The sequence below is a fragment of the Erysipelothrix urinaevulpis genome, assembly GCF_009828835.1.
GTDB lineage: Bacteria > Bacillota_I > Bacilli_A > Erysipelotrichales > Erysipelotrichaceae > Erysipelothrix > Erysipelothrix urinaevulpis.
In genome coordinates this window covers 113,696-229,038 of sequence record NZ_WTTB01000003.1, presented here as the reverse complement: position 1 = coordinate 229,038, position 115,343 = coordinate 113,696, and the positions used below count along the sequence as shown (strand labels likewise).

Sequence of the window (115,343 nt, the reverse complement as noted above, 5' to 3'; positions counted from 1 at the left end):
AACTAGAAAATCAAAGGAAAAACATTCTAAGGAAGTAGTATAAAAAGGAGGATATAGTAAAGGTGGATAAAGAGAAGAGCAGTAAAAAAATACTCCTATGCTGTGCGGCAGGAATGTCTTCAAGCATCATGGTAAAATCACTCAGAGAAGAGGTTAATCATTTAGGTCTTGATTTTTTAATTTCATCGGTTGATGTTGGGCGGGTACAAGAATATATTCATTTAGTCGACTATGTACTGATTGCTCCACAAATTGATTTTGAATATCAAAGAATTAAGGCAATGGCGAAACCATATGATGTAACTGTCATGCTAATTAATGACAATGATTATGGGCATATGCATGGAAAGCAACTTCTTTTTCAAATCCAAAATATTAATCGAAAATATAAGGAGGAAGAAGAAATGGGAAAATTATCTCAATGGTTAGAGAAGTATTTATTACCGTTTGCAAGCAAATTAGGTAGTAATAAAGTTTTAAAAATAATTCGTGATGGAATGTCGGCAACAGTAGCGCTTTTAATCTTAGGAAGTATATCAATACTGCTAACAAACTTTCCACATGAAGGAATTGCGAATTTCTTAGCACCAAGTAATGATTTTTTTAATACGATTTATGCATTCACATCAGGGATGATGGGGTTAATTACAACAGCTACAATTGCATATTATGCAAGTATAGAATATAAGACAATCTCAATTACAAGTGTTGTGACAGCGGTTGTAGGATTTCTAATTACACAAAGTTCGATTGTTGAAGGATGGCCAGTTTTAAATGTTGATGGCTTAGGTGTATCGGGTTTAATGACAGGTATTTTGGTCGCGATTATTAGTGTAAAAATCCTACAACTATTCCAAGAACACAAGATTGCTATTCGAATGCCTGAAGGCGTGCCAGAGGCGATTACAGAGTCATTCTTATCCTTGTTGCCAGCCATTGTAATTTTAGGTGGATTTACTTTGATTAGTGTTGTTTTTGGATTTAATTTGAATGATAACATTATGCTATTATTATCACCACTTTCAAAATTCTTAAATACATTACCAGGTTATGTTATCTATCATATGTTATGTGCTATGGTTTTCTTCTTAGGTATTAACTCAGCAGTGGTTATTGGAGTATTCCAAGCATTCTTAACATCAAACTCATTAGCGAACGAAGCGGCATATGCAGCAGGAAAAACAGTTGAATTTGTCGCAACCAATTCGGTCGATACGATGATTTGGGCAGGTGGTACAGGAGCAACAATCGGCCTAGTATTACTGATGGCATTCACAGCAAAAAGTAAAATGTTTAAGACATTGGGAAGAATGTCACTGGGGCCTGGAATCTTCAACATTAACGAACCAATTATCTTTGGTACGCCAATAGCTTTTAATCCAATTTTCTTATTACCTTTTGTCTTAACACCAGGATTAATTGCAGGAGTAACGTATATTCTTATGACTAACAATATAATATCAATGCCAATTATTGGTAACGTTCCTTGGACTATTCCACCTGTATTTGTCGGCTATGCGATGAGTGGTGGCGATATTCCTACAACGGTATGGTCAGGACTTATTGTTGTTATTTCAGTTGTAATTTATTACCCATTCTTTAGAATTATGGATAAACAAATGTTAGAACAAGAACAAGAAGCATAAAATAAAAGGAGAAAAAAATTGAAGAAAAAATTGTCAGTTTTATTACTATTCGTTTTACTCATTACAGGATGTACAGCAACAAAAGAAGAGACAAAGAGTGATGAATTTACGGTATATTTAGTGCGCCATGGCAAGACGTTTTTTAACACGACAGGACAAGTTCAAGGGTTTGCAGATTCTCCATTAACAGAAGCGGGAATCGAAGGTGCAAAAAAAGCCGGTGTTGCCTTGAAGGATATTGAATTTGAATCTGTTTATACAGGAGATTTAGGTCGCCAGCGAAATACAGCACGAATCATAATCGAAGAGAACAATAAAAAAGAAGTACCTTTCAATGAACATATAGGATTCCAAGAATGGAACTATGGTGGCTTTGAAGGTAAAACCAATGCCGAAATGTGGACACCTATTATGGAAAAGCATGGTTTCACATTTGATGAAGATTGGACTGACTACGAAGCATTGATGGCTAAAATTGGTGATCGTGGAGCCGCAGATGAAATTGCTGCTTTAGATCCTTTAAAAGCTGCGGAAAGTTACGATGAAATTGTTGAAAGAGGAACAGACGCACTTGATACACTAGTTAAAGAATCGAAAGGCGGAAATATTTTAGTTGTTTCTTCAGGTGGGATGATCCCGACAATGATGGAGATTGCATTGCCAGGTGTTTACAATGGTGAAATTATTGAAAACTCTAGTATCACGATTCTAAAATATTCAAATGGAAAATATTCAATCGAATCAATCAATGACATTCGTCATTTAGACTAGAATGGTGAGAAAGTATGATGAAAAAAGAAAAGTTTCCAATAAATTTCTATTGGGGCGGAAGTATCGCCGCTCATCAATGTGAAGGTGCTTGGAATCATGATGGTAAAGGTCCTGGTATCATGGATTTCGCGACTCAAGGATCTGTCGATACTCCTCGATCATTCACCTCAAACATTGACTTGAATAAAGTTTATCCTTCCCATACGGGCATTGATTTTTATCATCGCTATGAAGAAGACATTAGATTATTTGCTGAAATGGGATTTACGGCGCTTAGAATTTCTGTGGATTGGTCAAGAATTTATCCGAATGGTGATGATGAATACCCCAACCAAGCTGGGATCAACTATTACCAAAATTTGGTTGACTGCTTAATAAAAAATAATATTGAGCCAATTGTAACGTTATATCATTTTGAATTACCGAAAGCATTAGTTGATAAGTATAACTCATGGACAGATAGAATCTTAATTGATCTTTATTTGAAATTTGCTGAAACAATGTTTGAAGCCTTAAAGGGTAAGGTCAAGTACTGGGTAACATTTAATGAAATGAATCACATTGATCCCCAAACAGATGCATCGGATATTTTCACGTATATGATTGCGGGATTAAAATATAGTGATATGGAAAATCCAAAACAAACCTTAGCGCAAATAGGGTATAATATGACACTTGCAGGCGTAAAGGCTTGCGCTTTGGGTCGAACAATTGACCAAACGAATCAGATAGGCTGTGTGTTTGGTTTAACACCTGTTTATCCCATTAATTCTGATCCACAAACAGCCTTGGATGCTCTTCATGCAACGGATCGTGATTACTATCAAATTGATGCAATGTGTAAAGGCGAATTCCCTCAATATAAACTCAAAGAATATGAACGCTTTGGAATAAAAATTGAGCAGGAAACTGAAGATTTAAATGCATTTAAGGAAGGAACACTCGACTTTATTGGTTTGAACTATTACAGTTCTAGTGTCATGAAGCCCAAAGGTGATGATCATGATAAAACCTTGTTTACAGGTTATCAAAATCCCTTATTGGAAAAGAGTCAATGGGGTTGGGCAATTGATCCCATCGGCTTAAGATACTCCGTTAACCATACCTATCGTAAATATAATTTACCAATCATGATTACTGAGAATGGATTAGGAGAAGTCGACATGTTAGAAGAAGACAAAACAGTCCATGATCAGTATCGAATTGACTACTTAGAAAAACATTTAAAGGAACTAAAAAAATGTATAATAGACGATGGTATTCCGGTTATTGGATATTTAACATGGGGACCCATTGATCTTGTCAGCGCGACCACAGGTGAAATGAAGAAAAGATATGGATTTATTTATGTGGACAAAAATGATGATGGATCGGGTAACTATAAGCGATATCGAAAAGATTCTTTTTATTGGTATAAAGATATCATCCACACCCGTGGAGAAGAATTATAAAGTATATGAAAATAGACAGACTTTATTCAAAAAAGTTTGTCTATTTTCATGTGTTTTAAAGTTCAACTATTGATAGTAACATTGTGATTTGAATCTATTTTTCGTTTAACGTCAGGTGGGCAAAGATTGGTTGTCTAAAAGCATAATTAGATATAGAAACTTGATGGGTATCAATTACTTTGGTGTTTATTCCAATTATACTAGTGGTAGAAAAGAAGGTGAAAATATGACAAAAATGATGATGAAGCATGGTGATTATTTCATGTATATCAATGGAACGATGGTTATACTATCGTTCGTACTTAGTATTGTATTAAAAGAATCTAGATTGACAGAAATTGCTTTGCTAATAGCAGGTTTGATTGGTGTTTTACCAGTGTTTTATAAAGCAATCAGTGCCATAAAGCTAAAGATTGTCAGTATAGAGTTACTCGTTAGTATTGCAGTATTTGGTGCTTTTTATATAAAAAATTATGAAGAAGCAGCAATCGTAACGTTTTTATTTCTCTTTGGCTCATACTTAGAACAAAAAACAATCAAAAAGACTAGAAATTCAATTAAAGATTTAGTTAGTATGATGCCAGATGTAGCTTTGAGGAAAATAAACCATGATGAATTCGAAGAAATAGATCTTGATGAGATTAATATTAATGATATTCTTCTTATTAAAACGGGAATGAAAATACCAGTTGATGGTCATGTTATAAGTGGAGAAGGGTATGTTAGTGAAGCGAATATTACAGGAGAACCTTATCCACGATGGGTTGAACAAAATGAGCAAATTTATGCTGGAACTATGTTAGATAATGGAACATTACAAATGCTTGCAACAAAAGTTGGAGAAGATACTGTGTTTGGAAAAATTATTGAATTAGTAGAAGATGCACAGGATAGAAAAAGTAAACTTGAACGATTTATTGATCAATTTTCAAGATACTACACCCCTCTAATACTACTATTATCACTTATTTATTATCTGTTGAGTCGTGATATTGAGACCACAATAACAATCTTAGTTCTTGGATGTCCTGGAGCATTAGTTATTGGAGTTCCTATTTCAAATGTATCTGGTATTGGAAATGGAGCATCCCATGGTGTCTTATTAAAAGGAAGTGAAATAATACAAACCTTCAGTAAGACATCGGTGATAGCTTTTGATAAAACAGGTACATTAACAACAGGTCGTCCTCAGGTCCACAATGTTTTTAATTATTCGAATGAATATGTTGAGATTTTAGATTACGTCGGAAGTATTGAACAAGAATCAAATCATCCTATAGCAAAAGCTATTTTAGACTATATTGGTGAATTTAATTCATTGAAGGTATCGAATACTAGTGTTCACAAAGGTTTAGGAATTGAGGCAAATGTAAAGAAACTTAGGATTTTGGTAGGAAACACAGCTCTTATGGAACAAGAAAATGTTGAGTGGAGTGCAGAAGTAGAAAAAGATATAAAAGAAAGTGAAGCAAAAGGATTTTCTATAGCCTGTGTTGCGGTACACAGTAAGATTCAAATGGTATTTATAGTTCAAGATGCACTTAAAAAAAATATTGCTGATGAAATAAAACAATTAAAAAAATTAGGAATCGACAGATTTGTAATATTATCAGGGGACAATTCAGATTCTGTACAGATCATTGCTAACGAATTGGAAATCAAAGAGGCTTATGGTGGTTTAATGCCCGAAGATAAAGCCAAGTTCATTAACAATCTGCAGGAAAAAGGTGAAGTAGTAACTTTTATTGGTGATGGAATCAACGACAGTCCTTCGATTGTGAGTGCAGATATCGGTATAGCAGTGGGTAATGGTACTGATGTTGCCATTGAAACTTCTGATATTGTGTTATTAGATGAAAATATTTCTTTTGCTTATGGATTAAGTAAAGCGACACGAAATAATATGATTCAAAATATTGTTATTTCAATTATTGTTGTATTATTTTTAGTGATAAATTTATTTGTTAGTGATTGGATGAATATGTCTATTGGAATGTTGCTTCATGAAGGAAGTATTTTGTTGGTGATATTGAATGCTATACGTCTAAAAAAATATAGATTATAATAAAAAGGAGAAAGTATGAAAAAATATTTTGAAACAAATAAAGAAATATTAGATCTTTATACCAATGCATTGACTAAAGCTCATGCAAAAAATCATCCAGAAGTGATCGAGTTACGTCATTTATTTAAGGAATTAGAAAGAAATATAGATGATGAAGAACAATTTTTAAAAACTCTTGATACAATAAATTTTTCGACAAATAATTTTAAAGTACCGGAAGATGTATGTGATACGTATAAAAAAACATATCAGATGTTAGAACAACTATATAAAAAAGGAGAAAATAAATGAAAAAACTCACCTTACAATTAGAAGAACTAGTCTGTCCTACTTGTGTTCAAAAAATAGAAGCAGCCGTCAATAAGCAAACAGGCGTGATTAAAGATAAAACTACTGTAAAATTTAATGCAAGTAAATTAATAACTGAATTTGATGCATCAATGACAACACCAGAAAAGATTGTTGATGCGATTGAAAACGTAGGTTTTGAAGTGAAAAAGGTCAATGTAAGATGAAAGAATGTTGTCATGATTCAATCATGTGTGTTTCTTCTGTAGATTTATTCAATCACCTTTCACAAGAAGATTTAAAAATAATTAATAGTTTGATTAAGCATCGAAATTATAAAAAAGGCGAAACAATTTTTTCACCTGATGATAATTCTAACCTTCTTGTCGTAGAAAGTGGAAAAATGAAAGTATATCAACTTTCAAAAAATGGCAATGAACAACTTTTAAGAATAGTAGAAAATGGAAACTACGAGGGTGAAAATCAACTATTTGGAGTAGAGAATGAAAATAGATATGGTAAAGCATTAGACGATACAAATTTATGTATCATAAACCAAGACGATTTCAAAAAAATATTAATCCAACATCCTAAAATTGCCTTGAAAATGTTAGAAGATAACGCAAAAAAATTGCAGGAACTTGAACAGCAAACATATTTCTTAACAACTGAAAAAGTTGAAGAAAGATTAAATACGTATCTAATAAATTTAAGTAAGTTAAATAACAGCCAAAAATTCAAGTTACCTTTAATGATGAAAGAATTGGCGGAGTTTTTGGGAACAACACCAGAAACATTGTCGAGAAAGTTTAAAAAAATTGAAGATGAAGGATTGATTTATAGAAAAAATAATATGATTACATTGTTAAAATACGATGAATAATGTTAGTGATATGTTAATAGAATGTATATATTGTGAAAAAATGTGTTAGAAGTTATCTAAAATTCACATTGTTCGTTGACAACGCTTTCATGGGTTGTTATTATAGTGTTAAGCATGTAACTGGAGACAGGCATTAGCTCAAAAAATCTTTTTTTTGGGCTTTTCTTTTACTCAGATTAGCCCACTCATATCGTTAAAAGGAGGCTAATATGAGAGAAAAGTTACAAACATACGGAAAGGCAATGTTAGTTCCAATTGCACTGGTTGCACTTGGTGGGTTGCTTTTAGGTTTAGGGGGAGCATTTACAAATGAAATGACTGTATCTGCCCTTGGTATTAATTGGAGTACCTATGAAAATGGTGCTATCTTTACATTCTTCTTAATTTTGAAAGGGCTAGGAGATGTTATTTTTGGAAACCTTTCAGTACTTTATGCAGTTGGGGTTGCATTCTCACTTGCTAAAAATGAAAAAGGATGGGCAGCATTTTCAGCCTTAGTTGCATGGTTAGCAATGCAAGCAACAATCCAAACATTCTTAAAACAAGCTGGTTTAAGTGCAGCGACACAAACTGTTCAAGGGTTAATTGATGCAGGGGTTGATCCTATTGAAGCGTCAAAACAAGCTGCGTTATTTACAACTGAACTTGGGTTCTTCACATACCGTACCGGTGTCTTTGGTGGTATTGCAGTAGGAACAATCATTTCAATTATTCATCAAAAATTCTATCGTACGAAATTACCGATGGTCTTATCATTCTTCTCAGGAACACGTACCGTTCCAATCTTATCATTACTAGCAGGGGGAGCTTTAGGGATTTTCTTTAACTTCTCATGGCCATTGATTGGTTCATTATTTGGAAGTTTTGCACAATTTGTTCATGATAGTGGTTTAGCGGGTACATTTATTTATCGTTTAGTTGTGGAATCACTCATTCCATTTGGTCTACACCCACTCTTGTCATTGCCAATGCGTTGGACAGAACTTGGTGGAAGCATGGTTGTTGATGGCGTATTGGTTACAGGTAATGCAGCAATTCAATTAGCACAACTTGCATCACCAACACCAGACAAATTATTAGTCAGAGCATTTATGGGAGGCTCAGGAATTGTTAACTTTGCAATATTCCCAGGAGCCGCATTTGCTATTTATAAAACAGCGAAACCAGAAAACAAGAAAAAAGTTGCTGGACTTCTTATTCCAACAATTCTATCAACAACATTATTTGGGATTACAGAGCCAATCTTGTTTACGTTCTTGTTTGTTGCACCTTGGTTATATTTCCTAGTTCATGTTCCATTAGCAGCACTTGCTGAAATGTTATCAGAATTCTTTAAAGTATCAATTTATCAGGGAAATCTTAAAGACTGGATACCATTCTTCTTAAGACCTGAAAAACTAAATATGAAACCATACCTATTCTTATTCCCACTCTTTTTCATAGCAACTTACTTCATCTTTAAATTCTTAATTGAAAAATTCCAAGTCCAAACACCTGGACGTGAAGAAGGTTTAGAAAGTGAAGAAGACATTAAATTATATTCTAAGAAAGATTATGAAGAACAACAAAAAGAAATTAAAGAATTAAGTAAAAAAGACGCGGATCAAGCTCTAGCTCAAGGCATTATTGAAGCATTGGGTGGAGCAGAAAACATTGTTGATGTGGATAATTGCATTTCACGTTTACGTGTTGTTGTTAAAGATGCAGAAAAAGTTGGCCCTGATTATTTATGGAAAAACTCACTCGAAGCAATGGGTGTCATTCGTCTAGACAATGCAGTTCAAATTATTTACGGTGCTCATGTTGCATCAGTCAGTGCAGATGTTCGCTTTGAATTAGGGCTGTAATATGAAATTTTCAGGTGATTTTAATGTTAATGAACACTATGAATATTTTGAATTTATTTGGAATCAAACGACAAGCCCTAAACTCTTACGTTTAGAACTTGTCGAGGTTCCGTTCGAACATGTTTTAATTCATCTAAGAAATCCTCATAAGGAATTAGTGGCCCAATTCACCATGAAAACACGTCAAAAATATCTTTACTTTGGCGAGTTAACGGCGATGTTAAGCAATGGTGCAACAAGAACAGAAATTGTTGAAGGAGCATGGGTTTTAGAAATTATTAAACCATACCAAGTGGGTGGTCGATTTGAAATCAATATTGAAGAAGCTAACACAGCTCCTAGCCACGCAAACACATCAATTTACACTCAAGACTTTTCTAAAGTATGGAATACATTAAGTCGATATTATCAAGGTGATATCCATTTACACTCTGATTCATCAGATGGTCGAATAACTTATGAGAAAATTGCGAAAGAATTTGAACGAAGTGGTTTGGATTACTTATCACACACGGAACATTCAATTGCAACAACGCATTATCCTAATATTCAGGCTCCAATTATTCCAGGTGTTGAGATTACGTTTGATAACTTTGGGCATTACAATGTCTACGGTTATAACGGAATCATTGATTATCAACCCTATTTTATTAAGAATGACACAAAATCGGATGTTTTAAATGATTTATTTAAGCATTTGAGTAAGGAAGGTCATCCAATTAGTATTAATCATCCATTTGCTAAAGGGATTGATCTTCAACATCATATTGATATGCAATACATAACCCATCTTGAGGTTATCAATTCACCTCATTTGTGGGAAGTGGAAACAGATAATCACAAAGCTCTTTTATTTTTCGACTTTTTATGGAAAAATAGAATTTGTCTTATAGGGGTTGGTGGTAGCGATGCTCATAAAGAAAATTACTATAACAAATACCCAATTGGTTACCCTACAACATCGATTCATTGTGATGGTTTATCCGTCAACAATCTCTATGATGGTTTAAAACAAGGGAAAATCATTGTGACATGTTATGACGATGTAGAATTTGAATATAAATCATCAAGTGGTAAGATTGTTCATCCATTAACACGTGTTGATGAAGGACTTTATACGATGATGGGTCGATCAAAAACACCAATTCAGTGGAAGGTCATTGTCGATGGAAAAATAGTTCATACCCATGAATCTTGTTCCTTAACACATGACATTGATTTAAAATCAAATAGTTATGTTCGAGTGGAAGGCCATCGTGAGAGTGATATTATCCTCTTTACCAATCCAATCATGACATTCACAAAAGAAGCCAATCAATCAATTGATTTCCTAAAATTGGTTGAAGAATTTGAAAAAGAACTAGATTAGCGAGGAAAAAGCATGAACAATAAATACACAATTATAAGAGTACTAAACCACAATTCCGTGATGTGTAGTCATAACACAAGTCAACAGAAAAGAATTTTGTTTCACAAAGGAATTGGTTTCCGTAGAAATATTGGCGAGGAAATAACATTGCCTGAAACCATTGAAAAAAACTTACTTGTGCTTGAAGGTGACGAAGCAGAAACGTATCATTCGATTTTAAAAAGAGCAAAAGATGAGAAGCTAATTCAAGCGGTTCAAGAAATTGTTGAAAAAGCAAATGAAGTCTTTGATCAAGCCATTAATCCCAATTTAAACATAACTCTACTTGATCACTTGATCTTCGCAATTGAGCGTTTGGAACAAGGTATAAACATCACGTATCCATTTATGAACGAATTAAAAATTTATTACAAAGAAGAGTTTGAATTTGCTGGTTGGGTTTTAAAGTACCTTAATGAAAACACTGATTTATCATTTCCAAAAGATGAATTAAGTTTTATTGTGCTTCATGTTCATGCATCCTTAACAAAAAAAGGTGTATCTGAAGTCTTGGAGTTTAATCAAATTAATTATGAAGTCCGAATGATTATAGAACGAGAAATCGGTCAAAAAATAGAGATTAGTTCGCGTTATTATATGCGATTTGTCAATCATCTAGAATTTGCAATTCGTCGTTCGGTTCAACAAATTCCTGTACAAAATAATTTGAATGCTTCAATTGCTTCACTTGCACCCCAAGAATACCTAATTGCAACGATGGTTGCAGACCATATATCAAAGATTTATCACATCAAACTCGAAGAAAGTGAAGTGGGATATTTAGCACTTCACATTCATTCGATGATTCAAAATAATTACAAGGTGGAAGTTATTGACTATTAAATTATGAAATGTTTACATTTTTATCCATGGAATATTTTGTCTACTACAATTACAAAAGTTGGGAATTGTTTGCTGATTTGTAAGAGGTTACAATCTAAGTGTGATTAGTTAATCATTAGTGGAGGCCTTTATGAATATAGAAGAAACAAGTTTTGGAATTATTTCATATGCAGGTGATGCATTCGCAACATTACGTACAGCAATACAAGCTGCAAGACGTAAAGATTACGAATCTTCAGTTGTCTTGATGAAGGAGGCTCAAGCCTCAATTCTTGAAGCACAACGCATCAACAAGGTGCTGATGGAAATTCCAGATATTAATAACCAACTGTCTTTACTTGTTATCCATGCGCAGGATACATTGATGAATACAGTTATGTTTGAATCAATTGCGGAAGAGTTAATTGAAGGGTATAAAGAAAGAGAGTAGATCATTCATGGACTTTAAAAGACTTAATATTTTGCTTTGTTGTAATTTAGGGGCGTCAACAGGCGTCATGGTAACAAAGATGCGAGAAATCGCAGCAGGCAGTACAGCACTCAAGGATGTTGATGTTTTAATAGAAGCACATCCTGCAAGTGATATTAAAGAATACATCGATCACTTTGATGTTGTCCTGATCGGACCACAAATCAAACATCGATTCTTAGATTTAAAAGAAATTTGTGATGAGCGTGGAAAGCCCATTGAGGTCATTGATACCAAAGATTATGGAACAGTTAATGGCGCCAATATCCTTAAACAAGCGATTTATTTACGAATAAATCAAACGGAGGCAAACTAAGATGACATCGAAAAACTTAATGACAAAAACTGTTGATATGTTGGAAGTTCATCTGGGTCCTATTGCTTCAAAGATTGAAAAACAACGTCATATTCAATCCATTAAGAATGGAATGATGGCACTTATATCAGTCTTGATGGTAGGATCATTTACGCTCGTTATTTCAGCAATTGGACAATTATTTCCTGCTGGTGGAGCGATTCATAATTTCTTTGTTAACAATGCGGAAATTCTTAATTTACCCTTTAATTTTACTTTTGGGTTACTGGCATTATACAGTGCAATTTCAATCTCATATAATCATTCAAGAACGTTGAATGTTCCCATTACTCATGGGATTATTGGGGCAGTTATTGCAACGATGATCTTAAACGTTAAGATTGTGGATGGTGTGATGGATACGCAATACTTAGATTCACGTGGATTATTTGTTTCAATTATTGCTTCGATTACATCCGTTGAAATTATGAGTTTCTTTATTAAACATAAATTTACGATGCGATTTGAAGGTTTACCAGAAATGATTTCTCAAACCTTTGAATCAATTGTTCCAATGATTACAGTCTTATTATTAGCATTAGGACTTAATTTAGCGGTTGGAGCGTTGACTGGTGGTCAAATTGTTCCTGAAGCATTTACATCTGTATTAGCACCCTCTTTAGGAAGTATTGATACTGTGTGGGCAGTGATCATCATCTCATTTTTAGAAATGTTATTTTGGTTTATTGGATTAAATGGCTATGCAATCCTCATCGGATTTGTTATGCCGTTTATGACTCAATACTTAGCTGCAAATGCCGCAGCATATCAAGCTGGACAAGCGATTCCACATGTCTTTGCGCCAACATATTGGGACTACTTTATGGGAGCGACAGGAAGTGGAATCACAGGGGCTCTTGTTATTTTAGCGATTATGAGTAAACGTAAAGATTTAAAGGCGATTGGAAAAGCATCATTTGTTCCAATGATCTTCACAATTTCTGAACCCGTTGTGTTCGGGTTGCCGATTGCATTTAATCCTTACCTATTTATTCCATTTGTATTTGGAGTTCCTTTATTATCAGCATTATCATTTATGGTATTTAAATGGGGAATAGTTCGACCACCTGTCGTGCATGTTGGTGGTGTTCCTGTAGTTTTAGCGCAATATTTAACGACAATGGATTGGCGAGCAATTGTACTGTTCTTTGTAATTATCGGTTTAGCAATCTTAATGTATTACCCATTCTTTAAGATGTATGAACGTAGTTTGGATGTTAAAGATTCAGTTGAAAAAACAGATAGAGATAAAGAAATAGAAGCATTAAACTTAGACTTTTAATAATCAAACAAAGTTGAGGTTACTGCCTTAACTTTGTTACTTTTAAGGAGATATATTATGAAAATTATCATTTCAAAGAATCATGCAGCTTCCTCACAAGCAGCATGCAATAAAATTGTGGAAATAATTAACGAAAAACCCGATGCAGTTTTATGTTTTGCAGGCGGAGAAACTCCACTCGAAATATTCCAAAACCTCATAAAAATGAAGAATAATGATGACATTGATTTATCATCAGTTCATTTTGTTTCACTCGATGAGTGGGGTGGTTTAGGATATGACACAAAAGGAAGTACAAATCAAACATTATATGATGCACTTTACACTCCTTTAGGCATAGACTTAGAGAATAATGTGCACTTTTTTGATGGTAAGGCTACTGATTTACAAGCCGAATCACAGCGTATTTTAACGATTGTGAAAGAGCTTGGTGGTATTGATATATCACTATTAGGAATTGGCATGAATGGTCATCTTGGTTTTAATGAACCAGGAGCAGATTTAGAACTTGAAGCCGGTATTATTCCTTTAGATCCAGTGACCAAAGAAGTCGGCAAGAAATATTTTGACACAGAATTGGATTTAAAAGTAGGAATTACCTTAGGATTAAAGACATTGTTAGCATCGAAGCACGTGATATTAATTGCGAATGCTGAAAAGAAAGCAGAAATTATCAAAGCAACTGTTGAAGGTGAAGTATCAAATGCAGTGCCTTCAAGTTTAGTTAGAAATCATGCATCAGGTTATCTCTATATTGATAAAGGTGCAGCAAAGCTATTAGGAGGGCATCATGAGAACAATTAAAGTAGAAGGTTTAAAAGATAATAAAATTATAGATATTGAATTATCACAAATTATGATGGGATCAGGAGATTTTTTAAGAAAAGATAACATGGATGTAGCAGCTCCCATCTTAGATGAATTTATTGCAAATGGCGGCACAACATTTGATACAGCGCGTCATTATCGTCACAGTGAGTTAGCACTTGGCACATGGATGAAAGAAAAAAACAACCGTGATAACGTCGTTATCTTTACAAAAGGATGTCATCCAGTTCGTGAGTTTCCAGATACACCACGTGTCAATCCAACTGCAATCCGTGAAGATATTGAAAAGAGTTTGGAAATGCTTGGAACTGATCATGTAGAATTATTTGCTTTACATCGTGATGATATCACTCAAGAGGTAGGCCCAATAATGGAAGCATTGAACGAAATGATTCAAGAAGGTAAAGTTTATGCAATTGGGACATCTAACTGGGAGACAGATCGCATTATTGAAGCAAATAATTATGCGAAAGAAAAAGGCTTAAGACCGTTCACATTTAATAGTCCAAACCTTAGTTTAGCTGAAGTCAATAAACCACGTTGGCCAGGATGTGTTACAGCCGATCAGACAATGATTGACTTCCATAAAGAAACACAGATGCCACTATTATCATGGTCATCACAAGCAGGTGGATTCTTCTCAGGCGCCTTCGCACCAGACAAGTTAGAAAATGAAGAAATGGTTGATGTCTTCTATAATGACAACAACTGGAAACGTTTCGATCGTGCTGTGGAAATGGCTGAAAAGAAAAATGTATCACCCATTCAAATTTCATTGTCATTCGTTTTGAATCAAAAATTCCCAACAGCTGCAGCCATTGGGTCAGAACGTATTGAAGAATTACGATCATCAATCGAGGGTGCGAAAATAGAACTAAATGAAGCAGACGTAAACTATTTAAATTTGGAGGATTAATATGACAGCTAAAATTGCATTACAACTCTACTCACTTAGAAAAGAAATTGAAAAAGATTTAGAAGGAACGTTGAAACAGGTTGCTGAAATGGGTTTTAAATATGTACAAGTCGATGGTATGCGTGGTAATGACATGTATGAATTTGCGAATCTACTAAAAAAATATGAACTTGAAGTTGTTGGATTACACATCAAACATGATCGATTCTTCAACGATCTTGATGGAATATTAGAAGAAGCTTACGTCTTTAACTGTAAAGTTCTTTATGACAAGTACATTGAAGATGAAGATCAAACTACAGACGGTTACATTAAGACAAAAGAAGCATTAATAGAAGCTGCTTCAAAGTTATCAACACTTGGTTTTTCAATTGGATTACATTGTCCAGAATATGACTACAACAATACAATTAATGGTCGTAAAGTTATGCAGTATATTACGGATCCCGTCAATGGAATCGGTATTTATGCAGAACCAGATACTTATTGGATGAGCATTGCTGGTCATGATCCATTAAAAGAAATGCACTATTTCTCAGGTAGAATGCCAATTGTTCATATGAAAGATTGCATCACGAGTTTAGATCCCAATGATTTTGAAAATAATCTTGTCGCTTGTGGTGATGGAGATGTTGATTTTAAAGCTATTATTGATTTTGGAAAAGAACATGGTGTTGAGTATTTCTGTATTGAACAAGATTACAGTAAAATTGGGATGTTTAATAGCATTGAACGTAGTTTAAATCATTTGAAAACATTACTTTAAGGAGCGTAAAACATGTACGTAAGTTCAAGAGTCATCGTGTTGGCTGAGTTTCTAAAAAATAAGCAACAGATAAAAGTACAAGATGTTTTAAATCGTTTAGATATTAGTGATCGTATCTTACGGTATGATCTAGACAATTTAAACTATGTTTTAAAAGCGTACAATATTCCAGAAATTACACGAGAAAAAGCTGGAGAACTTACGATACCATCTCAATACAATGAAACGGATGTCCTTGGAATTTTACAAGCTTTGAATAAGTATACTAAACTTGAAAGAATGGATTATGTTAAAACACGCTTATTGATAGAACGTCATGTTAATTTGACGTTGTTGTCAAAAGAGATGGAGGTTAGTCGTACCTCGATTCGTTCTGATTTAACAGACGTAATAAAAAATTTAGATGAACGATTATCAGTTGTGGAAAATAGCATTGTTGCTGATGAATTGGTGATACGAAATGTTCAACTTCATGAAATCTCGGCAGCCTTGTTAATGAGTCAGAATCAATTAAAAACAACAAGTATATTAAATCCAACCAATGATTATTTATCCTCACAATTATTGGATATTGATCAAGTAGAATTGTATGAGTTATTTCAAGAAATCTCGGCTCAATTTCAAAATGACAATACGAATTATTATGAATCAATTCGGGTCATTGTTTTGATTGCTTATTTGGCTAAAATAAATAATCATACGATAGAAAGTAAACAAACGATTAGAGATCAAGCGTTGTATAACGTGATTGCGAGTTATGTTGATCGATTGAATAAGATATTAGGTGTTAGTTTGGATAAACAAGACATTATTTGGATATCAAATCAGTCGGTAGGAATTCTTGGTAATGAGTCGAGTAGTATTATTGTGGAACGCTGGGTTGATATTGTTCTAATAATTAATCATATTATCAAAGAAGTCTCAGAGGCTAGCGGCTATGATCTAACCCAAGATGATCGTCTTTTAGAAGGTTTATTGAATCATATTAGACCGACAATTTATCGGATGTTGAGAGGTATTAATAACGATGTCGATATTGTGTTAAGTGAAAGTGATTCAGTAAAAAAATATTTGGATATTGTCAGGGATTCGCTCTTAAAGCTAGACTTTATTGATGCTGAACTCATCACAGATACTGAAGTTTATTTGATAACCTTACACGTCCTTGCAGGTATTGAGAGGATGCGAAGCAAAACGATTCAGGCGAAGCGAATTATTCTTGTTTGTGGTGGAGGATTTGGAACGTCTCAAATTATGAATCAAACTCTCAAACAAGATTACAATGTTGAGATTGTCGCTTTAGTGGCCTCACAACGACTTCATGATATGCAAGTCAAAGATTTAGATGCAATTGTGACAACGGTTAATTTAAATCGTCAGGACTATCAAGGCATTCCGATTATTCAGGTTTCACCGTTGATGACTGATGACGATCATGTCTTATTATCGGCACATTTTGAAGGCTATCGACAAATAAATGATCAGTTAGAAGAAAAAGTACAAATAATACATGACCAATTAGACCATCAAACGATGAATCGAAGTTCACGTTCTTTAAAAGAATATTTAGATTTTAAGGCAATTGCTGTGGTTAAGAGCGTACCAACTTGGCAAAAAGCCGTTAAAATGAGTGGAGAATTGTTAGTTGATCAAGGGATTGTAACGTATGACTATGTGGACGAGATTGTTGAAATTGGTGAACAATATGATGGTCATTATGTTATCGGAAATGGGATTGTTTTACCGCATGGAGATATCGATGCCTCCATCCTTAAACCCAGTGTGAGTGTTGTTTTTGTTAAAGAAGCCACTAAATTTCCTTACAATCGTGAAGGACGTTTATTTTTCTTTATTGCAGCCAAAACATCGAAAGATCACTTGCATAGTATTGCAGATGTTCATCGCTTAAGTCATGATCTAAACTTTATTAAAGGTCTTGATGAGATTGATACACAAGAATCATTATGGAATCATTTACATAAGTTTTTAAAGGAGTAATTAATGAAAGCAAGAATTGAAAAAAATAGACCCATTGTTGTTACGATGGGTGAAGAAATGGAATACACTGGTTTACAAATCGTGAAATTAGAAGAAAAACAAAGTTATACTGTGAATGCTCTGGATAATACAGAACAATGTGTAGTCTTATTATATGGTTATGGCGATGTTGCTGTTGGCAATAATCCATTAGAACATATTGGAAATCGAGACACTGTTTTTGCAGAGGTGGCTCCCTATGCGATCTATTTAGGACTTGGTGATCAATTAACATTTACTGCTACTACATCTGTCGAATTAGCAATCTGTACCTCCCCATCATCAAAAGAAATGCCAAGTCGAATTATTAAGCCAGAAACAATGAGTGTTGAACACCGTGGCTATGGTCAAATACAAAGAACAGCAAAAAACATTCTTCCTGAAACTGAACCAGCAGAAAGTTTATTAGTGGTTGAAGTCATCACAAAGGGTGGAAATTGGTCAAGTTTCCCATCCCATCGTCATGATGAAGATGATCTACCAAACCAATCTTATTTAGAAGAAATATACTACCATAAGTTAAACCCTCAAGAAGGAGGATTTGCTTTACAACGTGTATACAATGATGACAAATCTGTGGATGAAGTCTTTGTTGTAGAGCATGATAGTGCTGTCTTAGTTAAAGAAGGGTATCACCCAGTTGCGGTTCCTCCAGGCTATGATCTATATTATTTAAACGTTATGGCTGGACCAACAAGAACATGGAAATTCTATAACGACCCATATTTTGAACATTTAATTAAATAAAAAAGGAGAAATTATGAAGTACGGAATATCAAAGAATTACGGAAATGGACAATGGTTAGAAAGTAAGGGTGAATTAATCGATGTTTACTCACCAGTGAATGGCGAATTAATTGCTCAAACATATAATTCAAAAAAAGAAGAACTTGATGAAATTGTTGAAGCAGCCACAATCGCTCAACAAGCATGGGGTGCACTAACCCTTAAGAAACGTTCGGAAGTTTTATATAGCTATCGAAACCTACTCTTGAAACACAGAGAAGAATTAGCAGTCATCAACCATGAAGAAAATGGTAAGAGCATGGGTGAAGCATACGCTGGAATTGACAAGGCAATCGAATTAACAGAATTTGCATGTTCTATTCCTCAATTAGCCGCAGGAGAAATTGAAGAAGTCAGTCGTGGAGTTGTGTGTCGTACTGAACGACGTCCATTAGGTGTCGTCGCAAGCATTACACCTTTTAACTTCCCTGTAATGGTTCCTCACTGGACAGTTCCTAATGCCATCGCAATGGGAAATGCAATCATTGTGAAACCATCAGAATTAACACCTTTAAGTGCAGCAATGATGGCTAAATTATGGAAAGAAGCTGGCTTACCTGATGGAATTTTCAATATTTTCAATGGTGGTAAGGATGCTGTTGAAGCAATCAGTGATCACCCACAAATTCAAGCTGTATCATTTGTAGGATCAACACCTGTTGCGCAAATTGTTTACAAACGTGCTACATCAAACTTAAAGCGTTCACTTGCATTAGGTGGCGCTAAAAACTATCTTGTCGTGGCTCCAGATGCACATCCAGTCAGTGCACCATCTGACATTGTTGCATCAGCTACTGGAATGTCAGGGCAACGTTGTATGGCGGCATCTGTCATGGTTATGCTAGGAGATTCAGAGCATATCTTAGACAGTGTTGTTGAAAAGATTACAGCACAAAAAGCAGGCGTCGATATCCCACCAATCGTTTCAATGGAATCCATTGCAAAAATCGAAAACTATATCGAAAATGCCGAAAAACTCGGAGCAAAAATTCTTGTTGATGGACGCACACAAAAACACGGACCAGGTTATAACTTTGGTGGAACCGTAATTGACTGGCGTGGATTACAAGACAAGATGCCACTTGAGGAAGTCTTTGGACCAGTCTTAGAAGTAGTAGAAGCAGACAACTTAAAAGAAGCACTTGAAATTCAACAAGCATCACCTTATGGAAACGCAGGCTCAGTCTTTACTCAAAATGGTCGTGTATCTGATGAAGCTTTAAGAGGATTACAAGCAGGTATGTTAGGTGTCAATATTGGGGTTCCTGTACCACGTGAGCCATTCTCATTTGGTGGAATCAAGGGTTCAAAATACGGATTTGGTGATATTACAGGTAAATTATCATTAGACTTCTGGTCACATTTAACAAAAATTACAACAAAATGGAATACAGAAGAAAAAGCAGATTGGATGAGCTAGGAGGATGACAATGTATAAAAGCCCATTACACGAAACAGCCGTAAAATACGGAACAGATTTTTGGAACGACTCATGCTCAATATCAGAATTAGAGTATGCGATTGAATATGGAGCCGTTGGAGCAACAACAAACCCAGTAATTGTAAAGAATGTTATTGAAGCAGAATTTGATACTTACCAACCAATTATTCAAGAGATGGTTGCGAAATATCCAAACGAAACAGAAGATGAAATTGCATGGAGAATTATTGAAATGACAGCGATTGAAGGAGCCAAACTTCTCGAGCCAATTTTCAAAGAAACAAATGGACAAAAAGGCCGTATTTCAATTCAAACGAATACAAAATATTACCGTAGTGCAGAAAAAATGGCGGATCAAGCTGAGTATTTTTCAACACTTGCTCCAAACATGCAAGTCAAAATGCCATCAACAAAAGAAGGAATCGAAGCCTTTGAAGAAGCAACATATCGCGGTGTAAGTATCAATGCCACAGTATCATTCTCAGTTGCCCAAGCCGTAGCGGTGGCAGAAGCTGTCGAGCGTGGATTAAAACGTCGTGAAGAAGAAGGTCTTGACTCATCCACCATGCACCCTGTCTGTACTATTATGGTCGGACGTGTTGGTGATTGGACCAAAGAAGCTGCAGAAACTCAAGGCATAAACTTGAGCCCAGAAGCTCTTGAATTAGCAGGTGTTAGCGTCATGAAAAATGCTTACACAATTTTCCAAGAAAAAGGCTACAGAACTACCTTGCTTGCAGCAGCTTACCGTTTCGACAATCAATGGTTAGACTTTGTCGGTGGTAATTTAGAAATGACAATCCCACACAAATGGATTAAAAAATTCAATGAAGGGGATTATAAGGTAGAATCACGTATTGATGTGCCCGTTGATCAAGCAATCATTGATGAACTCTTGCACGTTGATGATTTCAAAAAGATGTATCTTGCCGAAGGGATGAAACCAGAAGACTTTGTTCATTTAGGTGCTACACAAAAAACATTAACACAATTCTTTGGGGGCTATGATGAACTCCTTGTCATTATCCGTAAAGAACAATTAAAACAATAAGGAGGGTCTATGACAATTAAATTAACAATGGCCCAAGCATTGCTAAAGTTTCTCGATCAACAATATGTATCAATTGATGGAGAAGACCATAAATATGTAGACAGTATGTTTGGAATCTTTGGTCATGGTTGTGTATTGGGAGTTGGGCAAGGTTTGCAAGAACCTGGACAATCCATCAAATTTTACCAAGGTCATAACGAACAAAATATGGCACATGCAGCAATTGGCTATGCTAAACAAAAAAATCGTTTAGGAATTATTCCTTGTGTGTCATCAATCGGACCGGGTGCTTTAAATATGGTCACTGCAGCAGGAACAGCAACAGCCAATCGTATTCCATTACTTCTATTACCTGGTGACACCTTTGCAGACCGTCAACCAGACCCTGTTCTTCAACAAATTGAACAAGAATATAACGTCGGGATTACAGCCAACGATTCATTTAAAGCCGTATCAAAATACTTTGATCGCATCAATCGTCCTGAACAATTGATCAGTGCCATGATGAATGCAATGCGCACACTCACAAGTTTTAGTGATACAGGTGCTGTCACCATCGCTTTACCTCAGGATGTCCAGACCGAAAGTTATGATTATCCACGCTGGTTTTTTGACAAACGTGTTTGGTATATGGATCGTCCCATTCCAAGCGATCGTTCAATTAAAGAAGCAGCCGAAAAAATCAAAGAAGCAAAGAAACCCTTGATTGTTGTCGGGGGTGGTGTACGGTATAGTTTAGCTGGTGAAGCACTGAAAGACTTCGCAGAACAATTTAATATTCCAATGGGAGAAACACAAGCTGGTAAAGGCTTGCTTCCTTGGAATCATGAACTGATGCTTGGTGGAATCGGTGTCACGGGTAGCAAAGCAGCAAACGAAATAGCAAAAGAAGCAGATCTTATTTTAGCTGTAGGAACCCGTCTTGGTGATTTCACTACAGGATCAAAAGGCTTGTTTAAAGAGTCAGCAAACATCATCACTCTCAATGTGAATACGTTTGACAGTATAAAGATGAATGCTACCGCAATCGTCGGTGACGCTAAACTTGGTTTAGAAACTTTAGGAAAAGAACTTCAAGATTATAAATCAAGCTACACAGATGAAATTGTGAAAGCTAAAGAAGAATGGGACAGCATTGTGGATGCACTTTACAACCACAAACCAGGCTATGGCTTCTCGCAAACTCGAGCCTTAGGAATTATCAATGAGACTATTGCCAAAGATGCGATTGTTGTTGGATCATCGGGAAGTTTACCAGGAGATTTACAACGTGTATGGAGACCCTCGACACCGGAAACATATCATGTTGAATATGGTTTCTCATGCATGGGTTATGAAGTCAACGGAGCACTAGGTGTGAAGATGGCAGCCCCAACACAAGAAGTTTATACAATGTGTGGCGACGGTAGTTATCTGATGGGGCACAGTGAATTATTCACAGCAATCCAAGAAGGAATTAAAATTAATATAATCCTCATGGACAACCATGGTTGGGGATGTATTGAAAACCTACAAAACAACCAAGGGAGTGAATCATTCGGAACAGTCTTTAGATACCGAGATGAGAAAACAGATCAATTAAGTGGCGATTATGTCCCAATTGATTTCGCAATGAACGCCCAAAGTTTAGGTGCAAAAACCTATAAAATATACAATGAACAAGAATTACTTGCCGCTCTAGAAGATTCAAAAACACAAACTAGAGCATGCTTATTCGACATTAAAGTTCTGCCTAAGACAATGACAGAAGGTTATAGCTCTTGGTGGAGAGTTGGTGTGAGTGAAGTTACAGCGAATGATAATGTTCAAAAGAAATATGATGAAATGAAAGAAGCAGTCAAACAAACAAGAAAATATTAATTTGAAAAGATTGAGTCCTTAGAAAACTCAATCTTTTTTTGATATATTCCCCTTATTTGTCCTATATTAGGTATAAAAGCGCTTACATGAGTGATATTCTTTAGTCAGGAGGAATAAAATGAAGAAAATAATTTCAGTTTTATTAGTTACATTATTATTAACTGCATGTGGTGCAAAGAAAGAGGATGAGCAAAAGCTTGTTGTTTACTCACCAAACAGTGAAGGAATGATTAATGCTGTAATTCCTTTATTTGAGAATAAAGAGGGAGTTAAGGTTGAATTAATTTCTGCTGGTACAGGGGAATTGATTAAACGAATTGAATCTGAGAAAGCAAACCCGTATGGTGATGTTTTATTTGGAGGAACGTATACCCAGTTCTTATCAAACAAAGATCTATTCATGGATTATGTATCGACTGAAGATACGAATGTCGTGGATGAGTATAAGAACGATACAGGGTTCATTACTTACAACGTACTTGATGGTTCTGTTTTAGTTGTGAATAAAGAATTGACAGAAGATTTAACCATTGAAAGTTATGAAGACTTATTACAACCTGAATTAAAAGGAAAGATTGCGACAGCTGATCCTGCCAACTCATCAAGTGCTTTTGCTCAGTTAACTAATATTCTATTAGCCATGAGTCCTGACAAAGATTACATGAATGATGAAGCTTGGGACTATGTCGAAAAACTTGTTAAACAATGGGATGGCAAAATTCAATCAGGATCATCTTCAGTTTATAAATCAGTCGTTGATGGAGAAATGTGGGTTGGACTAACCTATGAAGATCCTGTTTCAAAATTAATTCAAGATGGAGCAAAAAACATTGAAATTGTTTATCCAAAAGAAGGAAGTGTTTTCTTACCAGCAGGTGCCGGAATAATTAAAGGAACTAAAAATGAAGAAAACGCTAAGAAATTCATGGACTTTATTTTAAGTGAAGAAGTTCAAACTATTTTTGGGTCAGATTTAACCAATCGACCTGTTAGAAAAGATGTGAAAACAGGTGATCACTTGAAAGATTACAGTACATTGCCATTAATCTTTGAAGACATGGAATATGTCACAGAACATAAAGAGGACATTGTAAAACGTTATACAGAATTATTTGCTAAATTACAAAACTAGGAGTGGATTAGGATGAGTGTTAATATATCAGTAAAAAACGCAATTAAACGTTATGGTGAAAACACTGTTATCCCTAATTTGTCTGTTGAAATCAAGGAGGGTGAATTTTTCACCCTCCTTGGTCCATCAGGCTGTGGGAAAACAACGTTACTACGAATGATTGCAGGATTTAATAGCATTGAAGGTGGAGATTTTTATTTTAATGAGGATCGAATAAACGACATGGAACCTTCACGTCGAAATATAGGAATGGTCTTTCAAAACTACGCTATTTTTCCTCATTTAACCGTGAGACAAAATATTGCCTTTGGGTTAACAAATAGAAAAGTTTCAAAAGATGAAATACAATTGCGAGTTAATGAAATTTTAAAAACCATGCAAATTGAAGACTTTGCAGATCGTTTGCCAGAAAATTTATCGGGTGGACAACAACAGCGTGTTGCCTTAGCTAGAGCAATCGTCATCAAACCGAATGTCTTGTTGATGGATGAACCTCTCTCAAATCTTGATGCTAAGTTACGCGTTGATATGAGAACAGCAATCAAAGAAATTCAACAAGATGTTAATATAACAACTGTCTATGTTACACATGATCAAGAAGAGGCAATGTCAGTCTCAGATCGTATTGCTGTGATGAATCTTGGTGAAATTCAACATGTAGGTACACCACAAAATATATACCATCGCCCTTCAAATGTTTTTGTAGCAACATTCATTGGTCGTTCGAATATTCTTGATGCTCAATTGCAACAGAATGATTTGATTTTGAACAATAATATTAAGCTATCGACAGATAAAATTGAGTTTACAAGTCATAAAGAAGATATGGATGTGAAAGTTTCAATTCGTCCTGAAGAATTCTATATCACTACTGAAAAGACATCATTGGTAGGAACAATAAAGACTAGCACATTCTTAGGACTTAATACCCACTATAGAATGGAATTAAACACAGGGGATATGGTCGATGTTGTGACTGAATCGTCCTTAAAGAACCACTACCAACCTGGTGATGTTGTTTATTTAGGGATCTCTAAAGAAAAGATAAATATTTATACTTCTGATGGCAAACTTAATCTTGTCGAAGGAGTGGTGAACGATGTTTACGAGTAGAAGTAAAAAAATAAACCTCGATTTTTGGAAAGTTAGTACTTTAATCATAATACTTTTATACGCAACTTTCTTTGTTTATCCAATTGCAAATTTATTAAAACAGTCATTTATTGATTCAAATACAAATGCAGTAACCTGGGCTAATTTTGGTAAGTTTTTCGGTCAGTCGTACTATTTCGGTACAATTCTAAATTCATTTAAAGTGACAGCACTTGCAACTATTTTGGCACTTTGTATAGGGGTACCTTTAGCTTATTTCACATCTGTTTATGAGATTAAGGGTAAAAAGGTTTTGAACGTTGTGATTATACTATCCTCAATGTCAGCTCCTTTTATTGGGGCTTATTCATGGATCTTGTTACTAGGACGAAATGGTTTGATAACTAAATTTTTATTGAATACATTTGGTTTGGCCATACCCGATATTTATGGGTTCAAGGGAATTCTATTAGTCTTGACCCTTCAATTATATCCTTTGGTATACCTTTATGTCCAAGGGGCTTTGGAAAATGTAGATAACACCTTATTTGAAGCATCAGAAAGCATGGGGATAACAGGATTTGAACGATTTAGACGTGTTGTGATTCCTTTAATCAAACCCACTATTTATGCCAGTGCTTTGCTAGTGTTTATGCGTGCATTCGCTGATTTTGGTACACCTATGTTGATTGGGGAAGGCTACAGAACATTTCCTCGCTTAATTTTTGATGAGTTTATATCAGAAGTGGGGGGAGATACAGGCTTTGCCTCTGCCATTTCAGTCATTGCAATTATCTTAACAACCGCATTTTTTCTAACACAACGCTGGTTGTCCAATCGAAATGAATTTGAAATGAGTGCATTACATAGTATTGAGCCAAAGAAAATGTCGAAAAAGATGGCTCCGTTTGTATACATTTTTACATATGGTGTTGTTGCATTATCTTATATGCCACAAATCTATGTATTTTATACGTCATTTCTAAAAACATCAGGTTTAATTTTCGTTGATGGTTACTCATTAGACAGTTATCGCCAAGCATTTACACGTCTTGGAAATAGTATCCAAAATACTTTCTTTATCCCTGGTATTTCACTGATAATAATTGTATTGTTAGCTGTATTAATTGCATATATCGCAGTTAGACGGAAGAATGCATTGACGGCTGCTTTAGATGCGGTAACGATGGTTCCTTACATTATTCCAGGAACTGTACTGGGTATAGCTTTATTAACAACTTTATCAAAAGGACCATTCTTTTTAACAGGAACCTATGCGATTATGATTATTGCCTTAGTGATTAGGCGACTTCCGTATACAACACGATCATCCGTCGCAATCCTACAACAAATCTCACCATCGGTCGAAGAAGCTGCTATTTCACTTGGTTCATCGCAATCAAAAACATTCTTTAAAATAACAGTTCCAATGATGGCACCTGGGGTTATTTCAGGGGCAATTCTAAGTTGGATTACTATGATTTCAGAGTTATCCACAGCCATTATTCTCTACACCGCCAAAACTCAAACATTAACAGTTTCAATCTATACGCAAGTTATACGTGGAAATTATGGAATAGCCGCCGCACTTTCAGCAATTCTTACAACACTAACAATTATCTCACTTCTAATCTTTATGAAGATATCTAAAGGTAAAAATGTAAGTATTTAGGTATAATAGATATATGGAAAACAAAACGACAACATTTGAGAAAAAAATAAAGGATACATTCATTCAATATGGACGTATCCCTTTTTTGGTTGTAGCAGGTATGGTTTTAGTTTTATTTATTATATTCTACGGTTATACAAGAATATATCGAGTTTATAGTGTTAAGCAAACAATTAATCGAGAAATTTCAACATCACTGACTAAAATAAGAAAAAATGGTTTAAGCACGACTAATTCGGTTTATCAAAACTTATATAAGTTAAGATCCGATATATCGGATGGACTACAAGTAATTATTTACGATAAAAACTTTGATGTACAAGCTATTAGTCAACCATCTCTAGAAGGAAGTGACTATTTAAAGATATTTAATCGTGTAATTTTATCAAATCAAGAAATCAATGAATGGAATACAACAGTTTATCGTCCGATCGACAGTGATCAAAGTTACCTAGTCTACAGTTATAAAAATCATCAATCTTATTACATGTATTTTATTCCCAATATTAAGTCACTTCAACCTCTCGATATGATTCAAAATGATCTAGTTATAAGTGATACTTTCGATAATGTATTTGCATCAACTAGCCAAGAATTTATGTCCAATACACATAAAGTCAATCTCGAAAAAGATAATGGATACAAACTAGTCCGAAAACCTATTGATCATAATTTAGTTGTTTATTTTTACTTAAAGAACAATTTTTACTCGGTCATCATGATGATCGTTTCTTTGTCTTTGCTTATAACATATGGTCTGATGAAAAAACTTAATGAAAAGTATGCAAAGAGAATAGGTGAAGATTTTAGCTATTCTATAAAACAATTACACGAAGCTGTTAAAGAGATGGAGTCAGGTAATATCGAAACCTGTGTTAATATAACGTCAAACGATGAATTTAAAGACTTAGGAATCGCATTCAATCGTATGAATCAAAGACTGAATGAATTAATTACCAGAAATCAAAGACTCTTAGTTTTAAATAAAGATGCGGAAATCAAGCAACTAGAAGCCCAGTTCAATCCACATTTCTTATTTAATACACTAGAAACCATTAAGTACCTTGTCGATGATGATCCTGAGTTAGCGAGTGAATTAATCGTGAAAACAACCATTTTACTAAGGTATAGTATCAACGATAATGATAAAGACATAAAATTTTCTGATGACCTTGAGTATATTAAGAAATACTTAGAGATACATAAAACAAGATTACAAGAACGATTTACTTATACGATTGATATTGATAAAGAAGTACTTGATCTTAAACTTCCCAAACTATTACTACAACCCCTCATTGAAAACAGTCTAAAGCATGGCTTCCACAATAAAATGAATTTAGAATTAAATATTACAGCTTATCTTCTAGATGGAGATTTATACATTTATGTTATTGATGATGGTGGCGGAATGCATCCTCAAAAAGTGGAAGAACTCAATAATTACGATCATATAAATGATCACAATCAAGGGTATGGAATAAAATCAGTCATCCAACGAATAAAATTAACCTATGAAGAAAATGCTCAGTTCAAAATATACAGTGATCAACAAAATACAATCGTTGAAATTGTAATAAAAGGAGGATTAAATGTTATATAAAGTTTGTATTGTAGAAGACGAAGCTATTATACGAAAAGGACTCATTCGTTCCATCGATTGGGAAAAAGAGTCCCTTGAGTTAGTAGGCGAAGCAAGTAATGGTAAAGAAGCATTAACGACTATCGCCAATACTTATCCTGATATTATTTTGCTCGACATAAATATGCCCATCATGGATGGTATCGAATTATTAAAAGCACTTCCAGAGAATACATACTCTATTGTCATTTTAAGTGGCCATTCAGAATTTAAATATGCGCAACAAGCAATTAAATTTGGCGTCGTCGATTACCTTTTAAAACCAATAGAAAAGGAACAACTATCAAGAACTCTTGATAAGGCAAAACAACGATCAGACAAGTTAAAAAACCTAACACAACCCAAAGAAGATCGATACCAAATTTTATCTAAGGTCGATAAAACAGTATCCATCACTTTATCAAAATCATTACAACATATCGAAGAGAACTACCAAGCTAAAATAACATTAGAAGACTTAGTCGAGGTAACAGACAAAAGTACAACATCCATCAACTCACGCTTCCAACAACACCTAAATATGACATTCAACGAGTACTTAACTCTGTTTAGAATTCAAAAGTCAATCGACCTCATTAAACTCCATGAATACAGGATGTACGAAATAGCAGAGATGGTAGGCTATAATGATTACAAATATTTCAATCAAGTTTTCAGTAAGGTTGTAGGGGTTCCACCCAAGATTGTGAAGATGTATTATTCAACCGGGAAATGATGGTATAATTATTTTGAGGGGTGAAATTATGGAGAATATTAATTTTAAAAATAAACGAAGTTTTCTTAATAACATAGAAAAAATTATTTTGATTGGAGGCCCAATATCCTATTTTATAACAAAAGTGTACTTGCATTTTTTTTACTTCAAGATTGGCGCATCTTTACAAATTATAGAATCAGACAAGCATGTAATGATTAATTTTTTGTTGACGTTTAGTGTATTTGTATTATTCGGGATACTAATGAAGAAAATAGATGAATCGACATGGAGGAAAGCAAGAAGAGTACTCTCAATTGATGAAAAATCCCAGAATAAGAAATCAATTGCGGAACGAATTATTCAATCAATCTACACATCAAATTATGGAGTGTTTTTTCTTTTTACTTTAACTTTTTTGTCAAAAATATCATCGTTCAAATTAAAAGTGATTTCTGCTTTGATAATGATTCTTAGCGTATTTTTAAACTATCGATCAATTATCAAGATTATGATTAAAATTGACGATAAAGAGGAGAACAAACTATTTAAAATACTACTAATAACTTTTTACTGTATCGTTGTATTGCTAATAATAACATTTAGAAATAATGGTTATGTAATTATTGTTTTTTATTGCTTATTGATTCAAATTTCGTTGGCGTCAGTGTTTTACTGTGTTTTCCTTTCACTGGAAGAAGTAAAGTCACTTGAAGTGGATACGACTTATACTCTAAATTTAAAATCACTGTCTGTATTCTTTTTAATAGCAGTTGTCATACTGCCTGGATCAATAGGATATATGCACGCATCTTTGGCATTGCCAGGAATGAGAGTATTTTCTAAATATAATATCTTGCTTGCTGAAAATGATGAAAAATATTTAATTTTAAAAAATACTGATAATTATTTTTTAGTCACTGAATTGAAATGTTCAGAAGATAATAATGAGATAAAATGTAGTCAAAAAATAGATACAAGTATGTTAAGATATGTAGAGAAAACTGAGTATCCGATTATGAAAACAACCGTAAATTGGTTAGATGAATAAAGAAGTAGGAGGGTGAGTTATTTGAAGAGAATTGAAGTATCAGCAGCAGTAATATTACAGGATGACAAGATCTTAGTAACAAAACGAATCGGTGAAGAATTTGATGGTCAATGGGAATTTCCAGGTGGAAAAGTTGAAGCAGGAGAGACACATGAAGAAACGGTAATTAGAGAAATCAAAGAGGAATTATCAGTAGATATAAAGGTAAATCAATATTTTGACACAATTACTTATCAATATGATTCATTTCATTTAACTATGCATTTGTTTTTTTGTGAAATAAAATATGGAGAATTAGTACTAAACGAGCACTCTGATGCAAAATGGTTAATGATTGATGAATTATCAGGGTTAGACTGGGTACCTGCTGATATACAAATAGTAGACTTACTTAAGAATTCAAAATATCTCAAAGAAAGAAAAGAAAACCGAATCCTTGTTTTTTAAGGAACGGTTTTCTTTTCTTAGTTATTGACGATAAAATCGTAAATGTCCTCTCTCACAGGAGTTCTTAGTTCAAATTCAATATTAACAATAGGCAATTCGTTGTTCCCGTCTATAATCGTTGTTTGTTCAAATGCAACTGGATCCATTTCACCTAGATAGTAGAAAACACCTTTTTCAGTATCCTCTTTTTGTACAAATAACTGGGCTGGAATATTCATATCCATTGCTTCTTGAAGTTGAAGTACTTCATTAGATTCAAGTGTTCTTCGGTTCTTTGTTTGCCAAGCAAAAGAACTTGGGGAGATAAAACCATCATTATACTTAATTGAATCAGAAATATCTTCTTTTTTGTGATAAGTAACATAAATTGGAAATGTATTGTATTTAAAACGGTAACCATAGATTACGCCTTTTTCATCGGTATGCCAATTAAATAATCGACACATTTCTTTTTTTGTATACTTTTCATACAAAACCATATTTGAAGAAACCAAAGTATCTGAATATTTGAGCTTATTTCTTTTCTTAGAAAATTCAATAATATCAAGGAATTGATTTTTGAATTCATTGTTATATTCAAGACTATTTTGTAAGTCGCTATTAAATGAAATACTATTTTCAGTAAAAACTATTGGAGAAATAATACCGTATTTTTTTATGTCATTGGCAACAAAGAAAGACAAATTAAATAAATGATAGAGAGATTCTCGTACTGCTTCATTAGGAAACATTAATTTAAACTGTTTATGTGTAATGGATTGATTATTGATTAGGCTTTCTAATAAAACTATTTCATCTAACCTCATTCCATTTAAAAACTCAAGTGTAATCATAGACAAGAATTGATTTTCATAGGTAGAAATATTACTTTTATAATTCTTGTCAATTTTTTGTAAAAAGTCATTGTAGGTGTTAAATGAAGGGTTTTTAAAGATTACTAGAGGATCAATTGAATCATGGTTTATAAAATCAACTAAAGTCGGTATTTTTCCTAATCTATTTTTAAGAAGTGAGTATTGCTCTTTAAGATGTCTCATTGTTGAAAAGTTTTCCTGATTGACAGCTTTGTAGATTCTTTCTTTTGAAATTTGATCAAAGTCCATCGTTGAGGCTCCAGGCAATTTAGAGTTACCCTCGATCAGAAATTCTTTAATTGTGTCCTTGTTATAACTTTTATCTCCAGAAAGAGCGATAGGGATGAAAAAATTATTCTTATAGTTGCCTATAAAATCAATAATAACAACATAATCTTTGTTAGGGAATTTTCTTAATCCTCGACCAAGTTGCTGAACAAATATTATTGCAGACTGTGTTGGTCTAAGCATCACAATCTGGTTGACTTCAGGGATATCAATACCCTCATTGAATATATCGACAGTAATTATATAATCAAGTTTGCCTGTTTCTGAAGTTAGTTCTTCAATTGCTGCTTCGCGTTCCCACTGGGAATTTTTACCGGATAATGCGATCGTATTTAATCCTTGTAGATTAAGTTTTTTTGAAAGAATTTCAGCTTCTTCGTTTCTACTTACAAAAATTAATCCCATTAAGCGACTGCCAGAATAACCATAATATTCGGTGTTTTCAATTATATGTTGAACTCTTTGGTCATCGGTAAGCAGGTTAAAATCTGAAAATTCATCGATCGACTCATTATTTAGGGTTAAATCATTGACACCAAAGTAATGGAAAGGACATAGCATATTTTCTTCAAGAGCATCATTCAGCCGTATCTCATAAGCCAAGTTATAATCAAATATTTCAAAAATATCATAATTATCACTACGTTCAGGTGTAGCGGTCATGCCAAGTAAAAAGTTTGGTGTAAAGTAATTAATTATTTTTAAATAAGATTTAGCCGCTGAATGATGAGCTTCATCAATTACAATATAATCAAAGTGTTCTTTAGAGAATTTATTTAAAGTGTTATCTCTAGATAAAGATTGGATTGTGGTGAAGATATAATCCTTATTGTAATCGCTACAAGATCCTGAAATCAGACCATATGATTTTTCAGGCATAATACGTTTAAAGCTTTCTAGAGCGTCTTTCGCAATTTGTTCTCTGTGTACCACAAATAACATTCTTTTAGGTTTCGCGTTTTTTACATCGAAAGCAGACAAGTATGTCTTACCGGTACCAGTTGATGAAATAAGTAGAGCTTTATTTTTTTGTTTATCGCGTAAGTTCTCCAAATTTCTAAGGGCTTCGGTTTGCATTGTATTTGGAATAATATGCCCTGGCTTGTTTAATTTAACATCTAGAGTCGGTTTTATATAACTTTTTTCATATTCAGTAATCCATTCATCAGTTAATACGGTTGCATTATTCCAAGAACGATAAAATTCTTCGAGTGAATCTTTGACAATACGACCCGAATTCAGAGAACTTAGTTTAATATTCCATTCATTGTTTTGAGTGAGAGCTGTTTGGGTAAGATTGGAACTACCAAGAATTAAATTGTAATGATCTTTCTTTGCAAAGATATATCCCTTGGAATGAAGAGGTTTTTCATCGTACACACGAACTTCAATGTTAGGATAACTCAAGAGTTTTCTAAAAGTTTTTGGATCATTGAACTCAAGATAACTAGAGGTCAAAATTTTTCCATTAACATTCCGGTTTACGGTTTCTTTCATTTGGTTTGCAAGAGTAGTCAAACCACCTTCTGTAATAAATGCAACAGAAAACAAAAATTCTTCACACGTTGACAGTTCATTTCGAAGGTTAGTCAAGACCTTTCGATTCCAGTTTGAATCGTTTGTTAATAACTCAGTTTGAAAAGTATAATCGGATGAGTGATTGTGATCAATGTGAGAAGTATGCAAACTTGTTAAAATTTCTCTAGAATTTTTCATAATAATCCCCCTTTTAATAACAATTATACCAGAAAGGATTTAAACATGAATAGCGTGAACGACAAAGTCTTGATAAAAACGTGAGAGCTATAATTTAAAACAAGATTTCAAAATAAATACAACAAACTGTATCTAATATGAGACAATATGTAAGGGCTATCTAAAAACATCAAAGCTATAAGCTCTAATCAGAATAAACACTCATTAATAAATACTTATTAAACGGTGAACAATGCGAAATGGCTTGACAATATTGAAATAATATTATAAATTATAAATAGTTAGTTAGGCATTCTAACAAATAGAAAGAGGAGTGATTCTAATATCAAAATAATTAAAGTTAATGTGTTGAAAGTAGTCAAATTTAAGTAGTTGATATAATAAGTTTGAAAAAACTGATAAAGGAGAAAATTATGGGTAAATTCAGAATTAAAACAGTATTTATACTAATGGTTTCAAGTTTATTAATTTTATCTGGATGTCAAAAAAAAGATGAGGGTGTAACTGTTGATTTATTTAATATTAAAGTAGAGACAGCACCACAACTTGAAGAGTTAGCAAAATTATATGAAAAACAACACGAAGGAACCAAAATAAACATTACTACAGTTGGAGGCGGTGAAGATGCCGCGGCTGCATTACAAGCAAAGTTTTCATCAGGAGATGAACCATCTATCTTTATGTTGGAAGGGACGTCAAGTGCTGATAAATGGCAAGACAAATTGTTGGAACTTAATGAATTTAAGCTTAATGAATTAGTTTTTCCAGGTTTTGCAGATGCAGTGACTCTGGATGATAAAGTATTAGGAATGCCAGTTAATTTAGAGGGATACGGTTTATTGATCAATAAAGAATTATTTAAAAAAGCAGGAATTGATTATGAAACCATTGATTCATACGAGGCGTTTGTTTCTGCTGTAGAAACATTAGATAGTAAAAAAGAAGATTTGGGAATAGAAGCAGTCTTTGGATTCAGTGGGAAAGAACATTGGGTTGTCTCACAGTATAGTGCTGCATTTATGGCTCCGGAATTTGATAATGATATCATAAATGCATTTAATGCTAAAGAGTTAGATATGAAATACAGTGATGATTTTAAAAACTATACAGACTTGATTAATAAATATAATCTTCAACCAATTTTAAATATTGATTATAGTACATCGGTCGAAGAGAAATTCATTGGTGAAAAAGTTGCGATAATTCATCAAGGTAATTGGATTGAACCAACTTTGAATAGCATGAGTGAAGAATTTGCTGCTGATAAGTTAGCAATTGTTCCAACATTTGTTGGAGATTACAAACCTAGAATAGTTGTTGGACCACCGTTTTATTGGGGTATTAACAAAACAAAAGATGAAAAAATTATTGAAGCAAGTAAAGATTTCTTAGAGTGGATGTATACGAACGAAGAAGCCAAAAAGATGGTCGTGAATGAGTTTAAATATATTCCAGCATACTCAAGTTTTGAGGAAGATAATGACATGAGTCCTCTTGCAAAAGAAATTTTAAAATATGTTAGTGATGGAAATACAGTGCCTTGGATTCATAATGGTTATCCTGATGGATATGGTCAGACGATTATGTTCCCAGAAATTCAAAAATATTTTGATGGTCAAGTTTCGTGGGATGAATTCGAAACTACGATGAAGACAAAGTGGCAGGAGGAAAGGGGGAAATAATTTGAAAGGATTAATTTCTAAAAAAGAATTTAATTTATTCATTTTCCCAACTTTATTACTGATTGGAATTACAATAATCCTTCCTTTCATGACTGGAGTTTATTATTCTTTAACTGAATGGAACGGAAATAAAGTAACAGCATTCTTAGGTTTAAAGAATTATCTAAATGTATTTAGGGATACTAAATTTTGGAATAGCATGATATTTACATTCAAGTTTACTATTGCGAGTACGATATTAATGAATGTTATAGGACTTGGTTTAGCTTTAATTGTGACAAGAAAACAATCTAAAATGAATAATTTAATCAAATCAATTTATTTTATGCCAAATTTAATTGGTGGTATTATTTTAGGGTTTATTTGGCAATTTATTTTCATTAAAGCGTTTAATTCTTTGGGAGATGTAACAGGATTAGCATTCTTAAAAGATTGGTTGTCTACACCAACAACAGGTTTCTGGGGACTCGTTATTCTTTATGTCTGGCAAATGGCTGGTTACATAATGCTAATATACGTATCTTTTATTAATAACATTTCCCAAAGTGTTATTGAAGCAGCAAGGGTAGATGGTGCTTCTGCATGGACAACTTTTTGGAAAATTAAGTTACCTCTACTAGCTCCAGCTTTAACCGTTACGCTGTTTCTTTCGTTATCTGGAGCGTTTAAAGTTTACGATCAAAATATGGCATTAACAGGGGGTGGACCCTATGAATCGACTCAGATGGTAACCATGAATATTTATAATGAGGCTTTTGTAAAACAAAACATGGGATATGCTCAGAGTAAAGCCGCCGTCTTTTTACTAGTTGTAGCCATGGTGTCCTTTATACAGATTTATATAACTAGAAAAAAAGAAAAGGAGTTATGATGAAAAAAATAAAAAAATACATACTGGGATTATTTGTATTTCTAATAACAACTCTATGGTTGTATCCGTTTTACTTAATAATTATTAACTCTTTTAAAACAAAATCTGAGATATTTCAAAATACATTGTCAATTCCTAAAGTCTTTACTCTAAGTAACTATGTTGTAGCATTTGAGAAATTGGATTTTATTAAATCTACACTCAATTCTTTTGGAATAACGATATTATCATTACTTGGAGTAGTCTTGTTCTCGTCAATGTGCGCCTATGCTTTATCACGACGTCCATCCAAAAGAAGTGACAGAATATACTTTCTTATCGCAATGGGATTACTCGTTCCTTTTCAAGGGATAATGATTCCATTAATTAGTATATTTGGGAAAGCTAATATGCTCAATAGAGTAGGATTAATCATTATGTATTATGGATTGGCCAGCAGCATGAGCGTTTTCCTGTATTATGGTGCACTTCAAGGGATACCTAAATCAATTGATGAGGCGGCTAAGATTGACGGTGCATCAACATGGCAGGTCTTTTATAGAGTGATTTTCCCGATGCTGAAGTCAACAACTATCACAATTATAGTCTTGAATTCAATTTGGTTTTGGAATGATTATTTACTTCCATCACTTGTAATTAATAAACCTGGAATGTATACATTACCATTAAAGATGTTCTATTTCTTTGGGGAATTCTCAAAGCAGTGGCATTTAGCACTTGCTGCTTTAGTTATTGCAATTATTCCGATTATTATATTGTTTGTTAAAGCACAAAAACATGTTCTTGAGGGAATCACTGAAGGTGCTGTTAAATAGATTATAGACTTAAACGTTAAAAAGGAGATAAAATGAAATTTACTGATGGATATTGGCTGATTAGAGATGAATTTGAAATGCATTACTCTGAGCAACTACGGGACTATACAATTCTTGATGATTCGTTAGTTTTATATGCGCCGTTTAAAAAAATAACTCATAAAGGAACAACATTAAATATTGGGATGTCTATGATTACAATAGACAGTCCAGCTGATGATGCAATAAGAGTAAGGATGAAGCATTTTGAAGAATTATTTGATCCTCGTTATGAAATTAAAGAAAACAAAACTAATGTTAACATTCAAGACAATAAGAATGAGATAGTGTTTAAAACAGGATTGAGTGAGGTTAGAATTGCTAAAGGTGAAAACTTTAACTTGAAATTCTTCTATGATGGTGAACTAAAGACTGAATCATTATATCGATCTCAGTCATACATTAAAGAAAAAAATGGAAAAAACTATTATAGAGATCAATTATCAATTGCACCTGATGAATTGATATATGGACTTGGAGAACGATTTACTCCATTTGTAAAAAATGGTCAGGTAGTTGATATTTGGAATGAAGATTCAGGTGCAAGTAGTGAACAAACTTATATTAATATTCCATTTTACATTTCAAATAAATCTTATGGTGTATTAGTTAATGATAAGAGAAAAGTATCTTTTGAAGTTGCATCTGAGGATGTAGCTAAAGTACAGTTTAGTGTTGAAGGTGAATCTTTAGAGTATTGTGTCATTTTGGGTGATACGATGAAAGAAACCCTTCAAACATATACAGACCTGACAGGTAAGCCTAGTTTACCACCTGCTTGGTCATTTGGACTTTGGATGTCTACATCATTTTGTACAGATTATCAGGAATCAACAGTATTGAAATATATAGATCAAATGATTGAAAAAGAAATTCCGTTTGAAGTATTTCATTTTGATTGCTTCTGGATGAAGGAATTTGAATGGATGAGTTTTGAATGGGATAGTCAAGTTTTCCCAGATCCTGAAGGTCTGATCAAAAAAATTCATGACAGAGGAAAAAAAGTTTGTGTGTGGATTAACCCTTATATTGGACGTAAAGCTAAAGTGTTCAATGAATTAAATGAAAAAGGATATTTATTAAAAAAACAAGATGGAAATGTCTGGCAATGGGATATGTGGCAATCAGGGATGGGCATTCTTGATTTCACAAATCCTGATGCAGTCAAGTGGTATCAAGATAAACTCTCTGAGTTGATTGATATTGGAGTAGATTCTTTTAAAACTGATTTTGGCGAGCGAATACCGACAGAAGATGTTATTTATAATAATGAAGTAGATCCAATTCATATGCATAATTATTATAGTTACTTATACAATAAAGCTGTATTTGAATTATTAGAAGAAAGACTTGGTGAAAACGAGGCATTGGTTTTTGCTAGATCAGGTGCGGTAGGTTCTCAAGAGTTCCCTGTACACTGGGGTGGTGATAATCTCTCGGAATTTACATCTATGATTGATTCACTACGAGGTGGTTTATCGTTAATGATGTCTGGTTTTTCATATTGGAGTCATGATATTGGGGGCTTTGAAGACAACACTACAGAAGAAATATACCAGCGATGGACCCAATTTGGATTGTTATCAACACACAGCCGTTACCATGCAAATATTGAGTATAGGATGCCTTGGTTGTATGGTGAAAAGTCGGAAGAAGTTACAAGAAAATTTGCGAGTTTGAAAAATACGTTGATGCCTTATCTATATTCTTCTGCAGTTGAATCTAGTGTTTATGGAATTCCTATGATGAGGCCTATGGTACTTGAATTCCAAGATGATCTAGGAACTCACTATTTAGACAAACAGTATATGATTGGTGATAGTCTTTTAGTTGTACCTATTTTTAAGGAAGGCGGAAATGTAGATTATTATCTTCCGAAAGGAAAATGGTATAATATTCTAACAAATAAGCAATATGACAATTCCGTTGGGGTGTGGATCAATGAGACTTATAACTATAATCAAATGCCATTATTAGTTAGGGAAAACTCAGTTATTATTCATGGTAAGCAGGATGAAACATGCTACAGCTATAATGAAGATGTTGTCGTGCATGTTTATAATCCTCACGAAGGATATCAAGAACACATCTTTAAATATCCAGAATTTGATATAAAAATTGAGGTAACGAATTTAGATGGAGAAATACTTGTCAATTGTACTGGTTTATCAAACTATGAAGTTATAATATATAATGATAAATAAATCATTGAAGTAATAAATCATTCAAAAAACCCTACAATTGTAGGGTTTTTTGATCGTGGAAAGGTTACTCAGGTGTTATGAGTTATACAAAATTCAAATTATGAATTTGATTTTGTATTAACTGTTAATATTTGTCGCAATTATCTAAAAAATAGTTAATTGAGAATAAACATGCTCCGTATGCTGAAGCATCTTTAGAAAAAGGAGAATCGATAATTTCAATGTTTTGAATAAAAACATTAGTTATTTTACTTGTAATAATATTAGAAATATCAGGAATAATAGAACTAATGTTGCTTACAAGATACATTTTAGGAATATCATACAGAAGGAAAAAATTATTAATACCAATTGCTAAGACATCAGTAAAGTTAGTAATTAAATCGATTGTTTCACTATCGCCATTATGGAAATCATCTGCAATATTTTTCACAGATGCATTACTCAAGTTCTTGATTTTTTTATAATCATTAATAAGTGCTTTTTCAGATATATATTGTTCAAGACATCCCTTGTTTCCGCAAATACAGTCTCTTCCATTGGGATAAACAATCGTATGTCCTAATTCACCTGCCGCACCAGAAAAACCATAATAAATTTGATGGTCAAATATGATTCCGGAACCAACACCTGTTCTTAATGTAATTGAAGCAGAATTAGACTCCGAATATTCAAATGAATGAGCAAATGCTGCAAGATTAGCTTCATTTTCTAACAATATTGGGAAACTAAAATGATTGTTTAAATTTTCAAGATCTAAAACGTTATAATTTGGTGTGAAAATAATTTTATTGTCAAAAGTTGTTCCTTGAACAGAAATGGTGCAGGCGAGTACTTTCTTTTTGTTTTTGTTTATCTCTGTAAGGATTTCAAAAATTTGATTGTAAAGATTTACCTTATCTGAACTCTTTTTGTCTTTCGTTATTAAATCACCATTTAAATAGCATTGTCTATATCGAATTGAGTTTACACCGATATCGATACCGATAACTGTTCCAAATTTGTGATTAAACTCTAGTAAAATTGGTCTTCGACCACCGACATCCGTACTATTTCCGCTTCCAGTCTCCAGTATAAATTTTTTGTTGATTAATTCTCTAGTAATTTCTGAAACACTTGCTTTATTTAATCCGGTTTGCACAGAAATCTCAGCTCTTGAGATGGGTTGGTTCGTATAGATATAATTGAGAATACTCTTAACATTAGCTAAACGAACATTACTCTTGCTTAGGTACATAAATTCATCTCCTTTTTATTTGTTATTTAATGTCCTTACTTGACATTTTATCACAATTGGTTTAAATTATAAATAGTTAGTTAAGTTTTCTAACAAACTTAAAAAGGAGGAAGTAATGTATTTCGATAAAATTGATAAAGTGAAATTTGAAGGTGTTGATTCAACGAATCCATATGCATATCGATACTACGATAAAGAAAAGTTGGTATTAGGTAAAAGAATGGGCGATCATTTACCGTTTGCGATAGCGTATTGGCATACTATGACTAATGGTGGAGACGATCCTTTTGGAGATTCTGTAAACAAACGAAATTGGTATGGTGACAATGAGTTAGATACTGCTAAAAAAAGAGTGGATGCTTTTTTCGAGTTGTTAGTCAAATTGGATGTAGAATACTTTTGTTTCCATGATGTTGATATAGCTCCTCAAGGTAATAACTTACAAGAATTCATGTCCAATTTAGACGTGATGACAGACATTATAAAAGAAAAGATGGATGAGACAGGAATTAAGCTATTATGGAATACAGCAAATGTATTTACCCATCCTCGATTTGTCAATGGTGCAGCGACATCACCAAATGCAGACGTCTATGCCTATTCAGCAGCCCAAGTTAAAAAAGGCTTAGATATTAGTAAAAAGTTAAATGGAAAAAATTATGTATTTTGGGGTGGACGTGAAGGTTACGAAACACTCTTAAATACAGATATGGATTTAGAAGAAAAAAATTTAGCTAGTTTTTATAAGATGGCAATTGATTATGCAAAGAGTATTGATCATCTTCCGCAATTTCTATTAGAACCAAAACCAAAAGAGCCGACGAAACATCAATATGACTTTGATGCAGCGACAACATTATCATTTCTTCAAAAGTATGACTTGATGGAATATTTTAAACTAAATCTAGAAGCTAATCATGCAACGTTAGCTGGTCACACATTTGAACATGAAATTCGAGTTGCAGCGATTAATAATTCGTTGGGTTCAATTGATGCAAATCAAGGTGATTTGTTATTAGGGTGGGATGTTGATGAATTCCCTACTAATGTTGCCGATACAACTCTTGCAGTTTATGAAATTATACGTGCTGGTGGTTTAGGAGTAGGTGGAATAAACTTTGATGCCAAGGTCAGAAGAAGTTCTTTTGAGATGGAGGATCTAGTGCTTGCACATATTGCTGGAATGGATACGTATGCAAGAGCCTTATTATCAGTTGAAAAAATTATTGAAGATAAGTTTTTTGAAAAAATATTAGAGAAACGATATCACTCATACAATAATGGAATAGGTAAAAAAATAATCGATGGAGAAACAAATATTCTTGAGTTATATGAGTATGCTTTAGAACTAAACGAAATAGAAAACGATTCTTCACATATTGAATATGTAAAATCCAAATTGAATGATTATTTGGTTTAGGTTATAGTATGAAATATGTACTTGGAGTAGACCTAGGAACTGGGTCATTAAAGGGGACTGTTTTAAATGAAAAAGGTCAAATAGTTATTACAGAAAGCAGTTCTTATGACACTTTTAGCAAAAAAATAGGATATAGTGAGCAAAATCCTAACGATTGGGTAATTGCATTTGAATCAGTAGTAAAAAAAATTATTAATAGAATTGATAATTTTAGTGATAATTTATCTTCAATTGCTGTAGCTGGACAAATGCATAGTTTAGTTTTACTCGATCAAGACGATAAAGTTATTCGACCAGCAATTTTATGGAATGATGTTAGAACGAGTGATGAATGTGAAGAAATAAATTCAAATCTTGATATTGTAGACATTACAGGAAATGTAGCACTTGAAGGCTTTACCTTACCAAAAATATTATGGCTTCAAAAACATGAGAAAGAAAATTGGGAAAAAGTAAGTAAAATAATGCTTCCCAAAGATTATCTCGTCTATTATTTGACAGGTGAATTTACGATGGATTATTCAGATGCTAGCGGAACATTGTTGATGGATATGACGAAGAAAGATTGGAGTTTAGAAATACTAAATACTTATAATATTGATATAAATAAAGTACCGAAATTATTAAACTCAAGTGAAGTAGCTGGAAAACTCAAAAAATCAGTTAAAGATAACCTTTCCTTATCTGGGAGTATTAATGTTTGTGCGGGAGCTGCTGATAATGCATCAGTCGCTTTAGCGACAGGAATTAATGATTCTGAAACAGGTATGTTAAGTATTGGGACATCAGGAGTATTGTTAGTAAATAATCATTTTTACATGAACAAAAGAAATAAGAATATCCATAGATTTGTTCATTCAAGCTCAGATAAAGAATATTCAATGGGCGTTACACTTGCGGCAGGCTCTAGTTTAACTTGGTTAAAAAACACTTTTTTTGAGAATGAAACAATTGAAGAAATGATTGAATATGCCCAAGCAAGTAATACAGGATCAAACGGACTTATATTTACACCGTATTTAAGTGGCGAAAGAACACCTCACTTAGATTCAAAAATTCGAGGTACGTTTGTTGGAATCGATCAAACACATAAAAAAGGAGATTTTGTTAATGCTGTATTAGAAGGAGTTGTATTTTCTTTAAGAGATACTTACGAGATTCTTAAAACAGAGAACATATTTCTAAACCAGCTTGTATCAGTGGGTGGAGGAGCTAAAAGTGATTATTGGTTACAAATACAAGCTAATATATTTAATCTTCCCATAAAGACGTTGAAACAAGAAGAAGGACCAGCATTTGGAGCTGCCATCATTGCTGCAGTAAGTGAAGGTTGGTATTGTGATTATGATTCAGCAATTAAAGATTTGGTAAAACTGTCAGAAAAAACTGTTTATCCAGAGAAAGAAAAAGTGATTATATATGATGAGATTTATCGAGTGTATAAATCTATTTATGGAAACACAAAAGAACTTAATAATTCATTATCGAAGTTAAGATAAGCGAAAATGGAAATGAAGGAAAAACTTATTATAATGGAATTGATATAATTCTATTGATTTAGAGAAAAAAAAGAAACTAGGATGAAGTTAACCGTTACTTGACGAAAAGGTTGTTATCCTAGTTTTTTTTATTCGATGGTAAATTTATCATTTATATTTTTTCTTTAGGTATGGGATTAAGTTCGTCACAAAATATCAGACGTTTTTTTTATTTTTTTTGACAGATATTCATATGCTTCTGTCTTGATATGCAGTCCATCAACGTAGAATTCTTTTTTTATACTTCCATCAGAATTTTTCATGGCTGAATTTAAATCGATGAATTGAGCTTTGGTGTGGACTAAATGTTCTTGAACTTCTTTGTTAATGATATCCACAAGGTCATTATTTCTGATGCCCTTACCTGTTGCTTGGTAGCTTTCAAGTTCGTCTAAGCAAGGGAGTGTTGAGATTACATAAAGTTTAGCGTCGGGTAAGCATTGTTGTAATATCAACATGATTCTAACAATCTTCCAAGCAATTTCTCTTGGGCTAACCATACTAGTTCCTCCCAGATCATTGGTTCCGATATGGAGGAAGACTTGATTGGGTTCGAATTTAACGACGAGTTCATCAAGTAGGTGCTCTAAAGGAGCGCTGCTCATCCCACTAATTCCATTGTTGATGATTGGGAAATGATTAGGTATGTGTTCTACGAGTGAGTCTCCAAAAAAAAGTGTTTGGTTTTTAGGTGTTTCTTTTTGCTTTTTGATAATGTTTAAAATTTTGATAAGTGCGCCTTCTCTGAATTGGTACTTATCAATGTTGTAGGGCATATTGAGTTTCATAAGATCATCCTTTCGTTGACATTATAGATATTATTTTCAAAAAAGACAAGTATGAAAATATTTTTTAAAATTGGAGTTATGAAAGATGTGGCGTAAACAGTGGGGTTTTAAGACTTCCCTTTACATTGAAAATAATTACCACTAAAATAACTGTTGAAAATTGTTTTCTCTCGTGATAGACTTTTTTTGGAAAGGGGTTTCAGATGGAAGAGAAGTCATTCATGTTAATGGGGTTTGCCGGATCGATAAAAGCGTTAAGCTTTGATTCCTTTGACGCAGCTCTAGATAAAGATTATACAAAAGCTCATGAATTATTAGCTGAAGCAGATCAGTTGATTGCGGAAAGTTCAAAAGTTCAAAAAGAGATATTACGAGGGGAAGAGTCTCTTACACTTTTAATGGTTCATGCCCAAGATCATATTATGACAGCGATTGAAAGTCGTAGTATGATTGAGAAATTAGTTCAGATGATGGAGGTTAAGGAGAGAGTATGATGGACAAAATTTTTAAGTTTGTTGAAGAAAAGTTATTGCCACCGATGGCAAAGTTTGCTGAGATTCGTTATTTACGTGCGATTCGTGATGGTATTATTTCGGTAATGCCTGTAATTATGATTGGAAGTTTCTTTATTTTAATTGCATTATTTCCAGTTCCTGCATGGAAAGCATTGGTTGCTGACCATGTCGCGACTTTGATGATTCCGTTTAGATTAACTACAGGGTTGATGTCGGTGTATGCTGCATATGGAATGGGTTATGCATTGGCTAAGACTTATGATATGGATGGTATTTCAGGTGGAGTATTGTCGATGTCGGCGTTTTTACTCACTGCATACCCTCAACCTGGTATGACAGCAGCTGGTGATGCATTAGGTAATGTTATTCCAATGACGGGTCTTGATGGTAGTGGAATGTTTACAGCTATCTTAACGATGATCTTTGCTGTTGAGGTCTTGCGTTTTTGTAAAGAAAAAAATATTACAATTAAAATGCCGCCACAAGTTCCTAAATCAGTAAGCCGTTCATTTGAGGCATTGATTCCAGGATTTATTATTATTGTTTCTGTGTGGTTTATTACTCATTTCCTTGGGTTTAATATTAATGAAGCGTTGTTACAGTTGTTCTCACCACTTGTTAAAATTGCAGGAAATACTTATATTGGTGTAATTATTCCAGTTTTATTTATTAGTTTATTATGGGCATCGGGTGTTCATGGTTATTCAATCATTGGTTCAATCTTCCGTCCTGTTTGGGCTGTTCTAATGGCTGAGAACATGATGGCTGTTGCTAATGGTGGTGTAGCTCAAAACATTGGTACAGAAGGTTTAATTGGTCTGTTTGTTGCGATTGGTGGTGCAGGTGGTACCTTGGCAATGGCGATTCTCTTTACACGAGCCAAATCGACGTATTTAAAACAAATTGGTCGCTTGTCCATTATTCCAGGAATCTTTAACATTAATGAACCGATTATCTTCGGTGCACCTGTTGTGTTAAATCCGATTTTAGCGATTCCATTTATTTTAGGGCCAGTCATTACAGCATCAACTGCATATTTTGCAATGAAGATGGATTGGGTATCACGCATTTCAGTGGATATGCCATTTACAGTTCCAGCACCAATTAGTGGCTTTTTAGCAACAGGTGGAGACTGGAGAGGGACAGTCTTAGTCTTATTTAATCTTGTCCTGCTTTTATTAATCTATGCACCATTTGTGAAAGCATATGATAAGAAAATGTTAGAGCAAGAACAAGCAGGTGTTGAATTATAATGAATGTATTATTTGTTTGTTCACAAGGGATGTCTAGTGAAATTGCTGTCCAAGCCCTATTACAAGAAGCCACTAAACAAGGCATCGAGATGAAAGTCAAAGCAGTTAGTACACAAGAATTTTCTGAAGAAATTATGAATGGATATACATGTGCACTCATTGCCCCACAAATAAAGCATCGTTTTAAGTTATTAAAAGAACAAGCAAACGATGTGAATGTACCTTGTGAAATGATTGAACCGATGGCATATTCACCTTTAGGTGGTCCAAAGTTATTAAAACAGGTTCAAGCATTCGTTTAGAAAAAAGAGATTTATTCTCTTTTTTCATGTAAAATAGACTTACGGAGGAATGAACAATGAAACAAGACGCAATGCAAAAGATGAATGAAAATTATGAACTCTATACTGATGCAGATCATAAAATTTATTCATTCATACGAAATAATTCAAGAGAAATTCCCGATCTAACAATTTCAGAACTTGCAATAAAAACAGAAACGAGTACCTCAGCAATCACTCGTTTTGTAAGGAAAAATGGCTATGACCGCTTTGTCGATTTTAGAATCGATATCGGAAAGTACTTAGCAAAGAATCCGGCTAGAAAAAGTTCAGAGGTATTTACAGGGAGTAATCTAAGTGTTGTTTCAAATTCTTTATTGGACTATGCTTGCGCTTCTATAGAGTCTGCTTTACATGATGATAATCAACAAATTATGAACGATTTTGTGGACATACTTGTTGATGCAGATATGGTGTTTGTCCATGGAACGGGTTTATCGGCCTTAGCTGCAGAAAGCTTTTATCAAAAGGCTATCCGCTACGGTTTAAATGTTCATCTTGTGACCGATATCGCAACTGCTAAATTCATGATGCAGAAATATCAAGATCAATCATGTCTACTATCTATATCAAATTCAGGTTTATCTGAGGAAGTTCTTTCTTTGATTAATCATGCAAAAAAAGATGGCATTAAAACAGTTTCATTAACGCAAAAAGGAAAAAATCCTATTTCCTTAGCAACCCATCTTCAACTCGGTAATGGTGAAACGATGTCCAGTACCAAAATTATCAACTCATCAGTGTATGCTCAATTAATTATTATTGATCTGATCTTCATTGTTTATTCAAACCGAAAAGGAATTGAATTAGAAGATAGAGATTGGGTTATCAATAAACAGGACCTCTAAATTTGGAGGTCCTGTTTATTATTGGGTAAAATATTGAGCTAAATAATGATAACCTTCATCGTTAAGATGCATACCATCACGATAATACACTTGTTTAAGGCTCTTATCATCGTTATATAATTTTGAATTAAGATCGATGAATTTTGCTTGAGTATGAACGATATGTTCTTGAATTTCTTCATTCAAAACATTGACCATGTCATTGCAACGAATGCCTTTGCCAGTTTGCTTAAAACTAGAAAGTTCATCAATACAAGGCAACGTTGAAATAACATAAAGTTTTGTATTGGGAAGACATTGATTTAAAATCAACATAATTCGTACAATGTTCCATGCGATATCACGAGGACTTGCAAGTGTTGTGGTTGCAAGATCATTAATCCCTATATGTAAAAATACGTGACTGGGTTCAAATTTGATGACAAGTTCGTCGAGCAGATGCTCAAGCATTTCACTGCTCATTCCACTGATCCCATGATTTAGAATTGGATACTGAGATGGGATGCCTTCGATGAGTGAATCACCAAAGAAAAGAGGCTGGTGCTTGGCGGTTGTCGCTTGTTTGTGGATAATGTCCAGGATTTTAGTTAATGCAAACTCTCTTAATTGATATTTATTAATATTATATTTCATCGTTTCTTTCATAAGTTTAACCTCTTCTAAGTGTTAATAGTACTCCAAATAAATAAAAAAAGGAACGACGAACGTCATTCCTATTGGCGTTAAACGCTTTCTTTAATTTCTTTTAAAAATTGTGTTCTTGACTCTTCAAGATGGACTGTTGGACAATGAACCCATTTTGTTTCAGGAATACCACACAATTTCATAATACCGTTTAGATAGGTATTTTCAATAGGGTTTCCAAGGTAATTCATTAAGGTGTATTGGTCAATGTTAGCAGTCGTTAGAGCTATTGCTTTTTTACCTGTTAGGATTCCGGTCATCTCACCTTTGTCGTTTTGCTTATAAGTGTGATTTTTCAAGAATACTTTATCAAAGAATCCTTTAAGGATTGCTGGGGGACCATACCACCAGATAGGAAAGACAAAGATGACATTGTCGGCTTGTTTTAATCGGTTTGCATAGTCCTCAGCAATCGGATCAGCGTAATTCCCTTGACCAAACACCTTCAAGTCAGCTTGATCTAAAACGGGATTAAATCCATCTTTGTATAGATCGATAATATCAATATTGTCCCCACGGCTCTCTAAAATTTTTTTTGTTTCAAGCAGGACATGTTGATTAAAACTCCCATCCCATGGATGAGCATAAACAATCAATGATTTCATTATAAAAAACCTCCTTGTATATAACAAATATAGCAAAGCTATACTTGAAGTGCAAAGGAAGTTATTATTAAATATTATTTAGGTTCATTGATTGCATAGACAGCTAACACACAAGCATCAATTAATTCAAGACCTAATTCATCAGCTTTCGCAATTAAGGCTTCATCCATTGTGCCAGGTTGCATCCATAAATGTTTGATACCACGTTCTTTAATTGACGCTAACATATGGATACCGATTTTAGGGTTAACGACAAAGACAACAACATCAAGATCTTTATTGAGATCATCAAGATCTTTGTAAATTCTTTCGTGTTCAATTTCATCGTATTTTGGGTTCAGTCCATAGACTGTTTTCCCTTTTTCTTTTAACAGTTGATAGATTTTATAAGCGTACTTATCTGGATCGGGATTCATTCCGACAACTGCAAAAGACTTACTTTGAGTTAAAATATCATAGGGTTTCATTTGTTATCAAGCTCCTTATCAAACCACTCTTTTATATCCTTAATTTCACTCATATTCATCCGATGATCAAGGGGGTAAATTTTATGGTTAACGCGTGCCCCTAACCGTAATAACTTCTGTTCTAAATGAACAGCAGAAATAGATGGTGTGACTGGGTCGTGTTTACCACTATGGATTAAGATATCCAAGCCACTCAAGTTTTTAGCTTCAAATTCTTGCTTAAAATCAAGGGGTCTTAGTAAGATTACTTTATCAAATGGTGTCTCTTCTGTCAAAATCATGCCCGTTAAAGTCATAGATCCATTTGAAAAACCTAAAGCCCACAGTTTACCTAATTGATACTTTTCTTTTAAGTCTTCAACTGTTTTTAAAATGCCAGGAACTCTTGATAGTAAGTCATCTTCATCAACCAATTGGTCAGGATGCGAAACTTTTGAAAAACGACGTTTTCCAAACGATACGATTTCTCCTTGCAATGACAAATGATTCATGCTTGGCGCGACTTGATTCGCAATCGGTAATAATACTTTTTCATCGCCTCCTGTTCCGTGAAATAATACGAGTGTTTTATCACTTTTATTGTCTTTAAATATGTAATTCATTTCTTTGCACCTCTCATGCTTATAGATTAACAAATCCTGCTTAAAAATGAAATGAATGCGCAACCCAAAAATATCTATTGCTATAAAGGAATGCTATACCACGGTTATTTGTAGAGAAAACTCATTGAAGATATGGCATACTTGAAGTAAAAGGAGTATAGGAAAAATGAAAATAAAAATGTTAACGCAAGATAACTGTCCTAAATGTATTGTTTTGGATGAGTTCTTGGACAAGGGTTTAGGCAATGAATATAAGGATTCTATTGAGGTTATCCACCGTAAAAAGAATGAAAAAGAGTTTGTAACACTTGTACGAAAACATCGTATTATGTCAACACCTGTTTTAATTGCTGGTGATAATGTTTTAAGGGATACATCTGCTGAGAACGTTGTGGAATTCTTAAAAAAACATCAAAATGAGTAAACTTCAAAATTAAAAAGAAATGAGATATAATAATGATACGATTTTAGTAATTAAATATAGATGTATATATGACAAGCATTAAAAGTGAGGGAATGATGAAGCAATATAAAAGTACAAAAAGTATGGACGAACTTATAAGATATTTATATACAAACAAAAAAATTAGATTTAATGTTATTTCGGAAGAAGAAGCTAAGGTTATTTTGTGGAAAAATAATTATGTTAATGTTGTGACACCGTTTTAAGCATAAAATTGCGCAAAAGTTTAGAAAAGGTAAAAAGATAACCTACAAAGATTCTAATAATAAGCATCAATACCCAAATGAAACGGAATTTTCACAATTTCTAGAGTTTTATAAAGAGGAAAGAAGATCTTATCCTGTCGTACGTGACAATATTGATGTGTTTGAGAGTCAATTTAAATCAATTTCTTCACATGTTATTCTTATTGAACAAAAAAATAAAAGGTAAAGAAATAGTTAATTCAAAAATTTTAGAAGATTTCTTAACAAAATGTCGTGATGAAGCAAAAAACAGTCCACTTTTGGGTAAAAATTTCACACTCTCTAACGTTGATTATTGGTATAAATCTGTTTTAGGTGCTTTAAAAAATACTGATGATATTTTTGTATTCTTTGATCACTTAAATTTGGGGAATTGGGAAATATTAATATCTGGACTTGATCTATACTTACAAAATGAGGTTTTTACAACATTAAAAAAACATGAATTAAATTTAAATACAGGTAATATTTGTGAGTTTCTGATAAGATTTAAAGTTTTAAGAGAAATTAGGAATTGTGTTTCTCATAGGAATAGTATTGAAATATTAATTCGGTACCGAAATGTAAGAAAAAACTCCCTGAGGTATGCTCCAGAATCTAGAAAATATAGAAGGTTGTTTGATGAATTAAAAATTAGTGACAAATTCATTGACATATACACGTAAAATTAGTTATACTATATATGTAAAAAGTTCAAGTAACGAACAGCGCAAACCAAGTTTATCTTGGTTTTTTGCTTTTAGCGACCGTGGTAATTAATTTATAATCTATTAAATTAACTTTAAAAGGGTTTTGGCAATGAATATAAGGATTCTATTGAGGTTATCCACCGACAAAAGAATGAAAAAGAGTTTATAACACTTGTACGAAAACATCGTATTATGTCAACACCTGTTTTAATTGCAGGTGATGATGTTTTGAGGGATACATCTGCAGAAAACGTTGTGGAATTCTTAAAAAAACACCAAAATGAGTAATCTTCCAAATTAAAAAGAAATGAGATATAATAAGGATACGATCTTTAAGACCAAGCTAAACTTGGTCTTTTAATTTGTGGGAATAAGCGATAGTGGAAAGAACCAATGGTTTTTGGTACATTAGATAGGAAGAGGTACCGATATGAAAGACAAATTAATTAAAATTTTGGAAATGATGACGTCAAATGAGGGGACGCTTTTTACCTATGCGTTTGCTTACTCAATTATTGCTGGGATTGCTCCCTTTATTATTATTGCCGTCGTTTTTGTGGGACGTTATGTTTATAATGTTGACCAATTGATGGATTTTCTTCAACGATTTGTGCCAGCTGATCTTGTGATTCCGTTTGTGGAGTATTTAACGGCAAGTGATATGAGCAATCTGTGGCTGATTGTGTCACTGTTGGGAGCAAGTGTTTGGTTAGCGTCAAAAAGTGTATATTCGTTTTTGCTCTTAAGTTCAGAACACGATGGGGTTGAAACACGTCACTTCTTTTTACGCATTTTAGCAATCATTTACTTCGTCTTTATTATTATTGGGGTTGGTCTTGTAGCGTTTGTGATTGGATTTTTTCCATTTATTAATCGCTTTTCTATTCCTTGGATTTTATTTATATTCTTTTTACTTTTTTATCGTTTGTTATCGTTCAAATATACAGGGTTTAAGGATGTCTGGTATGGCGCGGTGTTTTCATCGGTAGCGATTGCTGTCTTTGGAAGAATTTTCTTTTTCTACATTAATGAATACTCTAATTATCAAACAATTTATGGACCTTTAGCGTCGTTTATGATTCTTTTAATTTCTGGTTGGTTTATTTCTTGGGTTATATATGCAGGATATTGTATTAATTTCGTTTTTAGAGATGAGGATAAACCGATAACTCAAAAATCGAAATTAATTCAATTTTTGGATAAAGGTGACAGATAATTCATTGCTTATTAAGGTGAATATTGTTATCCTTTATACATGTTCAAGCAAAGTAGATAACACGCGTTAAGTGCATGCAGATGGGAAGTTGCTGTGTGACGAAGCAAATGCGCGATGTGTTATTGCCTCCGTTGCAGTGCTTTTTTCTATTGCTTGAATAATAGAAAAGAGGGATTGACATGAAGTCAACTAAATATTTATCGCATTTATCCATGTACATTGTCTTAAACATAGTGGTAACGAAATTCATAGGAGTAACAACCCCGATTGCTCGGATTAGTTTCTCTTTTGTTGTTTTAGGGGTATCAGGCTTGCTGCATGGTTCACTATTCACTGCGATTGTTGCTGTGAGTGCCGATTTAATTCGGTCAATCTTGTGGCCAAGTGGACCTTATTTTTGGGGGTTTACCTTTACAGCGGGTTGTGTAGGGTTATTGTATGGACTCTTTCATAAAAAAGAGGGGAACGATTTAAGAAAGTGGATTATCATTGTAGTCCTGATTAAATCGCTTGTCTTACATTTAGGAATGAATACCTACTGGCTTAGCATTTTACAACAACAACCATTTTGGGCACTGATTAAAGTTCGTGTGTTTAAAGAAGTGGTTATGATACCGTTACAGATCGCAGTTAACTTATATTTATTACCCAAAATTGGGAATCAAATGAAAGGGATGACGCAATGAAAAGTGATGTAGAGTTAGATCAATTAATGAATTTACAAGCAATTAATGAGGTTGCTCATAAATTAGGACTTGATGAAGATAAACTTGAATTGTACGGACCTTATAAAGCAAAGTTAGATTTAGATTTGCTTGAAGGAAAACAAGATGGAAAACTTATTTTAATGACCTCAATTAACCCAACTCCGGCAGGTGAGGGGAAAACAACCATGAATATTGGTTTATCGATGGCGCTTAATAAAATTGGGGTTAACGCAATTTCAGCCTTAAGAGAACCATCTCTTGGACCTTGTTTTGGTATGAAGGGTGGCGCGACAGGTGGCGGATATGCCCAAGTTCATCCTATGGTTGACATCAATATGCACTTTACAGGAGATTTTCACGCCATTACCTCAGCGCATAACTTACTAGCGGCGATGGTGGATAATCATATTTTTCATGGCAATGAATTATCGATTGATCCAAGCAGAGTTCAGTGGAACAGGGTGATGGATATGAATGATCGTGCCTTACGTCGTATTGACTTGAAGAATAGAACATCAAAATTTGATATTACCGTCGCGTCTGAAATTATGGCAATCCTGTGTCTAGCAGAAAACATGTCTGATCTTAAAGCAAGACTGGGGAACATACTTGTTGCTTATACGACCGATGGGAAAGAAGTTCTGGCTTCAGATCTTCAAGCGGTAGGGGCGATGTCTGTGCTTCTAAAAGATGCGCTTCGTCCAAATTTAGTCCAGACCAGTGAGGGTGGACCGGCATTGATCCATGGTGGACCTTTCGCGAATATCGCTCATGGATGCAATTCGGTCATTGCGACAAAAATGGGTCTCAATTTAGCAGACTATGTTGTTACTGAGGCAGGGTTTGGGGCTGATTTGGGTGCGGAAAAGTTTTTTGATATCAAATGTAGAAGTGCAAACCTTCAGCCTGATGCGGTAGTTTTAGTTGCCACAATCAAAGCTTTGAAGTATCATGGAGGAGCCAAGCTCAAAGATTTAGACAAAGAAGATTTTGATTCGCTATATCGTGGCTTAGAACATTTACAAAAGCATCTTTACAATTTAGGGATGTATGGTGTTCCAGTGGTCATTGCGCTAAACCGTTTTCAAAGTGATACAGATAAAGAAGAAGCTGTCTTAGAAACTTTTGCGAAAGAAAATCATGTTCGCATTTCATTTGCCGATGTCTTTACAAAGGGTGGTGATGGTTCACTTGATTTAGCAAAACAAGTTGTTGAAGTTGCGAATGAAAAATCAACATTTAGACTGCTCTATCAAGATACCAATGACTTGAAAAAGACAATCGAAACAATTGCGCATAATATATATGGTGCTAAAGGTGTCGAGTTTTCCAAAGAAGCTCTTGAAGAGTTAAGCAATATAAAAAATCAAAACTTACCAGTTTGTATTGCGAAAACACAATACTCACTCAGTGATGATGCGAGCTTAAGAAATGTTCCTCAAGATTTTGATATCCATGTTAAATCATGTTATCTATCTCAAGGTGCAGGATTTGTAGTAGTATTATTAGGTAAAGTGATGACCATGCCAGGTTTACCCAAGAAACCCAATGCAGTTGGAATGGATGTTCTGGATGATGGAACGGTAATCGGGCTAAAATAGGAGATGAAATGAAAAAGATTTATATTGTCCTAAGCGACACAGGAAGTTTATTTACGCGTTCAATAAAACTGTTTACGCGTAAACCATATAATCATGCTTCAATAGCGTTTGATCCAAGTCTTGAAACCTTATATAGTTTCGGACGTCGTCAAGCCAATAATCCTTTTATTGCGGGTTTTGTTGAAGAAAAAAAGGATGATGGTACCTTTAAAAAATTTAAGAACACGAATTGTGTTGTTTTAAGTTTCGAGGTTGAGCAGGAAAGTTATCAACAACTTCAACAAACTGTTCGTGAGTTCATTGAGCATAAAGATCAATATCATTACAATTTGATTGGTTTATTGGGGGTCATGCTAAACCGACCGATGCCACGGAAAAATAAATACTTTTGTTCCTCGTTTGTGGCTGAGATTATGGAAGATTCAGAAATTAATCTTCTTAAAAGTTCACCATACCTCACTCGTCCCAATCACTTTATGGAAATAGAGGATGCTGTGATAGAATATGAAGGTCTATTAAGAGACTACACACTATAAAAGCGTATAATGCGCTTTTTATTATGGAAGGAAGATCAAATGAAAGCATTAGATTTATTGAAACAGGAATTAAATACAATTAAAGGTCATCAAATTGATGCGGTGATTGAATTGTTGGCGGACGGAAATACAATTCCATTTATTGCCCGTTATCGTAAAGAAAGAACGAATGGTTTGGATGAAGTCGAAATTCAAAACATCGCTGAACGTCATGACTATTTACTAAACTTAGAAAAACGAAAAGAAGATGTCATTGCTAATATAGAAGAACAAGGAAAATTAACAGAAGATTTAAGACAAGAAATTCAAGCAGCAACGGTCTTACAACGCGTTGAAGACTTGTATCGTCCATACAAACAAAAACGTCAAACATTGGCAGGAAAAGCCAAAAAACAAGGTTTAGAACCTCTTGCGTTGTTGGTGTATGGTCAACCGGATCACTTAGATCTTGAAGCAGAAGCTGAAAAGTTTTTAAATGAAGAACTTGAAACAACAGACCAAGTTCTTGCAGGGGTTCATGAAATCATTGCCGAGATTGTAGGCGATAACCCAGAGTATCGGGAATGGATTCGTAATTTCACCTTTAAAAACGCTTTAATTTTAGGTGAAGTGAAAGATGAAACGCTTGATGAACGTAAAGTTTATGAGATGTACTATGACTTTAAATCTCCAATTAATAAGATTCAAGACCATCAAGTCTTGGCTCTTAATCGTGCTGAAAAAGAAGATGTTCTAAAAGTAAAAGTCTATTGTGATGAAGCAACAATTGAACGTTACCTTTCCCGAGAAATAATTCATAATCCAGAAAGTCCTGTGAATGAATTGATTGTTGCAGCATACCAAGATGCATATCATCGATTTATTGAACCTGCCATTGAACGTGAATTAAGAAATATGTTAAGTGAGAAAGCACAAGCCCAAGCGATTGAAGTCTTTAGTGAGAATTTAAGAAACTTACTGCTCCAATCCCCACTAAAAGAAAAAGTTGTATTAGGCTTTGATCCTGCTTTTAGAACTGGGTGTAAGTTGGCGGTTGTTGATGTGCAAGGAAATGTACTAAATACAAGTGTAATTTTTCCACATGCGAGTTCAGATGCGAAAGCCAAACAAGCAAAAGAAGATTTATATAAGTTAATTAAAAAATATGATGTTGATTTAATTGCGATTGGTAATGGGACGGCAAGCCGAGAGTCAGAACACTTTGTCGCAAGTTTAATTCGTGAACAAGGTTTAAGTGCTGCCTATATTATTGTTAGTGAAGCAGGAGCTTCGGTCTATTCAGCAAGCGAGATTGCACGTCAAGAATTTCCAGACTTGCAGGTTGAAATGCGTTCAGCAATTTCAATCGCCCGTCGAGTTCAAGATCCTTTAGCAGAACTTGTTAAAATAGATCCCAAATCAGTGGGTGTGGGTCAATATCAACATGATCTCCCACAAAAGGATTTAGATGCTCAATTGCGTTTTGTTGTTGAAACAGTCGTTAACCAAGTGGGTGTCGATGTCAACACAGCTTCAGCTGAATTATTAACCTATGTTTCGGGATTGACAAAACAAACAGCACAAAATTTAGTCGACTACCGATTAGAAATTGGCAGTTTCAATGATCGTAAGCAAATTAAAAAAGTTAAACGATTTGGACCGAAGACATTTGAACAAGCAATCGGATTCTTGCGAGTCTCTGAAGGTAAAAACATTTTAGATAAAACAGCAATTCACCCCGAGAGTTATGCAGTTGCGAAACAATTCATGAAAGATAACGATCTTAAAGATTCGGATTTAGGAACAGCGCTGATTGCAGAAAAGTTAGAGAATGTTTCAGTAAAAGATTATGCAGAAGCTCATGAAATCGGATACGAAACATTAAAAGATATTGTCGAAGCATTAATTGCTCCTGGACGAGACATTCGTGAGTCGATGGATGGGCCTGTCTTACGACAAGATGTTCTGAGTATAGAAGATTTAAAACAAGGAATGGAATTAACGGGAACTGTCCGAAATGTGGTTGATTTTGGTGCCTTTGTTGATATTGGAGTCGGTGAAGATGGCCTCGTTCACATTTCTCAATTAGCAAGTCGCTTTATTAAACATCCTTCGGATGTTGTTGCTGTGGGTGATGTTGTTAAGGTTTGGATTAAAGATGTTGATGTTCAACGTGGAAGAATTCAATTAACAATGTTACAACAAAAACAATAAGGAAACTCAAACATTCTTACGAAGGTAAGGATGTTTTTTTTTGTGATGTGGTTTGTTTTAATTCCCATAGAATAGCGTTGTTCACACTCCTAGACAAGAAACGGTCTAGTTATCGGCTTTGAAACAAGGTTAAAGTGCACAAACCATCGTTTGAACTGTAGTTTTACGCAAGTGAATGTTATTGAAAAAAGACAGTGGATATGTTAGGATTTGAAGGTATTCACAATATGAAATAAAGATTTGATCAAGGTGAATGAGTTAAAAATAGGAGTGAGTGTATGGAGAACAAAATAAGAATTTCAATCGCAGGAATTGGTGCAGTGATTCTATTTATTTTGAATCATACATATGGGCTTGCTTGGATAGTAGGATGGTCAAGTTTAATTGTACTATCCTATTTTAGAGAGAAATACTATTCGATAATTTTAACAGAAGCATCGTTTAGTGTTGGGAAGTATATAGCTTACATTGTGTTTGTCTTTGTAATCTTATGGATCCCGCCTGTTCTTGCTTTTATGTTTCCAACAGTGTTGAACCCATACGTGTTGGTTTCAGCTTATTTTATTGATCGGTTTATTTTATTTGTAGGAAGAGCGTTTAAGAAGGAGTCGGTGTATGTTTCAAAGTGAACAAATTTCAATACTAATCCTAACAGTATTCCTAGGTGCTTTGTTTTATATTGTTGGTACGAAACTTAAAGGACTTGATCCAAAAAGCAAACCCAAAGGTTTAGCGTTGTTGGCGGTATTATATGTGCAAACATTGTCTAAACTGACGATTGAAAATATGGGCGAAAAACATGGTAAAAGAATGTCAGCTTATATAGGGACTGTCTTTATTATGATTCTTGTCTTCAATATGTCAGGTTTATTAGGACTAAGTGCGCCAACAAGTAACTTTAGTGTTACCCTAACTTTGGCGTTTATAACTTGGATCTTGATTCAAATGGCTAAAGTTCAGGAAAATGGTTGGGGTGGATATTTCAAAGGATTCTTTGAGCCTTTCTTCCCATTTGTTATTCCTAACGTTTTTGGGACAATTGCTCCCTTAATTAGTTTGTCACTTAGGTTGTTTGGAAATATTTTGTCAGGAACAGTTATTATGACCTTACTTTATAGTTTCACAGCTTGGTTAAGTAGTTTCGTTCCAGTGATAGGTGGTCTTAACCCAATAGGGGTTATTGTCGCCCCAGTTTTACATTTGTACTTTGATATGTTCTCTGCATTTTTGCAGGCATTTATATTTATCTCACTGACATCAATTATGATTGCAGTCGAGTATTCAGAATAAGGAGGAAATTAAATTATGGATTCAGTAAGTGTAGGAAAAGGTTTAGTTGCAATTGGTGCAGCGTTAGCAACAATGACAGGTATTTTTTCAACAATAGGACAAGGGTATGCAGCAGCTAAAGCAGTTGAGGCAGTCGGAAAAAACCCAGAAGCAGAAAGTAAAATTCGTGCAATGTTAATTCTTGGTGCGGGTATTGCTGAAACAGCTGCTATTTATGGTATGTTAATTGGTTTATTATTAATCTTTGTATTCTAATAGGAGGACAATATGGATATTGATATAGCAAATTTGCTGTTTCCTAATATCGTAACAATGATTGTCCAACTTCTAGCGACTGGTGTTATATTTTTGATGTATCGAAAATATTTGAATGAGCCAGTCCAAGATTATTTAGAAAAACGAGCTGATTTAATAGAGTCTGAGGTAACAGAAGCACAAGCGCTTCGCATTAATGCTGAACAAACAAGTGTGAAGGCATTGGATGAATACCAGGAAGCTATGGAAAGAATCAAGACGATTGAAGCAGATATGATTCACGATGCTCAGGCACGTAAAAAAGAAATCATCGCGTCTGCTCAAGTTGAAATTGATCGTCGAGAAGCTCAATTAGAACAAGATTATCAAGAAGAACGAGAAGCATTGTTCAATGAGGCACAGCAGTATGTTCTAGAGGCAGCCGTCGAAGTTAACCGTAAGGTGTTGGAAGACATTCAAATTGACCAAGCACAAATGGTTAAGGCGCTAGAAAAGGAAATGGATTCTCATGATTATAAGCATTGAGACCTATACCCTAGCGCTCTTTGAGCTTGCACTAGAAAAAAAACTTGAAATGAAATATTATGAAGAACTTAAAGATTTTTCAGCAGTGTTGGACGATCTAGAAGTCCATAATATTTTAAGTAAATCAGTTTCTGATTATCGAGTGTTCGATAATTTTTGGGAGAGTCTAAATAAAGTATTTAGCCCTGAAGTTATCAATTTTTTAAGAATTATTCAGGAAGCATCTTTAATCTATGCTTTCGATCGAATTGTCGCAGAATATCGGGATTTACTGATTGATCATGAGTTGATTTATGGTGTAAATGTTGAGAGTGCTTCCGCATTATCAAAAACAGAAATTGACGAGATTGTTACGAATGTTTCTAAACACTATAAAGGAATACTAGATGTTCAATACAAAGAAGATCCATCGTTAATTGGTGGATTAAAAATACGAGTAAATAATGATGTTTATGATACAAGTATTAAAAATAAATTTAAGCAAATTTTAGCACAGGGAGGATTAAAACATGAGTAAACAATCTGAAAACATTTTACAGATGTTGAAAGAACAAATTTCTACCATCGAATTTGACAATTCTAGTGTAGATGTTGGAACAGTCTTTAAAGTTGGTGATGGAATTGCTTTTGTTCGTGGTTTAGATCAAGTCCTTGCAGGTGAAATGTTACAATTTGATAATGAAGTTTATGGCTTGGCTTTGAACTTAGAAGAAAATCAAGTTGGTGTAGTTTTATTAGGAAATGATCAAAACATTAAAGAAGGCGATACTGTGTATCGTACGAATAAAATTATTGAAGTGGGTGTTGGGGATCAATTACTTGGGCGTGTTGTTGATGCATTAGGCCAACCGATTGATGGTAAGGGCAACATTGAATCTGTGGAAACACGTCCAATTGAACGAATTGCTCCAGGAGTTATGACACGTGAAAGTGTTCATGAGCCACTTCATACGGGATTAAAAGTTGTTGATTCAATGATTCCAATTGGGAAAGGTCAACGTGAACTTATCATTGGTGATCGCCAAACAGGAAAAACTAGTATTGCACTGAATGCAATCATTAACCAAAAAGGTCAAGGTGTAAAATGTATCTATGTAGCGATTGGTCAAAAAGCATCAACCGTTGCAATGGTCGTTGAAAAACTAAAAGAACACGACGCATTAGACTATACAGTGATCGTCTCAAGTACTGCAAGTGAACTTGCACCGTTGCAATATATGGCGCCTTATACAGGGTGTGCGATTGGTGAATATTGGATGGATAATGGTGATGATGTTTTAATTGTCTATGATGACTTGTCAAAACATGCTGTTGCATACCGTACCATTTCACTTCTACTTCGTCGTCCAGCAGGACGTGAGGCATATCCAGGAGATGTTTTCTATCTTCATTCACGTCTTTTAGAACGTTCAGCTAAGCTAAATGATAATTATGGTGGTGGTTCAATGACTGCTTTACCGATAATCGAAACACAAGCAGGTGATATTTCTGCTTATATTCCAACGAATGTTATTTCAATTACGGATGGTCAACTATTCTTGAACTTGGATTCATTTAATAGTGGTGTTCGTCCAGCGGTTGATAGTGGTATGTCTGTTTCGCGTGTTGGTTCTGCAGCTCAAACATCAGCAATGAAACACGTTGCAGCATCCTTAAAACTTGAATTAGCAACTTATCATGAACTGCAATCTTTTGCTCAATTTAGTTCAGATATTGATGAGCAAACACAAGCAACGATTGATCATGGTGATCGTTTAACAGAATTACTTAAACAAGGTGCATTGAATAAAGTTGAACATGAGTTAATGGTTTTAAGTTTATTCCTTAACCGTTATGGTTATTTGGATAAACTTGCTGTTAAAGATGTTCTTGCATTTGAAAAGTTTATTCATCAACGTTTTGAAAAAGAACACCAAGATATTCTTGATGAAATACGTGAAGAATTTAAACTTGATGACGCATTGATTGAAAAAATTAAAACTGTAATGGATGGCTGCTTGAACGAATTCCAGGCGGGATATCATGGCGTCTAATACTGCAGGAATTAAACAACGAATTAATTCTATTACCTCAACTCAGAAAATAACAAAAGCGATGAAACTCGTTTCGTTATCAAAATTACAGAAATATCGCCGTTATTTGAATGAGTTTGAACCGTATTTTGAAGCAGTTAGTGGTGTCTCCGATCAATTCTTGCCATTCGAGAAGGAACACAGTGATTTAGATAAACTATATGTTATTTTTATGCCTGATTTAGGCTTATGCTCAGCTTATACACAGGGTTTAATGAAACAAGTTCTTGCAACAATCGAAGATGGAGATGAAGTCCTTACATATGGCACTCAGTTCCATGATTTAATGATAAAAAAAGGAATTCCAATTATTAACGATGCTGTATCGAGTGAACGCTTAGACCTTGATGAGATTGTTAAAGAAGTCAGTACATACATTGGGAAAAAGAATATTATTACAATTATTCCCGAATATAAAGGTTCAGTTGAAATGATGTTTAATCACTATCCGTTGTGGACACAAATTAAAGATCAAAGAGACGATGTAATCTATGAACCAAATTTTGAAGAAACATCAAAAATGTTAGTCAAACAAACATTAAATAGTTTAATTCGTTATAGCTTTTTAATGTCGAAAGTTAGTGAGCATACGACTCGACGAATAGCGATGGAAAAAGCAACAGACAGTGCGCAAGATATGATTGAAGAACTACAAAGATCATATAACCAAGCACGTCAAGAAGCAATTACCCAGGAAATATCTGAAATTGTTTCAGGAATGGAGGTAAGTTAGATGAATGGAAAAATAGTACAAATTGTTGGACCGGTTGTGGATGTTCGCTTTTCTAAAGAAAACATGCCAGAACTATATAACGCATTAACTGTTGTTCATGAGACAATCGATGTAACATTGGAAGTTTCACAACATATTGGTAATGATATCGCGCGTTGTATTTCAATGGGACCAACAGATGGATTGTCTCGTGATTTAGAAGTCATCAACACAGGTGCGGCGATCAAGGTACCAGTTGGTAAAGAAATATTAGGTAGAATGTTTAATGTTCTTGGTGAACCCATTGATGAGTTACCATTCGAGACAGATGGTGTAGAATTTCATGAAATTCATCGTGAAGCGCCAATGTTTAAAGACCAAAAAACAACAACAACCGTTCTAGAGACAGGAATCAAAGTTATTGATTTATTATGTCCTTATCCACAAGGTGGAAAGATTGGTCTCTTTGGTGGAGCGGGTGTTGGGAAAACAGTCTTGATGCAAGAATTAATTCATAACATTGCAATCGAACATGAAGGTTTATCAGTTGTTGCGGGTGTTGGAGAGAGAACACGTGAAGGAAATGACCTTTATCATGAAATGAAGGATGCGAATGTTCTTGATAACACGGTCTTAATCTATGGTCAGATGAATGAGTCACCAGGAGCTAGAATGCGCGTTGCCTTGTCAGGGTTAACAATGGCGGAGTATTTCCGTGATACAAACAAACAAGATGTTTTATTGTTTATCGATAATATTTTCCGTTTTACTCAGGCAGGTTCAGAAGTTTCAGCACTTTTAGGCCGTATGCCATCAGCGGTTGGGTATCAACCAACCTTAGCGACTGAAATGGGGCAGTTACAAGAGCGTATTACATCTACAAAAGATGGATCAATTACATCTATTCAAGCTATTTATGTGCCAGCGGACGACTTAACTGACCCTGCTGCAGCCATAACATTTACCCATCTTGATGCAAAGACTGTTTTAGATCGTAATATTGCGGCTTTAGGAATTTATCCAGCGGTTGATCCACTCGAATCAAGCAGTAATTTATTGAGTGAAGACGTGGTTGGAAAAGAACATGTGTTTGTCGCAAGTGAAGTACAACGAATTCTACAACGTTATAAAGAACTTCAAGATATTATTGCAATCTTAGGTATGGATGAATTAAGTGAATCAGACAAATTAACGGTTAACCGTGCTCGTAAGATTCGTAACTTCCTATCACAACCATTCTTTGTTGCGGAAACATTCTCAGGTATTCCTGGGTCCTATGTACCGATTGAAGATACTATTCGTAGCTTCAAAACAATTTTAGATGGTGATGTTGATCATTTACCTGAGCAAGCATTCTTATTTGCATCAACAATTGATGATGTCTATAAAAAAGCTGACGAAAGGAAGTAATAGTTATGTTTAACTTAAGAATTGTAAGTCCAGAAGGTGTTTACAGTGAACTTGAGATAGACTCAATTACCTTACCAACAATTGATGGTCAGCGGACCATGCTTTCAAATCATATGGCAACTGTCTTGCCATTGACCATTGGAATCATGTATTATAAAGTCAAAGGTGAAACAACAAAGTTTTTCCTTTCTGAGGGGTTATTTACATTTGAAAATAACGAAGGACTGCTCTTAGTGAATGCAGTGGAAAGCCAAACAGATATTGACTTTAACCGTGCAGAAAAAGCAAAACAGAGAGCAGAAGAACGTTTAAAAGAAAAACAAGATTCAGTTGATATGCGACGAGCAGAGCTTGCGCTTCAACGTTCTCTAGCGAGGTTGAAATTAAGACAATGACCACGAAATACCTAAAAAATCTATCAATTCCCCAACAAATAGCATTTGGTTTCTTTGCCTGCATATTTGTTGGGGCAATTCTTTTGTCTCTCCCTATTTCTTCAAGTAGTGGTGAGTTTACAAATTTTATTGATGCTTTATTTACGGCGACATCAGCCATATGTGTGACTGGACAAGTAACGCTAAATACTGCAGAACATTGGTCTTATTTTGGTAAGACTGTAATCATTACACTAATAGAAATAGGTGGACTTGGTTTCATGTCCATCATTGTATTAGTTTTTGTTTTTATGGGGAAACGATTAACACTTAAACAACGTTTGTTGGTTAAAGAAGCAGTTAATACAGACAATTTAAAAGATGCTCAAAATATCATTCGATACATTATAAAGTTTTCACTATCAGTTCAATTTATTGGAGCGCTTATCTTATCCATTGATTTTATTCCACGATTTGGATTTTTCAAAGGTGTCTATTTTTCAGCATTTCACAGTATCTCAGCATTTTGTAATGCTGGATTTGATTTATTTGGAAATAGTTTAGAAGGCTTTACTCAAAATCCGTTAGTAATGTTTACGATTGCATTTCTTATTATTTTTGGTGGATTAGGATTTATTGTATGGCGAGATGTCCTAAACTATAAAAAGCATAGAAGTTTGTTATTGCATACACGATTGACATTGAAAACAACGGGATTCATCTTACTTATCAGTTTTATTTTATTATCATTTAGTGAAATACGACACGGTACTTTTGCTGAGTTAAGTATTCCTAATCAGCTAATGAATACCTTTTTTATGGCGGTGACACCTCGAACAGCTGGTTATGCTAACATTAATTATGCGAACGTTTCACACTTTGGTGTGTTTATTACCATTTTATTAATGTTTGTTGGAGCCTCTTCAGGTTCGACAGGTGGAGGGGTTAAAGTCACAACATTTGCCACCATAGCCTTGTATATTAAAGCAAAATTTAATGATGAGGATGTACGATACGGTAATCGAGCCATTGCGAAAGAAAAAGTATCAAAAGCAATTTTGATAATTTTTATTGGTATTAGTATGATTATGATCGCAACAATGTTATTATTATTAACGGAAACAATTCCAAAAGGCTTTGGTATTGAATATATCTTAGTTGAAGTCGTCTCATGTTTTGGGACTGTTGGATTGACAATGGGATTAACACCCCATTTAAGTAGCATTGGAAAAATTATTCTTATTGTTATGATGTTTGCCGGACGTATTGGTCTTTTGACCTTCTTCATTAGCTTTAGTGCTCATCCAGATGAGAGAAGACCATTAATTTCATATCCAGAAGAAAATATTCTGGTAGGATAGGAGACAAAAATGGAAAAGAAAACCGTTGCAGTATTAGGATTAGGACTCTTTGGAACCTCAGTTGCTCGTACATTAGGAAGACATCACCATGATGTTATTGCGATGGATCGCAATATGACATGTGTTGAAGGTGTGATGGATATTGTTGGGCATGCAGTGCAAGGTGATTTTACGAAATTAGAACAACTCGAAGCAGCGGATATTGGCAGTGCTGATGTTGCTGTTGTTGCTACTGGAGAACGCTTAGAAGACACAATTATGGGGATTTTAAACTTAAAAAAACTAGGTGTACAAACCGTAATTGTTAAAACAAAAAATAGAGATTATTATGAGGTCTTAAAAAAAGTAGGTGCCGATCGGATTGTTCTTCCCGAGGTTGAAATGGGACGCCGATTGGGAAATGAAATTGCTAAAAACAGTATCATCGATTCATTAAAGATTGATGACAAATATAATATTGTTGAAATACACGCAATTGGAAAATGGCATGGCAAAAGCATTAGCCAATTGAATATGCGTCAAGTTTATGGATTTAATATTCTAGGAATGAAACGTCAAAATAGTCAGGAATTCCAAATACTAATCCAACCAGACTATGTTATTCAAGAAGGCGATTTATTTGTTGTCTTAGTTGAAGAACAGGATTTAGAGAAATATAAGGAACTTGAGGAGATTGATTAACTACCATGATTTTGGTAGTTTTTTTTTGAGCAATGCACTTTACTTATATACCATAGGGGGTATAATGTACTTGTAAATCATAAGAGAAGGAGAGATTATTTATGACAGTACAATTAACAGATAGTAACTTTAAAGAAGAGATTTCAAAGGGATTAGTGTTTGTAGACTTTTGGGCAGAATGGTGTGGTCCATGTCGAATGCTAAGTCCGGTTTTAGACGAGCTTTCAGAAGAATTAGAAGGTAAAGTGACGATTGCTAAATTAAATATAGAAGAAAATCGTAACACAGCATCTGAATTTGGAATTATGAGTATTCCGACAATGATCTTATTTCAAGATGGAAAGCCACTTGAAAAGGTTATGGGATTTCAGCCAAAAGAAAACTTGAAACAATACCTTGAAAGTAAGCTTGTTTAGTTAACGATGCGAATTGTAATTGTTGGCGGTGTTGCGGGTGGTATGTCTGCCGCGACACGCTTAAGACGATTGAATGAGATGGCTGAAATTGTCGTTCTTGAAAAAGGACCTTATGTTTCCTTTGCAAATTGTGGATTACCTTATTATATATCAAGAGAAATTCCCAATCGAGAAGACTTAATTGTTCAACGTCCAGAAGTATTGAATACACGGTATCAACTTGATATTCGTGTTAAGAGTGAAGTAATTAAAATCAATAAAGAAGATAAAACGGTTGTTATTCAAGATGAAAATAATACCTATGATTTAGCATATGATGCCTTAATTTTATCGCCAGGCGCCAAGGCAATTATCCCAAATATAAAAGGGATTCATGAATTTAACCACATATTTTCGGTAAGAAATATTCCTGATATAGATGCGATTGATAATTATATCAAGAATAATGAAGTGAAAAATGCACTTGTTGTTGGTGGTGGATTTATTGGTGTTGAAATGGCAGAATCCCTCCATAATAAAGGATTAAAAGTTAGCCTTGTTGAAATGGCAGATCAGATTTTACCACCCTTAGATAAAGAAATGGCAGTCCATGCTCAAGATGAATTAATTCATCAAGGCATTAATGTAATCACCTCCAAGGCCGCTTCTGAATTTAAAGAAAAAACAGTGGTGTTGGATGATGGTCGAGAAATTAATGCGGACTTAGTGATTCTTTCGATTGGAGTTCAACCCGAAAATAAATTAGCGAAAGATGCAGGTTTAGAACTAGGGATTAAGGGAAGTATAAAAGTTGATGCTAATTATCAAACTTCGGATCCAAATATTTATGCTGTTGGCGATGCAATCGCGGTTAAACATTCGATAACAAATGAAGATGTCCTAATTGCACTTGCATCTCCTGCAAATCGACAAGGACGCCAAGTCGCAGATATTATTTCAGGCATTGAACGCTCAAACAAAGGAAGTCTTGGAACCTCGATTGTCAGAGTTTTCAATCAAGCCTTTGCGAGTACAGGACTAAATCAAAAGCAATTGGATGCACTAAATTATGATTATGAAACAGTTCATGTAACATCAACTCATCATGTTTCTTATTTTCCTAATGCGATGCCAATGACATTTAAATTACTCTTTAATAAAGATACTGGTGTTATTTATGGTGCACAAGGTTTTGGTTACGAAGGTGTTGATAAACGGATAGACGTTCTAGCAACTTCAATTAAAGCAAAGTTAACGATTGATGATCTACCTGAATTAGAGTTGTCCTATGCTCCACCTTATGGTGCGGCAAAAGATATGATTAACTTATTGGGTTATGCTGCATTAAATATTAAAGAAAATCTTAGTGATTCAATTCAATGGTCTGAATTGGATGATGAGCTTGAGAAAGGTGCATTCCTACTTGATGTTCGTGATGGTGTAAGTCATAATCAAGGTCATATTAAAGGATCGCATAACATCCCTTTACACTTTTTGAGGTGTCGATTGCACGAATTACCTTATGATCAAACAATTATTACGTCTTGTGCTAGTGGACAATTAAGTTATGCTGCCGAACGTATTTTGAAACAATCAGGATTAAAAGTTAAAAATCTTGATGGTGGGTTGAGAATTTATGGTAAAATGAAACCAGAGAATCTAGGTAAAAAATAGAAATGGAGTGATTGCATGATTTGCAACAAAGATTTAAGAAACCGTCTTAGCAGAACAGAAGGCCAGGTACGCGGAATTATTAAAATGCTCGATAATGATGCGGCTTGCCAGGATGTCCTCACACAACTGATGGCCGTACGTTCTAGTGTAGAAAAGGTGATTAGCTTGGTTGCTGTCAATAATCTAATGGAAACCATGGAATCACCAGAGACATCTGATAAACTGGTTGAAGATGCCGTGAATTTATTGGTAAGATCACGATAAACTCTGTTTAAAAGACAGGGTTTATTTTTTCATCAGAGTGTTCTTTTAATCTAGGTATAGACCAAAGAACCAAAAACTATTGACAGCGGTTACAACATGTGTTAATCTTATGCATGTAGATAGGATTGTTACTGAAGAAGGCAAGACCTACAAATATGACACTTACGCCATATTTGTAGGTCTTTTTATATGCTTCAGTACACATCATAATGGGGAGGAGTAAAGATATATGATGAAACATTTACAAAAATTAGGACGTGCTTTGATGCTTCCAGTTGCTGTGTTACCTGCTGCTGGGCTGCTCATGGGGGTTGGTTATTGGATCGATCCATCCGGATGGGGTGCAAATAGTGTCATTGCAGCATTTTTAATTAGTTCAGGAAAGGCAATCATCGATAATCTACCAATTATATTTGCGGTAGGGTTAGCTTATGGATTATCAGAAGATAAAGATGGTGCCGCATCGTTAAGTGGACTTATTGGATTTTTATTGCTGACAACTTTATTAAAGAGTGAAAATGTTGCGATGTTGCAAAGTATTCCACTTGATCAAGTTGATCCAGGGTTTGCCAAGATAAACAATGCTTTTATTGGTATTATTTCAGGGGTTGTTGGTGCGATGATGTACAACCGTTTCCATAAGAAACAATTGCCAACTGCTCTTGCATTCTTTAGTGGTAAACGCTTAGCACCTATCATGACTTCGGTTATTATGATGCCAATTGCTTTAATATTACTTTATGTGTGGCCAGTGGTTTATGGTTCACTTGTTGCATTTGGTACATCGATTTCAAATCTTGGTCCAGTTGGTGCTGGTCTCTTTGGGTTTTTTAACCGTTTGCTCATTCCAACTGGATTACATCATGCATTAAATTCAGTCTTTTGGTTTGATACAATCGGGATTAATGATATTGGTAATTTCTGGGGGAGTACTGGTGTTAAGGGTGTTACGGGGATGTATCAAGCAGGTTTCTTTCCAGTCATGATGTTTGGGTTAGTTGGTGCTGCATTAGCAATGTATCAAACAGCCAAACCAGAAAATAAGAAAACAGTAGGATCGCTAATGCTTGCCGCGGGATTCTCAGCATTCTTTACAGGAGTTACTGAACCACTAGAATTTGCGTTTATGTTTGTTGCACCATTTTTATATTTTGTTCATGCCGTATTAACGGGTATTTCTTTATTTATTATCTCTACATTAAAATGGACAGCAGGGTTTGGATTTAGTGCTGGATTTGTTGATTTTATTCTTAGTTCACGATTACCACTTGCGAATAATCCGTATATGATCTTAGTGTTTGGAGTCTTTTATTTCTTTGTTTATTATGCAATATTCAGAGTGTTGATTGTTAAGTTTAATTTTATGACACCCGGACGAGAAGAACACATTGAAATGGATGTTGAATTTGCTTCAGAAGAAAGATTTTTGAAACAAGCACGTGATGTGTTGACTGCTTTAGGTGGTAAAGAAAACGTAGTATCAAGTGATTATTGTACAACACGATTAAGACTCGAACTTGAGAATCTTGATTTGATTGATGAAGTTGCCATTAAAAAGACTGGATCAGCTGGAATTATGAAGCCAGGGGGTCAGTCAGTTCATGTGATTATTGGAACTGAAGTTCAATTTGTTGCTGATGAATTTAAAAAGTTATTAAAATAAAAAAATAAACCAACTCTAAATTCAGAGTTGGTTTATTTTTGGATGATTTGGTATAAATGAATTGATAAGTACATTCTTTCTTCGAGTGATAAAGTATATTCGAAGCGTTTAGAAACAAACGATGCAATTTTATTGACGCATGCATTGTAATGATGAAGTTTTGATGATATTAATAATGTTAACTCATCAAGTGTTTCAACCTTAGTATTTTCATCATTTCCAAAGACTCGTCGGGATAAGTATTTTAAATGAGTTGTTAGGCGTGAATAAGCAAGAGAATCTTTATTTATTTCAACGTCTAACTCGTTTTGAATAATGTTGAGTATTTCTTTTAGAAAAAACATAGTATTCTGAGCTTGTAAAGAATGATTGTGTTGTCGCGCATTAACAATATGAATGGTAATGTAGCCGATTTCATCGTTTGGTAATATCACAGAGTAGCTTTCATTAATAAGACTTAACGCCCATCGCCCTACCTCATATTCTTCAGGATAAAAAAGTTTAAGCTCATCATTAAATAGACCAGGTAGAACAATATCTTCCTGAGCTCGTAAAACAGCATAAGAGATATGATCGGTTAGTGAAATAGTGATTGAATCATTGAGCGAGTCGTCTAGGTATTGATTTGCATATTCAACAATTCTTCGTGTAGTTATGAAATATTCGATAGGTATTTTAGAGATAAGTTGCTCAAATTCTGCCATTTTTTCATTCATGATTTGGAATGTTTTTTCAATTAAAGCTTCATCAATATGATGACCAACTTTCTTTTGAAAACCTATTCCTGATCCTGTCACAATTACTTCATTCTTATCGACAACTGTCGCAACACAATTATTATTAAAAACCTTGGTAATTTTCATGCGATCCCCTCCTACGCATTTGTAATTATTATACCATAGCACTATAAAAAAAACTTGCTTTTACAAGAAGCAAGCTTAAGGTAATTAAGTAAATTTAACTTTACAAACTCCTTTATCAATTTCTCTTTTGGTCCACCAAAGCCCTATACCTATGAGTAGTAAACTGAATAATTTATATGGGAGTCCTGCTAATGGAAGGACAAAGACAGAAAATGTAATTCCTATATTAGCAAAAAATGCAATGACACAAGGCGTGCATCCATAAGTTAAGATACCAAAAAGAATTGAAACAAAGCTAAGGTTTGCGCCCTTGGCTTCATTCCCTTTTAAAATAACCATGGCAGAGCTAAGGTTCATTAAAAGAGCACTTAGCATTGCCATTACAAGGTTAATGACAATATTTATAATAACAAGATAGAAACCAAAGGTATGGCTCATCACTGTATAAGACATATTGAAAGAATCAATCAGTGTATAAATAAACATAAAGACTAGACTGAAAGCTATTCCTTGGATCATATATTTTTTCGTTTTTAATAAATCAATCGCTTCTTGAAACATAACAGCTCCTTTCTATATAAAATATACCTCATGGGGTATTAATGTCCAAGCAACTTGCCCATAAATGTGTAAAATCTATCCTTAGGCTTAACTCAAAGGCTAAATCATGCTACAATAATAAAGTACAATAAAAGGAAAGAGGTGTTTATTATTAATAATGATCACAAAAACGATCACTTGGAGATGGATGAACAGGAGACAATTATGGAACCTGCGACAAATCTAAGCTGGGAAAGTTTAGCCTCTGTGGAGCAATCACGTCAAAAAGAACTCATTGCTGAAGTTCGTCGATATCGAAATGTCGTTGACGTTGACGGTCATATTGAATCGATTAAACAAGAGTGGGAAGAAGCGGCTGCAGATAATGATGATAGTTATCTTGAAGCTGAATTCCAAAATGCACTTAAAGTTTATGAAGAGAGTCAAAATAAATTACTTGCAGCTAAAACAACTAAAGAAAATTTAGTTAAAGAAGCGCAAGATTTACAAGAATCAACACGCTGGGCAAAAACATCGAAGCGTCTTCAAGAGATGCAAGTTACATGGCGAGAAGCTGGTTTTTCAGGTCAAGGTGCAGATCAAGAACTTTGGGATGCATTTTCAGCAGCGAATGATGTTTTCTTCAATCGTCAAAATGAATTTTTTGAAAAACGAGAAGTTCATCAAGAAGAAGCAGCTGAACAAAAAGAACAATTGATCCAAGAAGCTGAAAGTCATAAAGACTCAGAAGATTGGAAAGAAACGTCATCAGTTATGCGTGATTTAATGAATCGTTGGAAAGAGGTTGGATTTGCTTCTAGAGAAAAAGAAGATGAATTATGGGAACGTTTCAATGGTGCCCGTCAACATTTTTATCAACGTCAACATGAGCATTTTGATGAAATGAGACAACGTCATGACGAAGCTCGTAAAATTAAAGAAGGTTTAATTGAAGATGCTCGTGAATTAGCACAATCATTTAGCTTTGATGGCGCAAAAGAAAAAATGGACAATTTATTCGAACGCTGGAAAGAAGCTGGATCAAGTGGACGTGCCAATGAACAAAAACTTTGGGACGCATTTAGAAGTCATCAAGATGAGTTCTATACACGTTTCAATGAGTATCAACGATCAAATGCTGAAGAGCGTCGTTGGGATTTGGAAGAAGAGGCAAAACGTCTTGATATCCGCATCAGTGCTTTAGAAGAAATCACAGAAATGATTCGTATTAAGTTAGATACATTTGCTAACATGGATACTCTTGATGAAAATCAAGAAAAAGAAAAACTTGAACTTGAAGAGAATTTAAAAAATAATGAAGCTCGTTTAGATGAGTATCATCAACAAATAAATTCAATTGATAGTCAACTTGATCGTTTCTAAAAATAGTTTTAACGAAAACAACATTCAGATAACTGAGTGTTGTTTTTTTATTTCCTTGATCATGTAGTGCATGGATTCACAAAGTTTTTGAATTCGCTAAATGTGATGGATGAAGCAACACAAAACAAGTCACTATGACTTATAAGTTATAATGCTTTGATGATTTAACCTTAAGTTTAAAAATTACCAATGATACAATAAGTTAGCAATAGGACTCAACTTCTGTGAATTTTAGGAGAGAAGACAGAAGGTCGGTCATAGAAAGAGAAGGAGAAAGAATGAATAAAAAAATTAATTATACAGAGTTTATCATTGGACTCATTGTATTATTTGGCGTTATATTATTAGGAAAAGCTAAGCTTGCAAGTGATATGTTAGTCTTTAGATTACTTATCGGAATCTCGCTTGGTTATGTCTTTGCTAGAGCATACACCGGATTTGCTGGGTCAGTGAATCGAGCCTATACAACCGGTTCTACTAAATTAATGCGAGCAATGATGATTATGTTCTTTGTAGCTGCACTTGGTGTTGCTGGTTTATTAGTTTTCAATCTTAACCCAGAAACACAAACTGTTTTAGTGGAGTATGGTTTAAATGTTAAGCCAATTAACCTTGGTTTAATCCTTGGTGCTATGATGTTTGGTTTTGGAATGTCAATGAGCTCATGCTGTGCATCAGGCATGATGAGTGATTTAGCAAATGAAGCACCGAAAGCAATTATTACCATGTTTTTCTTTGGAATGGGCGTTGTCTTAGGGATGCCATTTGACAAAGCTTCATGGGTCAATAATTCATGGTTTACTGCTGGAGAAAACAATGGTGTATTTTTCCCTGATTTATTCAATGGAAGTAGTTTATATAATATGCTTGGGGGCGTTATACTAACTGGAATTCTTGCTTTGATTGTTATCGTACTCGCTTATGCTTATGAATCATATCGTAAACGTAAAGGCACATTAGGTGTTGTTCCGTCAGAACTTAAGGCTGAAAATGAACGCCATATAGAGGTTCCGGCTGAAAAGGACCAATTATTTACGTATGTTTTCAATAAAGTGTTTGTAAATTCATGGTCAGTTTATACTGGAGCTTTATTAATTGCGGTTATCTTTATTATTATTGTGGCAGCAACAAAAGGTGGATGGGGTGCATCAGGACCTTTTGGTAATTGGTTTGCTAAAGTAATTATGGTGTTTGGTGTAAAAGCAGAGACACTAGCAAACTATGCAGGACAAGAACCTGAGTTCTTCAGTGCATCTATTTTCTCAAATGGTACAGGAATTCAAAACATGGGAATTTTTATCGGAGCACTTACTTATTTATTAACAAGTGGTCAAATGAAAGAAACAAGTCAGAATTTCTTTAATTATCCAAAAATTCAATGGTTCCTCTTTATGCTTGGTGGATTAACAATGGGAGTGGGAACTCGTTTAGCAAAAGGCTGTAATGCTGGAGGCTTGTTCACGCCAATCGCACATATGTCTTTATCGGGCTGGTTTTTCTTACTTGCACTCATTGTGGGGGGTATCTTGGGGAATACATTCCAAAAACTAATTTTTGATAAAGTATCACAATAACATAAATAAAAAAAGCGAAATTTATTTTTCGCTTTTTTATTGCTTTAACTTATTTTTGAGTTCTTCAAGTGTTTTTGAGAATTTACGTGATTTCACAGTCGGGAACCGTTTTAATAGGTTATGTTCACGTTTACGAAAACGTGCATGGCTTTGTTTGAGACGAACTTGAATTTGCTTGATGTGATCATCGAACTCATTCAACAACTCTTGGCCTGCATCAAGGAATTCCTCGATGCTAATGCTTATATTATCCGTGCTCAATTTAGTAAGAATTTCCTCTTTTACAACTTCGAGATCTTCGATGTATCGTTTTATATTAACGGCAACTAAGACACTACTTATAAAATCAATCATCAAGATAACAAATGAAATAGAAGCAATCAATTGAAGTGTATTTACTGGAACAATCTTGACGATATCTTTAACAATAGGATGGATCCATTCTACTAAAATGACTGAAAGCAACCCAAATAGAAGGCTATTACGCAAACAAATTCTCCCCTTGATGTTAAATTTTCTCTTCGAATAATCCCACCATCTCATATCAAATATTTTTTCCATAGCAAAACTTGTGATGTACTCAAGACCACTTGTAACAAAAATTCCTAAGATAAAAACAAGGGATGGATACTCAAAAAATGGTTCTAAGAAGTATAGAATCGCCATAGCACCAAAAGCATAGATAGGAATAACTGGACCATGTAAAAAGCCTCTTTGAACAAATTTTTTATTCGGAATTGACACATATAAAGTTTCAATAATGTAACCAAAAAAAGCATAAATTAACCAATATATATAGTTAAATAACATGATATAAAATCACTCTCTTTCCCAAAAACTAATGTATTCATATGATATAATAAAACTATTCATAAAGGAAGTGAGAGTGTGGAGATGTTTGAAAAAATTATGTTAACAGAACCAGCGTTTGGGTTCATTAAAAAAATTGGTGTTTCAATTTTAATCTTTGTTGTCGCAAGTGTGGTGATGAATTTCATCATCAAAACTTTGGGTAAAGTATTGTACAGTGGTGAACATAATCAGAAAAAAATGACCCTGTTCACAGTCTTATCTAGCACCGTTAAATACATTATATATTTTATTACGGTCATGATTATTTTAGAATTGTTTGGTATCTCGACTAAGTCAATCCTAGCTGTTGCTAGCGTTGGAAGTGTTGCATTAGGGTTTGGTGCACAAGCGCTTGTTAAAGACATTATTTCTGGTTTGTTTATTTTGGCGGAGAATCAATTTAATGTGGATGATCTTATTGAAGTTGCAGAATATACAGGTGTTGTTGAAAAAATGAGCCTAAGAACGACTATTTTAAGGACTGCTAAGGGAGAACAATGCATAATTCCTAATGGTGAAATTCGTGGTGTAAAGAATTATTCAAGAGATTATATCAATGCAATTGTGCAGGTTCCGGTTCCTTATGATGTTAATTTAAATTATTTAATGAAAGTTATGCAAGATAAATTAGATCGTTATTTTGTTGATGGAAATACGATTAGTCATCCTGAAGTATTAGGGATCAGTGAATATGGCGATAGTGCACTGTTACTGGGGGTTGTGTGTAAATGTCATACGGGAAAAAATTGGGCCGTAGAGCGTGATTTGAGACGATTTATTTTAGAGATTTTAGAAGAAGAAAACATTGAAGTTCCATTCAATACGAATACAATTCATATTGAATCTATGCCTAAATAGGTTGACATACCTCAAAGACTTAAGGTATGATACCCAAGGAACGACAATAGAATAACGGTAGGTGAGGCTACCAAAAGGATACGGATTACTGCCGCAGAGTAGTGGAGACACTATGGAGTTGGTTTGAACAGACTAGGTCGCGAAGGCTTAGGATAATGTAGTTTCATTGCCTTTTGGAGTTAAAGCTTGAACGTGACGATAATATTTTTTATAGAGATATTTTAACCATGCCTACCACTTGTATAGGTGTGGTTTTTTATTGTCTTAGGAATGAAAGGGAGTGGTGGAATGGATCAGTGTGAACGACGGTTTAGTACAAAAATGATGTTGAGATTTGTTTCATTACGTCCAAATCTCAACTAGCAATAGGAGGGATTATCATGCTAAAAAACTTTTTAATTGATGCTAAAGAAAGATTAGACTGGGCATCAAAAGAATCAAAAGAAACAGTCATCACAGCGTTAAAAACAACACGGAAAGGATTGCATCCAGATCGTGTCGAGATGAACCGAAAAGAGTTCGGAGATAACCAAATTGATACAGGTAAAGAAGTAAGTATGTTCCGACGTCTGGTCGATGCATTCATTAATCCATTTACCTCGATATTAATTGCTCTAGCAATTGTTTCATATTTTACGGATATTTATGGTTTACCAAAAAATGAACGCGAATATATGACGGTTGTTATTATCACAACGATGGTCGTTGTGAGTGGATTGTTACAATTTATTCAAGAAACTCGTTCTGGTAATGCAGCCAAACGATTAAGTGAAATGGTTCAAACCACTACACTTGTGATAAGAAGGAACCAAGAACCTACAGAAATTCCAATTGAGGATGTTGTTGTTGGTGATATTATTCAACTGTCAGCAGGAGATATGATACCAGCAGATATGCTTGTCTTAGAGGCTAAAGATTTATTCGTTACACAATCAGCATTGACCGGCGAGAGCTATCATGTTGAAAAGACAAGTAAAATTATCGATGAAAGCTCAACACTAACGGACCGAAGTAATTTAATTTTCATGGGAAGTGATGTTATTAGTGGATACTCACAAGCACTTGTTCTCTCAACAGGAAATGATACATTATTTGGAGAAATTTCAGAGCAAGTTCAAGAAGAACCTGATGCAACCACCTTTGAAAAAGGAGTAAACTCAGTAAGTTGGCTTCTAATTCGTTTCATGGCTGTTATGGTTCCAATTGTCTTTGTTATTAATGGAGTTGGAAAAAATGATTGGTTGAGTGCTCTTCTGTTTTCTGTATCAATTGCAGTTGGGCTAACACCAGAAATGTTGCCAATGATTGTAACAACCTCCCTTGCTAAGGGTGCGGTTGCTATGTCAAAAGAAAAAACGATTGTTAAGAGTTTAAATTCGATTCAAGATTTAGGCTCAATGGACATTCTTTGTACTGATAAAACAGGGACCTTAACACAAGACAAAGTTGTATTAGAATATCATCTTGATGTTATGGGGAACGAAGATGATCGAATTCTGCGTCATGCTTTTTTGAATAGTTACTATCAAACAGGCTTAAAAAACTTGATGGATAAATCGATTATTGAAAAAACGATGGAAATCGCAGAATCAAATGAAAACTTTGATAACTTGTTTAATGCTTATATTAAAGTTGATGAAGTACCCTTTGATTTCAATCGTCGGAGAATGTCTGTAGTTGTTGCTGATTCAAGAAATAAAACACAAATGATTACCAAAGGTGCCGTTGAAGAAATGTTATCTGTTTGTTCATTTGTTGAGTATAACCATGAAGTAATGGAACTAACCGAAGAACTATCAGCCAAAATTTTGGAAACGGTTCATGGGTTGAACGAGCGTGGAATGAGAGTCATTGCTGTAGCTCAAAAAACAAATCCAAGACCGGTTGGTGAATTTTCAGTCGCGGATGAGAAGGATATGGTACTCATGGGTTATCTGTCATTCTTAGATCCACCAAAAGAATCAGCGATGCAAGCTATTGATGAATTAGCACGTTATGGCGTACAAACAAAGGTCATGACAGGTGACAACGATGTTGTTACAAAGAGTATTTGCGATATGATCGGTATTGATACAAGCAATATTGTTTTGGGTAGTGATTTAGATGGTAAAACTGACGAAGAACTCAAAGATCTTGTTCAAAGTTCAAATGTATTTGCTAAATTAGCCCCACTCCAAAAACAAAAACTGGTTTCAGTATTAAGAGAAATGGGACATACGGTCGGATTTTTAGGTGATGGCATCAACGATGCACCCGCTATGACTGAAGCAGATATTGGTATTTCTGTGGATACAGCAGTTGATATTGCGAAAGAATCATCTGAGGTTATTCTCCTTGAAAAAGATTTAAACGTACTGGTTAAGGGGATTATTGAGGGACGTAAGACCTATGCAAACATGATTAAATACATTAAAATGACAGCAAGTTCCAACTTTGGAAATGTCTTTTCTGTCTTAGTTGCAAGTGCGTTTCTACCGTTCTTACCAATGGAGGCGATGCACCTTGTGCTTCTAAACTTGATTTATGATTTATCATCCATGGTTATTCCATGGGATAATGTGGACGAAGATTATTTGGAAGTGCCACGAAAATGGGATGCTGAATCAATTCGTAACTTTATGATTGTTTTAGGTCCAACAAGTTCTGTCTTTGATATCACGACCTATTTCTTAATGTTCTTCCTGATAGCGCCTCAAGTGACTGGTATGCAATACGCACAAATCACTGATCCACAAACAAAAGCCTTGTTCATCGCAGTATTCCAAGCAGGCTGGTTTGTTGAATCGATGTGGTCACAAACACTGGTGATACATATGCTAAGAACGCCTAAGATTCCATTTATTGAAAGCAGTGCTTCAGCACTTGTTACCATTACAACCTTTGCAGGAATCTTACTCTTGACAGCGATTCCGTTTACAGGCTTTGGTCAAAGTATTGGATTGGCACGATTACCTCTCAATTATTTTGGTTGGTTAGCTGTCACAATCTTGGGTTATATGTTATTGGTTACAGTTGCCAAACGATTCTTTATGAAACGATATGGTGAATTATTATAAAAATATAGCCTCTTTGGAAGAAGAGGCTTTTTTTGATATAATAACCAGAGGAATGAGGAATGAAGATTGAAAAAGTATTGGAAATTATTTAGCTCAACGTTTTACTTGAGTAGTTTTACTTTTGGGGGAGGCTATGTCATTATACCCCTAATGAAAAAACAATTTGTTGACGATTTAGGATGGATTGATGAAGATGAGATGACTGATTTGGTGGCCATTGCTCAATCATCACCAGGTTCAATTGCTGTAAACGCATCAATTTTGGTAGGATTTAAAGTCGCAGGGTTTCCTGGTGCTTTAGTTACGACCCTTGGAACAATGTTACCACCATTATTTATTCTATCGATTATTTCATTGTTTTATGTAGAATTTAGAGATAATCGTTATGTTGGTGCAGCATTAAATGCAATGCAAGCAGGTGTTGCTGCAGTGATTATTGATGTAGTGTATACCATGGCTTCTCAGATTATTAAAACAAAAAAAACACTGAGTTTAGTCATCATGGTAGTGTCCTTTATAGCGGCATCAGTTTTTAAAGTGAATGTACTGATTATCATCCTATTTGCAGGAAGTATTGGTGCTTGGTCGAGTTTGAGAGGTGCTAAACAATGACAACACTCATCGAATTATTTATCAGTTTTTGTCAAATTGGCATGTTCAGTATCGGTGGTGGCTATGCTGCAATGCCTTTAATACAAGAACAGGTTGTTCAGAATCATGGTTGGCTGAGTCTTGCACAATTTACGGACTTAGTCACAATCTCCGAGATGACACCGGGTCCCATTGCTCTTAATGCTGCTAGTTTTGTAGGATTGCAGGTTGCTGGTTTTCCAGGCGCCATTGTTGCGACTATAGGGAATGTCCTGCCATCATTTATTATCGTAAGCATTCTTGCATATGTGTATTATCGTTTTAGTACGATAAAAGTCATCTCAGGTGTTATTACTGGATTAAGACCGACGGTTGTGGCACTAATTGCAACTGCAGGCCTTACAATTGTAAGAAATGCATTAGGTGGCTCACAGTTATTATTTAATGGAATATTATTGCTTCTTGCATTATTTTTAGTAAGAAATTATAAAAAAGATCCAATCTTTGTTATTGTATTGACTGGAATGTGCGGAATTATCGTCGAATTTATTGGAAATTTCGTTTAATTTTTGACAAGTAAAATATATAAGCTATACTTGAAAAAGAAAGGGTGATATGAATGGCGTTACCAAATTGTCCAAAATGTGATTCTTCATATGTGTATGAGGATGGAAATTTATTAGTTTGTCCTGAATGTGCGCACGAATGGACTGAATTATCAGCAGCACTTGATGCAGAAGCAGAACTTATTAAAGATGCGAATGGAACTGTGTTGAATGATGGTGATGATGTCATTGTTGTAAAAGATTTAAAAGTTAAAGGGAGTTCAAATCCAATTAAACAAGGCACAAAGGTTAAGGCGATTACCTTAATATCCAACCCAGCTGATGGTCATGATATTGATTGTAAAGTTGATGGCTTTGGACCAATGAAACTAAAATCTGAATTTGTAAAAAAAGCATAAAAAAAGATTGTTTACATTAACATGTAGACAATCTTTTTTAATTATAAGCTTAATTTTCCAGCTGCTGCTTTGTCCACAACAACAGTAACGTTAGGGTGATTACGTAGTGCGCTTGCTGGTAGATCTTCGGTGATTTCGCCTTCGAAGAGACCTTTAATTGCATCTTGTTTTCCTTCGCCATAAGCGAATAAAACGATTTTTTTAGCTGACATAATTGATTTAATACCCATTGAGTATGCGAATTTTGGAACATCATCTTTTGTTTCAAAGAAACGCGCATTTGCTTCAATGGTAGATGGAGCTAATGCTACTTTTTCTGTTAATGAGTCAAAAGATGCACCTGGTTCATTAAAGCCGATATGACCATTTCCACCAATCCCTAAGATTTGTAAATCGATAGGGTTATCCTCGATTAATTGGTTATAACGATCGCATTCCTTCGCTTCATCTGTTTCTAATCCATCAGGTAAATAGTTAGCTTTGAAAGGTTTAGCTTCAAATAAATTCTTGCGCATGAAATAGTCATAGCTTTGGTCGTGGTCTTTTCCAATACCAATATACTCATCTAAGTTTATTGAGACAACATCACTGAAGTCTAAATCACTTTCTGAGATTAATTTATACATTTCAACAGGTGTACTTCCTGTAGCAAGTCCTAAGACGTTGATTTCGTTTGCTTTCATTACATCGTTGATTATGTTAAAACCAACTTTTGCCCCCTCTTGTGGGTTTTCAACAACAATAAGTTCCATTTTGTTTCCTCACTTTTCTAATCAATACTATTATAAAGAATTTGCTAATAAATGCAAATGCAAGATGCTTTGAATAGTGGTATAATAACAATGTTAGATGGAGGTAATTATGTTAATAATTAACGGAAAACTCTATTTAGAAGATAGAGTCATTGATAATGGATATATCAAAATTGAAAATGATAAAATAATTTCATTAGGAAAAATGGAATTTGCACCAAAAGATGACACAATAATTGATGCTGAAGGTATGAATGTTTTACCAGGTTTTATTGATCAGCATATTCATGGTGCCAATGGTGCTGACCATATGGATGCAACCCAAAAGGCATTGAAAGATATAGCTTCTTTCTTACCTAAAGAAGGGACGACGTCATATCTGGCAACGACAATGACGCAGTCTGTTGAAAATGTTGACAAAGCATTGGAAGAAATTGTTAAGTATGTGGAAACTGATAATAAACCAGGCGAAGCAGAAATTTTAGGTATTCATTTGGAAGGACCTTTTATTTCAAAAAAACATGTTGGAGCCCAAAACCCTGATTATGTTCAAAAACCAACGATTGATTCGTTTAACCATTTCTGGAAAACGGCAAAAGGAAAAATAAAATTAATTACTTATGCACCAGAAGAAGCAGAAAAAGGATTTACAAACCGCTTGCGCGAGCTGGGTGTTATCCCATCTGCTGGGCATACCGATTCAACTTTTGATCAGATTGTTGCTGAAATTCCAGAAGGTTTGTCTAATTTGACGCATTTCCACAATGCGATGACGCCTCATCATCATCGTGAACCTGGTGTTGTTACAGCGGGATTCATGTACCCAGAACTTAAAGCAGAACTCATTGTGGATGGTATTCATTTACATCCTCATATTGTTGATGCAAGTTATAAGATTAAAGGTGTCGACAATGTTATTGCAATTACTGATGCAATGCGTGCTAAAGGATTACCGGATGGTGAATATGATTTAGGTGGACAAACTGTTTATAAAAAAGGTAAAGAATGCCGTATTGAATCAGGATCTCTAGCAGGTAGTGTTGCTGAAATGGACTTTGTTGTCAGAAACTTAAGAGATTTTACAGGATGTTCGATGGAGGATCTTGTTAAAATGTCGAGTGCTAACAGTGCCAAGCATTTAGAGGTCTTTGATCGTAAAGGTAGTTTAACTGCCGGTAAAGATGCGGACATCGTTATAGTTGATAATGATATTAATGTTCAAGCGACAATTTGCCGTGGTGTCCTATCGTTTCAAAAATAGATAATAACCAATTTATGAATAAAAAAAGAACTGCTGACAAATAAATGTCGGCAGTTCTTTTTAAAAATATTTTATGATGTCATTATTTCTAAACATATCATTGACCGATTCTCGTGTTTTGGTGCTTTCATCTAAATCAGCACCATTATGAATGAGAACTTTGAATAATGACCGAATATCTTCGTCCATTTCTTCATCAGTGATTGTAATATCAAGAGCAAGTGCGTCTAAGACTGCTCGCATGATGGCAACGTTTCCATATGAATCAGTTTGATGGATGTTGGCACCATGTTTGATCATATAATCTACAAGGTCAAGAAGTTCATTAAATAATACACCGTCATTTTTGGGTCCATCAGCAGCACGTCTTGGAAATCTGCTTTGGGCCATCGTTGCTTGAATTGCAACGTGCAGTATTGGCATTGTCCAACCTTCAAGGGGACCAGGAACTTTTTGATTTATATCCACACCTAAATCAATTAAATATCGTGCAATCTTTGGTTTGTTGTTTTGAATGGTAAACTGTAAGATTGAACCTCCTGGGATATCATCGGATAATGTAAATTCATTGCTTAAGATATCACGGTTTTTTTCAATGATATTTTCTACATCATCCATCTGTGAATTTTGAATCGCCTCGATGAGTGAATTATGAATAATATTCCTCCTTATCACTCTTATTATATCATGCTTCTGAAAAATTGTTGTTTTTTGAAGAATTTGAGCGTTTAATGATGCTTTTAACGATCTGGTGGACACAGTATACGATAAGGTGTGATACAGCAACAAAGACAAGCATTAACTTAATGTGATAGAAGTTAAGACGTTCTAGTTCAAGTAATGGCCAGAAAATCAAACTTGAGAGAAGGAAGCCGACAAAATCGATGATTAAGACAGCAACCCTATATAAGTTAAGTGGTTTGTAAATTCGATAAATCATATGAATTGAAATGTAACCGTTAAGGAAATACATCATTGTTTGAGAACTCTCGACATCAAGATTAAAGGTTTGATTAAAGACATTGAGAATGAACCAGAAGAAGATGATTGCAGCAGCATTAGGCACAGAGTGTCTAAATACATGCATAAATAAACTTTCTTTGGGCTTATCAATATTTTGTTCAAAGAGCAACATAAAGGATGGGAAACCATCAACAAACATATTAGTAAGTGTGATTTGGAAGGGGATGAACGGGAATGGAACATTCATCATGATTGCGATAAATGAAACAAAGAAGGTTAAAATAGTTCGAAGATAATACATTGAGGCAGATCGGGTGATGTGATTCATCACTTGACGTCCTTCTTTAACAACATCCACAAGTGTTGATAATTGTCCGTCCATAATCACAACCTGTGATATTTGTAAAGCCGCGTCACTTCCTTCTCCCATTGCAATGGAACAATCAGCTTTCTTTAAAGCAAGAACATCATTGATACCATCACCAGTCATTGCAACTTTCTTTTTGTTTCTTTGTAAGGCTTCCACAAATCTTAATTTTTGATTTGGTGTAGCTCGCCCAAAGACACTATAGTTTAAGATTGCATGTTCAATTTCTTCATCGGTTGTTAAAGTCCGAGCATCGACGGTATGGTTAGCATTTGGAACATTCGCTTGACTTGCTATTGCTTGAACAGTTTCAACACTATCCCCAGAAATAATTTTAATTGCGACATCGTTTTCGGTGAAAAAATTAATGGCATTCGCTGCATCGTCACGTAAAGGATCTTGAATCGCTATGAAAGCAAGGGGAGTGAGATTGTTTGGGCTATAGTTTAAATCAATCGTTTCGGTACTAAGGCCTGCTAGAATGATACGAGAACCATTGGAACGCTCTAAACTCATCGATGAAGGTAAATCCAGGTCGTTTGCTAAAACCTCTGGAGCACCTAAGATTAAAGAGGTATTGTTATCAAGATTTAATGCTGACCATTTTCTAGCGGAAGAAAACGGAATTTCTTGAACCACATTCAAGCGAGTGTTTCCTGTAAATGCTTTCTTTAAAGCTAAAGCTGTCGCATTATTATCATGAGTGAAATTAACATAAGTTTGAATATATTCTTCAAATCTTGGATCATATTCATGAACTGATTTTAACGTCATTTCTCCATGGGTTAGAGTTCCTGTTTTATCTAAACAAAGAACATCTGATTGAGACAAAATTTCAATAGCATAAAGGTCTTGGATGAGGGTTTTCTTTGAACCAAGTTTCAATGCACTTGCAATCAAAGAAAGTGTTGTCAATAAAACAAGGCCTTGCGGTAACATACCTAACAACGCTGATGAAGTATTAACAAAGACACTTTTTAATGTTTGTTCGCGAACAATCAGACCTTGATACAATAGGATTGAACCAATCGGAATAACAAATAAACTTGTATATCGAGTAATTTTTTTAAATGTTTTAAGTAATTCTGAATTAGATTCACGATCAGTTTTCACAGCCTGAGTAATTTTTACGGCATAGTTGTCAGCACCAACATGGATTGTTTTTGCATAACAGCCGCCACTAATGATAAAACTACCGGATAATAATGGATCGCCTTCATGTTTTTCAATGGCGTCCACTTCACCTGATAGAAGGGATTCATTCACCTCGACAAATCCATCGATTATGGTAGCATCGGCACTGATTTGGTTTCCTGATTCATAATAGACGATGTCATCAAGGACGATATCCTCATTATCAATCTCAATAAGTTGACCATCCCGTAAGACTTTTGTTTTGGGGGAAATAATAATGTTAAGTTCGCTAATAAGATTACGAGACCTTATTTCTTGAATAATAAACATGACAGTATTCGTAAACATTACAAAAATGAAGAACAAACTAGAGTAGGCTTTTACATAAAGTAATGCAGAGGCTATAATAATACTATAGAGATTAAAAAAGGTAAAAACGTGTTGACGTATTATTTGCCCGTTAGTTTTTATTTCGGGTTTAGGTAAAGTATTAACGTGTTGATTCGAGATTTTTTCTTGAACTTCTTCTTGTGTTAATCCGACGAATTTCATAATGACACACTCCTTGATAACTACTCTATTATCATAGTGTATTAGTACAACAAGTACAAGCAATTTATTTAGAAAGAGATGATTAAGATGAAAAGAATTGCAATCGTAGGTGGTGGGGTTGTTGGAGCAACTGCGGCATTTTATTTATCCAAAAACAAAGAAATTGAATTAATGATGTTTGATGATGGAGAGCTTCAAGCTACTTCCGCAGCAGTTGGAATTGTTTGTCCGTGGCTGAGTCAAAGGAGAAATCAATTTTGGTATCAATTGGTTCAAGATGGGGCAGAGTTTTATGATACTTTAATCTGTGATATGAAAAATAGCGATTTTTACGAGAAAATTGGTGGCCTATATATTAATGAAAAAATGGAAGACAAAATCTATAATTTAGGTAAAAAACGCCAAAAAGAAACATCGAAAATTGGCGAGATAAAAAAAGTGGGTCTAGCAGACGATTTGACACCACCTGGTTTTATGTGGGAATCAGGTGTGTACGTTGAAGGAGCTGCACGAGTTGATGGTCAAAAGCTTGTCCAAACGCTCAAAGACAAAGCGATAAACCAAGGGATGATTTATAAAAATGAATGGGCAAACACTCAGTGTTTAAATGATCAATATAGTATCAATGGTTATGTTTTCGATGAAATAATTTTTGCTGCAGGCGCATGGCTGAAAGAAAGTTTAAATTTCTTAAGTCATTATTCAGTGGATGTAAGAAAACAAAAAGGCCAACTTATTGAATTTGATACGACAAGTGATAAAGTATATCCTGTTATCATGCCTAAAGGAGAAATCGATTTTCTATTCGATCAAAAAGGGTCTTTAGTTGTGGGGGCAAGTCATGAGAATGATTATGTAGATGAAGCGGTTGATTGGCACATCTTAAATGAATTAAAAGAAGAAGCGAGTCGTCATTTACCAAGTTTGAACGAAAAGGATATAGATGGCTATCGTGTTGGTATAAGGGCACATAGTTCAGACTATACACCTTATTATGGTGAGATTAGTCAAAAAGGAATCTATGTTGCCAGTGGTCTTGGTTCGTCAGGGTTAACAAGTGGTCCAATCATAGGATATCGATTAGCTCAATTGGTTGAGAATAAGGATAGTGTAAAAAATGAATGGTTTAATGCCAAAAATTATGTTGTTTTAAACAAGTAAAAAATCGTGGTATAATATAGAGAATAGGACCAAAGAATACAAGGGGTGATTACAATGATTAATATCTACTTATGTGATGACAATGAAGAGGTCATCGCCCAAACAAAAGAAATGATTCAGAAAAATTCACTAGAAAATAACCTGAGTATAACGTTGTCTACGTTTAAACGAGCAGAAGACATGCTTTTTCATATGGATGATCGACGAGATATTCCAGACATCATCTTTTTAGATATCTTTATGGATAAAATAAATGGAATGGAAACAGCACGTAAGTTGAGAGATGATGGCTATGATGGTGAAATTATTTTCTTAACAACATCCCATGATTTTGTTTTTGAAGCGTTTGATGTACGTTCGTTTCACTACCTTGTTAAACAAGAATTGAGTAACGAACGATTTAAAGAAGTGTTTTTAAAAGTGGTTGAAGAAGTCGATCAAAATCAAGATAAGTATTTTGATTGTTCAATGGGAGCAGAAGTTCGAAAAATCCCAATGAAAGATATTACTTATTTTGCGATTTACCGCCGCGTCATGAGAGTTTATTATTTATCTGATTTTTTTGAGTTTTACGAAACAATGGATAACTTAACAAAGCAGTTAGAGGGTCAAGGTTTCGCGAGAACTCATCGTGCATATCTTGTTAATTTAAGACATGTAGCAGTATTCAAAAAAGATACGCTTCTATTGACTGATGGTAGTGAAATTCCGATTGGTAAAACATATCTTTCTGATTTAAAGAAAGAATTTAATGATTATGTCGTCAATCGATGGGAATCATAACATGAAACTTTTGATACTTTCAACGTCCCTTTCGGTATATTTATTAATTTATTTAACGTTTAAAAATTTTTCGAGGTATGCTGATTATCGTAAATATGGAAAAATATTGGTTTTTGTACTGATGCCATTAAATTCAGTGTTCTTTGCGCATTTTCAAGCGAAGTATTATCCAACATTTGTTGCGTATTTGGTGTTTTTAGTTCTGATGTTTATTTGGTTTATGGTTGTATTTAATACATCGGCTACGCTTGCTTACTTTGGAGCCATTCATTACGTGTTCTATTTATTTGTTATGCGGTCTGGTGTCATGTCTGTTTATTCTTTGTTTGTTCAAATTCCAATCGCTGTATTAAAACAGGGAGGCTACCACGCGCTAATGATCTTTCAAATAAGTGCGATGCTTGTCGTTGTTTTATTTGTTTACTGGAATAAGTTTATCTTAACAACTGAGCGCATGAACTATGTTTTTGCTAATCCTGGACAATTACGGTATATTCTTTTTAATAAAACAATTTTAGGATTGTATATGATGGTTATTACGTTTGGAAGTCGTTATACATTGAATGAAATTTGGTATTCCTCAGTTCATTTAATCACAGCTATTATAGTGGGTGTGGTTGCGTATTCTGCTTTACAAAATGGAATTAGTGTTTCAGAAAGTTTAGAGCATGAAAAACAAACAGTGGCTTTACAAAATCAATTGTCAATGCAAATCAGTCATTATCGTTCCTATCAAAAATATACGGAAGGTTTTAGAGAATTTAGACATGATTATAAAAGAATGTTGTCGACTATTAATAGTTTATTAAGAAATAATCAATTTGAAGAGGCCATACATATACTCGATGAGATGGGAGTAACGCTTGCATCCAATGAAGTTGCGCATAAACAATACTCTAACTATCCTCTTTTGGATGCAGTATTTCAAGAATATGCCAATCGCTGTGTTGAGAATGAAATCCACTTTGATGGAATATTGTATTGGGATGAAGCAATCAGTATGGATGAGCTAACAATTGTTCGTTTATTTACAAATTTATTGACGAATGCATTCGAGGCAGCAGGGGATTCTCAGGCACGTTATATTACAGTCTCTTCCAATGCGCGTGATCACTGGTTGGATATTGTCATTAAAAACTCATTTGATGGTAACATTCATGATGATTTAAGTTCAACCAAAACAACAACAGAAGGAAATAGAGGGTTAGGTACAAAAATAGTTTCAAAGACGATGGAATCAATTGGTGGTGTCTTCTCTTGGGACACTCAAGATCAAGAATTCATTGCCTATCTTCATATACCACGTCGTTAAAAAAAGCCGTCCATTGGACGGCTTTTTCAATGTCATCTAGCTTAATGACCTAGCAATAACATATAAGATGGCAGTGATAAAAAATGAAGCTAGAATGAGCATGATAAATACTCGTTTAGAAAAATCATTTGCAAATTCTATTCTTGCATTTTCGGTAAAGTGATACGTATCATCTGTTTTCTTTAGGTATCGCTTTTTGCAAAGAATTTCCACATGTTTTTCTAGGTCGGTCCCTTTCTTACCACTGAGATTGGCAATTTCTTCAAGACTAAACTCTTCTTCCCCAGAATCAAACAAAGCTTTCATTAACTTATATTGATCCATAAAATCACCTTCTTTTCATCTTTATTATATCAAAAATAATAATAAATGTATGAAAAATGTTTAAAACTTTACAGATTATTTACTTTTACGGACTGCAATATAATCATCATCTGATGGCATTTGGTCTGTGTTTAACAAAATGACCTCTGTATCATACTTTAAAGCGAATTCAGCGAGATGATTAATTAGAGAGTCGCCATGCTCATTTATCTCAAAATTGTGACCATCAAAGCCAATAAAACCATTTAACTTTTTTTGTCGATTGAGGATGAGATAATCAATTTCAAAATTTCTAATGGCAGGGATAATGTCTTGGATATCGCAAAAAATATAATCATGTTTATTTAGATTATGGTAATCGGTGTTGAGTTGATCTATTTTTTCATTTTGTAATGATTCCATAACGTGCCAAGATTTAGTATGAATATCTTTTGTTGTGGCATCTATTGAGGTTGAGTCCATATGAATCGATAAAAGCATTGGATTTTGACTTATGTTATGGAATGTTTCATAGAGGTTTGGTGATGCAGAGATGAGTAATGGTGAACGATAAACTGTTGTAAAGTTATCGTCTATAAATTGATCAATTAAGCGGTAATAGTTTTCGATGGAAAGTTCTTGGTTTGTGCTGATTTTATCAATGATATCGAGTTCAAATACACCATATAAATTACCGAAGTAGAGTTTAAATGAATTTTCTTCAAGTGTTAATAAAAAATAGCGGTGGTTTTTCTGATAATTTTCAATCAAAGGTAAGACATAAAAGTGATCGCTAATATGGATTTGTTCATCGACAACTAGCATTAATTTATTGATTGCGACATGCTCTTGATTTAAAAGTATTGCTAAACTATTGAGATTGCTTTTCCAAAACTCCAAATCGTTTTGTAATGATCTTAGATAAATAACTTGTTCTTTAAAAGAACCTGACGCTTCCAAGACGTCGATAAGTTCTTTAAAATTACGAATATCTTGATTTCTATTTTCAGTGTTGGTTGGTAGATATATTGAAATACAAAATTTAGACTCTTCCTTTAATATTTTGGGAGGAAATGATTTTACGACTGATAATCTCATAATAAAGCTCCTTTCACTTTAGTAAAAGTATATCGACTAAGGGAAAGACATTGAACTAGGATGTATAAAAAGATTATTAGATGTAATGAAGAGTGTTCTTTAGATGGCAAAAGGAGTTCCTTATCGTACGGAACTCCTTTATATTCTTTTGTTTGAGCAACTCATTGAAGGGTATTCGATCATTCCTTTACTAAGTAAAAACTTGTTATTAGAATTGGGTGTTTAGGATTGCTGTTACTGGTTTATTTGACAATTTAATAAGTGGTAAACCGTGAGTTATTTTGAATAACTAAAACTTTATTTGTAGTCCTTTTGTAGTCCTTTTGTAGTCCTTTAGATATATTTGAATCATTTTAAACATAAAAAAAGCCACTGATAAGTGGACTTTAGATAATTAAGTCTTCTCCTGGAGCGGGTGAGGGGAAATCATTAACCCTGGTTCACACTGCATTAAACACTCAAAACCCCACTGTTTACGGTGTATTTGTACTACTGATTTATACGTTTTAACAAATTGTGGTACTTTTGTGGTACTTTTACTCATTCAAAATCGCAACTAATTCATCTTGAGTTTCTTCAAGTAAATGAGTATAAACTTCTAGTGTTGTTTTTGTGTTTGCGTGTCCTAATCGTTTTGACACAGCAACAATATTAGCACCCTTATTTATGAGCAAAGATGCATGAGAGTGTCTTAAGTCATGTAATCTAATATCGGTCACACCTGAAGCTTGTTTTGCTTTTGTGAAGTTCCTTTGAATTGTAGATATACCAACCGGCTCATATCCTCCAAAAAGAAAATCACCTTCAATATTATCTTTCAAATATTTAATCATTTCAAGTGTTTTATTATCTAGCTGAATCTTTCTTCTGCTTGTTGCTGTTTTGAGTGGTATGAAACCATTTTTCGCATGTTTAATAGATTTTGAAATTATCAGTTGTCCGTTCTTTAAATCAGATTTTTGTAAAGCTAAGGCTTCACCTCTTCGCAATCCTGTATAGAATAGAGTGTGAAAAAAAGTCTTAAATGTTATATCATCAACGTATTCAATAAACTTATTAAATTCTTCCTCGTCCCAAACGTGCATTTCAACATGATCACTTACTTGTTTTTTTAGTGGTGGGAGTGTTTTTGTATTGTCTTGGATATTATGAAATGTATAAGCAAAATGAGCGATTGACTTCATTTGTGTAATTATTTTTTTGCGGTAACTGTAAGCATAATTAGATGTAGCTATCTTCTGAAATAAGGTTAGATAATCTCTTTTTGTAATTTTTGACATTTTCTTACCGTTTAAATCACTCAAAAACAGTCTTGTTATTCTTTCTTTTTCCATGATGCTATTCTCATTTGAATTCACTCGCATATTATCTAGATACTCTTTAAAAACTTCATCAAATGTAATTGATTCATCTAATTGAGAATCTATTTCTTTTAAGAATTCTACTTCAAAATTCTGAGCTTCACGTTTTAAATTGAATGTTTTCTTTTTCTTATGAAACTTATCGTTCTCGTCACGCCAACTTATAACTGCTTGCCACTTACCTGTTTTAGTTTTATATACTGCCATTTAAATCACTCCTTTTATAATTTTATGTTATAATTAGAGTACAGAAAAAGGATATCTGTCAGGATATTAATCTGTACTAGCACCGGTTGCCGCCGGTGTTTTTTATTAAATAAATTCGTATTTCTTTTTATAATCAAGAACCGTTTTATTATTAACTACAATGTGATTTGAATTAATAATTTGTAATGCCAAATAATAACAAACATCTAGAAGTTCTAACATTTCGTTATCAGGAATATTTGTTGTTCCTGTTTTTTTAAGTATATTTTTTGGCCAATGTCTCATATCAAATTCATTACATATGAAGTTGAAATCAGAAAGTAAATCAATATCTTTCTCTTTTCTATTAAGTTTGAATTTAACTGTTGGTGTATTATTGTGAACTTCTTTTTCAAAAAACTTATAAAGATTTGCAATTATTGTAGTTTTTTCTCTAATGTTATCTCTATTTCTATGATCCAAATAAGAAAGAATATAGAGTGTAATATCTTTGTCATTTATACTATTTATTGCTGCATCTAACTGAGCATCTCTTTTTCTAAGGATAACTTTTTTCTCTTTTTCTAGAACGTCATAGGTGTAATTAATATTATCAATAATATTATTGATGTTGTTCATTATTGCAACTATTTTTTGAAAAGTGTTTTCATCATCACTTAGTTTGAAAATAGATTTATCAAATAAAAATAAAAAGTACATTTGGTTTAATAAAAACTCTAAATAGTAAAGTAAATATTCCGCATTCACGCATTCTCCGCTTGAGAGAAAGGTGTAAGCATCTGAAATACTACTGAAAATTGAGAATGAGTTAAAATAATCGTGTGGATTAAAAGCAAGTCCTCGATTTTCCCATTTAATGAACTCTGTTTCAATGTAGTTAAAAATTGTAGCGTTTCTATAAATACTACTAATAGTTTGTGTTCTATACATGCATTCAATATTGTTGTTCTCGATAAATAATGTTAATCTTTTAATTTCAGTAGGAAGGTCCACCCTCTTTTCCAAATCAAATAAACTCACTCTTAATCCTCCTTATACATAACTAAATTCTATAATAAACTTTTGATATAAATTATCGATTAATTCTTCAACCTCTTTTTCAAGTTTCTCAGCCATATTAGTAGGGTAGTGGAAGTGGTTTTCTAATACATGGATGATCTCATGTATTGTGGTCTTTTGTAATTGCTTAAATGAGTGTTTATTGTTAAGGACAACATAGTACTGTCCATTATACGGGTAACACATCCCTTTTGGCATTGTCATTAAATTATCAGTCAGTATAACCCGTAAATTATTCTCCTCACAAAACTGTTCAAACTCATTCATATCATTCCCCCTTGTGTATCATATTAATCACATTTAACACTGCTTCTAATTCTTCCGGTGTTAAATTTCGTGCTGTGTCAAACAACAATTGCAAATTCTCACTTTCATGGATATCTTTATATAATTCCAATAATTCTGGTTTATCTGAAAAATATTCTAAGTTCTTGTTGTGGTCACCATATTTATTGTCAGATTCTTCAGGTTTTAAAAATGTAGCAGAAGGAATTTCCTCCATATATGTAATTTCATTTTCATCAAAGTGATCTTTCTGGGACGAATCCTTAATCATTAAATTGAACAATTCAGAAGAATCAATATTTAGATTTTTTGAAATGGTAATTACGGTATCTGCTGTAATGTTGACAGGTTTTCCAGTCCTAGGAGAAACCCCTTTTTCCAAGCTGCTTAAATAAGTATGGCTGATTCCAATCAAGTCCGAAAATTCTCTTAAAGACATATCGCCTCTTAATTCTTTTAATTTTTTTCCAAACAAATTATTGTAAGTCATAATTTACACTCCTTAATTATAGTGTAAACTAAACTTTACCACTTTTCAATACAAATTCTGTAAACCATGCTTGACAACAAAAAACAATTGATGTAATGTATGGTTTACAGGAGGTGAAAGAATGAATCAAGTAAAGGAATTTAGAAATAAAAAAGGTATTTCCCAGGCTTGCTTGGCTGAAGAAACTAATATTTCTAGACAAACTATTAGTGCCATTGAAAATGGAGGTCTTCCAAGTTATGAAACAATGGAAAAAATTGCGACATTTTTTGAAGTTAACGTATCTGAAATTTTTTTTACAAAAACTGTAAACCATACATAACGAATCGATAAAAAGAAAGGAACAAATGAGAATGAAAGAAATTGTTATTTTAGAAAATAAACAAGCAGTAACAACAAGCTTAATGATTGCTGAAGTTTTTAACAAGAGACATGCAAATGTGATTAGAGATATCGAAGAACATATTAAAGACTTAAAAGAAAGTGGCAACTCAAAATTGAGTAGCGAGATGTTTTATGAAGGATATTATGTAAAACGTGGGAAGAATGAAAAGAAATATTTTATGAATCGTGATGGATTCTCTTTATTAGTGATGAGCTTCAATAACACGAAAGGAGTTCTTGAGTGGAAACTCAAATATATCGAAGCGTTCAATAAAATGGAACAACAATTGCAGCTTCAAGCACCAACGAACATGATTGAAGCATTGCAAATGGCGTTAATCGTTGCAAAAGAAAAAGAAGAGTTACAAATTGAATTGGATACTAAAAATCAAGTTATTGGTGAGTTACAACCGAAAGCAGATTATACTGATCGAATTCTTAAATCAAAATCGCTAGTTACAATAACACAAATTGCGAAGGACTATGGCTTGAGCGGACAAGCAATGAATAAATTATTAAATGAGTATGGAGTCCAATTTAAACAGTCCAATCAATGGTTACTTTATAGAAAACACCAAGCAAAAGGGTACACACATTCAGAAACAACAGTAATCACAAATTCAATGGGTCATGAAAAAACTGTCATGAACACCAAGTGGACACAAAAAGGACGATTATTCCTTTATGAATTGCTAAAAAATAACGATGTTTTACCAATTATCGAAAAATAACGAAAGGAAGTTTTGAAATGAACAAAGGAAGTAAAGTCCCAAGCAGAAAAGAAAAAGCAATTAAAAGTTTTCTAACTGAATATTATGTACCGAAATCAACGATTAGAGATGCCTTGGGCTCTAGTACTGAGACGGCCACACAAATCTTTGAAGAAGCAAAAAGAATTGAAAAGGAACGTTGTTCTATTGATCCTAGGCCACATCAGGCACAAGTTCAAACAGTTTTGAAGATTACTAAGATTAATTACAGTTTTATGAAGAAACAGTATGAAATGCTTCAACAATTAAAACAGGAGGAATTATGAAAAACAATAAAAAAGCGATTGAACTTGCAAAGATTGGCGTCGCTGCATTAGTTCTAATCGCATTGATGAGTTTATCAACTCATTTACATTATATCAATAAAATTGAGCAACAAGCAATTCAAGTTCGATTAAACAATTTAAAACAGGATATGAAAAAAGTCGAGTTTGAGCAGGTTATGATAACAAATCGATTGAATGAAATTGATGAAGTAGCTACAAGTTCAACATACCAGGAGCCAAGAGAAACTGTAGATGTTACTGACTACGAAAACAATGAGTTTGAAGCATTAGTGGAGTCTACATGGCGAATAGAAACAGGCAACGGAACTAGTTCACTGTGGACTAAACAAAACAATGCAGGCGGCATCAAAGATGCTCACACAGGAAAATATAAAGTTTATGAAACGAAAGAACAAGGGAAACATGACTTAAGAATTTTGTTAAGTGAATATGTTAAAGCATACGGATATGACTTGAAGTCAATTAGAAATAGATATTGCCAATGTGGTCCAAGTGATTTGAAAGAATTCACTCAAATATATAAGGAGGAATTAAATAGATGAAACAGGTAAAAGCAGGTGATTACATCTTATATAAAATGAAAAATGAAATCGGAGTAGTAAAGAGAGTGACTGAGCGTGGATGCTTCGCATGGTTCCACACTGGCGACACAGCTGCACATATTACACCAGAACATTTTGAAACATTAGATCCACATTACGTTGCGTTCAATCACTCAAAATTTGCAAATAATTATGCATATGCATCGCTAGCAAAAAGAAGAATTGACATCTTATTAGAAAATTCAAATTTAAGGGAGAAAAATTAAAATGTCAGAAAAAATTAAGATTAATAAATTAGAAATAGAGAATGTTAAACGAGTTAAGGCTGTTAAAGTTGAGCCGACTCAAAACGGATTAACGGTAATAGGTGGAAATAACAATCAAGGTAAAACATCCGTGTTAGATTCAATCGCTTGGGCTCTTGGTGGCAAAAGATATCAACCGTCAAATGCACAACGCGAAGGGTCAGTGACACCGCCAACATTAAAGGTCGAACTGAGTAATGGACTAATTGTTGAACGCAAAGGTAAGAACAGTGATTTAAAAGTATTAGATCCATCTGGTAATAAAGCAGGTCAAGCATTACTTGATTCATTTGTTGAAGAATTTGCTTTAAACTTGCCGAAATTTATGGAATCGTCAAACAAAGATAAAGCAAGAACACTATTAGAAATAATCGGAGTTGGTGACAAGTTATTCGAATTGGATAACCAGGAAGATAAAATCTATCAAGAACGTCGTTTTATTGGACAGACTGCGGACCAAAAGAAAAAGTATGCAGATGAAATGGAACGTCATGAAGGAGTTCCTGATTCGCTAGTAAGTGCTTCAGATTTAATTAAACAACAACAGGATATTCTTTCACGTAATGCTGAAAAAGAACGTAAGCGTCAAAACCTAGTTCATTTGGAAGGCGAAAACAAACGCCTAAAGGAAATCATTGCAGACTATCAAACGAAGCTTGTGGCCAATGAAAAGGACTTAGAAGATGCTCGCAAATCAGCACTTGATCTACATGATGAATCAACTGAAGAACTTGAGAAAAACATTGCTGATGTGGATGCATTAAACGCAAAAATTAGAGTCAACCTTGATAAAGAAAATGCCGAACAAGAAGCTGAATATTATGCACAACAATATAAAGACTTAACGGAACAAATTGAAGCAATTCGAAAAGAACGTTTAGATCTATTGAAAGGTGCAGACTTGCCGTTGCCAGGGCTTAGCGTTGTTGATGGTGAACTAACTTATAACAATCAGCAATGGGACAACATGAGTGGCTCGGAGCAATTAAGAGTTGCCACTGCGATTGTACGTAAGCTAAAGCCTGAATGTGGATTCGTATTAATCGATAAGTTAGAACAAATGGATATCGATACAATGAACGATTTTGGTAAATGGTTAGAACAAGAAGATTTACAAGCAATCGCAACACGTGTTTCAAAAGGCGAAGAATGCAGCCTGATTATTGAAGATGGATATGTTCAAGGTCAAGAGTCACAATATGAAGTTGAAAAAGAAGAAATTGAAACGAAAGGATGGGATTTTTAATTTATGAATATTACGACTGGAAAAATAAGAAAGGCACAAAAAGTTATTTTGTATGGTCCTGAAGGAATAGGGAAATCAACGTTTGCATCGAAGTTTCCAAATCCTTTATTTAGTGATACTGAAGGATCTACAACGCATTTAGATGTTGCTCGATTTGATAAACCAACATCATGGTCAATGTTGATGGCTCAAGTCGAATATGTTAAACAAAACAAACCATGTTCAACATATGTTATTGACACTGCCGACTGGGCAGAATCTTTGGCTAAAGAATATGTAATTAATTCTGCATCAGATGCTCGAATTAAATCAATTGAAGATTACGGATATGGAAAAGGTTACACCATGTTGGCGGAAGAATTTGGAAGGTTACTGAATAAACTCCAAGAAGTTGTTGATGTTGGAATAAACGTTCTAGTGTTAGCACACGCGCATATGCGTAAGTTTGAACAGCCTCAAGAAATTGGTTCGTATGATCGTTGGGAGTTGAAACTTGAAAAGAAAGTATCACCATTATTAAAAGAATGGGCAGATGCAGTAATGTTTGCAACTTATGAAATTCATGTGGTAAATGTCGACAATCAAGGAGCCGCTAAAGGTAAGAATAAAGCACAGGGTGGTTCGCGAGTAATGTATACGAGTCATAATCCAGCATGGGATGCAAAGAACAGATGGGGACTAGCAGATAAGCTTCCGTTTGACTTTAATCAAATTGCTTCACATATTATTACTCAACAAGCAAACACTACTAAACCAGTTCAAGCAGAAGTAAAAGCGACAAATCAAGCACAAACTAAAGAAGTACCTAAGCAACAACCAAAAACGGAACCTAAACAAGCTGCTGCTACACAGGTAAAGTCAGTTAATCCATTTAGTATGTTTCCAAAAGCATTACAAGATTTAATGAAACAGGATCGTGTAACTGAAAATGAATTTAGAGAATATTTCTCAGGTAAAGGACACTTTCCTAAAGAAATGCCGTTCAATAATATGCCTGAAGATTATCTAAAAGGAATTATTGCAAATTGGATTAAAGTGATTACAGATATTAGTGAACATCGTGAACCTATATTAGATATAGCAAATCAAGATTTACCATTTTAAAAAAGAAAGAGAGAGGAAATTAAAAAATGACAATGAATAATAATCAAATTGAAAGAGAGTTTGGATGGGATGATGAGATTGAAGCAACTGAGATGGAGTTTATTTTATTAGATCCAGGTATCTACGAATTCACAGTAAAATCATTCACACGTGGACGTTTTGATGGAAGCGAAAAAATGCCTCCATGCAATAAAGCAGAATTCGATTTATCAATAATCGATCCAAAATCAGATCAAGAAGTAATTGTAAAACATCAACTATTGCTCCATTCAAAAATGGAGTGGCTAATTGGTCAATTCTTCGTAGGACTAGGCATGATGGAAGTCGGTGAGAGATTAAAGCCTAATTGGAGTGGTGTGGTTGGTAAAACCGGTAAGTGTGAAATCGAACATAGAACATACAATGACAACACTTATAACAATGTCAAAAAGTTTTTAGAACCTGAAGCAGCACCACAACAAAATAGTTACAGTTTTTAGGAGGTATTTAAATGGAATTAAGACCGTACCAAAATCAGGCAATGGCATCTGTTCTAAATGAATGGGATGACGGAATTAAAAAAACATTATTAGTGCTTCCCACAGGAACAGGAAAGACAATTGTCTTCTCCAAGATAATCGAAGAAAAAGTGATGGAGGGCAAGCGTGTGCTTGTCCTTGCTCATAGAAGTGAATTGTTAGAACAAGCTTCAGATAAATTGTACAAAGTTTCAGGACTGAAAACATCTTTAGAAAAAGCAGAGTCGACAAGTCTTGATAGTTGGGAAAGAGTAGTTGTTGGAAGTGTCCAAACTTTAATGAGAGAAAAAAGACTCAATCAGTTTGAACTCGACCATTTTGATGTAATTATCGTTGACGAGGCGCATCATGCTATTTCTAATAGTTATTTAACAGTTTTAAATTATTTTGAAAATGCTGAAGTATTAGGGGTCACTGCAACACCTGATCGTGGTGATATGAAGAACTTAGGTATTTATTTCGAATCACTAGCATTTCAGTATTCTTTACCACAAGCAATAAAGGAAGGTTATCTTACTCCGATTAAGGCATTAACCATTCCATTGAAATTAGATTTAACAAACGTTGGCCAATCTGCAGGTGATTTCAAAGTTGGTGATTTAGGAACTGCATTGGATCCATATCTTCATCAAATAGCCGATGAAATGGTTCAGCACTGTATGAATAGAAAAACAGTTGTATTTTTACCTTTAATTTCTACATCACAAAAGTTTACGAGCATATTAAATGAAAAAGGTTTAAAAGCAGCTGAAGTAAATGGGATGAGTAAAGATAGAGAACAAGTATTAGAAGATTTTGAAAACAATCACTATAACGTCTTGTGCAACTCAATGCTTCTTACTGAAGGCTGGGATAGTCCAGAAGTGGATTGCATTGTGGTATTAAGACCAACAAAAGTTAGAAGCTTGTATTCTCAAATGGTGGGCCGTGGAACAAGATTATTTCCAGGGAAAGAAGACTTACTATTGTTAGATTTCTTATGGCACACGGAACGACATGAATTAGTTCATCCAGCACATCTAATCGCAGAAAATGATGAAGTAGCACAAGCAATGACTAAAATTAGTGAAGAAAATCCAAACGTTGAAATGGATTTAGAAGAGTTGGAAGTTCAAGGTGCTGAAGATGTTATTGAACAACGAGAAGAAGCCCTTGCGGAAAAGCTGAAAGAAATGCGAAAACGTAAGCGTTCATTAGTTGACCCTTTGCAATTCGAAATGAGTATTCAAGCAGAAGATTTAAGTTCTTATGTTCCGAGTTTTGGATGGGAACTAGGTCCACCAACTGAAACACAACTTAAGAGATTAGAAAAAGAAGGGATATTGCCCGATGCTGTTGATAATGCAGGAAAGGCGTCATTGCTTATTGATCGTATTAATAAAAGAAAAGAAGCAGGTTTAGCTACACCAAAACAAATTAGATTATTAGAACGTTATGATTTTCAACATGTTGGAAATTGGTCGTTCGATTCCGCAAGTAACATGATTAGCAGAATTGCTGCCAGTGGATGGCGAGGCGCACCAAAGGGTGTTAACCCTAAAGAATATAAACCAGAAATATAACAAGGAGGAATTATTTAAATGAGACAAATTGAAACATATAAATTAGTTGCACACCCAGATAATCCAAGGAAATCCGTCGGTGATGTTCACGAGTTAGCCGATAGCATCAAAGAACGTGGAATTTTACAAAATCTAACAGTCGTTCCGACTGAAACAGTAGATGTGTACCGAGTAATCATTGGTCATAGACGATTAGCGGCAGCGACCTTAGCCGGACTTAAAACAGTTCCGTGTGTTGTGGTTGAAATGGATGAAGCAACACAATATTCAACAATGCTTTTAGAAAACATGCAACGAATCGATCTAAGTGCATATGAACAAGCACAAGGGTTTCAGCAATGTTTAGATTTTGGCATGAGCATGGATGAAATCAGCACAAAAACGGGTCTAAGCAAAACAACGATTAGACAACGTACAAAAATGCTTGAACTTGATCAAGACAAAGTTAAAAACGCTGTTAATGCAACTATCACAGATTACATCAATTTAGAACGAATAAAAGATTTGAAGGAACGAAATAGGTTATTAGGTTTTATTGGCGATGATAACTTTAATCAAAAAGTTGAAAAGTCATATCAAGAACAACTTCAAAATGAATATAGAAATAAAGTTATTGAAAAACTACATGAACTAGGTATTGAAGAAGGTGAACAGAATTGGGATGACGTAACGGTCTTAAGATTATTAGTTCACGATGAAGATGATTTTAATGACATTATCAAAAGGATTAATGATCTAGATGATATTGGCGAGCGAGATTATTATTACGTAAAAACGTCATGGTCATTCACTTTAGAAGCTCCACGAATTGAAGAAAAAACTAAGAAATCTGCAGAACAACTAGAACACGAAAAAGAGCAAAAAGAACGAAAAGAACGAAAATCTAAAATCAAACAACGTTTGAAATTCTATTATCAATTGAGGCTTGAATTTGTTAAAGAATTATTGTCAAAACAGATATCAGAAGAACATCTAAAAATTTCTAGGATACACCTAATTAAAAATGTGTTAATTGATGATTTAAGCGTCAGTTTAGTACACAAAGATATGGAAAAACTTAAAAACGAACTTGGGTTTGATAAGGACATATTTGATGCTGAATTTAAAATAAATTCAATTGAGTTGCTGGATTCTAATATTCTAAATAAATTGATGATTGCTACACAATATCTCAGTTTAGAAAATGAAGATAGAACAACTTTTGATTATCAAGGAGACTTTTCAAGTAATTGGGGCACAGAGGATTTAGAAATTCTCTATGATTATTTGCAAGACTTAGGATATGCATTAACTGAGGAAGAAAGACAACTTCTTGATGGAAGTCACGAATTATATAAATCTACTGTTTAGAAAGATGGATGTTTATGCGAAATGAATTAGACTTAATTCAAATATTAAAAGGAATTGATCCAGCACGATTAGATTATCTCGGTTGGACCAATGTCGGTATGGCTCTCAAACACGAGGGCTACACCGCTTACGATTGGGATCAATGGTCAGCGCGTGATTCAGCTCGTTACAAATCGGGAGAGTGTTATCGAAAGTGGGAAACATTCAACGAAGATGCTGGTGCAATTGTAACGGGTGGAACGATTGTTCAGTATGCTAAAGAACAAGGATTTGAGTTTAAAAGTAATAAGCAGGATTATGAGTTGGATTGGGATTCCGAGATTTCAGCCGAAAGTTTAGTAATCATAGATGAAAATTGGCTAGAAGATAGAGAATTAAATGAGCCAAAAGATGAGCAGTGGAATCCTACACATGAAATCATCACTTACTTACAAACATTGTTTGAATCAACGGAACATGTTGGTTATGTAACGAGTACTTATGAAAATGATGATGGTAGGTTTCTTCCAACCAAAGGAAATTATGACCGCACGGCTGGTCAATTAATTGAAGCGTTAAGTAAGGCTAATGGTGACATTGGAGCTGTGCTTGGAGATTACAATCCCAAAGCAGGGGCTTGGATAAGGTTCAACCCACTTGATGGTGTTGATGTAAAAAATCAGAACGTAACTGATTTCAAATATGCGTTAGTAGAATCAGATACTGTTGCACTCGAAAGACAAAATGCAATTATTAGAGAATTAGAACTACCGGTTGCAGCATTAGTTTATAGTGGCGGGAAGTCAGTTCATGCCATTGTTCGAATTGAAGCCGACGATGCACAAGAATATAGAAAACGAGTTAATTACTTATACGACGTTTGTAAAAACAATGGTTTGGTAATTGACACACAAAATAGAAACCCAAGTAGATTATCACGTTTACCAGGTATTCGAAGGAATGACAGAAAACAATTCCTTATGGACGTCAATATAGGTAAAAGCTCATGGGATGAATGGCAAGAATGGATTGAGGGAGTGAATGATGACCTACCTGATCCAGAACCACTAACAGATGTATTCGATAATTTACCAGAACTAGCTCCACCTTTGATTGAAGGCGTGCTTAGACAAGGTCATAAAATGCTTATGGCCGGACCTTCTAAAGCAGGAAAGTCATTTGCATTAATAGGCCTTAGTATTGCTATTGCCGAAGGCGGTAAATGGTTTGGTTGGAATTGTACACAAGGAAGAGTTCTCTATGTAAACTTGGAACTTGATAGAGCGTCAGCACTACATAGGTTTAAAGATGTATATCAAGCTTTAGGGATACCTCCAAATAATGTAGGAAATATCGATATTTGGAACTTACGTGGGAAAGTAGTGCCTATGGATAAGTTAGCTCCAAAATTAATTAGACGTGCACAGAAGAAAGATTACATTGCTGTTATTATTGACCCTATCTATAAGGTTATTACTGGTGATGAAAACTCTGCGGACCAAATGGCACACTTTACAAATCAATTTGACAAAGTGGCCAGTGAATTAGGTTCATCAGTCATCTATTGTCATCACCATTCGAAAGGTAGCCAGGGCGGCAAGAAATCTATGGACCGTGCAAGTGGTTCGGGAGTATTTGCTCGTGACCCTGATGCTCTTATTGATTTAGTGGAGTTAGAACTTACTGATAAATTGTTGGACCATGAACGCGATAGGAACACTGCTCGAATATACGCAGAAGAACTAGAAAAACGCAAGCCTGATTATTTTGAAGAAGTTGTTAGTGAAGATGATAAATTATCAAAAGCACAAATGAGAACGTATTTAAATAATGTTTTATCCAAAAAAGACGTTAGTCAAATAGATGTTAGAGTTCAACAGTTAGAAAAAGAAATGAGCAATTTATCAGCTTGGCGAGTCGAGGGAACTCTTCGTGAATACCCTAAATTTCCACCGGTGAATCTATGGTTTAATTATCCAACACACTTAGTGGATGAGGTCGGTGTTCTTGCAGATTTAGATCCAGAAGGAATGAATCAGCAAACATGGAAGAAGAATTTTTCCAAAAAGAAAACAGCTGAAGAACGAAAAAGCGAACGAAAAGAGGCGATAGAAACCGCTTATAATACGCTAGATTTAGGTGATGAAATAACAATAGATGAACTGGCAGAATACATGGGAGTAACAGAAAAAACTGTGAGAAATAGAATAAAAGAACATGGTGGTTTTTGGATCGATGAAGGCATTGTAGGGAAGAAATAGGGAAAGGAAAATGTCGAGTTATTTTCTTTCTTTCCCTAAATAGTTTTAAGGGAAAAAGTCGAGTATTTTCCCTGTTTCCCTACTTAGTGAAAAACTCGAGAAAATACCGAGAATTTCCCTAGGGAAGAAAAAGTACCCCCTAAAGGGGGTAATACAAGTATTTTCCCTGGTGGTCAATGGGTAAGTAGTTGTGCGATAGCTTACGCACAACAACAACTCCTTCCCTTCCATTGACAATCGCGTAAAAAGAAAGGTTGAAAACAATTTGAAAGTATATCATAAGAAATCACATCGATATGGAATTGCAGATATGTTTAATAACAAAAATAAAAATGAAGTAATTGCTAGTCTTGAAACTGAATATGATGTTGAAGTAAATGTATTTAAAGCAAATGAACTTTTTGTTCGAATTGATGGCCAAGCTATTAATTTGAAAGAAGCACTTGATCAACAATTAGTTGTTCCTGATTTATATGGAAATTATTTTAGAGAAGCTAAAAACGAACAAGAAAGAAACAGAGGGTATTATGAAAATTAAAAGGAGGGATGAAGAGTGAATGAGTATGCCCTTTACAAAGGCGATGATTTTATAACGATTGGAACTGCTCAAGAACTCTCCGATTATTTGAATGTAAAGAAAAATACAATCTATTTTTTAGCAACACCAGAAAACAAAAGGCGAAATAAAGGAAATAGATTAGTAGTAGTAAAAATTGAGGAGGATGAAACATGACTACTAAAGAGTTTACTGTTGAATTAAATAAATTGGGGTATAAAATATTTGATAACGGTCAGATTTTCATAACAAAAGATGGAGAAAATGCACTGATACAAATAAACAAAAAAATAATTGGAATAATTGACACTGACTATATTGAATTTAAAGACATGGACCTTGAAAGAAAAACCGAATTAATAAACCTTACAATTAAATATTCACTAACACCAATCGAAGAACGTGAAAAACAAGAGAAGTTTTATTGGAAGTTGAAGGGTTTTAAAGGTAATGAAATGAATAACAATAGAATTTATTTCAGCTACTCTCCTCGATATGAAACACAAATGATAAGAAGGAAAGGTGATAGAGGATCGTATATATCAGCTTTTACAGTTAGTGAGTTTAAAACATTATGTGAAGAACGTGGAATGGTTTACGAAGCATTTGAAAAAGAGGCGACAGAGTGATCGAGTTCTTTATGCCAATGCAACCGCCGACTACGACTCATCAGCAGAAACAAGTAAGAGTAGTATCAGGGAAGCCAATATTTTATGAGCCAGATAAAGTCAAAGCAGCACGCTCAAAATTAATGGGACATTTATACAATCATGTTCCCGATGAACCAATGAAGGGTCCGATTCAGCTTGTGGTCAAGTGGATATATCCGATGACAAAGAAATCAGTCGATGGTCAATATAAAACTACAAAGCCTGATTTGGATAATGTTCAGAAGTTATTGCTTGACTCAATGACTGATCTAAAGTTTTGGAAAGATGATGCTGAAGTTTCGTCTATGCTAGTGGAAAAGTTTCATAGTGGTATACCAGGAATATATATACAAATTAATGAACTTAAATGAATTAAGAGTAATGAATGTAATACCTAAAAAAGGAGTTGGAAAAATATGAGTGATTTTGAAAAGACTAAACAAGCACACATGAGGAAATTAAACGAACGTCCTTACGAACCTGATTATCACATTAAGAATAATCTGAAAAGTGTTCATGTTGATGCGCTCAATTTAAAGCGTGACATGCTTAATAAAAAGATTAACCATACAGAAACTCTCGAACATACTTTGACGCTTATCTCGACGCTAGCTATTACCTTGCACGAAATAATTGAACGAGGTGATAAGCTTGATTAAGTTTATTGCTGGAATGGTTGTTGGGTCTATAGTTGGAATTATGATTATGGCCATAGTGATTGTTGGGAGTCGATATGATGAATGAAAGAGATCACATTAATTATGCAAAGTCTGAACTAAGAAATTATATGTACCTGCTTAACGTCTGTCATGGGTTTGAGAACAAGATAATCGAACTTGAAACATTGCTTGAGGGCATGAAGTCAACTGCTGCTGTTTATGAACCAGGCAGTAGTAGCTTGACTCCTGCTGAACGAAACAATGACTTACGAGACAAGCTTCAGCGTAATCAATATGACCTAGCTGCGGTGCGTTACAGAACGGATAGAACAAAGAAGTTTCTTGATGATTTAAGCAAAGATGATCGAATTATTGTTACAGATGTTTATATCAAGAATATCAACATTGAGAAAGTGGCAACTAGGTTTTATTGTTCGGAGAAGACAATGAAACGAAGAATAGATTTAATAATGAAGAAATACTGACCTACCCAAAACGGGTAGGTTTTGCTATGATTGGAGTAAATATAAACAAAAAAAAGGGGAGGAAAAATGCAAATAATTAAAGAAACAATTGAGGTTTATCCTAGTTTTTATAACATGTTAGTTAATATTATTGTTCCATTAATAGTTGCGTGTGTACCAATTTTTGTCGCAATTAAAACAATAAAATCAGAGTTATCTAGAATAGAAAAGACTATAGAAAACCAAAATTCGATTGAAAGATTACGTTATCAATATGAAGTAACCAGAAATAAAAATGATAAACTTGTTTCTACATACATGGATATACTTTTTGAAAGCAACAATCTCATCGATTTCACTTATAGTACTATAGATTATCAAGAGAAAATACAAAATCAAAAATCTTTAATAATGGAGAGAGTAGATAATTTTAATTGGGATCACTCATCATCTGTTGATTTAAGAAATGTATTGGATAATATTACAGAAGAAGCTAATATTATTAACCGATCGAAAAATGAGAGTTATTCCTCGTTAGTCGTCAATTATAATTCGATTAGGTTATTTATAAATTTTGAAAAAGCAAAAGAAGTTGAGTTAGATGATAAAGTTAAACAATATTTTGAACTAATAACTGCAATATTTAATATACCCGCTGAAGATAGTTCATATTGCGATAAATTTAAAAAAATTCGACAATATCATATGAATGAAATAAATGCATCTAAGGAATTGAGTGAATTGATAAATATAATTCTAACTGAAAGAATAAAAGACCTGGATAAATAACTTTGACCCTCGGGACCCTGTTTTATGTGAGAAGATGTTAATGTGGCATTTAAGCCAACAAGGACTAATGCTTGGTCTTAATTCCCCTTTGTTATACGATTCTTAACCCCGCTAGATTTTCTGGTGGGGTTTTGATATGATAAAATTAATATATAAGGGGGACTAGAAATGAGCAAGAGAATTTTATCAAAAGAAGAAATATCAGAACTCGAGGATTTACTAAACAAATCAAAGTACGAATTTGAAGTCGATTATAATACTATAGTCATAAAAAACTGGGATGATCCCCTGCCTGAAAAGGGATTAGAAGAAGTAGATGCCTGGTTAGAACATAAGGGCATAAAACGACACTATCAAAGTATTAGTGACGAAGGATTGGGTCGCACTAAAAATCGAGATTTATTATATATATTATCAAAATAAGTAAAGGAGGGTCCTGACAAGTGACAAGAAAAGTATCATATAAATTAAAGCCTTGGCTCACAGAGTCAGGGCTTTTGCGTATCCAGGGTTGGGCTCGTGACGGTCTAACTAACGAAGATATTGCAAAGAACATCGGCATCAATCCGAAGACACTTTATGATTGGATTAAGAAGTGGCCAGAGATTGAAGAAGCACTTCGATTAGGAAAAGAACCAGCTGACCGAAAGGTCGAGAACGCTCTTTATGAGAATGCGTTAGGTTTTGAGTGGCAAGAAGAAGTACCAATAAAGCTTAAAAGAGAGTTTTATGTTGGTAATAAAAAACATACTGAAGAATATGTTGAAACAGTAACTGTTAACAAGAAACGTCCACCGGATACAACTGCAGCAATCTTCTGGTTAAAGAATCGAAAACCTTCAGACTGGCGAGATAAACAGGATGTAGAAGTTTCAGGAGGAATGGATGGAACAATAAAAATCAATATAGTTCCTGATAAAGATGATTGAGTTAAATATAAGTGAGAAATGCTTTAATCCTATTTACCTGGAGCACATGATGGAAAACCAAAATAGAAAGCAACATTACTTCGGAGGTTCATCCAGTGGCAAATCATATAGTTTGGCACAAAGAACTGTTTTAGATGTTCTAGAAGGTCGCAACTATCTGATATGTAGAAACGTTGCTAATACAATTAAGCGCTCAGTATTCAATGAAATTGTAAAGGCAATTAATAACTTTCAAGTTGCCGATTATTTTGACATTAATAAAAGCGACTTCGTAATAACATGTAATTTGAATAAATCTCAAATACTATTTACTGGTCTTGATGATCCAGAGAAAGTTAAATCAATTACACCTATCAAAGGAGTTCTCACTGATATATGGGTAGAAGAAGCAACGGAGTGCAATTTATCAGCAATTAAACAATTGGAAAAAAGACTTAGGGGTCGTTCGCAGCATAAAAAGCGGATGACCTTTTCTTATAACCCAGTTTTAAAAACGTCGTGGTTGTATACTGAATACTTTAATGGATTATGGCAAGACGACAAACAATATGTAGAAAAAAATGATGTTTCAATTTTGAAAACAACATATAAAGATAACTTTTTCTTAGCAGAAGATGATATTGAAGGCATGGAGAATGAAACAGACCCTTACTACTATGAAGTCTATACATTAGGTAATTGGGGAGTGCTTGGTGCGGTTATCTTTAAGAATTGGAAAGTTGAAGAATTTGACAAGGAAATGTTTGCTCAATATAGACATGGAGCTGACTGGGGATTTAGTGATGACCCATTCGCTTATGTTCGAGCATCTGTTGATCAATTGAAAAAGAAACGTTTGTACATATGTGATGACATACAGGCAATCGGATTATCAAATGATGAAGCAGCTGACTTAATAAGACCAATCGTTAAATCAAGTTTATTAACTGCAGATAGTTCAGAGCCTAAGTCAGTTGATCAATTTAAAAGTTTAAAAATAAACACGAGGGGTGCTAAAAAAGGACCGGGCTCAATAGAATTCGGAATTAAGTATTTGCAAGGTCTTGAAATAATAGTTCACCCAAGTTGTCAAAATATTATTAACGAGTTGAGCACGTACAAGTTCAAAGAAGATAAGCAAGGAAATGTATTGCCTATACCTGTTGATAAAAACAACCACGGTATCGATGCATTAAGATACGCACTAGAAAATGATATGACGGAAAGAAAAGTAAAAGTTAGAAAGGGGTTGTATTAAAATGGAACTAACCCAAGAAAGAATTGCTTTTATTCGTAAGAGTAAGAAAACGGAATTGGCGGACCTTGATAAAAAAGAAACATACTATCGAGGTAATCATAAGATTTTGGAACGAAAGAAGGATCCTGATTTATCCAATCATAAGATTGTTGTTAATCATTGCAAACGAATTGTTGATATAAATGCAGGAGCACTTTTTAACCAACCAGTGCAGTATCAAGTTGCGGAAGATTTAGATATAACTCCTATCCTTGATGAATTTAACAAGCAAACCATTGAACGACTTGACTTATCAAATGGTAAAAAAGTAGGAATATTTGGAAAGTCATATGAATATATTTACATTAAAGAAGTAAATAAAGAATTAAATGTTATATCTGTATTGTTAGATCCTAGAACTTCATATATTAAGTATGATAATTCTATCGAAGAAAATAAAGAATATGGAGTCTTCTGGTCCACCGATGAAGAAACCAAAGTTGAAGAGTGGACAATCGTTGATGATACTGAAATCAATATTTATATACTAAATGAAGACAAAGTACTAACACTTGATAAAGAGCGTTCGGGTCCACACTTGTTCGGACGTATACCTATGATTGAGTATGTAAATAACGAGGAACACCAAGGTGACTTTGAGCAGGCAATCTCTCTAAATGATGCATTAAACATGCTGCAGTCAGATCGAGTCAATGATAAAGAGCAGTTAGTTGCTGCAATATTAGCACTCTATGGCGCAACAGTGGATGATGAGGATATGGAAGCCTTACAAACGAATCGAGTTCTAATGCTTCCTGATGGTGCACGAGGTGAATATTTAATTAAGCCAATGGATGAGGCATCAATTGAAATATTGAAGAAGTCAATTGTAGAAGATATTTATACGGTAACAATGACACCTAACTTAAGTGATGAAAAGTTTGCGGGAAACTCTTCAGGAGTAGCGCTGCAATTAAAGTTAATTCCATTTATTCAAACAATAGATAATAAAAAAACGTTCATGTCAATCGGCATGGATGAACGCTTTGAGATATATGCAAATGTTTTACACAAGTTGAAGAAAATGGATACATTAGTTGACGCATCCCAAATGGATATTATTTTCAAACATAACTTGCCGCAAAACAAATTAGAAGTAGCTCAAATCATTGGATTGCTTTGGGGGAAAGTTGATAGAGCAACACTAATTAGTTGGCTACCAGATGTCAAGGATGCACAAGATATCCTTGATGCAATGGATGCTGATGAAGAGGAAGCTCGTAAGAAGTATGGCATCCCTAACTTCGGTGACCATGGCGTAGGCGAAGATGAAGACAGCGCAGAGTTATGATTATTGGCGTAAGCGCCAAGATGCACGCTTAGCGTATTCAGAGCGAGTATCTAATCAAACTATCTCTAATATCGGTGATGTATATGATGACTCACTGAAGCGTGTTGAAAGCAGAATTGAAAATATTTTAGATAATTATTCAAAATCAATCAAGATGCCAAAGGATCAATTGAAAGAATTGTTATCTCAACACGATAAAGAAGCTCTTTTAAGAGAGTTACAGGATGATTTAATAAAGAATGGTGCAAATACTAATGAGAATATGAAGTGGTTGCGTGGTAACTATCTTTCAAGGCTTAACAATCAAGAAAGTATTAAACTACAACTCGAGAATGAACGTCGAATCATTACCGAGAATGAAAAGGCGATATCCACATTAGGATATAAAAAGACAATCGGCGAAACATATAAGTCCTTGACTAATGATTTATCAGGGAAAACAAGAGAGTTAAATGAAAGTGCTAAAAATTCAATGTTAAATAAACGTTGGGTTGCCGATAAAAATTATTCTGAACGTGTTTGGAAAAACTCTGGAAGATTAACAAATGAAATAGATAAAGTTATTAACTCATCACTATTATCTGGAGTGCCAAAGAATGAAATTATTAATGATTTATCAGAAAGATACGAAGTTGCTAAATATAGAGCAGAAACATTAGTTCGAACAGAAATGAATTATTTCGAGAATCAATCGGAATTGAAATCATATGAAGATTTAGGAGTTACTCATTATACGTATCTAGCGGTACGGGATAATCGTACAAGTAGTATCTGCTCTGAACTAGATGGAACACGTCATGCAGTTAAAGATGCGAAACCCGGAGTTAATTATCCGCCAATGCATCCAAATTGTAGAGCAGGAACAATCCCTGACTTAGAATTCGAAGAGAATTACAGAGTATATCGTGATCCAATAACAAGAAATCGTGAAAAGACAACAAAATCTTATGATGATTGGATTGAATCGAAGAGGCAATCTCATGATAAGGGCCCGAAAGCTTATGATATCGAAGTTAAGAAGGTTAAAAACCTAACTTCTGATAAGAAAAAGTATAAGAAGTTTGAAAACGTATTAGGAAAAGGAAGAATGCCTAAAAAAGTTTCAAGTTTTCAAAGTATGATGTATAATGATAGTAAAGAATGGTCGCGCTTATCTGACAATTATTTTGTTAAAGAGCGAATTAAAAAAGGCAAATTTAGTTCGCTTATTAATGAAGATAAGCAAAAACCACACAATAAGGTGTCTGCTGGAAAAGGTAAGAGCTATTTGCTAGATGATGTCGATGCCCAATTGTTATTTGACGAATTTGCAGGCACTGGATCAGTGATAAGAAATTCAAAGGGAAGAACACATCAAGAAATTACCGATACTGGAAGAATAATCGGATATGACTTTAGAGCAGATGATTTCACAACATGGATTAAGATTCATCATTCAAAGAAAAGGACGCATATAGTTCCGTTTAAACCAAGGATAAAAAAGAAAGGAAAGTAGCTATGATAAAAATTAATTTAGAAGATTATGCAAAACATGAAGTTAAAATAGAGACTTTCGAAGGACTCGAAATCAAAGGTTTCATTTCTGACATTGATGATGCAGATAGTAATGAAGATGGAATCGAGAGCATAACACTCGAAGATACAGGGCTTGCATATTTCTATAGTATCAGCAAAAACGAAATTAAAGACATTACGATAATTGATTAAGACGGACATAACAATCCGTCTTTTATTATATGCAAAATGAAAAGAGACGAAACCCTGTCCTAATGGACAAGGCTCGCCTCTTTGAACTTAATTATACAAAATACAAATAAAAAGTAAAGGAATAGGGAGTGATAAAAAAGTAATTTAGAGTAATTTAGAGTAGTTTAGAGTAGTTTAGAGTAATTACTAATTAAGGCAGATAAATCTGTCTTTTTTTGTGTCCTAAACATGACATTAAAAGGTTTATCTTTCAAGTAAATAAAGGACTTACGGTAGAACACGTAAGGAGATAGGAGGACACGATGAAAGAATTATTTAAATTTCCACTAGATTTACAATTTTTTGCTGAAGGAGCAAATTCAGGTGCAGAAGAGGGCGATGTAAATACGAACTCTGATGAAACTGATAAGCCACAGACATTTACACAAGCTGATGTAGATAGAGCGGTAACGAAAGCCGTTCAAACGGCAACAGCCAATGCAAATAACAAAGCACAAGCGTCAATTAGTCAAGCAGTACAAGAAGCTTTGGAAGAAGAGCGAAGAGTTGCAGCACTTACAGAAGAACAACGTCAAGAAGAAGCAAGAAAAGCAGCGCAAAAAGCGTTTGAGAAAAAGGAACAAGAATTAAATAAAAAAATTCTTAGAGTTGATGTTGGTAATTTGTTAGTGACTGAAGGATTAGAAAAAGAATTTCTTGATTTTGTTATAGGTGATGATTTAGAGACATCTCAGACAAACATTAACACATTAAAAGGGTTAATAGATGCACGAGTACAAGAAGGCATTAAACAAGTTATTACTAAGCCTGGTGTACCATCAAAACCGAAAAACACAAGAATGACTAAAGAAGAAATATTGGCAATTAAGAACACTGTCGAAAGACAGAAAGCTATCGCAGACAATATAGAATTATTTAAATAAAAGAAGGAGACTATTATGAACAAATTTTATTCAAAGTTTTTAAAAGTAAATTATGCACCGGACACAGGATCAAGTGGTGCTCAAGCGAACACAACAATCTCAACAGATTTTGCAAAACCACAATCAATTGATTTTGTAAATCAATTCAATGGCAGCTTAACAAAATTAATTGAGGTACTTGGTGTTACAAGAATTCAACCAATGGCAGTAGGAAGCATCATCAAGTTTTATAAGTCAACAGAAGATGTAAAGCATGACCTTGTTGGTGAAGGCGAAGTAATTCCACTATCAAAAATCACTACTGAACCTGCAGGTACTAAAGAATTAGAGTTTCATAAGTATCGTAAACTAGTAAGTGGTGAGTCAATTCAACGAAACGGATTTGATCAAGCGGTATCTGAGCAAGACTCAAAGTTAGTTAAAAATATTCAACGTAGAATTAGAAGTGATTGGTTTGATAACTTAAAATCAGGAACAGGTGTAAAACAAGCAAACAATCCAGGACTTCAAGGTGCTTTAGCGGCAGCTTGGGGAGCAGTACAAACTGCATTTGAAGATGATGGAGTACAAACGTTAGTTTTTGTTAATCCTATTGACGTTGAAAATTATATTGGAAAAGCGAGTGTAACTACACAAACAGCATTCGGTATGACTTTCATTTCAGGATTTACTAACGTAATGGTAATTACAAATACAAATGTTGACGCAGGGTTTATTTATGCCACTGCACCTGATAATTTAGTACTTGCTTATGCAGTAGTTACAGGTGAATTGAACAAAGCCTTTTCATTTACAACTGATGAACTAGGGATGATTGGAATGACACACTATCCAACAAACGATCGTTTCTCATATGAAACTATGGCAGTAGATGCTTTAGAACTCTTTGCAGAACGCTTGGATGGAGTCTTCAAAATTAAAATCGAAGATGAACTAATGAGTGGTGCAGAAGCAAGAACATTCAATGCTGCGTCTTCTAACTATGATGACAAACCTTTAGAAGAAATGACTGTTCCAGAGTTAAAACAATTAGCAGGTTTACTAGGTATTGAGTATGGGTCAAAAGTTAAAAAAGAAGAATTGCTTGATCTAATTAAACCAGGTAACAACGAAAAGACATCAGGAGAATAATATGGATAAATTAGTCCAAGAAATAAAAGACTATGTCGAAGTCTTGGACTCTGACTTAAGTCTTAAAGACAAGCAAATTGAAATGATTCTAAACAGAGTGAAGGTATATCTTAATCGAAAAGATGTACCTTTCATTTTGGCATCAACAATCGCAGAAATGATTGAAGAACAATCGGACATGGTTAAGAAGAATAAAGAAGATACGATATCTTCAATATCGGATAACGGCCAATCAATTTCATTTAGCAATAAAGTATTCCAATCAATGATTTCTCAAACTGATGTTGAACTCTTTGCATCACATACAGCAATCCTAAATCGTTTTAGAAAGGTTGGTGTTATCGGTGTTAATCCCTTCAAAAATGAATAGTTTAATGGCTAAATATTTTTACGATAAGACCGTAGAATTCTACACATATAAAGAAATACCATCTAGCGAAGGTGGAAGACCTAAAAAGTCACAGAGAGTGACTAAAGGAAGTATTCAATGTAATATCCAACCTACCGCTAATAGGATTTTAAAAGAGAAGTATGGACTTGATTTAGACGCTAGTTACTTAATCACGTGTGATCCACAAGAAGAAGTAGCAAAGCAGTGGAATTTTGAATGGAATGGTGTAGAGATGGAAGTTGTTGAAACTCTTAAATATGATTCGCACCTATTGATATTATGTCAGTAATCAAAGGCTTGGATAAATTGACAAAGAAGCTAGCTAAGACGCATAAGATTGCTCATGATGCAACTAAAAAGGGTGTACGGGATAAAACCTTATCTACTCAAAGAGATGCGAAATTACATGCTCCAACAATGCATGGAGATCTCATGCGTTCGATTAAAGCGGAAGTAAGGGATGATGACAATATTATTACTGGTAAAGTATATACGAAAAATCCTCACGCTGTTTATGTTGAATTTGGAACAGGACCAGTTGGCGAAGCGTCAGAAAAGGTTATTCCAAAAGGTATGGCCATTCAGTATAAAGATAAAGGGTGGTTAGTACCTGTAGATTTTTTTCCAAACTATCAACAGTACGGAATGATAGCAATTGAGATTAATGGTGAACTTTTTGTTCCT

The 115,343-nt window shown here is 34.3% G+C and carries 121 protein-coding genes and 2 riboswitches (1 of these 123 cut by a window edge); of the genes, 102 read left to right on the top strand and 19 right to left on the bottom strand.

The genetic code is table 11. The features are described 5' to 3' along the window. Positions 1 to 62 precede the first annotated feature (62 nt). From GVV10_RS05025 to GVV10_RS04890, 28 genes are all read left to right on the top strand, one after another. Positions 63 to 1,646, top strand: coding sequence for a PTS transporter subunit EIIC (locus tag GVV10_RS05025; RefSeq protein ID WP_236261866.1), 1,584 nt, complete (start codon positions 63 to 65; stop codon positions 1,644 to 1,646). Positions 1,647 to 1,664: 18 nt separating this feature from the next. Continuing rightward, positions 1,665 to 2,417: a histidine phosphatase family protein gene (locus GVV10_RS05020; RefSeq protein WP_159520229.1), complete on the top strand. Its 753-nt coding sequence runs from the start codon at positions 1,665 to 1,667 to the stop codon at positions 2,415 to 2,417. Between the two features lie 14 nt (positions 2,418 to 2,431). Beyond that, complete coding sequence (locus tag GVV10_RS05015) at positions 2,432 to 3,868, top strand: glycoside hydrolase family 1 protein (RefSeq protein ID WP_201289994.1); 1,437 nt, start codon at positions 2,432 to 2,434, stop codon at positions 3,866 to 3,868. 226 nt (positions 3,869 to 4,094) lie between these two features. After that, the gene (locus GVV10_RS05010; protein WP_159520227.1) at positions 4,095 to 5,933 is read left to right on the top strand and encodes a heavy metal translocating P-type ATPase; all 1,839 of its coding nucleotides are present in this window, start codon (positions 4,095 to 4,097) and stop codon (positions 5,931 to 5,933) included. 15 nt (positions 5,934 to 5,948) lie between these two features. Beyond that, positions 5,949 to 6,224: an iron-sulfur cluster repair di-iron protein, ric gene (locus GVV10_RS05005; protein WP_159520224.1), complete on the top strand. Its 276-nt coding sequence runs from the start codon at positions 5,949 to 5,951 to the stop codon at positions 6,222 to 6,224. Then, entirely contained in the window at positions 6,221 to 6,448 is a 228-nt protein-coding gene (locus GVV10_RS05000) for a heavy-metal-associated domain-containing protein (protein ID WP_159520222.1), read from the top strand. Before GVV10_RS05005 ends, GVV10_RS05000 begins: the two co-directional genes overlap by 4 nt. Beyond that, positions 6,445 to 7,104: a Crp/Fnr family transcriptional regulator gene (locus GVV10_RS04995; protein ID WP_159520220.1), complete on the top strand. Its 660-nt coding sequence runs from the start codon at positions 6,445 to 6,447 to the stop codon at positions 7,102 to 7,104. Before GVV10_RS05000 ends, GVV10_RS04995 begins: the two co-directional genes overlap by 4 nt. Positions 7,105 to 7,313: 209 nt before the next feature. Further along, positions 7,314 to 8,951: a PTS transporter subunit EIIC gene (locus tag GVV10_RS04990; RefSeq protein WP_159520218.1), complete on the top strand. Its 1,638-nt coding sequence runs from the start codon at positions 7,314 to 7,316 to the stop codon at positions 8,949 to 8,951. 1 nt (position 8,952) lies between these two features. Continuing rightward, complete coding sequence (locus GVV10_RS04985) at positions 8,953 to 10,320, top strand: CehA/McbA family metallohydrolase (protein WP_159520216.1); 1,368 nt, start codon at positions 8,953 to 8,955, stop codon at positions 10,318 to 10,320. 12 nt (positions 10,321 to 10,332) lie between these two features. Further along, positions 10,333 to 11,202 (top strand): PRD domain-containing protein, encoded by an 870-nt coding sequence (locus tag GVV10_RS04980; protein ID WP_268892250.1) that lies wholly within the window; start codon positions 10,333 to 10,335, stop codon positions 11,200 to 11,202. 130 nt (positions 11,203 to 11,332) lie between these two features. Next, complete coding sequence (locus tag GVV10_RS04975) at positions 11,333 to 11,632, top strand: PTS lactose/cellobiose transporter subunit IIA (protein WP_159520212.1); 300 nt, start codon at positions 11,333 to 11,335, stop codon at positions 11,630 to 11,632. A 7-nt stretch (positions 11,633 to 11,639) separates the two neighbouring features. Beyond that, positions 11,640 to 11,987, top strand: coding sequence for a PTS sugar transporter subunit IIB (locus GVV10_RS04970; RefSeq protein ID WP_159520210.1), 348 nt, complete (start codon positions 11,640 to 11,642; stop codon positions 11,985 to 11,987). Position 11,988: 1 nt separating this feature from the next. Next, a complete protein-coding gene (locus GVV10_RS04965) occupies positions 11,989 to 13,308 on the top strand; it encodes a PTS sugar transporter subunit IIC (protein ID WP_159520207.1) in 1,320 nt (439 codons plus the stop codon). Between the two features lie 57 nt (positions 13,309 to 13,365). Then, entirely contained in the window at positions 13,366 to 14,112 is a 747-nt protein-coding gene (locus GVV10_RS04960) for a 6-phosphogluconolactonase (protein WP_159520205.1), read from the top strand. Continuing rightward, entirely contained in the window at positions 14,099 to 15,052 is a 954-nt protein-coding gene (locus tag GVV10_RS04955; RefSeq protein WP_159520203.1) for an aldo/keto reductase, read from the top strand. The genes GVV10_RS04960 and GVV10_RS04955 overlap by 14 nt, the downstream gene beginning before the upstream one ends. A gap of 1 nt (position 15,053) precedes the next feature. Next, complete coding sequence (locus GVV10_RS04950; RefSeq protein ID WP_236261865.1) at positions 15,054 to 15,818, top strand: sugar phosphate isomerase/epimerase family protein; 765 nt, start codon at positions 15,054 to 15,056, stop codon at positions 15,816 to 15,818. Positions 15,819 to 15,830: 12 nt separating this feature from the next. Further along, positions 15,831 to 17,816, top strand: coding sequence for a BglG family transcription antiterminator (locus GVV10_RS04945; RefSeq protein ID WP_159520201.1), 1,986 nt, complete (start codon positions 15,831 to 15,833; stop codon positions 17,814 to 17,816). A 3-nt stretch (positions 17,817 to 17,819) separates the two neighbouring features. Next, the gene (iolB, locus tag GVV10_RS04940; protein WP_159520199.1) at positions 17,820 to 18,602 is read left to right on the top strand and encodes a 5-deoxy-glucuronate isomerase; all 783 of its coding nucleotides are present in this window, start codon (positions 17,820 to 17,822) and stop codon (positions 18,600 to 18,602) included. Positions 18,603 to 18,615: 13 nt separating this feature from the next. Further along, positions 18,616 to 20,061, top strand: coding sequence for an aldehyde dehydrogenase family protein (locus GVV10_RS04935; RefSeq protein ID WP_159520197.1), 1,446 nt, complete (start codon positions 18,616 to 18,618; stop codon positions 20,059 to 20,061). 10 nt (positions 20,062 to 20,071) lie between these two features. Further along, entirely contained in the window at positions 20,072 to 21,133 is a 1,062-nt protein-coding gene (locus tag GVV10_RS04930; protein WP_201289993.1) for a transaldolase family protein, read from the top strand. 9 nt (positions 21,134 to 21,142) lie between these two features. Then, positions 21,143 to 22,993, top strand: a complete 1,851-nt coding sequence (gene iolD / locus GVV10_RS04925; RefSeq protein WP_159520193.1) for a 3D-(3,5/4)-trihydroxycyclohexane-1,2-dione acylhydrolase (decyclizing) — start codon at positions 21,143 to 21,145, stop codon at positions 22,991 to 22,993. A gap of 118 nt (positions 22,994 to 23,111) precedes the next feature. Then, the gene (locus GVV10_RS04920) at positions 23,112 to 24,125 is read left to right on the top strand and encodes an ABC transporter substrate-binding protein (protein ID WP_159520191.1); all 1,014 of its coding nucleotides are present in this window, start codon (positions 23,112 to 23,114) and stop codon (positions 24,123 to 24,125) included. Positions 24,126 to 24,137: 12 nt separating this feature from the next. Next, entirely contained in the window at positions 24,138 to 25,238 is a 1,101-nt protein-coding gene (locus GVV10_RS04915) for an ABC transporter ATP-binding protein (protein WP_159520189.1), read from the top strand. Beyond that, positions 25,225 to 26,889, top strand: coding sequence for an ABC transporter permease (locus tag GVV10_RS04910; RefSeq protein WP_159520187.1), 1,665 nt, complete (start codon positions 25,225 to 25,227; stop codon positions 26,887 to 26,889). The genes GVV10_RS04915 and GVV10_RS04910 overlap by 14 nt, the downstream gene beginning before the upstream one ends. Before the next feature lie 13 nt (positions 26,890 to 26,902). Then, positions 26,903 to 28,492 (top strand): sensor histidine kinase, encoded by a 1,590-nt coding sequence (locus GVV10_RS04905; protein ID WP_159520185.1) that lies wholly within the window; start codon positions 26,903 to 26,905, stop codon positions 28,490 to 28,492. After that, positions 28,482 to 29,246, top strand: a complete 765-nt coding sequence (locus GVV10_RS04900; RefSeq protein ID WP_159520182.1) for a response regulator transcription factor — start codon at positions 28,482 to 28,484, stop codon at positions 29,244 to 29,246. The genes GVV10_RS04905 and GVV10_RS04900 overlap by 11 nt, the downstream gene beginning before the upstream one ends. 28 nt (positions 29,247 to 29,274) lie before the next feature. Next, positions 29,275 to 30,276, top strand: a complete 1,002-nt coding sequence (locus GVV10_RS04895; RefSeq protein WP_159520180.1) for a hypothetical protein — start codon at positions 29,275 to 29,277, stop codon at positions 30,274 to 30,276. A 21-nt stretch (positions 30,277 to 30,297) separates the two neighbouring features. Continuing rightward, positions 30,298 to 30,723 (top strand): (deoxy)nucleoside triphosphate pyrophosphohydrolase, encoded by a 426-nt coding sequence (locus tag GVV10_RS04890; RefSeq protein WP_159520178.1) that lies wholly within the window; start codon positions 30,298 to 30,300, stop codon positions 30,721 to 30,723. Positions 30,724 to 30,740: 17 nt separating this feature from the next. Here GVV10_RS04890 and GVV10_RS04885 read toward each other — a convergent pair whose 3' ends face one another. After that, positions 30,741 to 33,581: a DEAD/DEAH box helicase gene (locus GVV10_RS04885; protein WP_159520176.1), complete on the bottom strand. Its 2,841-nt coding sequence runs from the start codon at positions 33,579 to 33,581 to the stop codon at positions 30,741 to 30,743. Between the two features lie 413 nt (positions 33,582 to 33,994). On the opposite strand from GVV10_RS04885, the gene GVV10_RS04880 reads away from it, so the two are divergent. From GVV10_RS04880 to yicI, 4 genes are read left to right on the top strand one after another with little or no spacing between them, the layout of a single operon-like run. Then, positions 33,995 to 35,263 carry an ABC transporter substrate-binding protein gene (locus GVV10_RS04880; RefSeq protein ID WP_201289992.1) on the top strand — a complete coding sequence of 423 codons (1,269 nt, stop codon included), beginning with the start codon at positions 33,995 to 33,997 and terminating at the stop codon, positions 35,261 to 35,263. Between the two features lies 1 nt (position 35,264). Then, positions 35,265 to 36,134 (top strand): carbohydrate ABC transporter permease, encoded by an 870-nt coding sequence (locus GVV10_RS04875; protein ID WP_201289991.1) that lies wholly within the window; start codon positions 35,265 to 35,267, stop codon positions 36,132 to 36,134. Beyond that, the gene (locus GVV10_RS04870) at positions 36,134 to 36,949 is read left to right on the top strand and encodes a carbohydrate ABC transporter permease (RefSeq protein ID WP_159520172.1); all 816 of its coding nucleotides are present in this window, start codon (positions 36,134 to 36,136) and stop codon (positions 36,947 to 36,949) included. The genes GVV10_RS04875 and GVV10_RS04870 overlap by 1 nt, the downstream gene beginning before the upstream one ends. Positions 36,950 to 36,981: 32 nt before the next feature. Continuing rightward, the gene (gene yicI, locus GVV10_RS04865; RefSeq protein WP_159520170.1) at positions 36,982 to 39,192 is read left to right on the top strand and encodes an alpha-xylosidase; all 2,211 of its coding nucleotides are present in this window, start codon (positions 36,982 to 36,984) and stop codon (positions 39,190 to 39,192) included. 124 nt (positions 39,193 to 39,316) lie between these two features. Here yicI and GVV10_RS04860 read toward each other — a convergent pair whose 3' ends face one another. After that, entirely contained in the window at positions 39,317 to 40,429 is a 1,113-nt protein-coding gene (locus GVV10_RS04860) for an ROK family transcriptional regulator (protein WP_159520168.1), read from the bottom strand. 115 nt (positions 40,430 to 40,544) lie between these two features. On the opposite strand from GVV10_RS04860, the gene xylA reads away from it, so the two are divergent. Both xylA and xylB read left to right on the top strand, forming a co-directional pair. Further along, positions 40,545 to 41,849: a xylose isomerase gene (gene xylA / locus GVV10_RS04855; RefSeq protein WP_159520166.1), complete on the top strand. Its 1,305-nt coding sequence runs from the start codon at positions 40,545 to 40,547 to the stop codon at positions 41,847 to 41,849. Between the two features lie 8 nt (positions 41,850 to 41,857). Continuing rightward, positions 41,858 to 43,348: a xylulokinase gene (gene xylB, locus GVV10_RS04850; RefSeq protein ID WP_159520164.1), complete on the top strand. Its 1,491-nt coding sequence runs from the start codon at positions 41,858 to 41,860 to the stop codon at positions 43,346 to 43,348. A gap of 185 nt (positions 43,349 to 43,533) precedes the next feature. On the opposite strand, the gene GVV10_RS04845 is transcribed toward xylB, so the two are convergent. Then, positions 43,534 to 44,175 carry a GDSL-type esterase/lipase family protein gene (locus GVV10_RS04845; RefSeq protein ID WP_159520162.1) on the bottom strand — a complete coding sequence of 214 codons (642 nt, stop codon included), beginning with the start codon at positions 44,173 to 44,175 and terminating at the stop codon, positions 43,534 to 43,536. A gap of 203 nt (positions 44,176 to 44,378) precedes the next feature. On the opposite strand from GVV10_RS04845, the gene GVV10_RS04840 reads away from it, so the two are divergent. Genes GVV10_RS04840 through GVV10_RS04825 form a run of 4 tightly spaced genes read left to right on the top strand, consistent with a single transcriptional unit; the run spans position 44,379 to position 47,132 of the window. After that, entirely contained in the window at positions 44,379 to 44,669 is a 291-nt protein-coding gene (locus GVV10_RS04840) for a PTS lactose/cellobiose transporter subunit IIA (protein WP_159520160.1), read from the top strand. Then, positions 44,666 to 45,943 (top strand): PTS sugar transporter subunit IIC, encoded by a 1,278-nt coding sequence (locus GVV10_RS04835; protein ID WP_236261864.1) that lies wholly within the window; start codon positions 44,666 to 44,668, stop codon positions 45,941 to 45,943. The genes GVV10_RS04840 and GVV10_RS04835 overlap by 4 nt, the downstream gene beginning before the upstream one ends. Continuing rightward, positions 45,943 to 46,245 carry a PTS sugar transporter subunit IIB gene (locus GVV10_RS04830; protein ID WP_159520158.1) on the top strand — a complete coding sequence of 101 codons (303 nt, stop codon included), beginning with the start codon at positions 45,943 to 45,945 and terminating at the stop codon, positions 46,243 to 46,245. The genes GVV10_RS04835 and GVV10_RS04830 overlap by 1 nt, the downstream gene beginning before the upstream one ends. Before the next feature lie 56 nt (positions 46,246 to 46,301). Then, a complete protein-coding gene (locus GVV10_RS04825; protein WP_159520156.1) occupies positions 46,302 to 47,132 on the top strand; it encodes a MurR/RpiR family transcriptional regulator in 831 nt (276 codons plus the stop codon). An 18-nt stretch (positions 47,133 to 47,150) separates the two neighbouring features. On the opposite strand, the gene GVV10_RS04820 is transcribed toward GVV10_RS04825, so the two are convergent. The 4 genes from GVV10_RS04820 to GVV10_RS04805 all read right to left on the bottom strand — a co-directional run bounded on the left by GVV10_RS04820 (position 47,151) and on the right by GVV10_RS04805 (position 49,490). Beyond that, positions 47,151 to 47,777 (bottom strand): GDSL-type esterase/lipase family protein, encoded by a 627-nt coding sequence (locus GVV10_RS04820; protein ID WP_159520154.1) that lies wholly within the window; start codon positions 47,775 to 47,777, stop codon positions 47,151 to 47,153. A 77-nt stretch (positions 47,778 to 47,854) separates the two neighbouring features. Further along, positions 47,855 to 48,421: an NAD(P)H-dependent oxidoreductase gene (locus GVV10_RS04815; RefSeq protein WP_159520152.1), complete on the bottom strand. Its 567-nt coding sequence runs from the start codon at positions 48,419 to 48,421 to the stop codon at positions 47,855 to 47,857. Positions 48,422 to 48,495: 74 nt separating this feature from the next. After that, the gene (locus GVV10_RS04810) at positions 48,496 to 48,888 is read right to left on the bottom strand and encodes a CoA-binding protein (RefSeq protein ID WP_159520150.1); all 393 of its coding nucleotides are present in this window, start codon (positions 48,886 to 48,888) and stop codon (positions 48,496 to 48,498) included. Further along, positions 48,885 to 49,490 carry an alpha/beta hydrolase gene (locus tag GVV10_RS04805; protein WP_159520148.1) on the bottom strand — a complete coding sequence of 202 codons (606 nt, stop codon included), beginning with the start codon at positions 49,488 to 49,490 and terminating at the stop codon, positions 48,885 to 48,887. Before GVV10_RS04805 ends, GVV10_RS04810 begins: the two co-directional genes overlap by 4 nt. Before the next feature lie 166 nt (positions 49,491 to 49,656). On the opposite strand from GVV10_RS04805, the gene GVV10_RS04800 reads away from it, so the two are divergent. From GVV10_RS04800 to nagE, 22 genes are all read left to right on the top strand, one after another. Then, positions 49,657 to 49,914: a thioredoxin domain-containing protein gene (locus GVV10_RS04800; RefSeq protein ID WP_159520146.1), complete on the top strand. Its 258-nt coding sequence runs from the start codon at positions 49,657 to 49,659 to the stop codon at positions 49,912 to 49,914. Positions 49,915 to 50,350: 436 nt separating this feature from the next. After that, entirely contained in the window at positions 50,351 to 50,863 is a 513-nt protein-coding gene (locus tag GVV10_RS04790; RefSeq protein WP_201289990.1) for a hypothetical protein, read from the top strand. 454 nt (positions 50,864 to 51,317) lie between these two features. Continuing rightward, a complete protein-coding gene (locus tag GVV10_RS04785) occupies positions 51,318 to 52,103 on the top strand; it encodes a YihY/virulence factor BrkB family protein (protein ID WP_159520140.1) in 786 nt (261 codons plus the stop codon). Positions 52,104 to 52,149: 46 nt separating this feature from the next. Further along, positions 52,150 to 52,239, top strand: a riboswitch (THF riboswitch). Between the two features lie 43 nt (positions 52,240 to 52,282). Beyond that, a complete protein-coding gene (locus GVV10_RS04780; RefSeq protein ID WP_159520138.1) occupies positions 52,283 to 52,789 on the top strand; it encodes a folate family ECF transporter S component in 507 nt (168 codons plus the stop codon). Beyond that, on the top strand, positions 52,786 to 54,411 hold the full coding sequence (locus GVV10_RS04775; RefSeq protein WP_159520136.1) for a formate--tetrahydrofolate ligase: 1,626 nt from the start codon (positions 52,786 to 52,788) through the stop codon (positions 54,409 to 54,411). Before GVV10_RS04780 ends, GVV10_RS04775 begins: the two co-directional genes overlap by 4 nt. Positions 54,412 to 54,419: 8 nt before the next feature. Continuing rightward, complete coding sequence (locus tag GVV10_RS04770; protein ID WP_159520134.1) at positions 54,420 to 54,947, top strand: hypothetical protein; 528 nt, start codon at positions 54,420 to 54,422, stop codon at positions 54,945 to 54,947. Positions 54,948 to 54,986: 39 nt separating this feature from the next. Next, complete coding sequence (locus GVV10_RS04765) at positions 54,987 to 57,140, top strand: Tex family protein (protein ID WP_159520132.1); 2,154 nt, start codon at positions 54,987 to 54,989, stop codon at positions 57,138 to 57,140. Between the two features lie 278 nt (positions 57,141 to 57,418). Beyond that, positions 57,419 to 57,769, top strand: coding sequence for a hypothetical protein (locus GVV10_RS04760; RefSeq protein ID WP_159520130.1), 351 nt, complete (start codon positions 57,419 to 57,421; stop codon positions 57,767 to 57,769). Beyond that, positions 57,756 to 58,430, top strand: coding sequence for a F0F1 ATP synthase subunit A (locus GVV10_RS04755; RefSeq protein WP_159520128.1), 675 nt, complete (start codon positions 57,756 to 57,758; stop codon positions 58,428 to 58,430). Before GVV10_RS04760 ends, GVV10_RS04755 begins: the two co-directional genes overlap by 14 nt. Before the next feature lie 15 nt (positions 58,431 to 58,445). Then, positions 58,446 to 58,685, top strand: a complete 240-nt coding sequence (gene atpE, locus GVV10_RS04750) for an ATP synthase F0 subunit C (protein WP_159520126.1) — start codon at positions 58,446 to 58,448, stop codon at positions 58,683 to 58,685. Between the two features lie 12 nt (positions 58,686 to 58,697). After that, the gene (locus tag GVV10_RS04745; RefSeq protein ID WP_159520124.1) at positions 58,698 to 59,210 is read left to right on the top strand and encodes an ATP synthase F0 subunit B; all 513 of its coding nucleotides are present in this window, start codon (positions 58,698 to 58,700) and stop codon (positions 59,208 to 59,210) included. Continuing rightward, on the top strand, positions 59,194 to 59,727 hold the full coding sequence (atpH, locus tag GVV10_RS04740; protein WP_159520122.1) for an ATP synthase F1 subunit delta: 534 nt from the start codon (positions 59,194 to 59,196) through the stop codon (positions 59,725 to 59,727). Before GVV10_RS04745 ends, atpH begins: the two co-directional genes overlap by 17 nt. Beyond that, the gene (atpA, locus tag GVV10_RS04735) at positions 59,720 to 61,243 is read left to right on the top strand and encodes a F0F1 ATP synthase subunit alpha (protein ID WP_159520120.1); all 1,524 of its coding nucleotides are present in this window, start codon (positions 59,720 to 59,722) and stop codon (positions 61,241 to 61,243) included. Before atpH ends, atpA begins: the two co-directional genes overlap by 8 nt. Continuing rightward, the gene (locus tag GVV10_RS09445) at positions 61,233 to 62,015 is read left to right on the top strand and encodes a F0F1 ATP synthase subunit gamma (RefSeq protein WP_201289989.1); all 783 of its coding nucleotides are present in this window, start codon (positions 61,233 to 61,235) and stop codon (positions 62,013 to 62,015) included. The genes atpA and GVV10_RS09445 overlap by 11 nt, the downstream gene beginning before the upstream one ends. Continuing rightward, positions 62,016 to 63,404 carry a F0F1 ATP synthase subunit beta gene (gene atpD, locus GVV10_RS09440; protein WP_201289988.1) on the top strand — a complete coding sequence of 463 codons (1,389 nt, stop codon included), beginning with the start codon at positions 62,016 to 62,018 and terminating at the stop codon, positions 63,402 to 63,404. It abuts the gene before it with no gap. 5 nt (positions 63,405 to 63,409) lie between these two features. Continuing rightward, positions 63,410 to 63,799, top strand: coding sequence for an ATP synthase F1 subunit epsilon (gene atpC / locus GVV10_RS04725; RefSeq protein WP_159520118.1), 390 nt, complete (start codon positions 63,410 to 63,412; stop codon positions 63,797 to 63,799). Further along, positions 63,796 to 65,139 carry a TrkH family potassium uptake protein gene (locus tag GVV10_RS04720; RefSeq protein WP_159520115.1) on the top strand — a complete coding sequence of 448 codons (1,344 nt, stop codon included), beginning with the start codon at positions 63,796 to 63,798 and terminating at the stop codon, positions 65,137 to 65,139. Before atpC ends, GVV10_RS04720 begins: the two co-directional genes overlap by 4 nt. A gap of 9 nt (positions 65,140 to 65,148) precedes the next feature. Further along, positions 65,149 to 65,820: a potassium channel family protein gene (locus GVV10_RS04715; RefSeq protein WP_159520113.1), complete on the top strand. Its 672-nt coding sequence runs from the start codon at positions 65,149 to 65,151 to the stop codon at positions 65,818 to 65,820. A gap of 101 nt (positions 65,821 to 65,921) precedes the next feature. Beyond that, the gene (trxA, locus tag GVV10_RS04710) at positions 65,922 to 66,236 is read left to right on the top strand and encodes a thioredoxin (RefSeq protein ID WP_159520111.1); all 315 of its coding nucleotides are present in this window, start codon (positions 65,922 to 65,924) and stop codon (positions 66,234 to 66,236) included. Positions 66,237 to 66,242: 6 nt separating this feature from the next. Next, positions 66,243 to 67,889: an FAD-dependent oxidoreductase gene (locus tag GVV10_RS04705; protein WP_159520109.1), complete on the top strand. Its 1,647-nt coding sequence runs from the start codon at positions 66,243 to 66,245 to the stop codon at positions 67,887 to 67,889. 15 nt (positions 67,890 to 67,904) lie between these two features. Then, positions 67,905 to 68,153, top strand: coding sequence for a metal-sensing transcriptional repressor (locus GVV10_RS04700; protein ID WP_159520107.1), 249 nt, complete (start codon positions 67,905 to 67,907; stop codon positions 68,151 to 68,153). A 229-nt stretch (positions 68,154 to 68,382) separates the two neighbouring features. Continuing rightward, on the top strand, positions 68,383 to 69,816 hold the full coding sequence (nagE, locus tag GVV10_RS04695) for an N-acetylglucosamine-specific PTS transporter subunit IIBC (RefSeq protein WP_159520105.1): 1,434 nt from the start codon (positions 68,383 to 68,385) through the stop codon (positions 69,814 to 69,816). A 32-nt stretch (positions 69,817 to 69,848) separates the two neighbouring features. On the opposite strand, the gene GVV10_RS04690 is transcribed toward nagE, so the two are convergent. After that, the gene (locus GVV10_RS04690) at positions 69,849 to 70,679 is read right to left on the bottom strand and encodes a PRD domain-containing protein (protein ID WP_159520103.1); all 831 of its coding nucleotides are present in this window, start codon (positions 70,677 to 70,679) and stop codon (positions 69,849 to 69,851) included. 84 nt (positions 70,680 to 70,763) lie between these two features. Further along, positions 70,764 to 71,240 carry a hypothetical protein gene (locus tag GVV10_RS04685; protein ID WP_159520101.1) on the bottom strand — a complete coding sequence of 159 codons (477 nt, stop codon included), beginning with the start codon at positions 71,238 to 71,240 and terminating at the stop codon, positions 70,764 to 70,766. Between the two features lie 204 nt (positions 71,241 to 71,444). On the opposite strand from GVV10_RS04685, the gene GVV10_RS04680 reads away from it, so the two are divergent. After that, the gene (locus GVV10_RS04680) at positions 71,445 to 72,602 is read left to right on the top strand and encodes a DUF349 domain-containing protein (RefSeq protein WP_159520098.1); all 1,158 of its coding nucleotides are present in this window, start codon (positions 71,445 to 71,447) and stop codon (positions 72,600 to 72,602) included. A gap of 278 nt (positions 72,603 to 72,880) precedes the next feature. Then, positions 72,881 to 74,176: a YeeE/YedE family protein gene (locus tag GVV10_RS04675; protein ID WP_159520096.1), complete on the top strand. Its 1,296-nt coding sequence runs from the start codon at positions 72,881 to 72,883 to the stop codon at positions 74,174 to 74,176. Between the two features lie 36 nt (positions 74,177 to 74,212). Here the strand turns inward: GVV10_RS04675 and GVV10_RS04670 are convergent, their stop codons facing one another. Beyond that, positions 74,213 to 74,986, bottom strand: a complete 774-nt coding sequence (locus tag GVV10_RS04670; RefSeq protein ID WP_159520093.1) for a putative ABC transporter permease — start codon at positions 74,984 to 74,986, stop codon at positions 74,213 to 74,215. Between the two features lie 84 nt (positions 74,987 to 75,070). On the opposite strand from GVV10_RS04670, the gene GVV10_RS04665 reads away from it, so the two are divergent. The 5 genes from GVV10_RS04665 (at position 75,071) to GVV10_RS04645 (ending at position 80,497) form a co-directional block, all read left to right on the top strand. Next, positions 75,071 to 75,886 (top strand): mechanosensitive ion channel family protein, encoded by an 816-nt coding sequence (locus tag GVV10_RS04665; RefSeq protein WP_159520091.1) that lies wholly within the window; start codon positions 75,071 to 75,073, stop codon positions 75,884 to 75,886. Between the two features lie 46 nt (positions 75,887 to 75,932). Continuing rightward, positions 75,933 to 76,093: riboswitch (M-box (ykoK) riboswitch) on the top strand. A gap of 173 nt (positions 76,094 to 76,266) precedes the next feature. Beyond that, the gene (gene mgtA / locus GVV10_RS04660; RefSeq protein WP_159520089.1) at positions 76,267 to 78,942 is read left to right on the top strand and encodes a magnesium-translocating P-type ATPase; all 2,676 of its coding nucleotides are present in this window, start codon (positions 76,267 to 76,269) and stop codon (positions 78,940 to 78,942) included. A 66-nt stretch (positions 78,943 to 79,008) separates the two neighbouring features. Then, on the top strand, positions 79,009 to 79,554 hold the full coding sequence (locus GVV10_RS04655) for a chromate transporter (RefSeq protein ID WP_159520086.1): 546 nt from the start codon (positions 79,009 to 79,011) through the stop codon (positions 79,552 to 79,554). Continuing rightward, entirely contained in the window at positions 79,551 to 80,099 is a 549-nt protein-coding gene (locus tag GVV10_RS04650; RefSeq protein WP_159520084.1) for a chromate transporter, read from the top strand. Before GVV10_RS04655 ends, GVV10_RS04650 begins: the two co-directional genes overlap by 4 nt. Positions 80,100 to 80,152: 53 nt before the next feature. After that, positions 80,153 to 80,497 (top strand): zinc ribbon domain-containing protein YjdM, encoded by a 345-nt coding sequence (locus GVV10_RS04645; RefSeq protein WP_159520082.1) that lies wholly within the window; start codon positions 80,153 to 80,155, stop codon positions 80,495 to 80,497. A gap of 41 nt (positions 80,498 to 80,538) precedes the next feature. On the opposite strand, the gene GVV10_RS04640 is transcribed toward GVV10_RS04645, so the two are convergent. Further along, positions 80,539 to 81,249 carry a glucosamine-6-phosphate deaminase gene (locus GVV10_RS04640; RefSeq protein ID WP_159520080.1) on the bottom strand — a complete coding sequence of 237 codons (711 nt, stop codon included), beginning with the start codon at positions 81,247 to 81,249 and terminating at the stop codon, positions 80,539 to 80,541. A gap of 109 nt (positions 81,250 to 81,358) precedes the next feature. Here GVV10_RS04640 and nagA point away from each other — a divergent pair, with 109 nt between their 5' ends. Next, positions 81,359 to 82,510: an N-acetylglucosamine-6-phosphate deacetylase gene (nagA, locus tag GVV10_RS04635; RefSeq protein ID WP_159520078.1), complete on the top strand. Its 1,152-nt coding sequence runs from the start codon at positions 81,359 to 81,361 to the stop codon at positions 82,508 to 82,510. Between the two features lie 60 nt (positions 82,511 to 82,570). Here the strand turns inward: nagA and GVV10_RS04630 are convergent, their stop codons facing one another. After that, positions 82,571 to 83,128 carry an ankyrin repeat domain-containing protein gene (locus GVV10_RS04630; protein WP_159520076.1) on the bottom strand — a complete coding sequence of 186 codons (558 nt, stop codon included), beginning with the start codon at positions 83,126 to 83,128 and terminating at the stop codon, positions 82,571 to 82,573. Positions 83,129 to 83,195: 67 nt separating this feature from the next. After that, on the bottom strand, positions 83,196 to 85,526 hold the full coding sequence (locus tag GVV10_RS04625; protein ID WP_159520074.1) for an HAD-IC family P-type ATPase: 2,331 nt from the start codon (positions 85,524 to 85,526) through the stop codon (positions 83,196 to 83,198). 87 nt (positions 85,527 to 85,613) lie between these two features. On the opposite strand from GVV10_RS04625, the gene GVV10_RS04620 reads away from it, so the two are divergent. From GVV10_RS04620 to GVV10_RS04610, 3 genes are read left to right on the top strand one after another with little or no spacing between them, the layout of a single operon-like run. After that, positions 85,614 to 86,687, top strand: a complete 1,074-nt coding sequence (locus GVV10_RS04620; protein ID WP_159520072.1) for an NAD(P)/FAD-dependent oxidoreductase — start codon at positions 85,614 to 85,616, stop codon at positions 86,685 to 86,687. 54 nt (positions 86,688 to 86,741) lie between these two features. Then, positions 86,742 to 87,470, top strand: a complete 729-nt coding sequence (locus tag GVV10_RS04615; RefSeq protein ID WP_159520070.1) for a LytR/AlgR family response regulator transcription factor — start codon at positions 86,742 to 86,744, stop codon at positions 87,468 to 87,470. Next, positions 87,445 to 88,782 (top strand): sensor histidine kinase, encoded by a 1,338-nt coding sequence (locus GVV10_RS04610; RefSeq protein ID WP_201289987.1) that lies wholly within the window; start codon positions 87,445 to 87,447, stop codon positions 88,780 to 88,782. Before GVV10_RS04615 ends, GVV10_RS04610 begins: the two co-directional genes overlap by 26 nt. A gap of 36 nt (positions 88,783 to 88,818) precedes the next feature. Here the strand turns inward: GVV10_RS04610 and GVV10_RS04605 are convergent, their stop codons facing one another. Both GVV10_RS04605 and GVV10_RS04600 read right to left on the bottom strand, forming a co-directional pair. After that, a complete protein-coding gene (locus tag GVV10_RS04605) occupies positions 88,819 to 89,106 on the bottom strand; it encodes a hypothetical protein (RefSeq protein WP_159520066.1) in 288 nt (95 codons plus the stop codon). Positions 89,107 to 89,181: 75 nt separating this feature from the next. Then, a complete protein-coding gene (locus GVV10_RS04600) occupies positions 89,182 to 90,183 on the bottom strand; it encodes a baeRF6 domain-containing protein (protein ID WP_159520064.1) in 1,002 nt (333 codons plus the stop codon). A 103-nt stretch (positions 90,184 to 90,286) separates the two neighbouring features. On the opposite strand from GVV10_RS04600, the gene GVV10_RS09540 reads away from it, so the two are divergent. Next, entirely contained in the window at positions 90,287 to 90,409 is a 123-nt protein-coding gene (locus GVV10_RS09540; RefSeq protein ID WP_268892249.1) for a hypothetical protein, read from the top strand. Positions 90,410 to 90,719: 310 nt separating this feature from the next. On the opposite strand, the gene GVV10_RS04595 is transcribed toward GVV10_RS09540, so the two are convergent. The 4 genes from GVV10_RS04595 to GVV10_RS04580 form a co-directional block, all read right to left on the bottom strand. Next, positions 90,720 to 91,751, bottom strand: coding sequence for a tyrosine-type recombinase/integrase (locus tag GVV10_RS04595; RefSeq protein ID WP_159520062.1), 1,032 nt, complete (start codon positions 91,749 to 91,751; stop codon positions 90,720 to 90,722). Positions 91,752 to 91,856: 105 nt separating this feature from the next. Then, the gene (locus tag GVV10_RS04590; protein ID WP_159520060.1) at positions 91,857 to 92,771 is read right to left on the bottom strand and encodes a hypothetical protein; all 915 of its coding nucleotides are present in this window, start codon (positions 92,769 to 92,771) and stop codon (positions 91,857 to 91,859) included. 12 nt (positions 92,772 to 92,783) lie between these two features. Further along, entirely contained in the window at positions 92,784 to 93,077 is a 294-nt protein-coding gene (locus GVV10_RS04585) for a hypothetical protein (protein ID WP_159520058.1), read from the bottom strand. Position 93,078: 1 nt separating this feature from the next. After that, positions 93,079 to 93,585, bottom strand: coding sequence for a helix-turn-helix domain-containing protein (locus GVV10_RS04580; RefSeq protein WP_159520055.1), 507 nt, complete (start codon positions 93,583 to 93,585; stop codon positions 93,079 to 93,081). A gap of 121 nt (positions 93,586 to 93,706) precedes the next feature. Here GVV10_RS04580 and GVV10_RS04575 point away from each other — a divergent pair, with 121 nt between their 5' ends. From GVV10_RS04575 to GVV10_RS04430, 30 genes are all read left to right on the top strand, one after another. Next, entirely contained in the window at positions 93,707 to 93,907 is a 201-nt protein-coding gene (locus GVV10_RS04575; RefSeq protein ID WP_159520053.1) for a helix-turn-helix transcriptional regulator, read from the top strand. Positions 93,908 to 93,938: 31 nt separating this feature from the next. Continuing rightward, on the top strand, positions 93,939 to 94,700 hold the full coding sequence (locus GVV10_RS04570) for a phage regulatory protein/antirepressor Ant (protein ID WP_159520051.1): 762 nt from the start codon (positions 93,939 to 93,941) through the stop codon (positions 94,698 to 94,700). Positions 94,701 to 94,717: 17 nt separating this feature from the next. Beyond that, a complete protein-coding gene (locus GVV10_RS04565) occupies positions 94,718 to 95,005 on the top strand; it encodes a hypothetical protein (RefSeq protein WP_159520049.1) in 288 nt (95 codons plus the stop codon). Beyond that, entirely contained in the window at positions 95,002 to 95,568 is a 567-nt protein-coding gene (locus GVV10_RS04560) for a glucosaminidase domain-containing protein (protein ID WP_159520047.1), read from the top strand. The genes GVV10_RS04565 and GVV10_RS04560 overlap by 4 nt, the downstream gene beginning before the upstream one ends. After that, the gene (locus GVV10_RS04555) at positions 95,565 to 95,834 is read left to right on the top strand and encodes a hypothetical protein (protein ID WP_159520045.1); all 270 of its coding nucleotides are present in this window, start codon (positions 95,565 to 95,567) and stop codon (positions 95,832 to 95,834) included. Before GVV10_RS04560 ends, GVV10_RS04555 begins: the two co-directional genes overlap by 4 nt. 1 nt (position 95,835) lies before the next feature. Further along, entirely contained in the window at positions 95,836 to 97,119 is a 1,284-nt protein-coding gene (locus tag GVV10_RS04550) for an AAA family ATPase (RefSeq protein ID WP_159520043.1), read from the top strand. A gap of 3 nt (positions 97,120 to 97,122) precedes the next feature. Beyond that, positions 97,123 to 98,223 (top strand): ATP-binding protein, encoded by a 1,101-nt coding sequence (locus tag GVV10_RS04545; protein WP_159520041.1) that lies wholly within the window; start codon positions 97,123 to 97,125, stop codon positions 98,221 to 98,223. A 32-nt stretch (positions 98,224 to 98,255) separates the two neighbouring features. Continuing rightward, positions 98,256 to 98,702 carry a DUF669 domain-containing protein gene (locus GVV10_RS04540; RefSeq protein ID WP_236261863.1) on the top strand — a complete coding sequence of 149 codons (447 nt, stop codon included), beginning with the start codon at positions 98,256 to 98,258 and terminating at the stop codon, positions 98,700 to 98,702. Between the two features lie 11 nt (positions 98,703 to 98,713). Continuing rightward, positions 98,714 to 100,303, top strand: a complete 1,590-nt coding sequence (locus GVV10_RS04535) for a DEAD/DEAH box helicase (RefSeq protein WP_159520036.1) — start codon at positions 98,714 to 98,716, stop codon at positions 100,301 to 100,303. 18 nt (positions 100,304 to 100,321) lie between these two features. Beyond that, a complete protein-coding gene (locus GVV10_RS04530) occupies positions 100,322 to 101,653 on the top strand; it encodes a ParB/RepB/Spo0J family partition protein (RefSeq protein WP_159520034.1) in 1,332 nt (443 codons plus the stop codon). 14 nt (positions 101,654 to 101,667) lie between these two features. Continuing rightward, positions 101,668 to 103,893, top strand: a complete 2,226-nt coding sequence (locus tag GVV10_RS04525; RefSeq protein WP_159520032.1) for an AAA family ATPase — start codon at positions 101,668 to 101,670, stop codon at positions 103,891 to 103,893. A 265-nt stretch (positions 103,894 to 104,158) separates the two neighbouring features. After that, the gene (locus GVV10_RS04520) at positions 104,159 to 104,431 is read left to right on the top strand and encodes a hypothetical protein (protein WP_159520030.1); all 273 of its coding nucleotides are present in this window, start codon (positions 104,159 to 104,161) and stop codon (positions 104,429 to 104,431) included. 15 nt (positions 104,432 to 104,446) lie between these two features. Further along, entirely contained in the window at positions 104,447 to 104,626 is a 180-nt protein-coding gene (locus GVV10_RS04515; protein WP_159520028.1) for a hypothetical protein, read from the top strand. Further along, positions 104,623 to 105,078 carry a hypothetical protein gene (locus GVV10_RS04510; protein WP_159520026.1) on the top strand — a complete coding sequence of 152 codons (456 nt, stop codon included), beginning with the start codon at positions 104,623 to 104,625 and terminating at the stop codon, positions 105,076 to 105,078. The genes GVV10_RS04515 and GVV10_RS04510 overlap by 4 nt, the downstream gene beginning before the upstream one ends. Beyond that, complete coding sequence (locus tag GVV10_RS04505; RefSeq protein WP_159520024.1) at positions 105,075 to 105,470, top strand: RusA family crossover junction endodeoxyribonuclease; 396 nt, start codon at positions 105,075 to 105,077, stop codon at positions 105,468 to 105,470. Before GVV10_RS04510 ends, GVV10_RS04505 begins: the two co-directional genes overlap by 4 nt. 45 nt (positions 105,471 to 105,515) lie before the next feature. After that, positions 105,516 to 105,758: a hypothetical protein gene (locus tag GVV10_RS04500; protein ID WP_159520022.1), complete on the top strand. Its 243-nt coding sequence runs from the start codon at positions 105,516 to 105,518 to the stop codon at positions 105,756 to 105,758. After that, entirely contained in the window at positions 105,751 to 105,843 is a 93-nt protein-coding gene (locus GVV10_RS04495; RefSeq protein ID WP_159520019.1) for a DUF3789 domain-containing protein, read from the top strand. The genes GVV10_RS04500 and GVV10_RS04495 overlap by 8 nt, the downstream gene beginning before the upstream one ends. Next, positions 105,833 to 106,243, top strand: a complete 411-nt coding sequence (locus GVV10_RS04490) for a hypothetical protein (protein WP_159520017.1) — start codon at positions 105,833 to 105,835, stop codon at positions 106,241 to 106,243. The genes GVV10_RS04495 and GVV10_RS04490 overlap by 11 nt, the downstream gene beginning before the upstream one ends. A gap of 66 nt (positions 106,244 to 106,309) precedes the next feature. After that, positions 106,310 to 107,011, top strand: a complete 702-nt coding sequence (locus GVV10_RS04485) for a hypothetical protein (RefSeq protein ID WP_159520015.1) — start codon at positions 106,310 to 106,312, stop codon at positions 107,009 to 107,011. A gap of 168 nt (positions 107,012 to 107,179) precedes the next feature. Further along, positions 107,180 to 107,434, top strand: coding sequence for a hypothetical protein (locus GVV10_RS04480; protein ID WP_159520013.1), 255 nt, complete (start codon positions 107,180 to 107,182; stop codon positions 107,432 to 107,434). A 20-nt stretch (positions 107,435 to 107,454) separates the two neighbouring features. Next, positions 107,455 to 107,940 carry a helix-turn-helix domain-containing protein gene (locus GVV10_RS04475; protein ID WP_159520011.1) on the top strand — a complete coding sequence of 162 codons (486 nt, stop codon included), beginning with the start codon at positions 107,455 to 107,457 and terminating at the stop codon, positions 107,938 to 107,940. Positions 107,941 to 107,989: 49 nt separating this feature from the next. Further along, on the top strand, positions 107,990 to 109,177 hold the full coding sequence (locus tag GVV10_RS04470) for a PBSX family phage terminase large subunit (RefSeq protein ID WP_201289986.1): 1,188 nt from the start codon (positions 107,990 to 107,992) through the stop codon (positions 109,175 to 109,177). A 1-nt stretch (position 109,178) separates the two neighbouring features. Continuing rightward, positions 109,179 to 110,507: a phage portal protein gene (locus tag GVV10_RS04465; RefSeq protein WP_159520007.1), complete on the top strand. Its 1,329-nt coding sequence runs from the start codon at positions 109,179 to 109,181 to the stop codon at positions 110,505 to 110,507. Beyond that, a complete protein-coding gene (locus tag GVV10_RS04460) occupies positions 110,485 to 112,002 on the top strand; it encodes a minor capsid protein (RefSeq protein WP_159520005.1) in 1,518 nt (505 codons plus the stop codon). The genes GVV10_RS04465 and GVV10_RS04460 overlap by 23 nt, the downstream gene beginning before the upstream one ends. A gap of 2 nt (positions 112,003 to 112,004) precedes the next feature. Then, positions 112,005 to 112,214, top strand: coding sequence for a hypothetical protein (locus GVV10_RS04455; RefSeq protein WP_159520003.1), 210 nt, complete (start codon positions 112,005 to 112,007; stop codon positions 112,212 to 112,214). A gap of 302 nt (positions 112,215 to 112,516) precedes the next feature. After that, positions 112,517 to 113,137, top strand: coding sequence for a DUF4355 domain-containing protein (locus tag GVV10_RS04450; protein ID WP_159520001.1), 621 nt, complete (start codon positions 112,517 to 112,519; stop codon positions 113,135 to 113,137). Between the two features lie 15 nt (positions 113,138 to 113,152). Next, positions 113,153 to 114,268 (top strand): Rho termination factor N-terminal domain-containing protein, encoded by a 1,116-nt coding sequence (locus GVV10_RS04445; protein ID WP_159519999.1) that lies wholly within the window; start codon positions 113,153 to 113,155, stop codon positions 114,266 to 114,268. Position 114,269: 1 nt separating this feature from the next. After that, positions 114,270 to 114,638, top strand: a complete 369-nt coding sequence (locus GVV10_RS04440) for a hypothetical protein (RefSeq protein WP_159519997.1) — start codon at positions 114,270 to 114,272, stop codon at positions 114,636 to 114,638. Beyond that, the gene (locus GVV10_RS04435) at positions 114,631 to 114,948 is read left to right on the top strand and encodes a hypothetical protein (RefSeq protein WP_159519995.1); all 318 of its coding nucleotides are present in this window, start codon (positions 114,631 to 114,633) and stop codon (positions 114,946 to 114,948) included. The genes GVV10_RS04440 and GVV10_RS04435 overlap by 8 nt, the downstream gene beginning before the upstream one ends. Continuing rightward, a protein-coding gene (locus GVV10_RS04430) for an HK97-gp10 family putative phage morphogenesis protein (protein WP_159519993.1) crosses the window boundary here: on the top strand, positions 114,939 to 115,343 show its 5' portion. 120 nt of this gene lie beyond the right edge of the window; the window shows 405 of its 525 coding nt (coding positions 1–405); the start codon lies at positions 114,939 to 114,941; its stop codon lies beyond the right edge, outside the window. The genes GVV10_RS04435 and GVV10_RS04430 overlap by 10 nt, the downstream gene beginning before the upstream one ends.

Bases quoted from the DNA above. Each gene is read 5' to 3' on its own strand.
- GVV10_RS05015 (WP_201289994.1), top strand. From the start codon at position 2,432: ATGATGAAAAAAGAAAAGTTTCCAATAAATTTCTATTGGGGCGGAAGT.
- GVV10_RS05010 (WP_159520227.1), top strand. From the start codon at position 4,095: ATGACAAAAATGATGATGAAGCATGGTGATTATTTCATGTATATCAAT.
- GVV10_RS05005 (WP_159520224.1), top strand. From the start codon at position 5,949: ATGAAAAAATATTTTGAAACAAATAAAGAAATATTAGATCTTTATACC.
- GVV10_RS05000 (WP_159520222.1), top strand. From the start codon at position 6,221: ATGAAAAAACTCACCTTACAATTAGAAGAACTAGTCTGTCCTACTTGT.
- GVV10_RS04995 (WP_159520220.1), top strand. From the start codon at position 6,445: ATGAAAGAATGTTGTCATGATTCAATCATGTGTGTTTCTTCTGTAGAT.
- GVV10_RS04990 (WP_159520218.1), top strand. From the start codon at position 7,314: ATGAGAGAAAAGTTACAAACATACGGAAAGGCAATGTTAGTTCCAATT.
- GVV10_RS04985 (WP_159520216.1), top strand. From the start codon at position 8,953: ATGAAATTTTCAGGTGATTTTAATGTTAATGAACACTATGAATATTTT.
- GVV10_RS04980 (WP_268892250.1), top strand. From the start codon at position 10,333: ATGAACAATAAATACACAATTATAAGAGTACTAAACCACAATTCCGTG.
- GVV10_RS04975 (WP_159520212.1), top strand. From the start codon at position 11,333: ATGAATATAGAAGAAACAAGTTTTGGAATTATTTCATATGCAGGTGAT.
- GVV10_RS04970 (WP_159520210.1), top strand. From the start codon at position 11,640: ATGGACTTTAAAAGACTTAATATTTTGCTTTGTTGTAATTTAGGGGCG.
- GVV10_RS04965 (WP_159520207.1), top strand. From the start codon at position 11,989: ATGACATCGAAAAACTTAATGACAAAAACTGTTGATATGTTGGAAGTT.
- GVV10_RS04960 (WP_159520205.1), top strand. From the start codon at position 13,366: ATGAAAATTATCATTTCAAAGAATCATGCAGCTTCCTCACAAGCAGCA.
- GVV10_RS04955 (WP_159520203.1), top strand. From the start codon at position 14,099: ATGAGAACAATTAAAGTAGAAGGTTTAAAAGATAATAAAATTATAGAT.
- GVV10_RS04950 (WP_236261865.1), top strand. From the start codon at position 15,054: ATGACAGCTAAAATTGCATTACAACTCTACTCACTTAGAAAAGAAATT.
- GVV10_RS04945 (WP_159520201.1), top strand. From the start codon at position 15,831: ATGTACGTAAGTTCAAGAGTCATCGTGTTGGCTGAGTTTCTAAAAAAT.
- iolB (WP_159520199.1), top strand. From the start codon at position 17,820: ATGAAAGCAAGAATTGAAAAAAATAGACCCATTGTTGTTACGATGGGT.
- GVV10_RS04935 (WP_159520197.1), top strand. From the start codon at position 18,616: ATGAAGTACGGAATATCAAAGAATTACGGAAATGGACAATGGTTAGAA.
- GVV10_RS04930 (WP_201289993.1), top strand. From the start codon at position 20,072: ATGTATAAAAGCCCATTACACGAAACAGCCGTAAAATACGGAACAGAT.
- iolD (WP_159520193.1), top strand. From the start codon at position 21,143: ATGACAATTAAATTAACAATGGCCCAAGCATTGCTAAAGTTTCTCGAT.
- GVV10_RS04920 (WP_159520191.1), top strand. From the start codon at position 23,112: ATGAAGAAAATAATTTCAGTTTTATTAGTTACATTATTATTAACTGCA.
- GVV10_RS04915 (WP_159520189.1), top strand. From the start codon at position 24,138: ATGAGTGTTAATATATCAGTAAAAAACGCAATTAAACGTTATGGTGAA.
- GVV10_RS04910 (WP_159520187.1), top strand. From the start codon at position 25,225: ATGTTTACGAGTAGAAGTAAAAAAATAAACCTCGATTTTTGGAAAGTT.
- GVV10_RS04905 (WP_159520185.1), top strand. From the start codon at position 26,903: ATGGAAAACAAAACGACAACATTTGAGAAAAAAATAAAGGATACATTC.
- GVV10_RS04900 (WP_159520182.1), top strand. From the start codon at position 28,482: ATGTTATATAAAGTTTGTATTGTAGAAGACGAAGCTATTATACGAAAA.
- GVV10_RS04895 (WP_159520180.1), top strand. From the start codon at position 29,275: ATGGAGAATATTAATTTTAAAAATAAACGAAGTTTTCTTAATAACATA.
- GVV10_RS04885 (WP_159520176.1), bottom strand. From the start codon at position 33,581: ATGAAAAATTCTAGAGAAATTTTAACAAGTTTGCATACTTCTCACATT.
- GVV10_RS04880 (WP_201289992.1), top strand. From the start codon at position 33,995: ATGGGTAAATTCAGAATTAAAACAGTATTTATACTAATGGTTTCAAGT.
- GVV10_RS04870 (WP_159520172.1), top strand. From the start codon at position 36,134: ATGAAAAAAATAAAAAAATACATACTGGGATTATTTGTATTTCTAATA.
- yicI (WP_159520170.1), top strand. From the start codon at position 36,982: ATGAAATTTACTGATGGATATTGGCTGATTAGAGATGAATTTGAAATG.
- GVV10_RS04860 (WP_159520168.1), bottom strand. From the start codon at position 40,429: ATGTACCTAAGCAAGAGTAATGTTCGTTTAGCTAATGTTAAGAGTATT.
- xylA (WP_159520166.1), top strand. From the start codon at position 40,545: ATGTATTTCGATAAAATTGATAAAGTGAAATTTGAAGGTGTTGATTCA.
- xylB (WP_159520164.1), top strand. From the start codon at position 41,858: ATGAAATATGTACTTGGAGTAGACCTAGGAACTGGGTCATTAAAGGGG.
- GVV10_RS04845 (WP_159520162.1), bottom strand. From the start codon at position 44,175: ATGAAACTCAATATGCCCTACAACATTGATAAGTACCAATTCAGAGAA.
- GVV10_RS04840 (WP_159520160.1), top strand. From the start codon at position 44,379: ATGGAAGAGAAGTCATTCATGTTAATGGGGTTTGCCGGATCGATAAAA.
- GVV10_RS04835 (WP_236261864.1), top strand. From the start codon at position 44,666: ATGATGGACAAAATTTTTAAGTTTGTTGAAGAAAAGTTATTGCCACCG.
- GVV10_RS04830 (WP_159520158.1), top strand. From the start codon at position 45,943: ATGAATGTATTATTTGTTTGTTCACAAGGGATGTCTAGTGAAATTGCT.
- GVV10_RS04825 (WP_159520156.1), top strand. From the start codon at position 46,302: ATGAAACAAGACGCAATGCAAAAGATGAATGAAAATTATGAACTCTAT.
- GVV10_RS04820 (WP_159520154.1), bottom strand. From the start codon at position 47,777: ATGAAAGAAACGATGAAATATAATATTAATAAATATCAATTAAGAGAG.
- GVV10_RS04815 (WP_159520152.1), bottom strand. From the start codon at position 48,421: ATGAAATCATTGATTGTTTATGCTCATCCATGGGATGGGAGTTTTAAT.
- GVV10_RS04810 (WP_159520150.1), bottom strand. From the start codon at position 48,888: ATGAAACCCTATGATATTTTAACTCAAAGTAAGTCTTTTGCAGTTGTC.
- GVV10_RS04805 (WP_159520148.1), bottom strand. From the start codon at position 49,490: ATGAATTACATATTTAAAGACAATAAAAGTGATAAAACACTCGTATTA.
- GVV10_RS04800 (WP_159520146.1), top strand. From the start codon at position 49,657: ATGAAAATAAAAATGTTAACGCAAGATAACTGTCCTAAATGTATTGTT.
- GVV10_RS04790 (WP_201289990.1), top strand. From the start codon at position 50,351: ATGTTATTCTTATTGAACAAAAAAATAAAAGGTAAAGAAATAGTTAAT.
- GVV10_RS04785 (WP_159520140.1), top strand. From the start codon at position 51,318: ATGAAAGACAAATTAATTAAAATTTTGGAAATGATGACGTCAAATGAG.
- GVV10_RS04780 (WP_159520138.1), top strand. From the start codon at position 52,283: ATGAAGTCAACTAAATATTTATCGCATTTATCCATGTACATTGTCTTA.
- GVV10_RS04775 (WP_159520136.1), top strand. From the start codon at position 52,786: ATGAAAAGTGATGTAGAGTTAGATCAATTAATGAATTTACAAGCAATT.
- GVV10_RS04770 (WP_159520134.1), top strand. From the start codon at position 54,420: ATGAAAAAGATTTATATTGTCCTAAGCGACACAGGAAGTTTATTTACG.
- GVV10_RS04765 (WP_159520132.1), top strand. From the start codon at position 54,987: ATGAAAGCATTAGATTTATTGAAACAGGAATTAAATACAATTAAAGGT.
- GVV10_RS04760 (WP_159520130.1), top strand. From the start codon at position 57,419: ATGGAGAACAAAATAAGAATTTCAATCGCAGGAATTGGTGCAGTGATT.
- GVV10_RS04755 (WP_159520128.1), top strand. From the start codon at position 57,756: ATGTTTCAAAGTGAACAAATTTCAATACTAATCCTAACAGTATTCCTA.
- atpE (WP_159520126.1), top strand. From the start codon at position 58,446: ATGGATTCAGTAAGTGTAGGAAAAGGTTTAGTTGCAATTGGTGCAGCG.
- GVV10_RS04745 (WP_159520124.1), top strand. From the start codon at position 58,698: ATGGATATTGATATAGCAAATTTGCTGTTTCCTAATATCGTAACAATG.
- atpH (WP_159520122.1), top strand. From the start codon at position 59,194: ATGATTATAAGCATTGAGACCTATACCCTAGCGCTCTTTGAGCTTGCA.
- atpA (WP_159520120.1), top strand. From the start codon at position 59,720: ATGAGTAAACAATCTGAAAACATTTTACAGATGTTGAAAGAACAAATT.
- GVV10_RS09445 (WP_201289989.1), top strand. From the start codon at position 61,233: ATGGCGTCTAATACTGCAGGAATTAAACAACGAATTAATTCTATTACC.
- atpD (WP_201289988.1), top strand. From the start codon at position 62,016: ATGAATGGAAAAATAGTACAAATTGTTGGACCGGTTGTGGATGTTCGC.
- atpC (WP_159520118.1), top strand. From the start codon at position 63,410: ATGTTTAACTTAAGAATTGTAAGTCCAGAAGGTGTTTACAGTGAACTT.
- GVV10_RS04720 (WP_159520115.1), top strand. From the start codon at position 63,796: ATGACCACGAAATACCTAAAAAATCTATCAATTCCCCAACAAATAGCA.
- GVV10_RS04715 (WP_159520113.1), top strand. From the start codon at position 65,149: ATGGAAAAGAAAACCGTTGCAGTATTAGGATTAGGACTCTTTGGAACC.
- trxA (WP_159520111.1), top strand. From the start codon at position 65,922: ATGACAGTACAATTAACAGATAGTAACTTTAAAGAAGAGATTTCAAAG.
- GVV10_RS04705 (WP_159520109.1), top strand. From the start codon at position 66,243: ATGCGAATTGTAATTGTTGGCGGTGTTGCGGGTGGTATGTCTGCCGCG.
- GVV10_RS04700 (WP_159520107.1), top strand. From the start codon at position 67,905: ATGATTTGCAACAAAGATTTAAGAAACCGTCTTAGCAGAACAGAAGGC.
- nagE (WP_159520105.1), top strand. From the start codon at position 68,383: ATGATGAAACATTTACAAAAATTAGGACGTGCTTTGATGCTTCCAGTT.
- GVV10_RS04690 (WP_159520103.1), bottom strand. From the start codon at position 70,679: ATGAAAATTACCAAGGTTTTTAATAATAATTGTGTTGCGACAGTTGTC.
- GVV10_RS04685 (WP_159520101.1), bottom strand. From the start codon at position 71,240: ATGTTTCAAGAAGCGATTGATTTATTAAAAACGAAAAAATATATGATC.
- GVV10_RS04680 (WP_159520098.1), top strand. From the start codon at position 71,445: ATGGAACCTGCGACAAATCTAAGCTGGGAAAGTTTAGCCTCTGTGGAG.
- GVV10_RS04675 (WP_159520096.1), top strand. From the start codon at position 72,881: ATGAATAAAAAAATTAATTATACAGAGTTTATCATTGGACTCATTGTA.
- GVV10_RS04670 (WP_159520093.1), bottom strand. From the start codon at position 74,986: ATGTTATTTAACTATATATATTGGTTAATTTATGCTTTTTTTGGTTAC.
- GVV10_RS04665 (WP_159520091.1), top strand. From the start codon at position 75,071: ATGTTTGAAAAAATTATGTTAACAGAACCAGCGTTTGGGTTCATTAAA.
- mgtA (WP_159520089.1), top strand. From the start codon at position 76,267: ATGCTAAAAAACTTTTTAATTGATGCTAAAGAAAGATTAGACTGGGCA.
- GVV10_RS04650 (WP_159520084.1), top strand. From the start codon at position 79,551: ATGACAACACTCATCGAATTATTTATCAGTTTTTGTCAAATTGGCATG.
- GVV10_RS04645 (WP_159520082.1), top strand. From the start codon at position 80,153: ATGGCGTTACCAAATTGTCCAAAATGTGATTCTTCATATGTGTATGAG.
- GVV10_RS04640 (WP_159520080.1), bottom strand. From the start codon at position 81,249: ATGGAACTTATTGTTGTTGAAAACCCACAAGAGGGGGCAAAAGTTGGT.
- nagA (WP_159520078.1), top strand. From the start codon at position 81,359: ATGTTAATAATTAACGGAAAACTCTATTTAGAAGATAGAGTCATTGAT.
- GVV10_RS04630 (WP_159520076.1), bottom strand. From the start codon at position 83,128: ATGGATGATGTAGAAAATATCATTGAAAAAAACCGTGATATCTTAAGC.
- GVV10_RS04625 (WP_159520074.1), bottom strand. From the start codon at position 85,526: ATGAAATTCGTCGGATTAACACAAGAAGAAGTTCAAGAAAAAATCTCG.
- GVV10_RS04620 (WP_159520072.1), top strand. From the start codon at position 85,614: ATGAAAAGAATTGCAATCGTAGGTGGTGGGGTTGTTGGAGCAACTGCG.
- GVV10_RS04615 (WP_159520070.1), top strand. From the start codon at position 86,742: ATGATTAATATCTACTTATGTGATGACAATGAAGAGGTCATCGCCCAA.
- GVV10_RS04610 (WP_201289987.1), top strand. From the start codon at position 87,445: ATGTCGTCAATCGATGGGAATCATAACATGAAACTTTTGATACTTTCA.
- GVV10_RS04605 (WP_159520066.1), bottom strand. From the start codon at position 89,106: ATGGATCAATATAAGTTAATGAAAGCTTTGTTTGATTCTGGGGAAGAA.
- GVV10_RS04600 (WP_159520064.1), bottom strand. From the start codon at position 90,183: ATGAGATTATCAGTCGTAAAATCATTTCCTCCCAAAATATTAAAGGAA.
- GVV10_RS09540 (WP_268892249.1), top strand. From the start codon at position 90,287: ATGGCAAAAGGAGTTCCTTATCGTACGGAACTCCTTTATATTCTTTTG.
- GVV10_RS04595 (WP_159520062.1), bottom strand. From the start codon at position 91,751: ATGGCAGTATATAAAACTAAAACAGGTAAGTGGCAAGCAGTTATAAGT.
- GVV10_RS04585 (WP_159520058.1), bottom strand. From the start codon at position 93,077: ATGAATGAGTTTGAACAGTTTTGTGAGGAGAATAATTTACGGGTTATA.
- GVV10_RS04580 (WP_159520055.1), bottom strand. From the start codon at position 93,585: ATGACTTACAATAATTTGTTTGGAAAAAAATTAAAAGAATTAAGAGGC.
- GVV10_RS04575 (WP_159520053.1), top strand. From the start codon at position 93,707: ATGAATCAAGTAAAGGAATTTAGAAATAAAAAAGGTATTTCCCAGGCT.
- GVV10_RS04570 (WP_159520051.1), top strand. From the start codon at position 93,939: ATGAAAGAAATTGTTATTTTAGAAAATAAACAAGCAGTAACAACAAGC.
- GVV10_RS04565 (WP_159520049.1), top strand. From the start codon at position 94,718: ATGAACAAAGGAAGTAAAGTCCCAAGCAGAAAAGAAAAAGCAATTAAA.
- GVV10_RS04560 (WP_159520047.1), top strand. From the start codon at position 95,002: ATGAAAAACAATAAAAAAGCGATTGAACTTGCAAAGATTGGCGTCGCT.
- GVV10_RS04555 (WP_159520045.1), top strand. From the start codon at position 95,565: ATGAAACAGGTAAAAGCAGGTGATTACATCTTATATAAAATGAAAAAT.
- GVV10_RS04550 (WP_159520043.1), top strand. From the start codon at position 95,836: ATGTCAGAAAAAATTAAGATTAATAAATTAGAAATAGAGAATGTTAAA.
- GVV10_RS04545 (WP_159520041.1), top strand. From the start codon at position 97,123: ATGAATATTACGACTGGAAAAATAAGAAAGGCACAAAAAGTTATTTTG.
- GVV10_RS04540 (WP_236261863.1), top strand. From the start codon at position 98,256: ATGAATAATAATCAAATTGAAAGAGAGTTTGGATGGGATGATGAGATT.
- GVV10_RS04535 (WP_159520036.1), top strand. From the start codon at position 98,714: ATGGAATTAAGACCGTACCAAAATCAGGCAATGGCATCTGTTCTAAAT.
- GVV10_RS04530 (WP_159520034.1), top strand. From the start codon at position 100,322: ATGAGACAAATTGAAACATATAAATTAGTTGCACACCCAGATAATCCA.
- GVV10_RS04525 (WP_159520032.1), top strand. From the start codon at position 101,668: ATGCGAAATGAATTAGACTTAATTCAAATATTAAAAGGAATTGATCCA.
- GVV10_RS04510 (WP_159520026.1), top strand. From the start codon at position 104,623: ATGACTACTAAAGAGTTTACTGTTGAATTAAATAAATTGGGGTATAAA.
- GVV10_RS04500 (WP_159520022.1), top strand. From the start codon at position 105,516: ATGAGTGATTTTGAAAAGACTAAACAAGCACACATGAGGAAATTAAAC.
- GVV10_RS04490 (WP_159520017.1), top strand. From the start codon at position 105,833: ATGATGAATGAAAGAGATCACATTAATTATGCAAAGTCTGAACTAAGA.
- GVV10_RS04485 (WP_159520015.1), top strand. From the start codon at position 106,310: ATGCAAATAATTAAAGAAACAATTGAGGTTTATCCTAGTTTTTATAAC.
- GVV10_RS04480 (WP_159520013.1), top strand. From the start codon at position 107,180: ATGAGCAAGAGAATTTTATCAAAAGAAGAAATATCAGAACTCGAGGAT.
- GVV10_RS04470 (WP_201289986.1), top strand. From the start codon at position 107,990: ATGGAAAACCAAAATAGAAAGCAACATTACTTCGGAGGTTCATCCAGT.
- GVV10_RS04465 (WP_159520007.1), top strand. From the start codon at position 109,179: ATGGAACTAACCCAAGAAAGAATTGCTTTTATTCGTAAGAGTAAGAAA.
- GVV10_RS04460 (WP_159520005.1), top strand. From the start codon at position 110,485: ATGAAGACAGCGCAGAGTTATGATTATTGGCGTAAGCGCCAAGATGCA.
- GVV10_RS04455 (WP_159520003.1), top strand. From the start codon at position 112,005: ATGATAAAAATTAATTTAGAAGATTATGCAAAACATGAAGTTAAAATA.
- GVV10_RS04450 (WP_159520001.1), top strand. From the start codon at position 112,517: ATGAAAGAATTATTTAAATTTCCACTAGATTTACAATTTTTTGCTGAA.
- GVV10_RS04445 (WP_159519999.1), top strand. From the start codon at position 113,153: ATGAACAAATTTTATTCAAAGTTTTTAAAAGTAAATTATGCACCGGAC.
- GVV10_RS04440 (WP_159519997.1), top strand. From the start codon at position 114,270: ATGGATAAATTAGTCCAAGAAATAAAAGACTATGTCGAAGTCTTGGAC.
- GVV10_RS04435 (WP_159519995.1), top strand. From the start codon at position 114,631: ATGAATAGTTTAATGGCTAAATATTTTTACGATAAGACCGTAGAATTC.